General features: G+C 62.3%; 88 protein-coding genes (2 of these 88 running past the window's edge). 47 read left to right on the top strand and 41 right to left on the bottom strand.

Annotation, left to right across the window (positions count from 1 at the left end):
• From WHX55_RS22080 to WHX55_RS22060, 5 genes are all read left to right on the top strand, one after another.
• Window positions 1–1,989 carry the final stretch of an amino acid adenylation domain-containing protein gene (locus WHX55_RS22080; protein WP_353741323.1) on the top strand. Its footprint begins 7,260 nt before the window's first position, so 1,989 of the gene's 9,249 nt are visible here — the last part of the coding sequence; its start codon lies beyond the left edge, outside the window; its stop codon occupies window positions 1,987–1,989.
• Window positions 1,990–2,041: 52 nt separating this feature from the next.
• Entirely contained in the window at window positions 2,042–3,100 is a 1,059-nt protein-coding gene (locus tag WHX55_RS22075; RefSeq protein ID WP_150725719.1) for a TauD/TfdA family dioxygenase, read from the top strand.
• A gap of 11 nt (window positions 3,101–3,111) precedes the next feature.
• The gene (locus WHX55_RS22070; protein ID WP_353741322.1) at window positions 3,112–6,210 is read left to right on the top strand and encodes an amino acid adenylation domain-containing protein; all 3,099 of its coding nucleotides are present in this window, start codon (window positions 3,112–3,114) and stop codon (window positions 6,208–6,210) included.
• Complete coding sequence (locus tag WHX55_RS22065; protein WP_353741321.1) at window positions 6,207–18,011, top strand: amino acid adenylation domain-containing protein; 11,805 nt, start codon at window positions 6,207–6,209, stop codon at window positions 18,009–18,011. The genes WHX55_RS22070 and WHX55_RS22065 overlap by 4 nt, the downstream gene beginning before the upstream one ends.
• A gap of 92 nt (window positions 18,012–18,103) precedes the next feature.
• Window positions 18,104–19,069, top strand: a complete 966-nt coding sequence (locus tag WHX55_RS22060) for an alpha/beta hydrolase (protein ID WP_353741320.1) — start codon at window positions 18,104–18,106, stop codon at window positions 19,067–19,069.
• A gap of 147 nt (window positions 19,070–19,216) precedes the next feature.
• Here the strand turns inward: WHX55_RS22060 and WHX55_RS22055 are convergent, their stop codons facing one another.
• Window positions 19,217–19,498: a DUF6124 family protein gene (locus tag WHX55_RS22055; protein WP_150753206.1), complete on the bottom strand. Its 282-nt coding sequence runs from the start codon at window positions 19,496–19,498 to the stop codon at window positions 19,217–19,219.
• Between the two features lie 562 nt (window positions 19,499–20,060).
• On the opposite strand from WHX55_RS22055, the gene WHX55_RS22050 reads away from it, so the two are divergent.
• The 4 genes from WHX55_RS22050 to WHX55_RS22035 all read left to right on the top strand — a co-directional run bounded on the left by WHX55_RS22050 (window position 20,061) and on the right by WHX55_RS22035 (window position 22,407).
• A complete protein-coding gene (locus tag WHX55_RS22050) occupies window positions 20,061–20,516 on the top strand; it encodes a GNAT family N-acetyltransferase (protein WP_150753205.1) in 456 nt (151 codons plus the stop codon).
• A gap of 125 nt (window positions 20,517–20,641) precedes the next feature.
• Window positions 20,642–21,091 carry a hypothetical protein gene (locus tag WHX55_RS22045; RefSeq protein WP_150753204.1) on the top strand — a complete coding sequence of 150 codons (450 nt, stop codon included), beginning with the start codon at window positions 20,642–20,644 and terminating at the stop codon, window positions 21,089–21,091.
• A 206-nt stretch (window positions 21,092–21,297) separates the two neighbouring features.
• Window positions 21,298–21,834, top strand: a complete 537-nt coding sequence (locus tag WHX55_RS22040; protein WP_008049764.1) for a glyoxalase superfamily protein — start codon at window positions 21,298–21,300, stop codon at window positions 21,832–21,834.
• A 66-nt stretch (window positions 21,835–21,900) separates the two neighbouring features.
• Window positions 21,901–22,407: a PaaI family thioesterase gene (locus tag WHX55_RS22035; RefSeq protein WP_353741319.1), complete on the top strand. Its 507-nt coding sequence runs from the start codon at window positions 21,901–21,903 to the stop codon at window positions 22,405–22,407.
• A gap of 19 nt (window positions 22,408–22,426) precedes the next feature.
• Here the strand turns inward: WHX55_RS22035 and WHX55_RS22030 are convergent, their stop codons facing one another.
• From WHX55_RS22030 to pvdM, 6 genes are all read right to left on the bottom strand, one after another.
• Window positions 22,427–23,992: a sensor domain-containing diguanylate cyclase gene (locus WHX55_RS22030; RefSeq protein WP_191625001.1), complete on the bottom strand. Its 1,566-nt coding sequence runs from the start codon at window positions 23,990–23,992 to the stop codon at window positions 22,427–22,429.
• Window positions 23,993–24,248: 256 nt separating this feature from the next.
• Complete coding sequence (locus WHX55_RS22025; RefSeq protein WP_150753202.1) at window positions 24,249–26,666, bottom strand: TonB-dependent receptor; 2,418 nt, start codon at window positions 26,664–26,666, stop codon at window positions 24,249–24,251.
• A gap of 126 nt (window positions 26,667–26,792) precedes the next feature.
• Window positions 26,793–28,442, bottom strand: a complete 1,650-nt coding sequence (locus tag WHX55_RS22020) for a cyclic peptide export ABC transporter (protein ID WP_353741318.1) — start codon at window positions 28,440–28,442, stop codon at window positions 26,793–26,795.
• Window positions 28,443–28,662: 220 nt separating this feature from the next.
• Window positions 28,663–29,535 carry a formylglycine-generating enzyme family protein gene (locus WHX55_RS22015; protein ID WP_353741317.1) on the bottom strand — a complete coding sequence of 291 codons (873 nt, stop codon included), beginning with the start codon at window positions 29,533–29,535 and terminating at the stop codon, window positions 28,663–28,665.
• Between the two features lie 16 nt (window positions 29,536–29,551).
• The gene (locus tag WHX55_RS22010) at window positions 29,552–30,832 is read right to left on the bottom strand and encodes an aminotransferase class V-fold PLP-dependent enzyme (RefSeq protein WP_353741316.1); all 1,281 of its coding nucleotides are present in this window, start codon (window positions 30,830–30,832) and stop codon (window positions 29,552–29,554) included.
• 29 nt (window positions 30,833–30,861) lie between these two features.
• Window positions 30,862–32,211 carry a pyoverdine-tailoring dipeptidase-like protein PvdM gene (gene pvdM, locus WHX55_RS22005; RefSeq protein ID WP_353741315.1) on the bottom strand — a complete coding sequence of 450 codons (1,350 nt, stop codon included), beginning with the start codon at window positions 32,209–32,211 and terminating at the stop codon, window positions 30,862–30,864.
• A gap of 242 nt (window positions 32,212–32,453) precedes the next feature.
• Here pvdM and WHX55_RS22000 point away from each other — a divergent pair, with 242 nt between their 5' ends.
• Window positions 32,454–34,073: a PvdJ/PvdD/PvdP-like protein gene (locus WHX55_RS22000; RefSeq protein ID WP_353741314.1), complete on the top strand. Its 1,620-nt coding sequence runs from the start codon at window positions 32,454–32,456 to the stop codon at window positions 34,071–34,073.
• Window positions 34,074–34,341: 268 nt separating this feature from the next.
• Here WHX55_RS22000 and WHX55_RS21995 read toward each other — a convergent pair whose 3' ends face one another.
• Genes WHX55_RS21995 through WHX55_RS21985 form a run of 3 tightly spaced genes read right to left on the bottom strand, consistent with a single transcriptional unit; the run spans window position 34,342 to window position 38,890 of the window.
• On the bottom strand, window positions 34,342–35,736 hold the full coding sequence (locus tag WHX55_RS21995) for an efflux transporter outer membrane subunit (protein ID WP_353741313.1): 1,395 nt from the start codon (window positions 35,734–35,736) through the stop codon (window positions 34,342–34,344).
• Window positions 35,737–35,743: 7 nt separating this feature from the next.
• Entirely contained in the window at window positions 35,744–37,717 is a 1,974-nt protein-coding gene (locus tag WHX55_RS21990) for a MacB family efflux pump subunit (protein WP_353741312.1), read from the bottom strand.
• A complete protein-coding gene (locus tag WHX55_RS21985) occupies window positions 37,718–38,890 on the bottom strand; it encodes an efflux RND transporter periplasmic adaptor subunit (protein ID WP_353741311.1) in 1,173 nt (390 codons plus the stop codon).
• Window positions 38,891–39,262: 372 nt separating this feature from the next.
• On the opposite strand from WHX55_RS21985, the gene WHX55_RS21980 reads away from it, so the two are divergent.
• The 7 genes from WHX55_RS21980 to WHX55_RS21950 all read left to right on the top strand — a co-directional run bounded on the left by WHX55_RS21980 (window position 39,263) and on the right by WHX55_RS21950 (window position 49,858).
• Window positions 39,263–39,745, top strand: a complete 483-nt coding sequence (locus WHX55_RS21980) for a sigma-70 family RNA polymerase sigma factor (protein WP_150753194.1) — start codon at window positions 39,263–39,265, stop codon at window positions 39,743–39,745.
• A gap of 133 nt (window positions 39,746–39,878) precedes the next feature.
• On the top strand, window positions 39,879–41,216 hold the full coding sequence (locus WHX55_RS21975; protein ID WP_353741310.1) for a SidA/IucD/PvdA family monooxygenase: 1,338 nt from the start codon (window positions 39,879–39,881) through the stop codon (window positions 41,214–41,216).
• Window positions 41,217–41,785: 569 nt separating this feature from the next.
• Window positions 41,786–44,500 carry a magnesium-translocating P-type ATPase gene (mgtA, locus tag WHX55_RS21970; RefSeq protein WP_353741309.1) on the top strand — a complete coding sequence of 905 codons (2,715 nt, stop codon included), beginning with the start codon at window positions 41,786–41,788 and terminating at the stop codon, window positions 44,498–44,500.
• A 150-nt stretch (window positions 44,501–44,650) separates the two neighbouring features.
• Window positions 44,651–45,367 (top strand): MgtC/SapB family protein, encoded by a 717-nt coding sequence (locus WHX55_RS21965; RefSeq protein WP_150725743.1) that lies wholly within the window; start codon window positions 44,651–44,653, stop codon window positions 45,365–45,367.
• A gap of 127 nt (window positions 45,368–45,494) precedes the next feature.
• Complete coding sequence (locus tag WHX55_RS21960) at window positions 45,495–45,896, top strand: chemotaxis protein CheY (RefSeq protein WP_150753191.1); 402 nt, start codon at window positions 45,495–45,497, stop codon at window positions 45,894–45,896.
• A gap of 107 nt (window positions 45,897–46,003) precedes the next feature.
• Window positions 46,004–46,630: a response regulator transcription factor gene (locus WHX55_RS21955; protein ID WP_150725745.1), complete on the top strand. Its 627-nt coding sequence runs from the start codon at window positions 46,004–46,006 to the stop codon at window positions 46,628–46,630.
• On the top strand, window positions 46,631–49,858 hold the full coding sequence (locus WHX55_RS21950) for a transporter substrate-binding domain-containing protein (protein WP_353741308.1): 3,228 nt from the start codon (window positions 46,631–46,633) through the stop codon (window positions 49,856–49,858). It abuts the gene before it with no gap.
• Window positions 49,859–49,861: 3 nt separating this feature from the next.
• Here the strand turns inward: WHX55_RS21950 and dkgB are convergent, their stop codons facing one another.
• Window positions 49,862–50,665, bottom strand: coding sequence for a 2,5-didehydrogluconate reductase DkgB (gene dkgB / locus WHX55_RS21945; protein ID WP_353741307.1), 804 nt, complete (start codon window positions 50,663–50,665; stop codon window positions 49,862–49,864).
• Window positions 50,666–50,910: 245 nt separating this feature from the next.
• Window positions 50,911–51,819, bottom strand: coding sequence for a LysR family transcriptional regulator (locus WHX55_RS21940; RefSeq protein ID WP_353741306.1), 909 nt, complete (start codon window positions 51,817–51,819; stop codon window positions 50,911–50,913).
• A gap of 104 nt (window positions 51,820–51,923) precedes the next feature.
• Here WHX55_RS21940 and WHX55_RS21935 point away from each other — a divergent pair, with 104 nt between their 5' ends.
• The 5 genes from WHX55_RS21935 to WHX55_RS21915 all read left to right on the top strand — a co-directional run bounded on the left by WHX55_RS21935 (window position 51,924) and on the right by WHX55_RS21915 (window position 56,463).
• Window positions 51,924–52,808, top strand: a complete 885-nt coding sequence (locus tag WHX55_RS21935; protein WP_353741305.1) for a pirin family protein — start codon at window positions 51,924–51,926, stop codon at window positions 52,806–52,808.
• Window positions 52,809–52,901: 93 nt separating this feature from the next.
• Complete coding sequence (locus WHX55_RS21930) at window positions 52,902–53,585, top strand: isochorismatase family protein (protein WP_008049795.1); 684 nt, start codon at window positions 52,902–52,904, stop codon at window positions 53,583–53,585.
• Between the two features lie 56 nt (window positions 53,586–53,641).
• On the top strand, window positions 53,642–54,268 hold the full coding sequence (ycaC, locus tag WHX55_RS21925; RefSeq protein ID WP_095942550.1) for an isochorismate family cysteine hydrolase YcaC: 627 nt from the start codon (window positions 53,642–53,644) through the stop codon (window positions 54,266–54,268).
• Window positions 54,269–54,488: 220 nt separating this feature from the next.
• A complete protein-coding gene (locus tag WHX55_RS21920) occupies window positions 54,489–55,931 on the top strand; it encodes a mechanosensitive ion channel family protein (RefSeq protein WP_353741304.1) in 1,443 nt (480 codons plus the stop codon).
• Window positions 55,932–56,022: 91 nt separating this feature from the next.
• Window positions 56,023–56,463 carry a carboxymuconolactone decarboxylase family protein gene (locus WHX55_RS21915; protein WP_150725752.1) on the top strand — a complete coding sequence of 147 codons (441 nt, stop codon included), beginning with the start codon at window positions 56,023–56,025 and terminating at the stop codon, window positions 56,461–56,463.
• 12 nt (window positions 56,464–56,475) lie between these two features.
• Here WHX55_RS21915 and WHX55_RS21910 read toward each other — a convergent pair whose 3' ends face one another.
• The 4 genes from WHX55_RS21910 to WHX55_RS21895 form a co-directional block, all read right to left on the bottom strand.
• Window positions 56,476–58,068, bottom strand: coding sequence for a DHA2 family efflux MFS transporter permease subunit (locus tag WHX55_RS21910; protein ID WP_353741303.1), 1,593 nt, complete (start codon window positions 58,066–58,068; stop codon window positions 56,476–56,478).
• Complete coding sequence (locus WHX55_RS21905; RefSeq protein ID WP_353741302.1) at window positions 58,065–59,186, bottom strand: HlyD family secretion protein; 1,122 nt, start codon at window positions 59,184–59,186, stop codon at window positions 58,065–58,067. The genes WHX55_RS21910 and WHX55_RS21905 overlap by 4 nt, the downstream gene beginning before the upstream one ends.
• 320 nt (window positions 59,187–59,506) lie before the next feature.
• Window positions 59,507–60,688, bottom strand: a complete 1,182-nt coding sequence (locus tag WHX55_RS21900; protein ID WP_150715800.1) for an acetyl-CoA C-acyltransferase family protein — start codon at window positions 60,686–60,688, stop codon at window positions 59,507–59,509.
• Entirely contained in the window at window positions 60,685–61,467 is a 783-nt protein-coding gene (locus WHX55_RS21895; protein WP_353741301.1) for an enoyl-CoA hydratase-related protein, read from the bottom strand. Before WHX55_RS21895 ends, WHX55_RS21900 begins: the two co-directional genes overlap by 4 nt.
• A 216-nt stretch (window positions 61,468–61,683) precedes the next feature.
• On the opposite strand from WHX55_RS21895, the gene WHX55_RS21890 reads away from it, so the two are divergent.
• The 3 genes from WHX55_RS21890 to WHX55_RS21880 are packed head-to-tail and all read left to right on the top strand — an operon-like array spanning window position 61,684 to window position 65,153.
• Window positions 61,684–62,790, top strand: a complete 1,107-nt coding sequence (locus WHX55_RS21890) for a polyamine ABC transporter substrate-binding protein (RefSeq protein WP_353741300.1) — start codon at window positions 61,684–61,686, stop codon at window positions 62,788–62,790.
• 39 nt (window positions 62,791–62,829) lie between these two features.
• Complete coding sequence (locus tag WHX55_RS21885; protein ID WP_353741299.1) at window positions 62,830–64,248, top strand: aminotransferase; 1,419 nt, start codon at window positions 62,830–62,832, stop codon at window positions 64,246–64,248.
• Window positions 64,245–65,153, top strand: a complete 909-nt coding sequence (locus tag WHX55_RS21880; RefSeq protein ID WP_353741298.1) for a LuxR C-terminal-related transcriptional regulator — start codon at window positions 64,245–64,247, stop codon at window positions 65,151–65,153. Before WHX55_RS21885 ends, WHX55_RS21880 begins: the two co-directional genes overlap by 4 nt.
• A 182-nt stretch (window positions 65,154–65,335) precedes the next feature.
• Here WHX55_RS21880 and paaZ read toward each other — a convergent pair whose 3' ends face one another.
• The 15 genes from paaZ to paaF all read right to left on the bottom strand — a co-directional run bounded on the left by paaZ (window position 65,336) and on the right by paaF (window position 81,852).
• Complete coding sequence (paaZ, locus tag WHX55_RS21875; RefSeq protein ID WP_353741297.1) at window positions 65,336–67,405, bottom strand: phenylacetic acid degradation bifunctional protein PaaZ; 2,070 nt, start codon at window positions 67,403–67,405, stop codon at window positions 65,336–65,338.
• 58 nt (window positions 67,406–67,463) lie between these two features.
• The gene (locus WHX55_RS21870; RefSeq protein WP_353741296.1) at window positions 67,464–68,717 is read right to left on the bottom strand and encodes an OprD family porin; all 1,254 of its coding nucleotides are present in this window, start codon (window positions 68,715–68,717) and stop codon (window positions 67,464–67,466) included.
• 22 nt (window positions 68,718–68,739) lie between these two features.
• A complete protein-coding gene (locus tag WHX55_RS21865; RefSeq protein WP_353741295.1) occupies window positions 68,740–70,386 on the bottom strand; it encodes a cation acetate symporter in 1,647 nt (548 codons plus the stop codon).
• Window positions 70,383–70,691 (bottom strand): DUF485 domain-containing protein, encoded by a 309-nt coding sequence (locus WHX55_RS21860; RefSeq protein ID WP_046042846.1) that lies wholly within the window; start codon window positions 70,689–70,691, stop codon window positions 70,383–70,385. The genes WHX55_RS21865 and WHX55_RS21860 overlap by 4 nt, the downstream gene beginning before the upstream one ends.
• Before the next feature lie 186 nt (window positions 70,692–70,877).
• Complete coding sequence (gene paaE / locus WHX55_RS21855; RefSeq protein WP_353741294.1) at window positions 70,878–71,954, bottom strand: 1,2-phenylacetyl-CoA epoxidase subunit PaaE; 1,077 nt, start codon at window positions 71,952–71,954, stop codon at window positions 70,878–70,880.
• A gap of 34 nt (window positions 71,955–71,988) precedes the next feature.
• Window positions 71,989–72,522, bottom strand: coding sequence for a 1,2-phenylacetyl-CoA epoxidase subunit PaaD (gene paaD, locus WHX55_RS21850; protein ID WP_150753177.1), 534 nt, complete (start codon window positions 72,520–72,522; stop codon window positions 71,989–71,991).
• Complete coding sequence (gene paaC, locus WHX55_RS21845) at window positions 72,509–73,270, bottom strand: 1,2-phenylacetyl-CoA epoxidase subunit PaaC (protein ID WP_150753176.1); 762 nt, start codon at window positions 73,268–73,270, stop codon at window positions 72,509–72,511. The genes paaD and paaC overlap by 14 nt, the downstream gene beginning before the upstream one ends.
• A gap of 8 nt (window positions 73,271–73,278) precedes the next feature.
• Window positions 73,279–73,560, bottom strand: coding sequence for a 1,2-phenylacetyl-CoA epoxidase subunit PaaB (gene paaB, locus WHX55_RS21840; protein ID WP_150753175.1), 282 nt, complete (start codon window positions 73,558–73,560; stop codon window positions 73,279–73,281).
• Between the two features lie 28 nt (window positions 73,561–73,588).
• Complete coding sequence (paaA, locus tag WHX55_RS21835; RefSeq protein ID WP_353741293.1) at window positions 73,589–74,578, bottom strand: 1,2-phenylacetyl-CoA epoxidase subunit PaaA; 990 nt, start codon at window positions 74,576–74,578, stop codon at window positions 73,589–73,591.
• 1,065 nt (window positions 74,579–75,643) lie between these two features.
• Entirely contained in the window at window positions 75,644–76,969 is a 1,326-nt protein-coding gene (paaK, locus tag WHX55_RS21830) for a phenylacetate--CoA ligase PaaK (RefSeq protein ID WP_353741292.1), read from the bottom strand.
• A 99-nt stretch (window positions 76,970–77,068) separates the two neighbouring features.
• Window positions 77,069–78,280, bottom strand: a complete 1,212-nt coding sequence (gene pcaF / locus WHX55_RS21825; RefSeq protein WP_150753172.1) for a 3-oxoadipyl-CoA thiolase — start codon at window positions 78,278–78,280, stop codon at window positions 77,069–77,071.
• The gene (gene paaI, locus WHX55_RS21820; RefSeq protein ID WP_150753171.1) at window positions 78,273–78,722 is read right to left on the bottom strand and encodes a hydroxyphenylacetyl-CoA thioesterase PaaI; all 450 of its coding nucleotides are present in this window, start codon (window positions 78,720–78,722) and stop codon (window positions 78,273–78,275) included. Before paaI ends, pcaF begins: the two co-directional genes overlap by 8 nt.
• Entirely contained in the window at window positions 78,715–80,232 is a 1,518-nt protein-coding gene (gene paaH / locus WHX55_RS21815) for a 3-hydroxyacyl-CoA dehydrogenase PaaH (protein ID WP_353741291.1), read from the bottom strand. The genes paaI and paaH overlap by 8 nt, the downstream gene beginning before the upstream one ends.
• Before the next feature lie 3 nt (window positions 80,233–80,235).
• Complete coding sequence (gene paaG, locus WHX55_RS21810; protein ID WP_150753169.1) at window positions 80,236–81,027, bottom strand: 2-(1,2-epoxy-1,2-dihydrophenyl)acetyl-CoA isomerase PaaG; 792 nt, start codon at window positions 81,025–81,027, stop codon at window positions 80,236–80,238.
• 51 nt (window positions 81,028–81,078) lie between these two features.
• On the bottom strand, window positions 81,079–81,852 hold the full coding sequence (paaF, locus tag WHX55_RS21805) for a 2,3-dehydroadipyl-CoA hydratase PaaF (RefSeq protein WP_150753168.1): 774 nt from the start codon (window positions 81,850–81,852) through the stop codon (window positions 81,079–81,081).
• Between paaF and WHX55_RS21800 the strand changes: the two genes are divergently transcribed.
• The 4 genes from WHX55_RS21800 to feaR all read left to right on the top strand — a co-directional run bounded on the left by WHX55_RS21800 (window position 81,851) and on the right by feaR (window position 84,894).
• Complete coding sequence (locus tag WHX55_RS21800) at window positions 81,851–82,117, top strand: hypothetical protein (protein WP_353741290.1); 267 nt, start codon at window positions 81,851–81,853, stop codon at window positions 82,115–82,117. The two genes, paaF and WHX55_RS21800, sit on opposite strands and share 2 nt — an antisense overlap.
• A gap of 83 nt (window positions 82,118–82,200) precedes the next feature.
• Window positions 82,201–82,797 carry a phenylacetic acid degradation protein PaaY gene (gene paaY / locus WHX55_RS21795; protein WP_150725777.1) on the top strand — a complete coding sequence of 199 codons (597 nt, stop codon included), beginning with the start codon at window positions 82,201–82,203 and terminating at the stop codon, window positions 82,795–82,797.
• Window positions 82,798–82,954: 157 nt separating this feature from the next.
• Entirely contained in the window at window positions 82,955–83,878 is a 924-nt protein-coding gene (gene paaX / locus WHX55_RS21790) for a phenylacetic acid degradation operon negative regulatory protein PaaX (protein ID WP_150725778.1), read from the top strand.
• A 101-nt stretch (window positions 83,879–83,979) separates the two neighbouring features.
• On the top strand, window positions 83,980–84,894 hold the full coding sequence (gene feaR / locus WHX55_RS21785; RefSeq protein WP_353741289.1) for a transcriptional regulator FeaR: 915 nt from the start codon (window positions 83,980–83,982) through the stop codon (window positions 84,892–84,894).
• Window positions 84,895–85,031: 137 nt separating this feature from the next.
• Here the strand turns inward: feaR and tynA are convergent, their stop codons facing one another.
• Window positions 85,032–87,320 (bottom strand): primary-amine oxidase, encoded by a 2,289-nt coding sequence (gene tynA / locus WHX55_RS21780; protein ID WP_353741288.1) that lies wholly within the window; start codon window positions 87,318–87,320, stop codon window positions 85,032–85,034.
• 233 nt (window positions 87,321–87,553) lie between these two features.
• Here tynA and WHX55_RS21775 point away from each other — a divergent pair, with 233 nt between their 5' ends.
• From WHX55_RS21775 to WHX55_RS21765, 3 genes are all read left to right on the top strand, one after another.
• On the top strand, window positions 87,554–88,054 hold the full coding sequence (locus WHX55_RS21775; RefSeq protein ID WP_353741287.1) for a sigma-70 family RNA polymerase sigma factor: 501 nt from the start codon (window positions 87,554–87,556) through the stop codon (window positions 88,052–88,054).
• A gap of 40 nt (window positions 88,055–88,094) precedes the next feature.
• Window positions 88,095–89,078: a FecR family protein gene (locus tag WHX55_RS21770; protein ID WP_353741286.1), complete on the top strand. Its 984-nt coding sequence runs from the start codon at window positions 88,095–88,097 to the stop codon at window positions 89,076–89,078.
• A gap of 98 nt (window positions 89,079–89,176) precedes the next feature.
• Window positions 89,177–91,600, top strand: coding sequence for a TonB-dependent siderophore receptor (locus WHX55_RS21765; RefSeq protein ID WP_353741285.1), 2,424 nt, complete (start codon window positions 89,177–89,179; stop codon window positions 91,598–91,600).
• Window positions 91,601–91,715: 115 nt separating this feature from the next.
• Here WHX55_RS21765 and WHX55_RS21760 read toward each other — a convergent pair whose 3' ends face one another.
• Window positions 91,716–92,867 carry an MFS transporter gene (locus WHX55_RS21760; RefSeq protein ID WP_353741284.1) on the bottom strand — a complete coding sequence of 384 codons (1,152 nt, stop codon included), beginning with the start codon at window positions 92,865–92,867 and terminating at the stop codon, window positions 91,716–91,718.
• 165 nt (window positions 92,868–93,032) lie between these two features.
• Between WHX55_RS21760 and WHX55_RS21755 the strand changes: the two genes are divergently transcribed.
• Window positions 93,033–94,025: a diaminopimelate epimerase gene (locus tag WHX55_RS21755; RefSeq protein WP_353741283.1), complete on the top strand. Its 993-nt coding sequence runs from the start codon at window positions 93,033–93,035 to the stop codon at window positions 94,023–94,025.
• A gap of 111 nt (window positions 94,026–94,136) precedes the next feature.
• Here WHX55_RS21755 and codA read toward each other — a convergent pair whose 3' ends face one another.
• From codA to WHX55_RS21735, 4 genes are all read right to left on the bottom strand, one after another.
• Window positions 94,137–95,381: a cytosine deaminase gene (codA, locus tag WHX55_RS21750; RefSeq protein WP_150725785.1), complete on the bottom strand. Its 1,245-nt coding sequence runs from the start codon at window positions 95,379–95,381 to the stop codon at window positions 94,137–94,139.
• A gap of 182 nt (window positions 95,382–95,563) precedes the next feature.
• Window positions 95,564–96,394, bottom strand: a complete 831-nt coding sequence (locus WHX55_RS21745; RefSeq protein ID WP_353741282.1) for an alpha/beta hydrolase — start codon at window positions 96,392–96,394, stop codon at window positions 95,564–95,566.
• Window positions 96,395–96,603: 209 nt separating this feature from the next.
• On the bottom strand, window positions 96,604–96,960 hold the full coding sequence (gene queD / locus WHX55_RS21740; protein WP_108230296.1) for a 6-carboxytetrahydropterin synthase QueD: 357 nt from the start codon (window positions 96,958–96,960) through the stop codon (window positions 96,604–96,606).
• Window positions 96,961–97,034: 74 nt separating this feature from the next.
• Window positions 97,035–98,114: a patatin-like phospholipase family protein gene (locus tag WHX55_RS21735; protein WP_353741281.1), complete on the bottom strand. Its 1,080-nt coding sequence runs from the start codon at window positions 98,112–98,114 to the stop codon at window positions 97,035–97,037.
• A gap of 242 nt (window positions 98,115–98,356) precedes the next feature.
• On the opposite strand from WHX55_RS21735, the gene WHX55_RS21730 reads away from it, so the two are divergent.
• The 3 genes from WHX55_RS21730 to WHX55_RS21720 are packed head-to-tail and all read left to right on the top strand — an operon-like array spanning window position 98,357 to window position 100,662.
• On the top strand, window positions 98,357–98,677 hold the full coding sequence (locus WHX55_RS21730; protein ID WP_150725789.1) for a PepSY domain-containing protein: 321 nt from the start codon (window positions 98,357–98,359) through the stop codon (window positions 98,675–98,677).
• Between the two features lie 3 nt (window positions 98,678–98,680).
• Window positions 98,681–99,349: a response regulator transcription factor gene (locus tag WHX55_RS21725; RefSeq protein ID WP_150725790.1), complete on the top strand. Its 669-nt coding sequence runs from the start codon at window positions 98,681–98,683 to the stop codon at window positions 99,347–99,349.
• The gene (locus WHX55_RS21720; protein ID WP_150725791.1) at window positions 99,346–100,662 is read left to right on the top strand and encodes a sensor histidine kinase; all 1,317 of its coding nucleotides are present in this window, start codon (window positions 99,346–99,348) and stop codon (window positions 100,660–100,662) included. Before WHX55_RS21725 ends, WHX55_RS21720 begins: the two co-directional genes overlap by 4 nt.
• 120 nt (window positions 100,663–100,782) lie before the next feature.
• Here WHX55_RS21720 and WHX55_RS21715 read toward each other — a convergent pair whose 3' ends face one another.
• Window positions 100,783–102,459 (bottom strand): MFS transporter, encoded by a 1,677-nt coding sequence (locus tag WHX55_RS21715; RefSeq protein WP_150725792.1) that lies wholly within the window; start codon window positions 102,457–102,459, stop codon window positions 100,783–100,785.
• Window positions 102,460–102,824: 365 nt separating this feature from the next.
• On the opposite strand from WHX55_RS21715, the gene WHX55_RS21710 reads away from it, so the two are divergent.
• The 3 genes from WHX55_RS21710 (at window position 102,825) to WHX55_RS21700 (ending at window position 106,399) form a co-directional block, all read left to right on the top strand.
• Window positions 102,825–104,141 carry a Na+/H+ antiporter NhaC family protein gene (locus tag WHX55_RS21710; RefSeq protein WP_150725793.1) on the top strand — a complete coding sequence of 439 codons (1,317 nt, stop codon included), beginning with the start codon at window positions 102,825–102,827 and terminating at the stop codon, window positions 104,139–104,141.
• Between the two features lie 194 nt (window positions 104,142–104,335).
• A complete protein-coding gene (locus tag WHX55_RS21705) occupies window positions 104,336–106,018 on the top strand; it encodes a methyl-accepting chemotaxis protein (RefSeq protein WP_353741280.1) in 1,683 nt (560 codons plus the stop codon).
• 225 nt (window positions 106,019–106,243) lie between these two features.
• Window positions 106,244–106,399, top strand: a complete 156-nt coding sequence (locus WHX55_RS21700) for a metallothionein (protein WP_007998919.1) — start codon at window positions 106,244–106,246, stop codon at window positions 106,397–106,399.
• Between the two features lie 27 nt (window positions 106,400–106,426).
• Here the strand turns inward: WHX55_RS21700 and WHX55_RS21695 are convergent, their stop codons facing one another.
• The gene (locus WHX55_RS21695; protein ID WP_353741279.1) at window positions 106,427–106,705 is read right to left on the bottom strand and encodes a hypothetical protein; all 279 of its coding nucleotides are present in this window, start codon (window positions 106,703–106,705) and stop codon (window positions 106,427–106,429) included.
• A gap of 33 nt (window positions 106,706–106,738) precedes the next feature.
• Window positions 106,739–106,966, bottom strand: a complete 228-nt coding sequence (locus WHX55_RS21690; protein ID WP_150725797.1) for a DUF6555 family protein — start codon at window positions 106,964–106,966, stop codon at window positions 106,739–106,741.
• A gap of 147 nt (window positions 106,967–107,113) precedes the next feature.
• Here WHX55_RS21690 and WHX55_RS21685 point away from each other — a divergent pair, with 147 nt between their 5' ends.
• The 5 genes from WHX55_RS21685 (at window position 107,114) to mnmH (ending at window position 111,487) form a co-directional block, all read left to right on the top strand.
• A complete protein-coding gene (locus WHX55_RS21685; RefSeq protein WP_353741278.1) occupies window positions 107,114–107,893 on the top strand; it encodes a helix-turn-helix transcriptional regulator in 780 nt (259 codons plus the stop codon).
• A 106-nt stretch (window positions 107,894–107,999) separates the two neighbouring features.
• Window positions 108,000–108,173 (top strand): DUF1427 family protein, encoded by a 174-nt coding sequence (locus WHX55_RS21680; RefSeq protein WP_079246732.1) that lies wholly within the window; start codon window positions 108,000–108,002, stop codon window positions 108,171–108,173.
• 27 nt (window positions 108,174–108,200) lie between these two features.
• Window positions 108,201–109,157, top strand: a complete 957-nt coding sequence (locus WHX55_RS21675) for a zinc-binding alcohol dehydrogenase family protein (protein ID WP_150759596.1) — start codon at window positions 108,201–108,203, stop codon at window positions 109,155–109,157.
• Between the two features lie 192 nt (window positions 109,158–109,349).
• Window positions 109,350–110,384 carry a selenide, water dikinase SelD gene (selD, locus tag WHX55_RS21670; RefSeq protein ID WP_150725800.1) on the top strand — a complete coding sequence of 345 codons (1,035 nt, stop codon included), beginning with the start codon at window positions 109,350–109,352 and terminating at the stop codon, window positions 110,382–110,384.
• Entirely contained in the window at window positions 110,384–111,487 is a 1,104-nt protein-coding gene (gene mnmH / locus WHX55_RS21665) for a tRNA 2-selenouridine(34) synthase MnmH (RefSeq protein WP_150759597.1), read from the top strand. The genes selD and mnmH overlap by 1 nt, the downstream gene beginning before the upstream one ends.
• 137 nt (window positions 111,488–111,624) lie before the next feature.
• Here the strand turns inward: mnmH and WHX55_RS21660 are convergent, their stop codons facing one another.
• Window positions 111,625–112,296 carry a histidine phosphatase family protein gene (locus tag WHX55_RS21660; protein WP_150753145.1) on the bottom strand — a complete coding sequence of 224 codons (672 nt, stop codon included), beginning with the start codon at window positions 112,294–112,296 and terminating at the stop codon, window positions 111,625–111,627.
• 368 nt (window positions 112,297–112,664) lie between these two features.
• Here WHX55_RS21660 and WHX55_RS21655 point away from each other — a divergent pair, with 368 nt between their 5' ends.
• From WHX55_RS21655 to hemB, 3 genes are all read left to right on the top strand, one after another.
• On the top strand, window positions 112,665–113,378 hold the full coding sequence (locus WHX55_RS21655) for a glutathione binding-like protein (protein ID WP_150759598.1): 714 nt from the start codon (window positions 112,665–112,667) through the stop codon (window positions 113,376–113,378).
• 18 nt (window positions 113,379–113,396) lie between these two features.
• Window positions 113,397–114,239: a PhzF family phenazine biosynthesis protein gene (locus WHX55_RS21650; protein WP_150753142.1), complete on the top strand. Its 843-nt coding sequence runs from the start codon at window positions 113,397–113,399 to the stop codon at window positions 114,237–114,239.
• A gap of 146 nt (window positions 114,240–114,385) precedes the next feature.
• Window positions 114,386–115,343: the 5' portion of a porphobilinogen synthase gene (hemB, locus tag WHX55_RS21645; protein ID WP_150759599.1), read on the top strand. Its footprint extends 17 nt past the window's final position; 958 of the gene's 975 nt are visible here — the first part of the coding sequence; the start codon lies at window positions 114,386–114,388; the stop codon falls past the right edge of the window.

Here is a 115,343-nt window from a genome sequence, read left to right as displayed (position 1 = left end):
CTGCAAGGCCTGCCGATGATCAGCGAAGCCGCGGTGCTAGTGCACGAAGGCGTCGGCGGCAAGCAATTGATCGGCTACGTGGTGCCGACTTCGGATGAACTGCTGGACGCTGATGCGCGTCAACTCACCGACACCGTGCGTCGCGCTCTGGGCGAACGCTTGCCGGACTACATGCTGCCGGCGCAACTGGTGTTGCTGGCCGCGTTGCCGCTCAACCGCAACGGCAAACTCGACCGCGCCGCCTTGCCAGCGCCTGAAGTCTGGGAAGCGACAGCGGGTACTGCACCCCAAGGCGAATTGGAAATCGAACTGGCGCAGATCTGGCGGCAGGTGTTGCAGGTCAGTCGCGTCGACCGCGAAAACAGCTTCTTCGAATTGGGCGGGCACTCGTTGCTGGCGACGCAAATCGTCTCGCAGATCCGCCAGCGCCTGGGCCGGTCGGTGAGCCTGCGCAGCCTGTTCGAACATCCGCGCCTCGTGGATTTCGCCGTACAGGTGCAAACGCTGCAACACAGCTGTGAACGCCCGGCGCTGGTGGCGGACACCTCCGGCGAACGCCAGCCGTTGTCCTTTGCCCAGCAGCGCCTGTGGTTCCTGTGGAACCTGGAGCCGGACAGTTCGATGTACAACATGCCGGGTGCCTTGCGCCTGCGCGGCGAGTTGAACCTCGATGCCCTGCGCCTCACCTTCGAAACCCTGGTGCAGCGTCACGCCGTGTTGCGCACCACCTTTTACGAGGAAGACGGCCAGGCCTGGCAGCGGGTCCACGGGCAATTGCCGTTGAGCTTCGAGGCCAGCGACCTGCGGCATCGGCCGGCGCCGGACGTCGAAGCGCAGCAACTGGCCCGCGAGGAAGTCGCCCGGCCATTCGACCTGCGCCACGGTCCGTTGCTGCGGGTGCGGGTGCTGCGGGTCGCGGACGACGAGCATGTGCTGTTGCTGACGGTGCATCACATCGTCGCCGATGACTGGTCGTTCCGCGTGCTGATCAATGAATTCGTCACGCTCTATCCAACCCTCAACCGTGGCCAGACCCCGCAACTGCCGGCGCACAGCGTGCAGTACGCCGACTTCGCCAAATGGCAGCGCCAGTGGCTGGAACAGGGCGGCGAGTTGCAGCGCCAGCTCGACTACTGGCAGCAGCGCCTTGCCGAGCCACAAGCGGTGCTGGAGTTGCCCGTCGATGGTGACGGGCGCGCGGCGCAGGAAGGTGCTAGCGCCCATTTCACCTTCAGCGGCGAACTCAGCCAGCAGTTGCGCGACTTTGCCCAACAGCGCGATCTGTCGCTGTTCATGCTGCTGCTGGCCAGTTTCACCCTGGTCCTGCGCCAGCGTACCGAGGTCAGTCGGGTGCGCATCGGCACCGATATCGCCAACCGAAATCAAGCCGAGCTTGAAGAAATGGTCGGCTTCTTCGTTAACCAATTAGTACTGCAAGTGGAGGTCGATACCGAGCAGTCGGCGGCGCAGTTGCTGGAGGCTTGTCGCCGGGCGGTGCTGGAGGCATCGGACCATCAGGACCTGCCGTTCGAGCGTCTGGTGGAGGCCTTGCGCTTGCCACGCCGGGCCGGCCGTTCGCCGCTGTTCGACATCAAGCTGATCTACCAGGAAGGCGTCGGTCGCCTGCCGTCGATGGAGGGCCTGCAGGTCGAGGACTTTCCGTCCGGGCGCCAGGCCGCCGAAATCGGCATGGTCGCCGCGTTCTACAACGATGCACAGCACATTCACTTGAGTTTCGAAACGCCGGTGGGCCAGTACCTGCCGAGCACGCTGGAGTCCTTGTTCGAGCAGATCCGGGCGGTGCTCGAAGCGCTGATACGCGCTGACGGGGTGCAGGTCGGTGAGTTGCTGGACCTGGCCGCCGAGGTGCAGCGCCGAGCCGATGCGCGCTTGAACGAGCAACGCAAGGCCTTGCTCGGCGGCGCCATGGCGATCAAGCGTCGCTCGGCGAACCGTGGCGCGCCGGCAGCGCAATCCGCGGCGGACTGATTCAGGCGGCGGCGCCTCTGAGCGCCGCCGTCAATATTTTCTGGAGGGGTTTATGACCGTTTCAACGACCAAGTCCATGCCCAGGATGGGCCGTGGTGCCCGCAAAAGCCTGTCCACCGATCCGACGCGGCTGGTGAGTTTTGCGCCGATGTTCGAAGGCCTGAGCATGCCGCTGGTGTGCCGTCCGGCCGTGTCCGGCGTGAGCCTGGTGGAATGGGCGAGCCAGAATCGCGCGCTGATCGAAAGCAAGCTGCTGGAACACGCGGTGATCCTGTTCCGTGGCTTCCAGGTGGCCGATATCGGCGAGTTCAACCGCTGCGTCGACGGGATTTCCGGCGGTGCCCTGGAGTACCTGTTCCGCGCTTCGCCACGGACCCAGATCAGCGGTCAGTTCAAGATCTACAGCTCCACCGACTACCCGGCGCCGGAGAAAATCTTCCCGCACAACGAACACTCGTATTCGCCGGTGTTCCCGCGTCACCTGTATTTCTACTGCGACACGCCGTCGACCACCGGCGGTGAAACGCCATTCGGCGATACCCGCCAGATTCTGGCGCGGATCGACCCGGCAGTGCGCGAGGAATTCCAGCGCAAACGCATTCAGTACGTGCGCAACTACGGTGACGGCATGGGCCTGCCGTGGCAGACCGTGTTCCAGAGCGAGGACCGCGCAGAAGTCGAGGCCTACTGCGCGAAAATTGGCATCCAGGCCGAATGGAAGCCGGGCAACCGCCTGCGCACCCGGCAGAACGGCCCGGCCATCGTGCGCCATCCACTGACCGGCGAGCGCATCTGGTTCAACCACGGCACTTTCTTCAATGCACTGACCCTGCCGGACAGCATCCGCGACAACCTGCTGCGTGAATTCGGCCCGCAGGACCTGCCGCAAAACACCTTCTTCGGCGATGGCTCGCCGATTCCCGACGATGTGATTCGCCACCTGCAAGGCATCTACCGCGAGGTGATGGTCGAGTTCGCCTGGGAGAAGGGCGACGTGGTGCTGCTCGACAACATCCTCAGCGTGCATGCGCGCAACGAATTCACCGGCTACAGAAAAATCCTCACGGCCATGGCCATCGCGCAAAAAAGCGCCGACCTGGATCAGGAATAAGGACACCCGACATGAACACCACCGCCCTCGAACCTTCGGTAGACGTATTCCAGACTTCGGCCCAGCAGGCCTTTTATTTGCGTGCCCAGGAGTTGGGCGCACGGCCGCTGTTCGCCGCGCTGACGTTGCCGGTCGCCCGGCCAGTGGACGCCCAGGCATTGCGCAGGGCACTGGAAACCCTCGGTCAGCGCCATGAAATCCTGCGCACGCTGTACCGCCGCCTGCCGGGCATGAAGTGGCCGGTGCAAAGCCTGTGCGATGGCTTGCCGCTCACACTGCTGGGCAACCAGCCTTCGGTGGCCGAGGCCTTGAGCCGCAGCCGTGAAGTCATGGTTGAAGATTCGAGTCAGGCGCTGGTGGTGGCGCAGGTTGAAGACGGAGCAGGGCAGCAGTTCATCACCCTGCTGGCCCCGGCATGCAGCTTCGACGAGGCATCGCTGCGGGTGCTGGCGAGTGAACTGGGCAGCCTGTTGCGCGGTGAAAACCTGGGCGACGACGAGGACGCGCTGCAATACCTGGACTACAGCGCATGGCAGGAAGAACTGCGCGAAGAAGACATCGGCCACCAGGGCGCGGCGTTCTGGCGCAATCTGCAACAGCAGGTCGCCGTGGCCCATCGCTTGCCGTTCGAAAAAACCGTCGATGTCACGTTGGTTCGTCATCAGGCAACGTTGATTGACGCCCCATGGTTGGCTGGCGTGCAACGAGCCGCTGCCGGAGCTGGCGTTGAGGTAGAGCAATTGGCGCTCTTGCTGTGGACCGCATTCGTCGTGCGCATCGGCCATCAGGAAAAGCTGCTGATGGGCTGGCAGGTGGAGGGTCGTAACGAGCAAACCACCGCCACCCTCGGACGCTTCGCCCGGCGTTTGCCCGTGGCCTTCGAGCACCGCAGCCAGCAGACCCTGGCGCAAGCGTTGGTGGTGTTTGCCGCCAGCGTCGAACAGTCGCTGTCGTGGCTCGATTGCCTCAATGAATTCGAACTGAGCGCCGAAGGCACCGCGCCATTGCGTTACGGCTTCGTCTATCAGGCCGCCATTGAAAGCGCTATCGAGGTGGACGACGGCAACCCCGAAGTCCTGCGCCTGCGAGTGCAGGGCAATCAGTTGCAGTTGTCTTGTTTAGACGGTGCACTGCCCGAGTCGATGCTGGCCGAATGGCTGGATCAGTTTGTCGAGTTCAGCCACCAATTGCTGGGGGCGCCCGAGCTGACCCTGGCTCAGGCAAGTCTGGTCAACGACGCACAATTGACCCGATTGATCGAAGACTTCAACCCGAACGCCAGCGAGCAGGCATTGCCGTGCCGCTTCCTGCAAGAACTGTTCAGCGAACAGGCGAGCCTGCATCCGCAACGCATCGCCGTGAGCGTCAACGGCCAGCGCCTGACCTATGCCGAACTGGATGCGCGCTCCAACCAGGTAGCCAATACCCTGCGCACCCAAGGCGTGGCACCGGACCAGATCGTGGCAGTCTACGGCCAGCGCTCGCTGGAAATGGTCATTGCGTTGTTGGGCACGCTAAAGGCCGGCGCTGCGTACTTGCCGCTGGACCCGAACTACCCGATCGAACGTCTGGCGTTCATGCTCGCCGATACCGGCGCGCGTCATGTGCTGGCCTGCCAAGGGCTGCCGGATGCATTACGCAGTGAGCGGACAACTTCCCTGATGCCGGGGGCCGAAGTCTGGTCCGCCGCGCCAACCCGGCCTGAACCACAGGGCGACAGCGCCAATCTGGCCTATGTCATCTACACCTCCGGTTCCACCGGCAAGCCCAAGGGCGTGATGATCAGCCATGCCAACGCCGTGGCCTCGACCCTGGCGCGCAGTGCCTTTTATCGTCAGCCGCTGCGGGCATTCCTGATGCTCTCGTCGTTCTCTTTCGACAGCTCGGTGGCCGGGGTTTTCTGGGCGCTGGGACAGGGCGCGACACTGTGCCTGCCGGATGAAGACAGCTACAAGGATCCGGCCCGACTGGCCGAGTTGATCCAGCGCGAAGAGATTTCCCACTACCTGACCCTGCCGTCCTACCACGCACAGATTCTCGAACACCTCGATCGCCAGGCGCTGGCCTGTGTGATCGTCGCCGGCGAAGCCTGCGGCAACGCACTGGTACAGCGACATCGCGAGGCACTGCCGGGGGTGGCGCTGGTCAACGAATACGGCCCGACCGAAGGTACCGTATGGTGTTCGGCCTGGGAACTGCCGCTTGACCAGGACGATGACAGCATCCCGATCGGCCAGCCGATTGCCGGCATGCGCATCCACGTGCTCGGCCCGGACCTGCAACCGGTGGCCGTGGGTGTCGAAGGCGAGTTGTATGTCGGCGGGGCGGGCATTGCCCGGGGCTATCTGCAACGGGCCACGTTGACCGCCGAGCGTTTTGTCCCCGACCTGTTCGCGAAGGCGGCGGGCCAGCGCCTGTACCGCACCGGCGACCTGGCGCGCTATCGCGCCGATGGCGTGCTGGAGTATCTGGGTCGGGTCGACCATCAAGTGAAAATCCGCGGCTTCCGCATTGAACTGGGCGAAATCGAATCGGCCATGCGCAACGCGCCGGGCATCGAAGACGCCGCCGTGATTGCCCGGGAAACCCCGATCGGTCCGCAACTGCTGGGCTTCGTGGTGTCCCCGGCCGACACCGCCGACATCCGCCTCAACGAGTTGCGCAGCCATCTGGCCGAAACGCTGCCCGAGCACATGCAACCGGCGCGCTTGCAGGTGCTGGAGCGTTTCCCGCTGATGCCCAACGGCAAACTCAATCGCCAGGCCTTGCTCGATCTCGATGTGCGCCGCAGCGTCTTCGTGGCGCCGCGCAACGACTTGGAAAAAAGCCTGACGGCGATCTGGGCCGAAGCGCTGCACGTCGAACGCGTTGGCGTGCACGACAACTTCTTCGAACTCGGCGGGCACTCGCTGCTGGCCACGCGCATTCGTGCGCGGATTCAGGAAGAACTGAACCTGGCGATCCCGCTCAAGCTGTTTTTCGACGGTGACACCCTGGAACGACTGGCGGCGCAGATCGAGCAGTTCCGTGAGCACAGTGAACATAAAGAAAACGATGTAGACGCCCTTGAAGCGTTGTTCGACGAAGTGGATGAGGAACACGCGCGATGAGTGCTGCACCGGACAGAATGATGACCCTGGCCCAGCGTTTCTGCGGCTTGAGCGCGGACGCCCGGCGTGCGTTGCAACAGAAGATGCACGCCCAGGGGCTGACCCTGGAACTGCTGCCGATTCCGCCACGGGACCACGCCGTCGACTTGTTGCCGGCGTCCTACGCGCAGCAGCGCTTGTGGTTCCTCTGGCAGATGCAGCCCCAGGCCACCGCCTACAACCTGACCGGTGCCTTCCGCCTGAGCGGCGAGCTGAACCGCGATGCACTGGCGCAAACCCTGGCGGCACTGGTGCAGCGGCATGAGGTGTTGCGCACCACGTTCGTCTTCGACGATCAGCAAGTGCTGCAAAAGATTCACCCGCAAATGGACGCCCCGCTGGTCGAGGCCACTGCCGCCGACGACATCGAGCTGCAACGCCAGATCGCCCTCAACGCCGAGCAGCCGTTCGACCTGCAGCACGGCCCGTTGATGCGCTGCCGCTTGATCCGCCTCGATGCGCAGCAACATGTGCTGGTGCTGACCTTCCACCACATCGTCACCGACGGCGGCTCGCTGCCGATCCTGTTGCAGGAGTTCACCCGGCTCTATGCACAGCTCAGTGCCGGGCAGCCCCCGCAACTACCGGAACTGGGCATCCAATACGCCGACTTCGCCCGCTGGCAGCGCCTGTGGCTGGAGGCCGGCGAGGCCGAACGCCAACTCGACTATTGGCGCGAGCAGTTGGGCCGCGAACACCCGCCACTGAACCTGCCGACCGACCGTCGTCGCCCGGCGATCCCGAGCCAGCAGGGCGCCAGCGTCGAACTGGAAATCTCCGTCGCATTGACCGCGCAGTTGCGTGAGCTCGCCCGCCGCGAAGGCTGCACCTTGTTCATGCTACTGATGGCGGCGTTGCAGACGCTGTTGCACCGCTACAGCGGCGAACAGGACATCCGTGTCGGCGTGCCGATTGCCAACCGTACCCGCCAGGACGTGGAAAACCTGCTGGGCTTCTTCGTCAACACCCAGGTGCTGCGCAGCCAGCCACGGGCCGACCAGCCGTTTGGGCAATTGCTGGCTGAGATCAAGGCCGCGGCACTCGGCGCACAGGCCCATCAGGACCTGCCGTTCGAGCAACTGGTCGATGGCCTGGGTGTGGAGCGCAGCCTGAGCCACACGCCGCTGTTCCAGGTGATGTTCAACCACCAGCGCGACAGTGGCGGCCCGCAACGCTGGGACCTGCCGGGGCTGAGCGTCGAACCGCTGATCTGGGATGAGAAAACCACCAAGTTCGACCTGATGCTCGACACCGTCGAGGGCGACGAGGGCATCCACGCGTCGTTCGTCTACGCCACCGAACTGTTCGACGCCTCGACCATCGAGCGCCTCGGCCGGCACTGGCTGAACCTGTTGCAGGCGATTTGCACTGACAGCACGGTTGCCCTGGCCGACCTGTACATGCTCGACGCCTCCGAGCAGCAGGCCACCTTGCTAGACTGGAATCGCAGTGCGGTGTTGAACGGCGATCAGCCGAACCTGTTGTGCGCCCATCAATTGATCGAAGCCCAGGCCACCGCGCACCCGAACAACATCGCCGTGACCTGCGATGGCGTCACCCTCACTTACGCCGAACTGAACCGCCGCGCCAACCGCATCGCCCGTCGCCTGCGCGAGCGCGGCGTCGGCCCGGATGTGTTGGTGGGCATCGCCCTGGAGCGTTCGCTGGAGATGGTCGTCAGCCTGCTGGCGATCCTCAAGGCCGGCGGCGCCTACGTGCCGCTGGACCCGCAATACCCGCAGGATCGCCTGGCCTACATGCTCGCCGACAGTGGCACGCGCCTGTTGCTGACCGATTCCGCGCTGATGCCGCGCTTGCCATTGAACGAAGACATTGAAGTGATCTGCCTCGATCACGCCAGCGACTGGCTGTTCGAAGCCAGTGCCGACAACCTGCCGAACCTGACCGCTCCAGCGAACCTGGCCTACGTCATCTACACCTCCGGCTCCACCGGCAAACCGAAAGGCACGCTGTTGCCCCACAGCAACCTGACGCGGCTGTTCAGCGCCACGCAACACTGGTTCGGTTTCAATGAGCAGGATGTCTGGAGCCTGTTCCACTCCTATGCCTTTGACTTTTCCGTGTGGGAAATCTTTGGCGCGTTGTTCTACGGCGGCAAACTGGTGGTGGTGCCCCACGCGGTCAGCCGCTCCCCGGAAGACTTCGCCCGCTTGCTCAGCGACGAGCGCGTCACCGTGCTCAACCAGACGCCCTCGGCCTTCCGCCAGTTGATGCCGTTCGCCTGCGCCAACGCGCAAGGCATGGCCCTGCGTTACGTGGTGTTCGGCGGCGAGGCGCTAGACGTGGCCAGCCTGCGTCCGTGGTACGACGCCTTCGACGACCGGCAGCCGTTGTTGATCAACATGTACGGCATCACCGAAACCACGGTGCACGTAACCTATCGACCGCTGTCCCGCGCCGACCTCGACGGCGCCAACAGCTCACCGCTGGGCGAGCCGATCGGCGATCTGCGCTGGTACGTGCTCGACCCGCGCCTGAACCCGGTGGCCAAGGGTTGCGTGGGTGAGTTGTACGTCGGCGGTGCCGGCCTTGCTCGCGGCTATCACCAGCGTGCCGACCTGACCGCCACGCGGTTTGTCCCGGACCTGTTCGCCGCCGAATCGGGCGCGCGTCTGTATCGCACCGGCGATCTGGCGCGGTATTGCGCCGATGGCAGCATCGAGTACGCCGGGCGTATCGACCATCAAGTGAAGATCCGTGGCTTCCGCATCGAACTGGGGGAAATCCAGGATCGCCTGCAAAGCCATCCGGCCATCGAACAAGCGCTGGTGCTGGCGCCACAGGTCAATGGCAGCCCGCAACTGGTCGCGTGGTTCACCGCGACCGGGGATGACAGCGATTTGCGCCAGTCCCTGCGCGAACATTTGCAGGCCGGTTTGCCGGATTACATGGTGCCGTCGCACCTGATCAAACTCGACCAATGGCCGCTGACTGGCAACGGCAAACTCGATCGGGCTGCATTGCCCAAGCCCGACGCCGCGCTGGCGCAGCAGGCGTACACGGCTCCGATGGATGCGCTGCAAACCGAGCTGGCGGCGATCTGGCAAGACGTGCTCAAGCTCGAGCGCGTAGGCATCGACGACAACTTCTTCGAGCTGGGCGGCGACTCGATCATCTCGATCCAGGTGGTCAGCCGAGCGCGTCAGGCCGGCATTCGCATCACCCCGCGGGACCTGTTCCAGCACCAGACCGTGCAGAGCCTGGCGAAGGTCGCGGTACGCAGCGCCGGGTTGCTCATCGACCAGGGGCCGGTGCGTGGCGAGGTGCTGCTGACGCCGATCCAGCACTGGTTCTTCGAGCAGGACATCGAGGCCCGGCATCACTGGAACCAGTCGCTGCTGCTGGAACTGCGCGAGCCGCTGGACAGCGCCAGCCTGCACCAGGCCTTGGCTGCATTGGTGGAGCATCACGATGCATTGCGCCTGCGGTTGCGTAATGTCGATGGCGTCTGGCAACAGGCCGAAGCCGAGCAGTGGAGCAGTGCCGAGGTGCTGTGGCAGCGCCAGGCCGCCAATGCCGCTGAATTGCTGGAACTGTGCAACGCCGCGCAAGCCAGCCTGAATCTGCAGGACGGCCCGCTGTTGCGCGCCTTGCTGGTGGACATGGGCGCGGCAGGTCAGCGCCTGCTGCTGGTGGTGCATCACCTGGCGGTGGACGGCGTGTCCTGGCGATTGCTGCTGGAAGATTTGCAAACCGCATATCAACAGGCGCAGCAAGCTCAACCCCTGCGTCTGCCATCGAAAACCAGCGCCTATCAGGCCTGGGCCGCTCGCCTGCAATCCCATGCGCAAAGTGCTGTATTGGCCAGCCAGGCCAGTTACTGGCAAGACCAGTACCGCGACGTGCAAGTTAAACTGCCCGCCGAAAACCCCCAGGGCAGCCTGGCCAGCCAGCACGCCGTGAGCGTGGAAACGCTGCTCGACAGCACCTTGACCCGGCAATTGCTGCAAGATGCTCCAGCGGCTTACCGCACCCAGGTCAACGACCTGTTGCTGACGGCGCTGGCACGGGTGTTGGGCCAATGGACCGGTCAAACTTCGACCCTGGTGAAACTGGAAGGCCACGGCCGCGAAGACCTGTTCGACGACATCGACCTGACCCGCACCTTGGGTTGGTTCACCTCGATTTTCCCGGTGAAACTCACCCCGGCCACTGATCTGGCCGGCAGCATCAAAGCGGTCAAGGAACAGCTGCGCGCCGTGCCCGACAAAGGCATCGGTTTCGGCATCCTGCGTTATCTGGCCGACGCAGGGCTTGAGGATCTGCCGTCACCCCAGGTCACCTTCAACTACATGGGCCAGTTCGACGCGAGTTTCGACGAGAACGCGCCATGGTGTCCGGCCAAGGAAAGCGGTGGCGCCGAGCAGGGCGCATCGGCAGAACTGGATAGAGGCCTGAGCATCAACGGCCAGGTCTACGCCGGGCAACTGCGCCTGAGCTGGACCTTCAGCGGTGACGTGTTCAAACCGCAGACCGTGCAGCGTCTGGCCGATGCCTACGCCTCGGAACTGCAACAGCTGATCGAACATTGCCTCAGCGGTGCCGGCGGGTTGACCCCGAGCGACGTGCCGCTGGTGCGCGTCGATCAGGCGCAGCTGGATGCCTTGCCGCTGGCGGCCAGCCGGATCGAAGACATCCTGCCGCTGTCGCCGATGCAGCAAGGCATGTTGTTCCACAGCCTGTTCGCCCCGGATGCCGGGGCCTACGTGCCGCAGATGCGCGTGGATGTGCAGGGGCTCGACGTCGAGGCGTTCCGCGATGCCTGGCAACAGACGCTGCAGCGTCATGAAGTGCTGCGCGCGGCGTTCTTCAGCGAAAGCAACGGCTCGCGACCGCTGCAAGTGATCCTGGCCGACGCCACGCTGCCGTTGACCGTACTCGACTGGCGCGATCAAACCAAGGTGACCGAAGCGCTGGATCGCCTGGCGGAGGACGACCGTTTGCGCGGTTTCGACCTGACGGTGGCGCCATTGCTGCGCCTGACCCTGGTGCAGACCACCAGCGACACTCATCACCTGATCTTCACTAACCACCACATCCTGCTCGACGGCTGGAGCACTTCGCAGTTGTTCGGCGAAGTGCTGCAGCGGTATTCCGGCGTCATACCCGCGCCGAGTGTTGGTGGTTATCGCGATTACATGACCTGGCTGGGCAGCCGTGATCGCGCCGCGTGCGAAGCGTTCTGGCTGGAGCAGTTGCAGTCGTTCACCGAGCCGACGCGACTGGCCGGCGCCTTGCCGGGGCCGGTGGCGGTGCAGGGCGATGCTCATCGCGCCCTGCACCTGAGCCTGGACCGCGCGGCCACCGAGCGTCTGAGCGGCTTTGCCCGTCAGGCCCGCGTCACGCCCAACACCCTGCTGCAAGCGGCGTGGCTGTTGCTGTTGCAGCGCTACACCGGGCAGCAGACTGTGGCGTTCGGCGCCACCGTGTCGGGGCGTCCGAGTGAGTTGCAGGGGATAGAGCAGCAGATCGGTCTGTTCATCAACACCTTGCCGGTGATCGCCACACCGCACCCCGAGCGCACCGTCAGCCAATGGATCGATGAAGTCCAGGCGCTCAACCTCAGGTTGCGCGAAGTCGAATACACGCCGCTGGCGGATGTGCAGCGCTGGGCCGGTCACTCTGGCGAAGCGTTGTTCGACACGCTGCTGGTGTTCGAAAACTATCCGGTGGCGCAAGCGCTGGAGGAGGGTAACGCCAGCGCGTTGAAGTTCTCCGGCATCCGCAACCACGACCAGACCAGCTTCCCCCTGGCCATTGCCGCCGAACTGGGTGAATGCCTGGACCTGCGTTTCAACTACGACACGGCGCTGTTCAGCGCCGAGGCCATCGAAGGCTTGAGCACACGTCTGCTGGCGTTGCTCGATGCCATGGTCCGTGCGCCGCAGCAGCCATTGGGGCGCTTGAGCCTGCTCGATGCTGTACAAACGGCGCAGCAGGTCGAAGGCTTCAACCGCACCGCGCAGGCCTGGCCGGATGTGCGCCCGGTCTACCAGTGCTTCGAAACCCAGGTGCTGCAAACCCCCGAGGCCCCGGCCCTGGTGTTTGCCGGCCAGACCCTCAGCTATCGCGAACTCAACCAACAGGCCAACCGGCTGGCGCACTACCTGCGTAGCCAAGGCGTCGGTGCCGAAGTGTTGGTGGGCATTGCCGCCGAGCGTTCGCTGGAACTGGTGATCGGCTTGCTGGCGATCATGAAGGCCGGTGGCGCCTATGTGCCGCTGGACCCGGACTACCCGCGCGAACGCCTGGACCACATGTTCAACGACAGCGGCGTGCACCTGCTGCTGACCCAGCGTCATTTGCTTGAACAGTTGCCGACTCCAGCCGCCACCACGGCGATCTGCCTGGACGACATGGCGCCGTTGCTCGAAGGCCGCAGCGAAGAAAACCTGCCCTGCGTGGTCGAGCTGCAATCGCTGGCCTACATGATCTACACCTCCGGTTCCACGGGTAAACCCAAGGGCGCGGCCAACCGTCACGATGCCTTGTACAACCGCCTGGCGTGGATGCAGGGAGCGTACCCACTGGACGGGCGCGACACCGTCTTGCAGAAAACCCCGTTCAGTTTCGACGTGTCGGTCTGGGAGTTCTTCTGGCCATTGATGACCGGTGCACGCCTCGCCGTGGCCGAGCCGGGTGCCCATCGCGATCCGGCGCAACTGGTCGGCCTGATCGAGCAGTACCAGGTCAGCACCCTGCATTTCGTGCCGTCGATGTTGCAGGCGTTTGTCCAGGGCGAAGGCTTCGAGCGTTGCGCCAGCCTGCGGCAGATCCTGTGCAGCGGCGAAGCCTTGTCGGCGGACTTGCAGCACAGCCTGTTCCGCGTGCTGCCCAACGTCGGCCTGTACAACCTGTACGGCCCGACCGAAGCGGCCATCGACGTGACCCACTGGACCTGTGTCGACGACGGCGGCTTCAGCGTGCCGATCGGTTATCCGATTGCCAACCTGGTGACCTACATCCTCGACGACAGCCTGCAACCGCAAGTGCAGGGTTGCGTCGGTGAGCTGTACCTGGGCGGCATCGGCCTGGCCCGTGGTTATCACAATCGTCCGGATCTGACCGCCGAGCGCTTTGTCGCCAGCCCCTTCGGTGAGCAGGGCGAGCGCCTGTACCGCACCGGCGACCTGGCGCGTTACCGCGAGGACGGCGTGATCGAATACGTCGGGCGCATCGACCATCAAGTGAAGATCCGCGGCTTGCGCATTGAACTGGGGGAAATCGAAGCCTGCCTGCTGGAGCATCCTTCGGTGCGCGAGACCGTGGTGATCGCCCTCGACATTGGCAAGTCCAAACAACTGGTGGCTTACGTCACAGGTGATGCCGCCCTCGATCCCCTCAAGCAACACCTGCGCAACGCACTGCCCGAGCACATGCAGCCAAGCCACGTGCTGATGCTCGATCAGTTGCCGGTGACGCCCAACGGCAAGCTCGACCGCCGCGCATTGCCGCAACCGGATCAGCAAGTGCGTGAATACATCGCGCCGCGCAATGCCGTGGAAACAACGCTGCAAGCAATGTGGCAAGCATTGTTCGAAGTGCCGCAGATCGGTATGCAGGACAACTTCTTCGAACTGGGCGGCGATTCCATCGTCTCGATCCAGGCCGTCAGCCGCGCACGCAAGGCCGGGTTGAGTATTTCCCCCAAGGATGTGTTCAGCCATCCGACCATCGCCGAACTGGCGACGGTTGCCCAACCGGTCTCGGCGGATGAAGCCTTGCCGACTGAGTTTGCACCGACAGCAAAAATCGAACTGAGTGACGCGCAATATCAGGCGCTGGAATTGACGGCGGACGAAGTCGAGGATGTTTATCCGCTGTCGCCGATGCAGCAAGGCATGCTGTTCCACTCGGTGCAGGACGGCGACTCGGGGCTGTACGTCAACCAGATCGAAGTGGGCGTGCGCGGGGTTGATGGCGCGCGTTTCCGCGAGGCCTGGGCCGATGCCGCCCGGCGTCACGGGATTCTGCGCACGGCATTCCTCTGGGAAGGCGACAAGGAGCCGCTGCAAGTGATGTTGCGTGATGCACCTTCGCTGCTGACCGAACTGGACTGGCGTGGTCTGGATAATCAGCCCGGGCGTGTGCGCCAACTGGCCCTCGAGGAGCGCGAACGTGGCTTCTCGTTGATCCGCGCACCCTTGTTGCGCCTGCTACTGGTACGTCTGGAGGACGACCGCTATCGCCTGATCTGGACCTATCACCACATCCTCATGGATGGCTGGAGCGTGTCGCGCCTGATCGGTGAAGTGCTGCGCCATTACAGCGGTGAGGAGCACGAGCCGGTGGCGGCGTATCGCGACTACATCGACTGGCTCGGTCAGCAAGTCGCCGAGGCCAGCGAAGCCTTCTGGAAAGGCAAACTGAGCAATCTGGAAGGCGCCACCCACCTGGCCCGCGCCTTGCCGGTCAAGGCACCGCAAGCCGGTTATCACGCGATCTACACGCACCTGAGTGCAGGGCAGACCGCAGGTTTGCAGGCCTTTGCCCAGCAACAGCAAGTGACCCTCAACACCCTGGTGCAAGCCGCGTGGCTGCTGCTGTTGCAGCGCTACACCGGCCAGCGCACGGTGACCTTCGGCGCCACGGTGTCCGGGCGCCCGGAAACCCTCAACGGCTCGGAGAACATGCTCGGGCTGTTCATCAACACCTTGCCGGTGGTCAACAGCGTGCCGACCGAAACCAGCGTCGGCGACTGGCTGCGGGAGATCCAGGCCTACAACCTCGACATCCGCGACTTCCAGCAAACCCCGCTCAGCGATATCCAGCGCTGGGCCGGGCAGGGCGGGCAGTCGTTGTTCGACAGCATCATCGTGTTCGAAAACCAGCCGGTGGACCGCACCCTGCGCGAGTGGAACGGCGACTCCCTGCGCTTTGAAGATGTCTCTGATTTCGGCCTGACCAGCTTCGCCATGGACCTGATGGTCAGCCTCGATGAAGGGCTGCGCATCGAGTACATGCACCAGCGCGATCAGTTCGACCTGGCGACCGTCGAAGTCCTGCGCAGTCATATGGAAAGCCTGATGCAGCGTTTGTGCGACGACGCCGGGCGCGCCGTCGGTGAGTTGGGCCTGCTGACTCTGGACGAAGGCCGGGCGCTGGACGGCGAGCTGCCGGTGGTGGCCGAGGGGGACGAGACGCCGGTGCATGAACTGATTCGTCAGCGAGCGCGACTGCAACCGGAACACACGGCGCTGGTGCTCAGTTATGCCGAGCGCGATGCCGAGCACTTGAGCTACGCCGAACTGGACCGTCGCTCCGATGCCCTGGCGGTGCATCTGCTGGAACAAGGCGTGCAGGCCGAAGACGTGATCGGCGTGTTCATGGAGCGCTCGCTGGAGCTGGTGGTGTCGCTGCTGGCGGTGATGAAGTGCGGCGCCGCCTACGTGCCGCTGGACCCGCAATACCCGCAGGAACGCCTGCGCTACATGATGGCCGACAGCGACATGCGCCTGCTGCTGACCCAGGAGCGGCTGCGCGATAGCGCGCAACTCAATCCGGGTACGGCGATAGTGACGGTGGATCGCCTGAACCTCGACGTCGAGGTGCCGGCACCGCAACGCGCGGTGCACGCCGAGCAACTGGCCTACCTGATCTACACCTCGGGCTCCACCGGCAAGCCGAAAAGCGTCGCCGTGGCCCACGGGCCGCTGAGCATGCACGTGCAAGCCATCGCCGAGCTGTACGAGATGGACCCGGACAATCGCGAACTGCATTTCATGTCGTTCGCCTTCGACGGTGCCCATGAACGCTGGATCACCGCGCTGATCAGCGGCTCGACCCTGGTGATCCGCGATAACACCTTGTGGACCGCCGAGCAGACCCTGGCGGTGCTGCACCGCCAGCGCATCAGCGTCGCCTGTTTCCCGCCGGCGTATCTGCTGCAACTGGCCGAGCACGCCGAATTGCAGGGCGGCGATCCACCGCCGGTGCGCATCTATTGCTTCGGCGGCGATGCGGTGCCGGACGCCACCTTCGAGCGGGTCAAGCACACACTCAAGCCGCAATGTCTGGTCAATGGCTACGGCCCGACGGAAACCGTGGTCACGCCGCTGTTGTGGAAAATCGCCGCGGACGGCCACTGCCAGGCGATGTACGCGCCGATTGGCCAACGCGTCGGCGCCCGCAGCCTGCACGTGCTGGACATGGACCTTAACCCGCTACCGGTGGGCATGGTCGGCGAGCTGTACATCGGCGGACGGGGTGTCGCGCGGGGCTACCATCGTCATCCGTGGCAGTCTGCCGAGCGCTTCGTCGCCGACCCATTCAGCACCGAGGGCGGGCGCCTGTACCGCACCGGCGACCTGGTGCGCCGGCGCGAGGATGGCGTGTTCGATTACGTCGGGCGTATCGACCATCAGGTCAAGGTGCGCGGCTTCCGCATCGAACTCGGCGAAATCGAAGCGCGACTGCGTGAGCAGGCCGGGGTCAACGATGCGCTGGTGGTGGTGCGGGACAACGGGCAGGGGCCGCAACTGGTGGGCTATGTGGTGGCGGCTGCGGACGATGGCCTCGGCCCGCGTTGCCAGGCGGCATTGCGCGAGAGCCTGCCCGACTACATGGTGCCGACGCAGGTCGTGGTGTTGCCGCGCTTCCCGCTGACCCCCAACGGCAAGCTCGACCGCAAGGCCTTGCCGGACCCGGCCTTCACCGGTCGCGACTACGTGGCCCCGCGAACGCCGCTGGAATGGGCGCTGGCAGACATCTGGCAGCAGGTGCTGGGCATCGAGAAGGTCGGCATTACCGACAACTTCTTCGAGTTGGGCGGCGATTCGCTACGCACCCTCAAGGTGATCTCGAAAGTCCGTGCCCTGAATGAGCCTGGCTTCCAGCTCAAGCTGCGGGACATGATGGCCAAACCGACGATTGCCGGGTTGTCCGGTGTCGATGAACAGCCGCTGCGACAGAGTCCGCAACCGCTGTTGCTGCTCAATCAGGTGGTGAATGATCAACCGCCGCTGTTCTGCCTGCACGCCGGTTTCGGCACGGTGTTCGACTACGAGCCACTGGCCCGGCGCCTGAAGGGCGAGCGCACGGTGTACGGCGTGCAATGCCGGATGCTGCTCGACCGGCAGTGGCACGACACCTCGCTTGCGCAGATGGCCGCCGACTACGTCGAGGCGATCCGCGCCCGGCAACCCCAGGGCCCGTACCACGTGTTGGGCTGGTCACTGGGCGGGGCGTTGGCGTTGATGGTGAGTGACCTGTTCGAACAGCAGGGCCAGCGTGTGGCATTCATCGGTCTGGTGGACAGCTTTGTGCCGACCCAGGCCAATGCCGTCGCCAGCCCGGATGAGTGGCGCGCGGATCTGGCCGAGTTCCTCGGCGCAACCTTGGGCATGGATGGCGAGGTGATCGCCCGGGCACTTAGTGCCGAGAGAGCAGGGGACCACGACGCCGTGGCGCGGATCATTCGCGCGGTGATCGACAGCGAAAGCGATCAGGCCAGCGGTTATGCGCTGCTTGGTGACGACGAGTTGGCCCAGACGTTCATGGTCAGCACACGCTTGAAGGCGCTGTCGCGGCAGGTCGAAACCTTGCCGATTCCTCAGGCCGAACTGCATTGCTGGTGGGCCGATGGCAACCCGACGGCCGAACGCGCGACCCTGGAGCGCCAGCAACCACGGCTGCGCAAGGTGCAAACGGTGACGGCCGGCCACTTCGATATCCTGCAGCAGGATGAGTGCCTGGACGCCGTGGTGGCGGCGCTGGGTCGGGAGGTGGTGCCGCAGTTCTAGGGCTTGCCCGCGACAAAAACAGGCTCGCCCTAATGAACGGTCCTCACGGTTCGTTTATTGGGCGAGCTTTTTATTTTTGGAGACTACCGCCCATGGCACTGCACCCGGACATCGAGGGATTTCTAGAGCTGGCCGAGTTCGGCCGCCTCAGTGGCAAAAGCCAACCCATGCATGAGCTGAGCCCCGGAGAAGCGCGGCAGCAGTTCGAACAGACTTCGCAATTGCTCGATGCGGCCCCGACGGGCACGTTGACGGTGACGGCGGTCAGCATAGCGGCGCGGGACGGGCATTTGCTCAACGCGCGGCTGTACGCCAAACCACAACCGGGCAGTGAGTCGCGCCCGGTGTTGTTGTACTTCCATGGCGGCGGCTACGTGGTGGGCAGCCTCGATTCCCACGACACCCTGTGCCGGCGCCTGGCGCTGGCGGGGGAGTTTGTCGTGTTGTCGGCGGACTATCGCCTGGCGCCGGAACACCGTTTTCCCACCGCTTACAACGATGCCGAAGACATCACCCGTTGGCTGGCCATCACCGGAGCCAAGGCGTTGGGCCTGGACGCCAGGCGCATTGCGCTGGCGGGGGACAGCGTCGGCGGCAGTCTGGTGGCGTCGCTGTGTATCGCCATTGCCCAGGACCCATTGGGCTGGCCGCTTGTGCCGCGCCTGCAAGTGTTGCTGTACCCGGTGATCGACGCGGTAAAAAAGCGCCCGTCCCTTGAGCGATTCGCCGAAGGCTACCTGCTGAAAGCCACCACGCTGGAGTGGTTCTACCAGCAATACCAACGCAGTGAAGCGGATCGTGCCGACTGGCGTTTTTCGCCGCTGTACGCCGAGTGCGAGCAACGGCTGACGCCGACGGTGCTGTGGCTGGCCGAGTACGATCCGTTGCTCGATGAAGGCCACGCCTGGGCCGAGAAACTGCGCGCGGCGGGGCAACCTTTGGTGCTGGAGGTAAAAGCCGGCATGACCCACGACTTTGCGCGCATGGGCGAGATGGTCCAGGAAGTGCCGGGGATGCTGGTGCAACTGGCGGCGCAGATTAGCGAGAGCCTGGCCTGACGTATGGCGTAGTAATCAGCGACGCCGTCCCCCTGTGGGAGCGAGCCTGCTCGCGATGGCGGTCTGTCAGTCACATTGATGGTGAATGTGCTGCCGCTTTCGCGAGCAGGCTCGCTCCCACAGGTTGTTTTGCGCTGAACCGGATAACTAAGGCGGATCAAGCCGATCCAGCGCCCGATTCACCGCCAGTTCCCCCAGCATGATCACCTGCGCAATGCCCAGCAGCGCATTGCGGCTTGTCCCCTCCAGATGATCCACCAGATCGTTGGCCATGACATTGGCCGACGCCAGCGATTCGCAGGCATGCACCAGCAGGGTTTCGGTACTGAGTTCGGGGTTCACGATGAACATGGTGCTGGGTGCGCGCGGGGTGGCCATGATGTTGGCGCCCGGGTCGGTGTCCGGCGGATTTGGAGTCACTTTGAACATAGGCTGATTACTCCTGAATGGAGCCGCTCATTCTTCTCTACTAAAAGAAGGGTGGCGGCTGGACGCAGGTTAGTAGACCGGGGAGATCAGCATTTACCGGCGCGCCGAAGCGCCCTGCGTACAGCCACCATCAAATTCAGGCAAGCCTGACTGATAGAGCTTTTACACCTTGCTGATAGAACCACGGGCTACTAAACCCGATCACTGACAATCAGTGACCCGAATCAAGTTACCGACGACCTCCAAGGCGCACAAGCCGGCGGATTCTGGCGTACCTGTAGGCAACGGCGCAAGGCGTTGTGGCTTTCACGAAGTAACCTGTAGGCCGCTTAAACAGGCGCTGTTGAGTGGTTTTTAATCTGCTGTCATGCCTTGTCAGAGAGCGTTTAATTCCTCGGAGTCGGCAAGACGAATCCTACGAAAATTTGCGGTTGGCCCTCGGAAGTACAGCCCTTACGATCTGACGCGATGCAATGCTCGGCTAACCCAATGAGATTCATATTGCCAATGACGACAGCGGCTCTGGAGGTCATTATGCGAGCCCTCATCGAGTCAAAGCGCAATGTCAATGGACGAATTGGTGATATGTAAAATCTCTGGGCTCGCACCGCAAATCCGCGAGCTGCAAGCGCAGGCCGTTGTAGAAGGCTTCAGGTTCCTCACCCGGTTGATTGCGGAGTGGGAAAGCGGCGCCAATCGATTCGATCAGCAGGGTGAGTGCCTTTTGGGGGTGTTTCGCAACGGGCGGCTGATAGCCGTTGGAGGTCTTTCATCCGATCCATTTTCCGAATCGGGCGTAGGGAGATTACGGCGGGTGTACGTCGCACGTGCATCAAGGGGCCAGAACGTGGGTAAAGCGCTGGTGCAGCAGCTTCTGGATTTGGCGTCCGGACATTTTCGCAGTGTGCGACTGTCCACGGACACCCCCGAGGGCGCTGCCTTTTACCTTCATTGCGGGTTCCGACCGATACACGATGAACATGCGACGCATATGAAGTCATTGGTGAGGGGCATATAGCCAATGCGAAATCACTGATCAAGTGCCTTGCCAGAGGAAATGCACAGCGAAATACGAAAAAAACTGCCCGGTAATTGGCCGTATCAAGCCCATCGGTGCTCTGAAAATCCAAGGACGATTCATTGATGGATCTCAAGAAAAGCTTCTTCAGTTGTCTGATATTCCCCATCGCCCCTGTCGCAGTCATTTATCTGACCTTCGCCCTGTGCAGCGAAATCTGGAAAGAAAGCTTCTACACGCCCGGCGAGGACGGCGGAGAAGTCGAGCCCATGCTGGCTCTCTTTATCATTCCACTCCTGCTGGTCATTGCCGCATTTTTGCTTGCGGGCCTGACAGTGTTGACTCGATGGGTGGCGCGGCGCTTTGAACCCGGGGCCTGGTGGCGGTGGTTGATGGCGATTCCGCGCGTCGTCTTGACGGCCGTTGCGTTGTTTCTGTTTCTGCTTTCGACCGGTTTCCTGATGGGAGATGTGCTCGGTCCATTCAGGCATTGGCCGGTCGCTTGTGCATGGGCAGCCTGCACGGTGACCGTCGGGGCATTTGTGGTTCAGCAACTTTCACGCCTGAAGGAATAGTCCTCAGGCTTCGGACAGGGTTCTGCCGAGCCATCTTCCGCATCCCGCATCGGCTATGTATGATCGGCTTCGGCCCGATGCTGCCCGCCGCTCGCTCCCGCTGGGAAAGGTGAAAGCATCTCCTCCTCATACGAACCCAATCGCCTCTCTTGACGGTCGAGGTTTGGCAATGCGAGCACCAAGGCATCTCGGCTACAGGAGCAGCCATGTTTTCAATCGAGCAAGCCAAGCAAATGGCCAAACAGTTGCGCGCCTCGCTGGAGGAGCGCAATCAGGCGGTGACCCATTCCACCGCGCTGGAACTGGTCGCGCAACAACTGGGCTACAAGGACTGGAACACCGCGTCGGCGATGCTTTCCCAGGCAAGTACGCCGTCCACGCCTGCTGTGACTTTCGACAAACCCATTCCAATTCTGCGCAGTTTCGACGAAGCCAAGGCGCGCGAGTTCTATCTGGATTTCCTCGGGTTCAGCGTCGAGTTCGAGCATCGTTTCGAGGCTGATCTGCCGCTGTACCTGGGCATCAGTCGCGACGGCCTGCAACTGCACCTTTCCGAGCATCACGGCGATGCCAGCCCGGGCTCGACGGTGTTCGTGCCCATGCAAAACATCGAACTGCTCAGGGACGAATTGCAGGGCAAGCGCTACGGGTATGGACGCCCTGATATTGTCCAGCAGGGCTGGGGCAAAGAGCTGCAAGTCTACGATCCGTTCGGCAACCGGATTCGCTTCTGCCAATATTGATCAGGCGCTGCGGGCCGGAGTGACCCGGTCCGCTTTCAACCACCCGGTAATAAGGATGGACACGGTATGACCACGCAGGACATTTCGCTTCAAGACATCGCCGCGCCCGAAGGCGTTTGTTATGGCTGCGGCAGCCAGAACCCGCACGGCCTGCACATCAAGAGCTTCTGGCATGAAGACGGGGTGCATGTCATGGCGCAGCACGTGCCGGATGACAAGTACTGCGGCTGGCCGGGTCTGGTTTACGGTGGTTTGATCGCGATGCTGGTCGATTGCCACTCCAACTGGGCGGCGATGGCTTATCACTACCGGGCAGAGCAACGCGAGGTGGGCAGCTTGCCCCACATCACCTGCGTCACCGGTAACCTGGGCATCAAGTACATCAAGCCCACCCCGATGGGTGTCCCCCTGACACTGCGTGCAAGAGTCGAGGGCGAGGTCGGGCGCAAAAGCCGGGTCATCTGCGAGGTCTTCGCCGGGGATGTCCTGACCGCTGTCGGGGATTCCACTTTTGTCCGTGTCGATACCGAGCAACTCAAGGCCGACGCGCACGAGCGCAAGGTTGATTCCTGAAACCGGGGTTTCCAGGGCTTCATACCGATGCCATCACCCGGTTGCGCCCGCTCTGCTTGGCCAGGTAGAGACGCTCATCGGCCTGTTTCAGTACGCTTTCAGGCGTCAGGGCGTTCGCGCCCTGGCAAGCCACGCCGATGGACATGGTGAGCTTTCCAACCTGCGGCACCTCGGTCTGCGCGATGTGCTCGCGTATCCGTTCGGCAATGGCCCTGGCGGTATCCAGCGGCGTATCCGGAAGGATCAGCGCAAACTCTTCGCCACCGGAGCGGCAGGCGAGGTCGCCGGCCCGCGAGTTCTGTTTGATGATGTCGGCGACCTCTTTGAGTGCCACATCACCGGCGTCATGTCCGAAGGTGTCGTTGACCCTTTTGAAGTGATCGATATCCAGCGCCAGCACCGAATAGGCTTGCCCGTTTTTTGCCAACAAATCCAGAACGCCGCCCATGGCCCTTCGATTGGCCAGGCCGGTCAGGGGATCGCTTTGCGCTTCATGGCTGAGCTGGCCGAGCTTTTGCTGGAGTAGCTGCACACCGCTCAGCATCGCCTGGCGAATGGCTGACGCATCGCGGTACCAGGCATGGACTTGCTGCAATTGTTCCGCCGTTTGCGGTGCGGCCAAGTGGTTGGCGGCCGCCGACAACTGACGCAACGGGCGGGCGATCAATGACGTACCCAGCAAAATCAGGCCGAGACCCAACAGGCCGGCGGGAATCATGCCCAGCACCATATTGCGCATGAGTTGCCCAAGCGGGGCGAGGCTGCGGTCCCTGGGTCGTTGCACGACAACCGCCCAGTTGGCGTCCGGCACCTGGGCAAAACCGGCAAGCATGGGAGTGCCTTTGTAGTTCGGGCCTTCGAGGGAGTCACTTTCGCCGCGCAAGGCCGCATCCACTGTCAGGCTCCAGTCCAGGACCTCACCGATCCGCTTCGGGTCCGGGTGATACAGCAGCCGCCGATTGCCGTCGGCGACGAAGGCAAAGGTCCCTTCATGATGAAAATGACGGCTGATGACCGTATGAAATGCGCTTTGCTTAAGCAGGTAAACGGAGCCGCCGACGACACCGAGGAACTCCCCCGACGGGTTGAAAACCGGTTGTGAAATGAACACCACCAGATTGCCCGCCGTGGAAACGTAAGCCGCGCTGACCGATGGGCGACGTTCCTTGAGTACCTGCTGGATGCCCTCCGAGGACACGTTGGTGCGCACGATCTGCAAGGTATCCGGGTACGCCTGGAGCACCCTGGCATCGGCATCCACAATGGCAATGGAGTTGAAGTCGGAATCCTGGGCTTGCAGGCGAATGGCTTCTTCGCGCAGCACCTGGGGATCGTTCCAGTGTCGGCCAAGCGTATTGGCGCTGTAGTTCAAACGGCTGTGCGCCGAGTGCAGAAACTCACCGATGCTGGAAGCGACCTTGGCTGCGTAGGCTGCGTTGGCCTCGAGCGTCGTATTGATCAGGGACTGACGCTGCACCTGGTAAGCGACGTAGAGGCTGTTGCACAGCGTCGCCAGGACCGATACCAGCACGAAGAAAAGAATCAACCCTCGCAGGTCGATGGGCCAGTGGCGGGATCGCTTCATAACGCCACCCGGTTCGAGGATGGCATGGTCAGGGTGATCAGCGGGGGGCGCAATTTTCGATCCATGAACAGGTGTGTAGTGGTGGGGTGACACTCTTCGAGGTCAGCCGTTGCCACTATCCTGGCCACGACCTGACGCCACCCCTCTGACGCACAAAGGCTGTCTTGCAGGTTAGGCACAGACTGTCGCGTTGTCACATGTCGCCAGCAGAAAACACAACCGGGTCGCAAGCGGCCCGGTGGGGTGCAGCCGGCAATCAGTACTGCGCGCGCAGGCTCAGGGTCAGGGTGCGCGGGTCGCCGTAGAAGTTGGTGCCCCAGGAGGCATCGACGCGGTCGTAGTACTTGCGGTCGAACAGGTTGTTGGCGGTGAGTGTCGACGACAGGTGTTCGTTGAACTTGTAGCCGACCTGCGCCGAGGTAACGGCATAGCCGCCTTGCTGGAACTTCACGTCACGCTGGTAGTAGGTGTCGCTGACCACACGCACGCCACCGGCGACGCTGAAGTCCTTGAGCGCACCGTCGGTGAACTCGTACTTGGTCCACAGGTTGTAGTTGTGCTTGGGCGTGATGGTGCTGAAGGTCTTGCCTTTGTTGGCCTGATCGCCGTCCAGGAACTTGGTGGAGGTGTAGGCGTAACCGGTGACGATGCTCCAGTTGTCGGTCAGGTTGCCGCTCAACTCGGTTTCCCAACCCTGGCTGCGTGCCTTGCCTTCGGTCATGTAGGCACCGGAGGTGTTGTCGTACTCGGCGCGGTTTTCATCGTAGATGCGGAAGGCCGCAACGCTGGCGTTCAGGCGTCCGTCGTAGAATTCGCGCTTGAGGCCGATCTCGTACTGCTTGCCTTCGCGCGGGCCGACCGGCTGGCCGTCCGTGCCGATTTCGCTCTGCGGTTTGAACACGCCGGTATAGCTGAAGTAGGTCGACAGTTCAGGGGTGATCTTGCCGATGATGGCGCCGTACGGCACGACCTTGCGGTTGATGCTGGTGTGGGCCTCGCCGAAGTTGTTGAAGAAGGCGTTGGCGTTCTTCGCGTCGCTTTCGTACCAGGTCACGCGGCTGCCGCCGATGACATCGAGCCAGTCGGTGACGTTGAACTTGGCGCGGGTGTAGACGCCGTACTGATCGGACTTGGACCAGTTGCCGTTGACGTGCGCATAGTCGTTGCGGGGAATGTCGATGCTGCCCGGATCCCACACGTTGATCGGGAAGTACTCGCCGCCGCCATAGGTGAAGTCCTTGTCCAGGTGCTGGTACTCGGCGCCCACGGTGAACTCGTGCCGACGATCGGCGAACTCGAACGGCGTGGTGACGAAGCTGTCGACGCCGATGGTCTTGATGTGGGTGTAGTAGTCGTAGGCCACGGCCCAGCTGTCACCGGTGGCCGGGTCGACCGCGCCGTCGGCCCAGGTGAAGTTACGCTCCGGGGTTTCGGCGTCGCGGTAGGTCAGGGTGGTCTTGAACTGACCGCCGTTGTCCAGTTCGTGGTCGAGTTCGGCGAAGGATTCCCAGACTTTTTCGTTGAGGGTGTTCCACTTGGCATCGACGAAGGTCGAGCGCGGTACGTCGAGCAATGAGCCGTCGGCGTAGGCCGGCAGGCCGAAGGCCGGGGTGGAGTTGTTCTTCTGGTAAGCGCCGCCGACCGACAGGGTGGTGGCCGGGTCGAGGTCGAACTCCAGGCGACCGTAGACCATCGGGCGTTCGTTCTGCGCGTAGTCGACAAAGGACTGGTTGTTCTCGTAGGCGGTGATGAAACGACCGCGCACAGTGCCCTGGTCGTTCAACGGGCCGGTGACGTCCACCGAAGAACGGTAGCGATCGTAGGAGCCTGCGGCCAGTTCGCCACCGAGGGCGAACTTGCTCAGGGCGCGCTTGCGCACCACGTTGATCGTACCGCCGGGTTCGCCAGCGCCCTGGTACAGGCCCGACGGACCGCGCAGTACTTCGATGCGGTCATACATCGCCAGGTCGAAACTGGTGGCCATGTCGCCCTGGCCGGTAGGCTGCGAGACGCCGTCGACCTGCACCTGGTCGACGAGGAAGCCACGCATGTAGACGTCATTGAGGCTGGAGCCGGAGTTGTAGGTCTTGATGGTCACGCCGGTGACCTGACGCATGGCGTCCTGCAGGCTGTTCAGGTTCTGGTCGTCCATGCGCTGGCGCGTGACGACGGACACCGACTGCGGGATGTCCTTGACCTTGATGTTGCCTTTGCCGATGGTCACTTCATCGCTGGTGTAGGAGTGCGTGCCTTCGGTGGTCGGCCCCAGCGCCACGCCGGTGATGGACGTCGCACCCAGTTGCAATGCACTGGAGTCACCGGCCGCTGGCAACAGCGACACGGTGTTGCCATTCAACTGAAAATTGATGCCGCTCCCCAGCAGCAAGGTTTTCAGTGCCTGTTCCGGTTCCATGTTGCCGGACACCGCCGTGGACTTGATGCCGTTGACCATGTCCTGGCTGTAGAGAATCTGCAGGTTGGTCTGCTGGCCCAGTTGGCGCAATGCGCTGGCCAGCGACTGAGCCGGTACATTGACGTTCACCGGGGCTGCCTCGACCTGGGACGTACCCAGCAGCAACAGGGTCAGCAGCGCGCCCGGCACGACCGTTCGGTATTTCTTTTGCCGTTCGATGGCTAACGCCAAGGGTGCGCGGGACAGAGTAAGGCTTTGCATTGCTCGAATCGCTCCAGAATGGTGTGTGCAGTTTTTTAGTTAATGATAATTATTATTAGACGGACCACTTTGGCTAAACCGGAAAACATTCTTCAAAAAACAATGATCTGCGTGCGGCAACGGCACTCAGGCGGTTGCGCGCTCGGTGACGACCCGGCCCGATTCCATGCGTACCAGTTGATCGGCCATGTCGAAATAACGGTCGTCGTGGGAGATGACGATGATGGTTTTGCCCAGGCGTTTGAGGTCAGGCAGCAGCTCGGTGTAGAAGATGCGGCGGAAGGTCGGGTCCTGGTCGGCGGCCCATTCGTCGAACACCAGCACCGGGCGTTCTTCCAGCCAGGCATTGACCAGCGCCAGACGCTTGCGCTGGCCGGTGGACAGGTCGGTGGTGGTGAAGCTGCCGTCCCTGACGCTGACCTTGTGCGCGATCTCCAGCCGTTGCAGGTATTTGTTGGCATCTTCAGGGATGTGCTGGTCGCCCTGGACCACGTCATCGAACAGGTAGTAATCGGCAAAAATCGTGGTGAACAATTGGCGGTAGTCGTCGCGATTGTGCGCATCGATGCCTTGGCCGTTGAGCAGGATTGATCCCTGTTGCGGCGCGTAGAGGCCCAGCAGCAACTTGATCAGGGTGGTCTTGCCGCAGCCGTTTTCGCCGACGATGAAAATGATGTCGCCTTGCTCGATGGCCAGGTTCACCGGGCCCAGGCGAAACGCATCGCTGCCCGGTGCGGCGGGGAAGGCGTAGCTGACGTCGTCCAGTTGCAGGCGGTTGACCACGGTCGGTGGAGTGCCTTTGTCGTTGAGCAGCAGGTGCGGCTCGGGGGAGGAAAACTGGCTGGACAGTTCGGCGATGCGGCGAAAGGCAATGCGCGCCCGGCTGACGATCGGCAAGGTGCTGACCAGATGCTCGATCGGGCCTTTCATATACAGCAGCACCAGCACGAAGCCGCTCATCACCGCCTGGTCGGCGCTGGGCCAGAATGATTGCAGAGCCAGCGCCAGGCCGATGACCACGAAGAACAGCATCGAGCCGAGGGTCTTGGCGATCACGAAGGTGTTGATTGAACGCACCTGGGTGTTACAGATGAAATCGGCAGTGCCCTGGATGCCCTTGACGAACATGCGCTGGCGGCGCGGGCGGTGGATGCGCAACTCTTTGGCGCCGCCGGCAATGGCGTTGTAGTGCTTTTGCAGCTCGTCTTCGGCGTCGCGGGCGGCCATGAAACCCTGGATGCCCTTGCCCTGGGCGTAGAACTGGATGCCGGTGCCGATGGCGATCGCCAGCACCATCATCAGGAACATCGGCCACGACAACATCGCCAGGTAACCCATGCAGCCGAGGGTCACGGTCAGGGAAATCGCCAGCGGCGCGAAGGCGAAGGCAAAGTCGCTGATGGTGTCGACGTCGTGGGTCAGCACCGGGATCAAGCGGTGGCTGCGGTAGCGCTCGATCTGCTCGATGGGCGCCGAAAGGACTTTCTCCCCCAACTCTTTGCGCAGCCTGGCAATGATGTGCTGGCCGACGTAGTTGGTGCCGATGTCCGAGCAGATCGAACTGCCCAGTGCCAGCAGGCACAGGCCGCCGAACAGCGCGACCACGCCTTGGGTCAGGCCATCCGCCGAATGCAGCGCGTTGTTGATGGTGGCCAGCAGCACCGTCACGCTCAGGCCACCTACCATGCCCAAAAGGATCGACAGACTGACGACGAGCCGGAACGGTTTGAGGAGGGTGAACAATTCATGAATTGCACCGCGCGTTGGCTGGGTCATGAGCAGAGGGTTCCTTGGGTCTTGAGGCAGATACCCAGTAGAACGTCTGGTGGAGGGCTTAATTTAAAAGGTGGGCGACAGGTAGCGGGGGCTCGGTCCGCTGACAGGGTACAAGTCAGTGTGGGAGCGAGCCTGCTCGCGAAGGCGGACTATCAGTCCACTTCTACTGCGACAGGCAGACCGCTATCGCGAGCAGGCTCGCTCCCACAGGATGGGGGGGTTAGAGAGTGCGCACGACACGGAAACCGATCCAGTCGCCACGGGTTTGCGGGTCGATGTCATTGCGGTTGCCCGAGCGGGAAAACACCGGCGCTTCGCCCCAGTCGTTGCCACGAATGCGCAGGGTGTCGCAGTTCGGTTCGGTCCAGGCGCTGCCGTCGGTGGGCGCACCGACGTAGTCCGGGTGGTAGCAGTCGGCGATCCACTCGTAGACGTTGCCATGCATGTCGTACATGCCGAAGGCATTCGCCGGATAGCTGCCGACCGGCGAACTGTAGCTGTAGCCATCGACCGGGCCGTAGGTGTTGGCGTGGGTGGCGATGCTGTATTCGGTGCCGGGGTCGAACGGGAAGGGGAACGCTCCCTTTGACCCGGCGCGGGCGGCGTACTCGCGTTGGGCCTCGCTGACGATGTGGTAGTGCTGGCCGGTCTTCATCGACAGCCAGGCGACGTAGGCGCTGACCTCGGCGAAGTTCATGCACACCGCCGGCTGGCGCGGGTCCTGGGGGTAACTCGGTTTGCCATTGGTGCATGCCCGGCCGGGGCGGGTGTCGCCATCGGGCAGGGTGATCCCGGTTTCCTTCATGTATTGGGCCCATTCGCCGGCAGTGATCTGGTAGCGGCTCATGGCGAAGGGTTTGTCGAATGTCACCTCATGCATCGGGCCTTCATCAGGCTCGCGGCCGACCTCGTCGTTCGGGGTGCCCATGGTGAAGGTGCCGGCGGGTAACACGACCATTTCCGGGCAGTTACGGCAATCCTTGAAGACCTTGCCGGGCAATGGCGCGGTGTAGGCCTGGGCGAGGGAGGGCAAGGCGCTGCCGAGCACGGCCAACAGCGCCAAGGTGCCGAATTTTTTCAGGGTGCTTTTCATAATGTCTCTCGCTCAGTCAGACCTGGTTGGCCAGCAGTTCCATCAGGCGGTCGATGTGCGCTTGGGTATTGAGCAACCCCGGCGACACTCGAATGATCGGCCCGACATCACGGTCCACGGCATCACACACCACACGCTGATCCATCAGGTAATTGGCGACTTCCTCGCAGTCCCGGTTCTTGATGCGGAAGAAGGTGAAGCCGGCGGAATACTCCGGCGACAACGGTGTGACCAGTTCCGCCGACGGGTGTGCCTGCAAGCGTTTTTTCAGGTAGCTGTTGATGTCGTGGATGCGTGTCGCGACCTCGGCCTTGCCCAGCTCCAGATGCAATTTGAAGGCTTCGGTCAGCGCCCAGCGGTGTTCGAACGAGTGGTAGCCACCGTAGGTCATCACGGTGGAGAACTGAGTCGCTTCGGAGAAGGTCGGGATGGTCGGGGTCACGTCCTTGAGCTCGTCGGAGCGGGCGCAGATGATCCCGGTACCCCGTGGGCCGAACATCCATTTGTGGGTGCCGGCAATGAAGAAGTCGCAGTGCATGTCCGGGAAGTCGACGTTTTCCACGCCGAAGCCGTGTACGCCATCGATCACGTAGAGGATGCGGTCCTTGTCGGCGCGGCCACGGTTTTTCTCCTCCACCAGTTTGCCGATCTCGCCGATGGGCAGCTTCACGCCGCTGCCGGAATGCACCCAGGTCATGCCCAGCACGCGGGTTTCGGGGCGGATGTTGCGTTCAATCGCGGCCAGCACTTCGGCGGTCGAAACCTTGTACGGGTCTTCGAACAATTTGATCTTGCGAACCTGGGTGCCGTCCTTCTGGGTACGGTATTCGAACACGCTGTTGGCGGCGTAGTGCTCGTGTTCGCTGGTGAGGATTTCCTGGTCCGGGCGCACGTGGATGCCGGCGTAGATCATCGCCAGGCCTTCGGTGGTGCTGCCGGTCAGGGCGATCTGCGACGGCTTGGCCTTCAGGTAACGGCCGGCCCACACCCGCACCTCTTCTTCGCGGCGTTCGGTTTCGCCGCGATGCCAGTCCATGGCCAGGCCCGGGTTGCGATCGAGATTGGCGCGGTGCATCTCGATGGCTTCACGTACAGGCAGCGGGTGCGAGGTCACCAGGAAGTTGGCGAAGTGCAGGTAGTTCGGGTCTTGGGTGAAGAGCTGGCGCAACTGGTCCCATTTGTCCTTGGGCAGTGGTGCGGGGCTGGCGGCCCGTGCTGGCAGGCTCACGGCGGAGGCCAGGGGGATGCCGGCCGCGAGGATGCCGGCCTGCTTGAGGAATGAACGACGGTTGGTCATGGATTCGGTTCGCTTTGGCAAAGGAGAAATCAGTTTTGAACGACAGGCCGGGAGGACTTCTGCACCTGGTCCCAGACCCGCAGGAAGTTGCCGCCCCAGAGCTTGGCGATGTCGGCGTCGCTGTAGCCGCGGCTGATCAGTTCGGCGGTCACGTTGCGGGCCTCGCTGACGTCTTTCCAGCCGTCCAGGCCGCCGCCGTCGTTGAAGTCGGAACTGATGCCGACGTGGTCGATGCCGATTTTTTTCACTGTGTAGTCGATTGCATCGCCGTAGTCCTTGAGGGTGGCCTTGGGTTCTTCGTCGAGGATCGAATAGAGCTGGCTGGCGTACTCGCCGAAGCGCTGTTCGGGCCAGACGGTGATCACCGGGTCGCCGGGCATCAGGGCCATCTCCAGGCCTTGTAGCGGTTGCAGGTCGAAGCGGGCGCGCAGGGCGTTGAGCTTGTCCTGGGTAGCCTGGCTCAGCGGGCGGATGTAGGTGGGGAAGCCGACAATCTGCACCACGCCGCCGCTGCTCTTGATCAGTTGCATTTCCGGGTCGCTGAGGTTGCGCGGGATGTCCACCAGGGCGCGCGGTGCCGAGTGGGAGGCGACCATCGGCGTGCGGCTCAGTTGCGCGACTTGCTCCAGGGCCTTGGTCGACATCTGCGACACATCGATGATCACGCCCAGGTCGTTGAGGCGATGCACCGCTTGCTTGCCGATGTCCGACAGCCCGCCCAGGGCATCCCGGGAATCGTTGAAGAACGGCAGCGGCCGCGACGAGTCGGCCCAGGCGTTGTTGCCCACGTAGCTGAAGCCGAACATGCGCATGCCGCGCGCGGCCCACTTGTCCAGGGCGTTGAGGTCATTGCCCAGCGGGTAGGCGTTGAGCATGCTGATGAACACCGCGAACTTGCCTTCGCCGTGCAGGCGGCGGAAGTCGTCGGGGGTGTAGGCGATGGCCACCTGGTTGGGGAAGTCGCGGACCATGGCGCTGATGATCTTGTAGCGGGTTTCCTGCTCAAAGCGGGCCTCGTCGACGAAACCGGCAGTAGGGCGATGGGGGGCGTTGGGACCGTTCCAGATTTCCGGCCAGCCGAAAATCGTCAGGGCTGCACCGGACAGGCGCCCGCGCCCGGTCTTGACCAGGTCGAACTGGCCTTCGCCGTCCTTGTCGACTTCGTTACCGGCGGTGCCGAAGTCCATGGGTACGGTGATGTGGCTGTCGAACGAGAGGATGCGCTCCTGCAACTGATCGGCCTGTTTCATCACCTTGACCGGGTAGCCGGGGTTGTCCCTGAACCAATAGTCCCAGACCGCGAAGCCTGCCCCCGCGCTGATCGCCAGGGCCAGCGGCAGGCCGATGAAAAGAGCCTTTTTCGAACGTGGTTTTGTCATTGCCGTCTCAGTCAGGTTCGCCGCCCCGGATCAGGTGTGGGGGCCTTTGCTATCTGGGGGGAACGAGTGGCTGGGCGAAAAAATTAGCGCGGCTAATGGCCTCATCGCGAGCAGGCTCGCTCCTACATGGGAATGCGGTCTCCTGTAGGAGTGAGCCCTGCTCGCGATGCTCTTAAATTCTGCGGCACTACAAACGTTCTAGCTTGGATAAAGCCTGCTCCATGGCTGACACAGGTAGGGCAATGACGATTTCTCGACGATGGTTTCTCGCGGGTCTGGCGCTGACCGGTGCCGCCGTGCCTGCGGTGTATTACGGGCATCGCGAACTGACCAGGCCGGACCCGACGATCACCCCCGGCGAAGCCTCGTTCGAGGTGGCGGATGTTGCCGGCCAACGCTTGGCGGATACCTTGCGCGGGGTCTGGCAGATTCGTTTCGAAGGTCGTGACGCCGGCATCGAAGGCTTGCCGCTCGAAGGCCTGGAGGTGTTCCTCGACATCGGCCACAAGGGGCGCGGCTTCAGTGGTTATCTCGACACCGCCGAGCGCTTGCGCTCCACCGAAGAGCCCCGTTACCGGGTGCTCGGCGATCTGTCCGGGGCCAACCCGAAGCAGCTGGGTTGGCGACTGCTGGGCGCCAACGGCTGTTGCGATTACGAATTCGACATGACCCTGGACGAGGTCTGGGCAGGATTCGGTAACGCCGGCAGTGGCAGCCTCAGTGGGCGGGTGCTGGATCTGAATCGGCCACTGATGCTGACGGCCCAGGACAATCGATTCATTGCCGTCAAACGGGTATTCCCTGAAGCCCGCGAGCGCGCCGGCCTCAATCCGACCCTGCTCGCCTGGCTGGTATCACCGGAGCACCGATTGTTCCACCAGCTCTGGCATGCCTCACGGGACAAGTGGCACAAGCTGTCCGAAGACCAGCGCGGCGCCTTGCGCGGGCTCGGCTGGCAGCCTGGCCCTCGGGACAGGGAGCGCGATGCCCGTGGCGAGCGCAAGGATCGCAACGGCTCGGGCGTGGACTTTTTCTTCATGCACCGGCACATGCTCGGCACCGCGCGCTCGATGCAGCACCTGCCGTCCTGGACGCACTTCCCGTTGCCGCAACCGGAGCTGGCGCGGGACCGGCTCGGCTTTGCGCGTTACTTCGACAATCACGACGGCACTGCGCTGCCGCCGACCTGGCTGGCCGAGGACGATGACGAGTACACGCAATGGGTCAGTGACATCAAGACCGGCGAGACGTACCACAGCAATTTCCAGGTATGGGAATCCCGCTACCGCGACCCGCGTTACCTGTCGACGCTGACCCTCGGCCAGTTCGGCTCGGAGGTCGAGCTGGGCCTGCACGACTGGCTGCACATGCGCTGGGCGTCGGTGCCGCGAGATCCGTCCAACGGTCAGCCGGTGCCGTTCGCCCGGGATCCGGCGGACTTTTCCGCACGCTGGTTTGCACCGGAAAACGACTTTCTCGGCGACCCGTTTTCTTCCCATGTGAGCCCGGTGTTCTGGCATTTCCACGGCTGGATCGATGATCGCCTGGAAGACTGGTTCCGCGCCCACGAGCGTTTTCATCCGGGGCAGGTCAGTCGGCTGCAGGTCAACGGCGTGCAATGGTTCGCGCCAGGGCGCTGGGTCGAGATCAATGACCCCTGGCTCGGGCCGATCACCCATGGCTGTAGCACCACGCCGGGATTGCAGGCGGGCAAGTCAGTGGAAATGGACCCGGAAACCATGAAGCTTGCGCTGCGCATTACCTTTGGCGAGGACGAGAAAAAACTGGCGGGGCTGTTCCGCAAAGTGCCGCAGCGGCCGTGGTATGCGCGCAATCTGAAGGCTAAGCAGAGCCAGGCTTGATACCGCGTTATCGTTCAATCGCGAGCAAGCTCGCTCCCACAGTTGATCTTGGTCGTACACAGCGTTTGTGTTCGCTGAAGATCCACTGTGGGAGCGGGCTTGCTCGCGAAGGCGTCCTGACAGGCAATGTTGATGTTGGATATGCCGGCCCCTTCGCGAGCAGGCTCGCTCCCACCTTTGATCCTGGTCGCACACAGATTTTGTGTTCACTGAAAATCCCCTGTGGGAGCGAGCCTGCTCGCGAAGGCGTACTCACTAACGACAAAGATTACAAAACCTGCCACCCACCCCCAAGCGCCTTGTACAACGCAATACTCGCCTGCATCCGCGACAACCGCAGCTGCACGTTCAAATCCTGCGCCGCATACAGCGTGCGCTGGGTTTCCAGCACCGTCAGCAAATCCTCGGCCCCGGCCTGGTAGCGGCTTTGCGCGATACTGAACGCGGTCTGCGCCTGGCTCAGTTCTTCACTCTGCCACCCGCGCTGTTCATCCAGCCCGCGAATGCTGTTGAGGGCTTTTTCGACGTCGGCGAAGCCGTTGATGATCGCCCCGCGATAAGTCTCCAGCAGTTCTTCCTGGCGCGCCGTGGCCTTGTCGCGCTGGGCGCCGAGGCGGCCGTTGTTGAACACCGGTGCGAGCAGCCCGGCGGTGAGGTTGTAGAAGGGGCTGCGCAGGATATCGTCGGCCCGGTCGGCGCCGGAGCCGATTTCGGCGGTGAGGGTCACGGTCGGCAGCATCGCGGCCCGGGCGACGGTGACGTCGGCCTGGGCCGCTGCCAGTTGCGCCTCGGCCCGGGCAATGTCCGGGCGGCGGCTGAGCAACTGGCTGGGTACCCCGGCGTCAATCGCAGGCCAGGTCAGTTGATCGAAGCGTTCCTGACCCAACGACAGCGCCTGAACCGGGCGGCCGAGCAGGGCGGCGAGACTGATCCGTGCCTCCTCGGCCTGTTGTTGCACCAGCGGCAGCTGGCGTTGCTGCGCCGCCACCAGGCTTTTTTGCTGTGCCAGTTCCAGGGCCGTGGCCGAACCCGAATCGAAACGGGTCTGCACCAGTTTCAACACGCTTTGGGCATTGGCCAGATTCAATTCGGCGATGCGGCTCTGCTCCTGCAACGACAAGGCTTGCGCGTAGCCGTTGGCCACACCGCTGAGCAACGTCAACTCCACCGTGGCCTGATCGAACTCGCTGGCTTGCAGACTGAATTGTGCGCTGTCGCGGCTGGCCCGTTGGCCACCCCAGAAATCGATTTCATAGCTGGCAACCAGGTTCGCCGTGAGGTAGTCGACGGCGTCGTTATCGCTGTCGGCATCGAGCTGACTGTAGCCGTTGCCGCGCAGCAGCTTCTGGCGATTGGCGTTGACTCCGGCCTTGACCTCGGGCAGTTGCGAGCCGCCGGCAATCACCGTGTCGGCCTGGGCCTGGCGCACTCTCGCGATGGCCGCGGCCAGGTCATAACTGCCGAGCCGCGCCTGTTCGATCAGGCGACCCAGTTGCGGGCTGCCGAAGCGGTTCCACCATTGCTGGTTGTCATGGACGGCGCCGGCGGTGTGCGGCGATTGCCAGGCGGCCGGCGGCTGGATGCCGCTATCGGGACGCTGGGCCGGAGTGCCGCAGGCACTGAGCAACAGGCACAGGGTTAACACACTGAGTGGCGGCTTCATCAATCGATCATTCACTGGTAAGGGCTGTGACCGGGTCGAGTCGGGCAGCCTTGCGGGCCGGCATGTAGCCGAAAACGACACCGGTGACCAGGGCGCAGCCGAAGGCGCCCAGCACCGCTATCAGGGAGAACGCGACAGCGACTTCGCTGAAAATCAGCACGCCACCGACGATCAGTGCCAGGGCGATCCCGGTGAGGCCGCCCACCACCGAGAGCATCACCGCTTCGGTGAGGAACTGGCGCAGGATGTCGCGCTGGCGGGCACCGGTGGCCATGCGGATACCGATCTCGCGAGTCCGCTCGCGCACGGTCATGAGCATGATGTTCATCACGCCGATCCCGCCCACCAGCAGCGAAATCGCCGCAATCGAGCCGAGCATCAGCGACAGGGTGTTTTGCGTGCGCGCCTCGGCCTGGATCATCGCCGCGTTGTTGGTCAGTTCGAAATCGTGCTTGCCGTCGTGCAGGCGCAGCATCAGTTGCTCGATGGCTTTTTCGGTTTCCTTGACCTTGCGCGCATCGGTGGCGGCGATGGCGATGTACTCGGGATTGTGGGTGCCGAACAGCCGAACGCTGGCGGCGGAGTAGGGGATGGCGATGCGGTCGTCGCTGTCGGAGTCGCCGGAGCTGGCGCCTTTTTCCGCGAGCACGCCGACCACCTGGAAGGGTACGTTTTCGATCAGGATGTACTGGCCGATCGGGTTGGCCACGTCCTTGAGCAGTTTGGTCCGCACCTTGTGCCCGATCACCGCGACCGCCGCGGCGTTCTGTTCATCGGCGTGGGTGAAGTAGCTGCCTTCGACCACCGGCCAATTGAAAATGGCCGGGAAGTTGGTGTCGTTGCCACCGACGTAGCTCAAGTGATCGAGGTTGCCAAAGCGCACCCCGGCCTCCTGGCCGTTGACCGGCATGATCCGCATCACCTGGGGCAAGCTGGCAATCGCGGCGACCTCATCGAGGGTGACGATGCCCATGGGTGTGCGCGGGTTGGGCGCCGAACCGCTGAGGTAGATGATGTTGGAACCGAACGCGCCCATCTGCGCCATCACCTGGCGCTTGCTGCCTTCGCCGACGGCCAGCATCACCACCACCGAAGCCACGCCTATGATGATCCCGAGCAGGGTCAGTGCGGTGCGGAACTTGTTGATCCACATCACTCGCCACGCCGCGTGCACGGCATCGACCAATTCGCCTTTCCAGGCGCCGGTGGCTTCGGCGCCTTCGCTCAGGCGCCTGCGCAAATCGACGGCTTGCAGGGCGCCGGGATTGGCCGAGTTTTGCGCGGCGGGATTGTCCCGGGCGCTGTCGCTGATGATCTCGCCGTCGCGAATTTCGATGATGCGTTTGGCCCTGGCCGCCACTTCGCGGTCGTGCGTGATGAGGATCACCACGTGGCCCTGGCTCGCCAGTTCGTCGAGCAGGGTCATGACCTCGCCGCCGCTGTGGCTGTCGAGGGCGCCGGTGGGTTCGTCGGCCAAGATGATGTGGCCGCCATTCATCAACGCGCGGGCAATCGACACCCGTTGCTGTTGCCCACCGGAGAGTTGATGGGGGCGGTTGCCGGTGCGCGACGCCAGGCCGAGGCGGTCGAGCAGGGCGGCGGCGCGGGCGTGGCGTTCGGCGGCGGGTAAGCCTGCGTAGATCGCCGGCATCTCAACGTTTTCCTGGGCCGAACCGGATGGAATCAGGTGGTAGCCCTGGAACACAAACCCGAAGGCTTCACGCCGCAGCCAGGCCAGTTCGTCACTGTCCAGCGCCGCGACGTTTTCCCCGGCGAAGCGGTATTCGCCCGAGGTCGGGCGGTCGAGGCAGCCGAGGATGTTCATCAGCGTCGATTTGCCGGAGCCGGAAGCGCCGACGATCGCCACGAACTCCCCGGCATGGATCGACAGGTCGATGCCACGCAGCACGTGGACTTCAGGCGCGTCGCCACCGCCGTAGGCTTTGCGGATGTCCGAAAGGTCGATCAGGGGCGTGTGCATTCAGCCGCCACTCCCGTCGACCGGGCCGATCAGCAGGTGATCGCCTTCTTGCAGGCCGTCGAGGATCTGCACCCGCAGGCGGTCGCTGATACCGGTGCGCACATTGCGCTGCTCGATGCTGCCATTGCTGGCGACCACTTGCGCGGTCTGCCGGTCTGTCTGCGTGCCGGCCTGCAGGGCGGCGATGGGTGCGGTGAGTACGTTCTGCGCCTGATTGGCGACGAAAAATACCTGGGTGGTCATTTCCGCCATCAAGGCGTTGTCGGCGTTGTCGACGTCCAGCAACACGGTGTACAGCACCACGCGGGCACTCCCGCTTTTGCTGGCGCTGGCGGGGCTGCCGCCGCCCTGGCTGGTCTGGTCCAGTGGCTTGGGCGGGACGGGGAGGATTTGCCGCACGGTGCTGGTCCAGCGCCGGCTGCCACCGCTCAGGGTGGTGAACCAGGCGTGCATGCCGGGTTTGACGTGGCCGATGTCGGCCTCCGAGACCTCGGCCCACACGGTCATCGGCGACAGCTTGGCGATGCGCAGGATCAGCGGCGTTTGCTGCTGGGCATTGAGGGTCTGGCCTTCGCGAGCATCCAGCGCGACCACGGTGCCGGCCATCGGCGCATAAATCCGCGTGTAGCCGAGCTCCGCCTGGTCGCTGCGCAGGCTGGCTTCGGCCTGGCGGATCTGCGCCTGGAACATGTCGACCCGTGCCTGGGTGGCGCGGAGTTCGGCCTGGGCGGTCTGCACGTCTTCTTCACGGGTGGCGCCGCCGGCGGCAAGGTTCTGTTGACGCTGGTATTTCTGCCGGGCCAGGTCGTGCTGCGCCCGCTGTTCCTGCAGCTGCGCCTTGAGATTTTCGACGGAGAAGCGCCCGGCATCGAGTTTGGCCTGTTGCGTGGACGGGTCGATTTCCACCAGCAACTGGCCCTCCTTGACCACGTCGCCGACCTCCACGTGGATCTTGTGGATCTGCCCGGACGCCTGGGCGCCGACGTCGACATAACGCCGCGGTTGCAAGGTGCCCAATGCCGTGACGCTGCTTTCAATGTCGGCGCGGCTGACCTGGACGGTGGCGAACCCGTCGCGGCCCGGCGGGATGAACTGCCAGGCGGCGACGGCAACCACGGGGATCAGACAAAGTGCTGCAAGCAGGGCGCGTCGGGTCTGTCGGGAGCGTTTCATTCGGGGTTCCGGCCAAAGGATATCGGCCCGTCGTTGAGCGGCGCAGAGACGGGAAGCTGTCCTGTAGACGTTGAACGGAGCAGAGAATTTAGCCGACAACACAAACCCTGTAGGAGCGAGCCTGCTCGCGATGGCCGCGAGGACGACGCGTTAAATCAGAAAGTGCGCATCATCGTTCACGACCATCGCGAGCAGGCTCGCTCCTACAGGGATCGAGACAATTTATCGGGCAAGTTGAAGCAGTACTTTAAATCTATATGAGAATTACTATAAATTACGCGTCTCGAACTGCCACTATCGTGCCACTGTGTGATTCAGCGGTCGCCGAACCGGCTCAAGGACAGAAACCGCACCCCCGTGCGGACGGGAGTCATGTTGGAAAACTACTATCGCGAACTGGTGTGTTTCCTGAACGCCAGGCTGGGCAACCGTCAGGTGGCCGAAGATGTGGTGCATGACGCTTATCTGCGGGTCCTGGAGCGCTCCAGTGATACGCCGATCGAGCAGCCCCGGGCATTCCTTTATCGCACCGCCCTCAACCTGGTTATCGATGACCATCGACGCAACACCCTGCGTCAGGCCGAACCTCTGGACGTGCTCGATAATGAGGAGCGCTATTTCACTCCTTCGCCGCAAAACGTGCTTGATCATGGCCAGCGCCTGGACATGCTCCAGCGGGCCTTGGCGGAGTTGCCGAGGCTGTGCCGCGAGAGTTTCCTGCTGCGCAAGATCGAAGGCCTGTCCCATCCGCAGATTGCCGAACAACTGGGCATTTCCCGGGCAATGGTCGAGAAGCACATAGTCAATGCCATGAAGCATTGCCGTATACGCATGCGACAGTGGGACGCCCAGTGATCCTGCGCGGTTAAATTTTTTTTCACGGTCCTCGTTCCTACTCAACAGACGACCTGTTGTGCGGCCCTTGGCGGGTCAGGTCACTTAGGTTCAATGCCCCGTCTTTGAGGGGAACATCCAGAGGACACTGGAAATGACACAGGCAATTGCTTCGCCCCTCGTTCACGACCTGATCGGCGTCGGTTTCGGCCCGTCGAACCTGGCACTGGCCATCGCGCTGCAAGAGCGCGGGGCGAGCCAGGGCAACCTGGATGTGCTGTTTCTCGACAAGCAGGCCGACTACCGCTGGCACGGCAACACCCTGGTGACCCAGAGCGAGTTGCAGATTTCCTTCCTCAAGGACCTGGTGACCCTGCGCAATCCGACCAGCCCTTACTCGTTCGTCAATTACCTCAAGGCCCACGGGCGCCTGGTGGACTTCATCAACCTGGGCACCTTCTATCCGTGCCGCATGGAGTACAACGACTACCTGCGCTGGGTCGCCGGGCAGTTCACCGCGCAAAGCCGCTACGGCGAAGAAGTGCTGACCATCGAGCCGGTGCTGCACAACCATCAGGTCGAGGCGTTGCGGGTGATTTCCCGCGATGCGACCGGACATCAACAGGTGCGCACCACCCGTTCGGTGGTGGTCAGCGCCGGTGGCACGCCACGTATTCCCGAGGTGTTCAAGGCGCTCAAGGATGACGGTCGGGTGTTCCACCATTCCCAGTACCTGGCGCAGATGGCCAAGCAGCCGTGTGTGGACAACCAGCCGATGAGCATTGCGATCATCGGTGGCGGGCAGAGCGCGGCAGAAGCTTTCATCGACCTGAACGACAGCTTCCCATCGGTGCAGGTGGACATGATCCTGCGCGGCTCGGCACTCAAGCCGGCCGACGACAGCCCCTTCGTCAACGAAGTGTTCTCGCCGGAGTTCACCGACCTGGTGTTCCAGCAGCCAGACAGCGAGCGCGAGCGACTGGTGAACGAGTACCACAACACCAACTACTCGGTGGTGGACATCGATCTGATCGAGCGCATCTACGGCATCTTCTATCGGCAGAAGGTCTCGGGCATCGCCCGTCATGCGTTCCACACCCTGACCACAATCGAAAAAGCCACGGCCAACGAACGGGGTATCGAACTGGTGTTGCGCAACAATGCCACCGGCGAAATCTCGGTGTGTCACTACGACGCCGTGGTGCTGGCCACCGGCTACGAGCGGCAGATGCACCGCAAGCTGCTGGCACCGCTGGAAGAGTACCTGGGCGATTTCGAGGTCGATCGCAACTACAAACTGATCACCGATGAACGCTGCAAGGCCGGCCTCTACATGCAGGGCTTTTGCCAGGCCAGCCATGGGCTGAGCGACACCTTGCTGTCGATCCTGCCGATTCGTGCCGATGAGATTGCCGGCTCGTTGTATGAGCATGGCAAGCATCGCGGGCATGGGCGGTCGGTGGTGGATTTGTTGTTGGCGACGGCGAGCTGAGATTTGCTGCGTCTGTAAGGCCGCCATCGCGAGCAGGCTCGCTCCTACAATGGACCGGTGTTCACAGGACCAATGTAGGAGTGAGCCTGCTCGCGATGGGGTCATTGAAAGCATCACAGTTTTTGAAAGCTGAACCCTTCCTGAAGATCCCCGCGATTCCCCCTGCAAGCTTTTGTAACGGGTTTACTCTCCAAACTTCGAGGCGTAAGCTTCGCGCGTTTTCATCCATTACGGAGACCCACAGTGGGTACTTGTTCGAGTGACAGTTGTCGGCCGGTCTCGGTAACCGGCATTTTCTCGGCAAGATAACGCGCAGTCTCCTGTGCCGTTGTCTCGCCGACAAGCGAGCAGCGGCATCCCGATCATGGCCGGTCCCGGCCATGTCCCGACGTCCCTCTCATCGACGCTGAACAGTGCGTGGTTTCGACTTTTTGTCGTGGCCGCCGCTCTATCGACACGCCTGTCATTCGTGACCGGCGCGCCAGGCCTTGCTTTGCCGGTTGTTCCGGCGGCAGCGGCGTGGACCTGCCTGCTCGACGGTTTCCCGGCTGACCAAAGGGGCACCAGCCATGAAAAATACCCTCAAGGAATTCTTCGCGGGCTTCCTGCGTAACCGCCACATAGCCCGGCACTTCCGTCGCCTGGCGTTGCTGGAAACCTTCACCGACACCACGGTCAGCCGTGAAGTCCCGCCTACCCTGGCGCAAACCCTGGTGGCCGCTGCCGGCAGCGACACCGGTCAATTGCTCAACACCCTGGGCAGTCACACCGACGGCTTGAGCGAGTTCGAAGCCGATGCCCTGCGCCAGCAATTCGGCCTCAATGAAGTCGAGCACGAACAGCCGCTGCCGTGGTGGACCCACCTGTGGCACTGCTACAAGAATCCGTTCAACCTGCTGCTGACGTTGCTGGCGGTCATCTCCTGGCTGACCGAAGACATGAAAGCCGCCATCGTGATTTTCTCCATGGTGGTGCTCTCGACCTTGCTGCGCTTCTGGCAGGAAACCAAATCCAACCAGGCTGCCGATGCCCTCAAGGCCATGGTCAGCAACACCGCTACGGTGATGCGCCGGGACCTTGAGGACCGCGGCGCGCAGCGCATCGAATTGCCGATCAGGCAACTGGTGCCGGGCGACCTGATCGTGTTGTCGGCCGGCGACATGATTCCCGCCGATTGCCGGGTGCTCAGCGCCAAGGACCTGTTCGTCAGCCAGGCGGCCATGACCGGTGAATCGATGCCGGTGGAAAAATTTCCCCGCCAGCAGGACCGCGACACGCTCAACCCGCTGGACCTGGACAACATCCTGTTCATGGGCACCAACGTGGTGTCCGGCACGGCCATGGCGGTGATCCTCACCACCGGCAACAGCACCTATTTCGGTGCCCTGGCCCAGCGCGTGGGTGCAACCGACCGGGCGCCGACTTCGTTCCAGACCGGGGTCAACAAAGTCAGCTGGCTGCTGATCCGCTTCATGTTCGTGATGGCGCCGCTGGTGTTGTTCATCAACGGTTTCACCAAGGGCGACTGGACCGAAGCGTTGCTGTTCGCGCTGTCGATTGCCGTGGGCCTGACCCCGGAAATGCTGCCGATGATCGTCACATCGACCCTGGCCAAGGGTGCGGTGTTCCTGTCGCGCAAGAAAGTCATCGTCAAACGCCTGGACGCCATCCAGAACTTCGGCGCCATGGACGTGCTGTGCACCGACAAGACCGGCACCCTGACCCAGGACAAGATCTTCCTGGCGCGCAACGTCGACGTCTGGGGCAACGACTCGGATGACGTGCTGGAAATGGCCTACCTCAACAGCTACTACCAGACCGGCCTGAAAAACCTGCTGGATGTGGCGGTGCTCGAACATGTCGAGATCCACCGTGAGCTGAAAGTCGGCACGGCGTTTCGCAAGGTCGACGAGATTCCGTTCGACTTCACCCGCCGGCGCATGTCGGTGGTGGTCGCCGAGCGTGATCAACCGCACCTGCTGATCTGCAAGGGCGCGGTGGAAGAGGTGCTGGCGGTCTGCTCGCGGGTGCGTCACGGCGAAGTCGATGAAGCCTTGACCGAAGACCTGCTGGCGCGAATCCGCCAGGTCACGGCCATGTTCAACGCCGAAGGCCTGCGGGTGGTTGCGGTAGCGGCAAAGCCAATGGTCGAAGGCCGCGACACCTACAGCCTGGCCGATGAACAGGCACTGACGCTGATCGGTTACGTGGCGTTTCTCGATCCGCCGAAAGAAAGCACCGCACCGGCCATCAAGGCCCTGGCCGCCCATGGCGTGGCGGTGAAAGTGCTGACCGGCGACAACGAACTGGTGACGGCAAAGATCTGCCGCGAAGTCGGCCTGGAACAGCAAGGCCTGCTGATGGGCAACGACATCGAACGCATGAGCGATGCCGAGCTGGCGAAAGCGGTGGAAACCACCAACGTCTTCGCCAGGCTGACGCCGACCCACAAGGAACGCATCGTCCGTCTGCTCAAGGGCAACGGCCATGTGGTCGGTTTCATGGGCGACGGCATCAACGACGCCCCGGCCCTGCGCACCGCCGACATCGGTATTTCCGTGGACAGCGCCGTGGACATCGCCAAGGAAGCGGCCGACATCATCCTGCTGGAAAAGAGCCTGATGGTGCTGGAGGAGGGCGTGCTGGAAGGGCGCCGGACCTTCGCCAACATGCTCAAGTACATCAAGATGACCGCCAGTTCGAACTTCGGCAACGTGTTCTCGGTGCTGGTGGCCAGTGCGTTCATCCCGTTCCTGCCGATGCTGCCGATGCACCTGCTGGTGCAGAACCTGCTCTATGACATTTCGCAGATCGCCATCCCGTTCGATAACGTCGATGAGGAAATGCTCAAGCAACCGCAGCGCTGGCAGCCGGCGGATGTCGGGCGCTTCATGCTGTTTTTCGGACCGATCAGCTCGATCTTCGACATCACCACGTTCGCCTTGATGTGGTACGTGTTCGATGCCAACACCCCGGATCACCAGACCCTGTTCCAGTCCGGCTGGTTCGTGGTCGGGCTGCTGACCCAGACCCTGATCGTGCACATGATTCGCACGCCGAAGATCCCGTTCCTGCAAAGCCGCGCGGCCATGCCGTTGCTGGTGATGACCGGGCTGATCATGGCCGTGGGGATTTTCCTGCCGATGGGACCGCTGGCGCATTACTTCAAGTTGCAGGCGTTGCCATCGCTGTACTTCGTGTTCCTGCCGGTGATCCTGCTGGCGTACATGGCGCTGACCCAGGCGGTGAAGGGGTTCTACATTCGCCGGTTTGGCTGGCAATAAAGCCGCAAGGCTGGCAAATCAACGCAGCCCTTGTGGGAGCGAGCCTGCTCGCGATAGCGGTGGGTCAGTCCCATAAATGTCGAATGTGCCGCCGTCATCGCGAGCAGGCTCGCTCCCACAGGGGGGCGTATGTTTTTCAAGGAATTCATCATGCAAGCACTTAACAATCTCAACCTGACCTCCCTGCTCGACACCCTGGTCAGCCTCAGCGCGGCCTTCATCCTCGGTGGCCTGATCGGTTTCGAGCGCCAGTACCGGCAGCGCACCGCGGGCCTGCGCACCAATGTGCTGGTGGCGGTGGGCGCGGCGATTTTCGTCGACATGGCCAACCGGCTCGCCGGTGCCGAAGGCGCCGTGCGGGTCGTAGCCTACGTGGTTTCCGGCATCGGCTTTCTCGGTGCCGGGGTGATCATGCGCGAAGAGGGCAATGTGCGCGGCCTCAATACGGCTGCCACGCTCTGGACCTCGGCGGCGGTCGGTGCCTGCGCCGGTGCCGACCTGCTGGCCGAGGCGCTGCTTGGCACCTTGTTTGTGCTGGCGGCAAACACGCTGCTGCGGCCGATCGTCAACAACATCAACCGTCAGCCGCTGGATGTGATTTCGGCGGAAGTCACCAACATCGTCTATGTCATCGCCCGGCGCACCCAGCAGAAAACCGTGCTGGCCTTGCTCGAAGCCGAGCTGGAACGCAGCAACTATCCGGCCAGCGATGTCGATGTGCACGCCTTCGGCACCGATGAAATTGAAATCGAAGCCACCCTGGCGACCACCTCGGTCGATGGTGATGAACTGGATGCGCTGGTGGCACGGATTTCGATGTCGACCCTGGTGGTGCAGGCGTTCTGGAGTCCGAGTACCACGGAGTAAAGGCCAGGGTTTCCCTGGCAAGAGTCAGACAAACCGGCATTTATTTGGGAATATTCCTACATAAACCTAGGGCGGTCTTCCGTAGGCTTTGCGACCTCTTGAAACCGACATCCTTTTGGAGGTCACCTTGCCGAACAAATCCCTGCGCATCCTGATCGCCGATGCGCAGCACTTCAACCGCCTGCGGATCGAGCGGCTGTTCAACCAGCTTGGCTATTTTCGGGTGGCTCCGGTGCAGAGCCTCGACGAGCTCCTTCCGCTGGTGGAGTACGGTTGCGAGCCTCTGGATCTGGTGCTCGTCAATGGGGCGATGGCCAGCGGAGCGCTGGACCTGTTGAATTTCTTTACCGACAACCCGCAGGTTCATCACGTCTTCATCTTTAATGAGCAGCAGGCGCCGTTGCCGCCAGTCGCGGGCAACGTCCAGGTCAGCCAGGCCGCTCTGCCGGACCTGGCGTCCATTACGCAGTTGATGAGCACCGTCGATCGCCGGCTACCGTTCGTCGGAACTGTCATTTCTGTCAGGTAGTTCTTTCCAGCCTTCCATGCAAAAGTCTATGCGCAGCGTTGTGCCTAGCCGCTGCGGTGCCTGGAGGGCATTTTTTGCCCGATCGTGTTTTTTGCACGGGAGTTGTCATGAAGTCAGCACTGATTGTGGAAGATCATCCGGTGGTTCGCTCCATGATCAAACTCGTACTCAAGGGCGAAGGGTTCAAGCAGATTTACGAGGCCTCCCGAGGCGATGAGGTCCTGGCGTTGATCCGGGAGCATCAACCGGATGTCGTGCTGCTTGATCTGGGTCTTCCTGGTGTGGCGGGGCTTGAGGTGATGGACCGTATCAAGGCCGAAAACACGCGATGTCGCGTGGTGGTGTTCACCTCGCTGGAGGCCCAGTTCTATCAGGACCGCTGCATGCGTGCCGGGGCTGTTGCTTATGTTTCCAAGAGCAAGGACCTGGATGACTTGAAGGCGGCGGTGAACTCCGTGATGGCCGGCTATACCTATTTCGCCCAGATCCCTTCGAGCTCCGTGTCGATGGGGGAGTTGCAACGCAGTGAAAAGCAGTTGATCGACAGGCTCTCCAATCGTGAGTTGACCATTCTGCAGTACCTGGCCCGGGGTTCGAAAAACCTGGAAATCGCCGAGATCATGCACCTGAGCTACAAGACCGTCAGTACCTACAAGACCCGACTCACTCTCAAGCTCAATGTGAGCTCGTCGGTGCACTTGAGGGATTTCGCCCTGCGCAATCATTTGATCTGAATGAACGCTCTCCGACGACTGGCAGGCGGGTTGCTGATTGGCCTTCTTCTCTGGGCATCGACGGTCTGTGCGCAACAGTCGTTGACCCTGTTGGGACGCTCGAGTGCCGAAGGCCTGAGCGTCAGGTGGACGGAAACCGAATTGCACTGGCTAGAGAAAAAAGGCCGATTGGTGCTGGCGGTCTCGGCGCCGGACTATCCTCCCTTCGAGTTCAACACGGCGGGCAGGGTCTTCGAAGGCGTGACAGCCGATTACGCCGGGTTGCTCGAACAATTGTTGAACGTCGTCATCGAGGTTCAACGTTATCCGTCGCGGGCCGCCGCGGTGCAGGCCATCAAGGAAGGGCAGGCAGACCTGCTGGGAACGGCCAATCGATTTGAAGCCGAAGATCCGCTGTTACAGATGTCCAGCGCCTACGCGGTCGATCAACCGGTGCTGGTCACGCGTACCGATTTCCCTCCGGTGCTCGACCCGACACTGGCCGGCAAGCGGCTGGTGATGCTGTATCACTACTTGCCCGAATACAGCGTGCAACAGTTCTATTCCAAAGCGCAGGTCCAGCTGTTTCCCTCGACACTGGCGGCGATGGGCGCCGTGGCGTTCGGCCAGGCCGATGTCTATCTGGGCGATGCGATCAATGCCCATTATCTGATCAGCAAGAATTACCTGAACAACGTGCAACTGACGGACTTCTCGCCCATGGAGTCCGGGCGTTTTGCCTTTGCGATGGCCCGCGACAACGTTGCGCTATTACGTGTCGTCAACAAGGCGCTGGCAGTCGTCACCACCAATAAACAAATGAACATCCTGCGTCGTTGGGGGGCAAACGGGGTGTCTATCCCCGGCACCCAGTCATTGCAATTGAGCGTGGCCGAACAGCACTGGCTCGAACGCCACCCGCGGGTGAGGGTCGCGATCAACGAAAATATCCCGCCGATTTCATTTATCGACAGCGAAGGCAAGTTTCGCGGTATTGGCATCGATGTGCTGACGAAAATCAGTTTGCGCACCGGGTTGCAATTTGACATCCGCGGCATGAAGTCGGTGGCCGAGATGATGACCGGCATCACCAGCGGGCAGATCGATGTGCTGGCCGGAATCGGCCTCAGTTCCCAGCGTGAAGATCAACTGCTGTTCACCCGGTCGTTTCTGAGCAGCCCTTCGGTACTGGTGACCCACGTGGACACGGACAGCCCCAGGACGCTGGATGACATGGCGGGGAGAACCCTGGCGCTGACCCAGGGCAACATTGCCGGCGAGTACATTCGCCAGCATTACCCGCTGATCCAGCGGGTGGATGCGCCACTGTCGACGGACGCCATGGAAATGGTCGCCCAGGGCAAGGCCCAGGGCGGCATCAACTCCTTGATCAGCGCCCGTTACCTGATTTCCCGGCAGTATCGCGATCGCCTGCAAGTGACCAGCACCGTGGGCACCGACCCGGCACGAAGCACCCTGGCGACCAGTCGCGAGGCCACCGAACTGCATTCGATCCTGGACAAGGCGCTGTTGAGCATCCCTCCCGAAGAAATTGACGAGCTGACCCAGCCCTGGCGCTATGACGCGATGGTCGAGCAGAGTTACTGGCTGCGACACCGGCAGGCGATCGTGCAGGCGTTTGCGGTGGCGGGTGTCTTGCTGTTGCTCGCGTTGGCCGGGATCGTCTGGCAGCGGCGGCAGATTCGCCAGCGTCAGCAATTGCTCGGGCAATTGCAGGAAGCCAAGGACGCAGCGGACGACGCCAACCGGGCCAAGACCACGTTCCTGGCCACCATGAGCCATGAAATCCGCACACCGATGAACGCGTTGATCGGCATGCTCGAACTGGCGCTGAAACGGGCCGATGAGGGGGAGACCGACCGCGCCGCCATCGAGGTGGCGTCCAACGCCGGGCAGCAGTTGCTGGATTTGATCGGCGACATTCTGGATGTCGCCCGGATCGAATCCGGGCATTTGTTGCTGGCGCCGGAGCGGGTCAATCTGCACGCGCTGGTGACGTCGGTCTGCCGGGTTTTCGAAGGGTTGGCGATACAGAAGAATCTGCAGTGGCGGGTCGAGCTCGACGAGCACAGCGACCGCGACGTGATGCTCGATCCCACGCGCTTCAAACAGGTGCTGTCCAATCTGCTGAGCAATGCGATCAAGTTCACCCGGGAAGGCCAGGTGAGCCTGATGCTGCGAGTGCGGCCTCAAGCACCGGCGCACCTCGCCGTCAGCGTACAGATCGAAGACAGCGGCATCGGCATCAGCGCATTCGACCAGCAACGCCTGTTCAGCCCGTTCGTGCAGGCGGGAAACAGTCAGCAGACAGCCCGGCAAGGTTCCGGCCTGGGCCTGGTGATCAGTCGTACCCTGTGCGAAACGATGGGCGGCCAGTTGCAACTCGACAGTGAGCCTGGGCGCGGGACGCGGGTGGACATCAGCCTGGTGCTGCCCGCCCTGCAAGCGTTACCCGCAGGGGGGACGTCCCAGGATCCGGCGCAGCTCACCACCCGGGCGTTGTCGATTCTGGTGGTCGACGATTATCCGGCCAATCGCCTCTTGCTCTCGCGGCAGCTGAGCTACCTGGGCCACCGTGTGGTGCTGGCTGAAGACGGGGCACAGGGGCTTGAACAGTGGCGCGGGCACGGGTTCGACCTGGTCATTACCGACTGCAACATGCCGGTGCTCAGTGGTTATGAATTGGCGGGCGCGATACGTGAGCAAGAGCGGGTGCAGGGGCTGTCGCCGACGCTGATTCTGGGCTTTACCGCCAATGCGCAGGCCGAGGAGAAAGCCCGGTGTCAGGCCGCGGGCATGGACGATTGCCTGTTCAAACCCATTCGCCTGGTGGATTTGCAGGCGTGGCTGGCCCAGCGGTTTTCCAGCGCACCCCCAGCGGCAATCGACGACCATGGCTTCGCCGAATTCGATTTGAGCGGGCTGGAGCGCTATGTGGATTCGGACCGTGAGCTGATCGATCAACTGATGCACGATCTGGCGCTGACCAACCGCGAGGACCGCGTGCATTTGCTGGCCTTGCACGCCGGCGGCAATCGCCCGGGCCTGCAGACGCTGGCACACCGGATCAAGGGCGGGGCGCTGATGGTGCGAGCGCTTGCCCTGGTCGAGTGTTGCGAACAACTGGAGCAGGCGTGCAATGACGGCCGCGCGGCACTGATCGACGACGCCGTCGACCAGTTGCAGCAAGCCATGGCCCGCCTGGACCAGCGCCTGGGGCAGGATTGAGGCTCAATCCCAGTTCGGTGCGATGCCATTGGGACTGGTCAACCGGTGGCCGCGATCCAGTGTTGCGATCAAGGCCATGTCGGCCTCGCCCAAGGTCAGCTCGCGAGCCTTCAAGTTGCTTTCAAGGTTGGCCCGGCGCGTGGAAGACGGGATCACGGCGTAACCCGATTGCATGGCCCAGGCCAGGGTGACCTGAGCCGGTGTCGCTTGCAGGCGTTCGGCGATCTGCTGGATGAGCGGGTCCTTGAGGACTTCACCGTACGCCAGGGTCATGTACGACGTGATGCCGATGCCCTGGCTTTGTGCGAAGGCGACGACGTTGCGGTTTTGCAGGTACGGGTGCAGTTCGACCTGGTGGGTGGCGATGTGCTCGGCACCGATGGCCGCAATCGCTTGCTGCATCAGGTCGATGGTGAAGTTGGACACGCCAATCTGCCGGGTCAGGCCCAGTCGCTTGGCTTCAAGCAGGGCGCCCATGAATTCTGCGACCGGCACTTGATCGTCCGGCGACGGCCAGTGGATCAGGGTCAGGTCCAGGTAATCGGTCCGCAGTTTGCGCAGGCTTTCTTTCAGACTGTCGATCAGGCGATCACCGGCCAGGTTGGCGACCCAGATCTTGCTGGTGATGAACAGTTCGTCACGGGCGATGCCGCTGGCAGCGATGGCTTCGCCGACGTCGGCCTCGTTCTCGTAGATTTGTGCGGTATCGATCACCCGGTAGCCGAGCGCCAGGGCGGTGCTCACCGAATCGATGACCACCTGGCCTTGCAGGCGAAAGGTACCCAGGCCGAAGGCGGGAATAGACATTGAAGACTCCAGAGGTTGCAGTGGGAATGGGCGGCAGTATCCGCGCCTGCATCCGTGAGAAAAACCGCTGGAGCGGCAAAGCAATGTTTACCGAAAGTCATGAATCACCGGCAGTTTGCGGCATTGTGGTGTTTGTCCCAGCCTCATCGCGAGCAGGCTCGCTCCCACATTTGGAATGCATTCCCCCTGTGGGAGCGAGCCTGCTCGCGATAGCCATCACTCGGTCCAAAGCCTTACCCCCGACCCTAAGCAATATCACTACGACTGAATTCTTCCCCAAGAAAATCGATCAACGTGCGCACCGAAGGCAGCAACCCCCGACGCGAGGGAAAGATCGCATGGATGACACCGCTCTTCGGTACCCAGCCCGGCACCAGTTCCACCAGTTGCCCCGCAGCGATTTCATCGCGCACCACCACACTGGGCAGGTGCACGATGCCGATCCCGGCGACCGCCGCATGGCGCAACGCCAACAGGTCATCGGTGACCATGCGCGGCGCATGCCGGATCATCGCGGTGCTGCCGTCGGCCCCGAACAGTTCCCACTGATATTCGCGCTGCGCCGCGCCCCAGTGCAGGCTCGGCAAGCCGCTGAGGTCGGCCGGGGAGGCCGGTGTCGACAGGCGCGATAAAAAGGCCGGGTTGCCGACCACGCTCTGGGTGCTGTTGCCCAGCACCTTCATCACCATGTCGGTGTTTTCCAGCGGCGGAAAACGTACCCGCAGGGCAATGTCGAAGCCTTCGTGGATCAGGTCGACCCGACGGTTGGTGCTCTCGATGAACAACTCCACCAACGGGTACTTGAGCATGTAGCGGGTCAGCATCGGCCCGACCCAGGAATTGAGCAGCGCCGTCGGGCAACTGACACGCACCAGGCCCTGGGGCTCGGAGCGGTTGCGCTCGATCAGTTCGGCGGCGCTTTCCGCTTCCACCCGCATGGCCAGGCAGCGCTGGTAATAGGCCTGGCCGATTTCCGTCAATGAACAATGCCGGCTGGTGCGGTGCAGCAGGCGCACGCCAAGGCGTTCTTCAAGCTCGGCGATGCGTCGGCTGAGCTTGGACTTGGGCATGTCCAGTGCGCGCCCGGCCGCGGCGAAACCGTGATGTTCCACCACCTGGGTGAAGTAGTAGAGGGTGTTGAGGTCTTCCACCATCGTTCTCCAAATAGAACGCTATAGCTGATTTTTGCAGTCTAGCGCAGCAAAGGTCACGGTTTTAAGCTTTGTCCATGGCTTCACTCACCTCATCAGGAGACACCATGAAAAACATCATCGGTATCTACACCAGTCCACGGACCCATTGGGTTGGCGACGGTTTTCCGGTTCGCACGCTGTTTTCCTACGACAACCTGGGCAAGCACATCAGCCCGTTCCTGTTGCTGGATCACGCCGGCCCCGCTGAATTCACCCCGACCACCGAGCGACGTGGCGTTGGTCAGCATCCTCATCGCGGTTTCGAAACCGTGACTATCGTTTACAAGGGCGAGCTGGAGCACCGGGACTCCACCGGCAGTGGCGGCAAGATCGGCCCTGGCGATGTGCAATGGATGACCGCTGCCTCGGGGATCCTGCATGAAGAGTTTCACTCCGAAGGATTCGCCAAGAGCGGCGGCACCCTGGAGATGGTGCAACTGTGGGTCAACCTGCCGGCCAGGGACAAAATGGCCGACCCCGGCTACCAGACGATTCTCGACCGTGACATTCCGGCCATCGTCTTGAAGGACAACGCCGGCAGCCTGCGCCTGATCGCCGGTGAGTTCGACGGCCACAAGGGCGCGGCGCGCACCTTCACCCCGGTCGACGTGTGGGACATTCGTTTGAATGCCGGCAAGTTGCTCACCCTGGATCTGCATGAAGGGCGCAACACCGCACTGGTGGTGCTGCGCGGCACGGTTCAGGTCAATGGCCTGGAATCGGTGCGCCAGGGGCAACTGGCCCTGTTCGACCGCAAGGGCGATCAGTTGACCCTCGAAGCCAGCGAAGACGCGGTGGTGCTGTTGCTCAGCGGCGAACCGATCGACGAGCCGATCGTCGGTCACGGGCCGTTCGTGATGAACACCGAGCAAGAAATCCACCAGGCCTTCGCCGACTTCCAGTCCGGCCAGTTCGGCCAGTTCGGCCAGTTCGGCCGGATGCACGCTTAATTCGCAGCGCTTTAACACCCGACTCTACACAGGATGAGTAGGCCGGTTTTCAGGCCAGGGATGGCTATTGCCCAAAAGAAAGAGGAAACGCTCATGAACACTGTCTACGCGGCCAACTTCAACGGCCAGAAACCGACCATCGACCCCAATGACAGCGCGATGCTGTTGATCGATCACCAGAGCGGACTGTTCCAGATCGTCAAGGACATGGACGTGCCCCAGCTGCGCGCCAACGCCATTGCCCTGGCCAAGGCCGCGACCCTGCTGAAGATGCCGGTGATCACCACCGCTTCCGTTCCCCAGGGGCCTAACGGGCCGTTGATCCCGGAAATCCACGAGGCCGCACCCCATGCGCAATACGTGGCGCGCAAAGGTGAAATCAACGCCTGGGACAACCCGGAGTTTCACGCGGCGGTCAAAGCCACCGGCAAGAAAACCCTGGTGATCGCCGGCACCTTGACCAGCGTGTGCCTGGCGTTCCCATCCATCGCCGCCGTGCATGAAGGCTACAAGGTGTTTGCCGTGGTCGACGCCTCCGGCAACCACTCGAAACTGGCCACTGATCTGACCGTTGCCCGTCTGGCCCAGGCCGGGGTGGTGCCGATCGACATCATGGCTACGCTCTCTGAGCTGCAAGGCTCGTGGAACCGTCCGGATGCCGAGCAGTGGGCCGCTGTCTACGCCCAGGCCATGCCGCATTATCAATTGCTGATCGAGAGTTACCTCAAGGCTCAGCAAGTGGCGAACGAACACGAGGCGCTGGACTCCCAGCGCTGACCGGTGACCCCACGCCGATTTCCATTCGGCATCGATAACATGCGAGGACTACTGCAATGACTACTTCCTACAAGCGTCTGGACAAGGACAACGCCGCGGTTCTGATGGTTGATCACCAGGCGGGCCTGCTGTCACTGGTGCGCGACATCGACCCGGATCGATTCAAGAACAACGTGCTGGCCCTGGCCGACCTGGCCAAGTACTTCAAGCTGCCGACCATCCTCACCACCAGTTTCGAAACCGGTCCCAACGGACCGCTGGTGCCCGAGCTCAAGGCACTGTTTCCGGACGCGCCGTACATCGCTCGCCCGGGCCAGATCAACGCCTGGGACAACGAAGATTTCGTCAAGGCGATCAAGGCCACCGGCAAGAAACAACTGATCATCGCCGGTGTGGTAACTGAAGTGTGCGTGGCGTTCCCGGCGCTTTCGGCACTGGCCGAAGGCTTTGAGGTGTTCGTGGTCACCGACGCGTCCGGCACCTTCAACGAACTGACCCGCGAATCGGCGTGGAACCGTATGACCGCTCAGGGCGCGCAACTGATGACCTGGTTCGGCCTGGCCTGTGAACTGCACCGCGACTGGCGCAACGACATCGAAGGTTTGGGCACGCTGTTCTCCAACCATATTCCGGATTACCGCAACCTGATGACCAGCTACAGCACGCTGGCCAACAGCAAGTAATCCAGCCAACACGCTTTCCCCTGTGGGAGCGAGCCTGCTCGCGATGACGGTAAAACAGACACTGTTGCAGTGACTGTCAGGCCGCCTTCGCGAGCAGGCTCGCTCCCACATTGGTTTTGTGGTGTTTTTGGGAGGGTGTTCATCCCGCCAAATCAATTGCTCCTACACTATGGCCAATCCATGCGATCTTCGCGTTATTGGCCCTGGCTGGAGTTGCTTGATGCTGTCATTGCTCACCGAACACCCGCTGATCTGCGCACTGGCGCTGATCCTGATCGACCTTGGGTTGTGGTACTTGCTCAGTGCCTTTGGCAGCGCCTGGCGGCTGTTGGTGCGGGTGGTGATTTTTTCGTTGTTCAGCCTCCTGTTGTTCAACGAAGGCCTGAACCCGATGGAGCCGCCGCCCTGGCCTGATAACGTACCCTTGCATCTGGCGGCCACCGGCTTGCAGATCGGCTGGTGGTTGTTCGGTGCGCGGACCCTGACCGTGCTGATCGGCGCGGTGATGATGCAACGGGTCGGGCATACCGGGCGGTTGCTTCAGGACTTGCTCGGTGCGGTGATTTTCCTGATCGCGGTGATTGCCGCCCTGGCCTATGTGCTCGATCTGCCGGTCAAGGGCGTGCTGGCGACGTCCGGCGCGTTGGCGATCATTGTCGGCCTGGCCTTGCAAAGTACCCTCAGCGACGTGTTCTCCGGGATCGTCCTGAACACCACCAAACCCTACCAACTGGATGACTACATCTCCATCGATGGCATGGAAGGCCGGGTCACCGACATCGACTGGCGTGCCACGCGCCTGCAGACCGCCCAGGGGTGCATGGCGGTGATTCCCAACTCCCTGGCCGCCAAGGCCAAGATCATCAATTTCAGTCGGCCGAGCGATATGTTCGGCATCTCCGTTTCATTGGAAGTGAGCCCGCACGCGCGGCCGAACACGGTGATCGAAGCCCTGGAACGGGCCATGCAGGGTTGCCGCTTTCTGCTGGACACTCCGTCGCCGAGCGTCGGCATGAAAAGTGCCAGCAACACCGGCGTGGTCTATGAAATCAGCGGATTTGTCGCGCAGATGGACCAGAAGCGTTCAGTGCGCAATCAACTGTTCGACCTGGCCTACCGGCACTTGCAGGCGTCCGGCGTCAACCTGCTGTCGAGCGTGGAACCCAATCCGCCAGGCAACCTGTCGCGGGCCCGGGCATTGCTCGACAGCTCGCCGATTTTCTCCACCCTGCGCCAGGAAGAGAAAGACACCTTCAGCCAGAACATGACCTTGCAATCGTTCCGCGCCGGGGAAACGATCCTGGAGGCGGGGGAGGTCAGTGATCACCTGTTCATCATCGAGTCCGGGGTGGTCAGCGTGACGCTGACCCGTCATGGCTCGCCGTTCGAATCAGGCCGCATGGGGCCCGGAGAGGTGATCGGCGAGGCCGGCATCCTGGACGACAGTTCGGTGCCTGCGCGGTTTACCGCCAAGACCTTCTGTGGCCTGTACCGCATCGAAAAGGAATACCTCAAGCCATGCCTGGATGCCCGTCAGGACATCAGCGATGCAATGAAAACCTTGCTCGATTACCGGCTGCTCAAAGCGAAAACCCTGACTCAGGACCTGCCGGTGGCGGTGGCGAAAAAGGGCTTTTTGCAGTGGTTGCGCAATCGCGTGTGAATGGCCTCCTCGACTTCTGGAAGATTGGCTATTTGAGTAACCAGGTCGCAGGACTAACGTAGTCACACACTCACTTGCCCTGGAGCACACCATGAAACCCCGTATCGATTTCTACACCGCTTCCCCTGATGCCCTCAAGGCGATGATCGCCCTGGAAACAGCGGTGTCGAAACTGCCGCTGGAAAAAAACCTGATCGAACTGGTCAAGCTGCGCACCTCGCAAATCAACGGCTGCGCCTTCTGCCTGGACATGCACAGCGCCGATGCCCGCAAGGGCGGTGAGTCCGAGCGTCGCCTGGCGACACTGTCGGCCTGGCGCGAAACGCCGTTCTTCACCGAGCGTGAACGCGCCGCCCTGGCCTGGACTGAATCCCTGACCCTGATCAGCCAGACCCATGCCCCGGACGAAGACTATGAACTGGCTGCCGCACAGTTCGATGCCAAGGAACTGGTCGACCTGACCGTCGCCATCACCACCATCAACGCCTGGAACCGCCTGGCCATCGGCTTCCGCAAAATGCCCCAAGCCTGACCTGTACAAGTATCAATGAGCATCGGCGCTCGGCGCGGCCGGTGGTTGCACCTTGCGCATCAGGGGCACCATCGCCGTGGCGATAATGAAGCAGACCATGATCATCAGGAACGCGTCGCCATAGGTTTGCGTCTGGGCTTCGCGGTAGGTCAGCAACCATAGCTGATGCAGGCTGGCGGTGACCCCGGCGTCACCGCCCTGACCGAGAGCGGCAAAGTTGTTACCGACTTGGGACAGCCATTGGTTGAGCGCCTCGTTGGTGCTGTTGAGGTTCTCCGCCAGCCGGGTGAAATGCAGGTTGGTGCGGTCGTTGAGGATGGTCGCGCAGGCGGCAATGCCGATAGCCCCGCCCAGGTTGCGCATCAGATTGAACAACCCCGACGCATGCTTGAGCCGTGCCGGCGCCAGGCCGCCGAGGGTCAAGGTCACAGTTGGCGGCACCGCCAATTGCTGGGCAATCCCGCGCAAGGCTTGTGGCAGCATCAATTCCTTGGCCCCCCAGTCATGGGTGATCGGGCTGAAATCCCACATCGACAAGGCGAACAGCCCGAGGCCGGTCATCATGATCCAGCGCAGGTCGATGCGGTTGGCCAGAAAGGCATACAGCGGAATCGCCATGATCTGGAACACCCCGGTGGAGAAAACCGCCAGACCAATGTCCAGCGCTCCGTAGCCACGCACCCGGCCGAGGAACAGCGGCGTCAGGTAAATGGTGGCGAACAGGCCGATGCCGGTGACGAACGAGAAGAAACAGCCGAGGGCAAAATTGCGGTCCTTCAAGGCGCGCAGATCGACAATCGGATTGGCCACATGCAGGGTCCGGCCGATGAACGCCAGCCCGGCCAGGCCGCTGATCCACGCGGTGGTCAGGATCGTGCGGTCGCTGAACCAGTTCCAGCGCGGGCCTTCTTCAAGGGTGTATTCCAGGCAACCGAGGAACAGCGCCAGAAACACCATGCTCAAGTAATCCGCGCCTTTGAGCAGCGACAGTTCCGGCTGGTCGATTTTTACCAGCATCGGTACGGCCACGGCGACAAAGATGCCGGGGACCAGGTTGATGTAGAACAGCCAGTGCCAGGACGATATGTCGGTGATCCAGCCACCGATCACCGGTCCCAGGGTCGGTGCCAATGAGGCTACCGCGCCGATGGTCGCGGCGGCGATCACCCGTTGCTTGCCGGTGAAGAACACGAAGGCCGTGGTGAACACCAGTGGAATCATCGAGCCGCCCAGAAACCCTTGCAGGGCACGGAAGGTAATCATGCTCTGGATGTTCCAGGCCACGCCGCACAGCAGGCTGGTCAGAGTGAAACCCACTGCCGACGCACAAAACAGCCAGCGCGTGGAAAACACCCGGGACAGCCAGCCCGACAGAGGGATCACGATGATTTCGGCGATCAGGTAGCTGGTTTGCACCCACGCGGTTTCGTCGGTGCCAGCGGAGAGCCCGCCGCCGATGTCACGCAGCGACGCCGAGACAATCTGGATATCCAGCAGCGCAATGAACATGCCGATGCACATGCTGGCAAAGGCGAAGACCTTGGTCGCCGTCGCCATGTTCGCGGCATTGAACGGTTGTGCCGGGGCGGCGAGGGCGCGGTTCATGGCGCGCTGGCCACGGCTGGTGCTTCAGGCTCCTTGCGCGTGTCCACTTCAGCGGTCACCGACAACCCCGGACGCAAGTGGCCGAGCACACTGTCGGCCGGATCGAGGTGAATCCGCACTGGCACCCTCTGCACGATCTTGGTGAAGTTGCCAGTGGCGTTTTCCGGCGGCAACACACTGAATTGCGAACCGCTGGCGGGGGCGAGGCTGTCCAGGTGACCATGGAATTCCTGCCCCGACAGCACGTCGGCACGGATCACCACCCGTTGCCCCGGCACCATGTGCGCCAGTTGGTCTTCCTTGAAGTTGGCATCGACCCACAGACCGCGGGTCGGCACCACCGAGAGCAATTGCGAGCCGGCCTGGGCATAGGCGCCGACCCGTGCCCGGCGATTGCCGATCACACCGTCAACCGGCGCCTTCAGTTCGGTGTAGCCGACATTCAATTGCGCCAGGTCACGCTCGGCCTTGGCCTGGATCAAGGCGGCTCGGGCTTGTTGTTTCTGGGTATCGATCACATTCAACTGACGTTGCGCGGCCAGCAGTTCAGCCTGGGCGCGGTTGCTTTGGGCCTGAGCCGTCTTGAACGTGGTGTTGGCTCGCTGGGCGCTTTCCACCGAGACCGCGTTGGTGATCACCAGTTTTTTGTAGCGAGCATCGTCATCCCGCGAACGGGCGGTTTCGGCACCAGCGGCGTCGATGCCGGCGCGGGCCTGGCCGATGACGGCCTGTTGCAGTTGTTCGGTGGCGTCGAGGTTGGCCAGCAGGGCCTCCTGGGCGGCCACTGCGCCTTCGGCCTTGGCCAGGTTGGCGCGGTAGTCGCGCGAATCGAGACGGATCAGTACGTCACCGGCCTTGACCTTCTGGTTATCGGCCACCAGCACTTCGTCGATGTAACCCGCCACCTTCGGCCCGATCACCGTCACATCACCGCCGATGTAGGCATCGTCGGTTTCCTCGATGAAGCGCCCGGCACTCCACCAATGCGTGCCATACATCCCGGCCAGCACCAGTGCTGCGATGCCCACGGTTGGCAACAGCAGGCGTTTGAGCAGGGGAGGTTTGGCGGCAGTCACCGGGGCAGCCAGGTCGGGTTCAACGGTGGGCATGCTGGTCATGGAGGGATACCTGTGGGGCGGCGGTCAATTATGATGATCGTAATATGACGTATGTAATATTTTGTGGCAAATGGTTTTTGCTGCCGGTCGTCAGGTGATAAATGAGAGGGGATCAGATGTTGAATTCGAAGAATAACGACTGTGGGAGCGAGCCTGCTCGCGATAGCGGTGTGTCAGGCAACATCTTTGCCGACTGAACGGCCGCCATCGTCGGAACGCCGCCCGGAGCAAGCTCGCTCCCACAGGGAATCGCTACTGGTCTGCTGGAATGAAAAAGGCCGGTGATCTGCGCGATCACCGGCCTTTGTTACAGCTATTGCTTAGACGCGTTCGAAAATCGCCGCAATCCCCTGGCCACCACCGATGCACATGGTCACCAGCGCGTAACGGCCGCCGGTGCGGTGCAGTTCGTGGATGGCCTTGGTGGCGATGATTGCGCCGGTCGCGCCCACCGGGTGGCCCAGGGCGATGCCCGAACCGTTCGGGTTGACCTTGGCCGGGTCGAGGTCCAGTTCCTGGCTGACGGCGCAGGCCTGGGCGGCGAAGGCGATGTTGGCTTCGATCACGTCCAGGTCGGCGACGGTCAGGCCGGCGCGCTTGAGTGCCAGGCGCGTGGCCGGGATCGGGCCCAGGCCCATGAATTCCGGCTCGACGCCGGCGTGGGCGTAGCTGACCAGGCGGGCGAGGGGTTTCAGGTTGTTGGCCTGCACTGCGTTGCCGCTGGCCATGACCAGTGCGGCGGCGCCGTCGTTGAGGCCCGAGGCGTTGCCGGCGGTGACCGAACCGTCCTTCTTGAACGCAGGCTTCATCGCAGCCAGTTGTTCCAGGGACGTGGCGCGCGGATGTTCGTCGACGCTGAACAGTTTTACGCCTTTGCGATCCTGGATTTCCACGGTCGCGATCTGCTCGCTGAAGTAGCCGTTGGCAATCGCGTGGGCGGCGCGTTGCTGGTCTTCGAAAGCCAGGGCGTCCTGCATTTCGCGGGTGATGCCGTTGCGCGCGGCGACGTTCTCGGCGGTGATGCCCATGTGGATGCCATGGAAGGGGTCATGCAGGATGCCGAGCATGTAGTCGATGACCTGGGCGTTGCCCATGCGCGAACCCCAACGGGCGCTCGGCATCAGGTACGGACCGCGGCTCATGGATTCGGCACCGGCACCGACGACGATGTCGGCATCGCCGAGCATCAGGGTCTGGGCGGCGTTGATGATCGCTTGCAGGCCCGAACCGCAGAGGCGGTTGACGTTGTAGGCCGGGGTTTCCTTCGGAATGCCGGCGTTCATCGCCGCGACGCGGGAGATGTAGGCATCGCGGGTTTCGGTCGGGATCACGTTGCCCATCACCAGATGGCCAACGAGCGCCGGATCCACGGCGGCTCGCTCCAGGGCGGCTTTCACGGCCGTGGTCGCGAGGTCGGCCAGTGGCACATCCTTGAGCGAACCGCCGAATGTACCGATGGCGGTACGGGCGGCGCTGACGACGTAGATTTCTGGAGTGTTCATGGCTGGTTTCCTTTCGGTGGATTCTTATCTGTACTGCGATTGAGCAGGGCGTTCAAGGCGGTTTTCGCCTCGTCGGTATTCAGGCGCTGAATGAACAGCGTGTTTTCTTCGCGCAGGGAGGTTTCCAGTTCGGCCAGGGAAGCCTGTTTCATCAGCTGCCGGGACTGGCGCAGGGCTTGCTGGGGCATGGCCAGGAAGCGCTGGGCGATTTTTGTCGCCGCCGCCAGGCATTGTGTGCCGTTATCGAAGGCTTCGTTGGCCAGGCCCCAGGCCACCGCTTCGTTGCCGTCCAGGCCGTTGCCCAACAGCAGCAAGCTCGCGGCGCGGGCATGGCCGAGCAGGCGGGGCAGCAACAGGCTGGCGCCGAATTCGGGGCACAGGCCGATGTTGACGAACGGCATGCGCAACTTGGCGTTGCGGGTGACCAGTACCTGATCGCAATGCAGCAGCAAGGTGGTGCCAATGCCGATGGCCGCCCCGCAGACTGCCGCGATCAGCGGTTTTTGCAGGCGCGTGACGACCTTCATCAGGTGGAACGCCGGGGCGTCCAGATGAGTCGGCGGATTCTGCAGGAAATCCACCAGGTCATTGCCGCTGGTGAAGCAGGCCGGGCCACCGGTGAGGATGATCACGCCGATCTGCGAGTCTTCGTCGGCGGCCAGCAACAGCTCGGCCAGTTGCGTGTACATGGCGTTGTTCAGCGCATTGAGCTTGTCCGGGCGGTCGATGGTCAGCGTCAACACGCCGTCGCGTTGCTCGTGTTTGATCAGGTCGGTCATCGCAGGCTCTGCAGGGTCGGTTCAGGGCTGCCACTTTAAGCGCCGGACAAACTCCGGATCTATGGCAAAACGGGTCAACTGCACTGCCGCTTTTTGCCATGCCGGTGTGCCAAAAGCGACACACACCCATTCGGGGTATGGCCGCGCCCGGCGAATCCACCAATAGTGAGGGCATCCGCTCATCCAGAGCCGAACTCGCTATAAGGTGCATTTGCTATGGGCAAGACGCTGCTTAAGGTGATTTCCAGTCTGTTTGTTGTACCGCTGACAATGAATGCCTACGCCGCTCAAGTGGACGACAGCCATACGCTGCGGCTGTACAACTGGGCGGACTACATCGGTGAAAAAACCATCGCCGATTTCGAAAAGGCCACCGGAATCAAGGTGGTCTACGACACCTTCGATGCCTACGAAACGGTGCAGGCCAAATTGCTCACCGGCCACTCCGGTTATGACCTGATCGTGTTGAACGCGTCCCTCGCGCCACCGCTGATCAAGGCCAAGGTGTTCCAGCCGCTGGACAAGAAACAGCTGCCGGGCTGGACCAACCTGGACCCAAAAGTCCTGGAGGATCTGCAAGGGTATGATCCGGGCACCACGTACTCGGCGCCTTATACCTGGGGCAGTAACGGCGTCACCTACAACGTTGACAAGATCAAGGAACGCATGCCGGACGCGCCGATCGGCTCGCTGGCGATGATCTTCGATCCGAAGATCGTCTCGCGCTTCGCCGATTGCGGCGTGACCCTGCTCGATGCCCCGACCGAAGTCATTCCCATGGCCCTGAAGTACCTGGGACGTGATCCGCGCAGCGCCGCACCGGAGGATCTGAAAGCCGCCCAGGACTTGCTGCTGTCGGTGCGGCCGTACATCCGCAAATTTGACTCGGTCAATTACCTGACCAGCCTGCCCAACGGCGATGTGTGCATGGCCATGACCTGGTCAGGCGACTACGCCACCGCCATGGCTCGCGCCGCGGAAGCCAAGAAGAAGATCGACCTGGCCTACTTTATCCCCAAGGAAGGCTCGCTGATCTGGTTCGACAACATGTACATCCCCGCCGACGCGCCCCACGTCGCCAATGCCCACAAGTTTCTCGAATATCTGATGCAACCGCAGGTGATGGCGGACGTGAGCGACTTCATCAATTACGCCAACAGCAACGCCGCAGCCACGCCGTTGTTGAGCGCCGCTGTGCGCGACAACCCGGCCATCTACCCCGACGCGCAAACCCGCGAGCGGCTGTTTCCGCAGAAGACCCAGGACACCAAGGACATGCGGGCGATTACCCGGGTCTGGAGCACCGTGAAAAGCGGCATCTGATGGGTTCGATCGTTAGTCAATTCGGTTAGAGGTTTATTTATGGCGACGCCAACACGCAGCGTTTTTTCCCCAGCGGACGAGTCCCGGCTGGTCAAGGCCGACAAGGCTCACCATATGCACGGCTATCACGTGTTCGACGAACACGCCGAACAAGGCTCGCTGAACATCGTCGCAGGCGATGGCGCCTACATCTACGACACCCAGGGCAACCGCTTTCTTGATGCGGTGGGCGGGATGTGGTGCACCAACATCGGTTTGGGCCGCGAGGAAATGGCCGAGGCCATCGCCGATCAGGTGCGGCAACTGGCCTATTCCAATCCGTTTTCCGACATGTCGAACAATGTCGCCATCCAGCTCTGCGAAAAACTCGCCAGCCTGGCCCCCGGCGACCTCGACCATGTGTTCCTGACCACCGGCGGCTCCACCGCCGTGGACACCGCCTACCGGCTGATCCAGTACTACCAGAACTGCCGTGGCAAACCCGAGAAGAAGCACGTCATCGCCCGGTTCAACGCCTATCACGGCTCGACCACCCTGACCATGTCGATCGGCAACAAGGCCGCCGACCGGGTGCCGGAGTTCGATTACGCCAACCCGCTGATCCACCATGTCTCCAACCCCAACCCGTACCGCGCCCCCGATGGCATGGACGAAGCGCAGTTCCTCGAGTTCCTGGTCAAGGAATTCGAAGACAAGATCCTCTCGATTGGCGCGAACAAGGTCGCCGGGTTCTTCGCCGAACCGATCATGGGGTCGGGCGGGGTGATCATTCCGCCCCAGGGTTATCTCAAGCGCATGTGGGATGTCTGCCAGCGCTACGACATCCTGTTCGTCGCCGACGAAGTGGTGACTTCGTTCGGGCGCCTGGGCAAGTTCTTTGCCTCCTATGATGTGTTCGACGTGCAGCCCGACATCATCACCACCGCCAAGGGCCTGACCTCGGCCTATCTGCCGCTGGGTGCGTGCATCTTTTCCGAGCGCATCTGGAAAGTCATCGCCGAGCCGGGCAAGGGCCGCTGCTTCACCCATGGCTTCACCTACAGCGGGCATCCGGTGTGCTGCACGGCGGCGCTGAAGAACATCGAGATCATCGAGCGGGAAAACCTGCTGGCTCATGTCGATACGGTGGGGGCTTATCTGGAAGAGCGCCTGGCAACCCTGCGGGATTTGCCGCTGGTGGGGGATGTGCGTTGCCAGAAACTCATGGCCTGCGTGGAGTTCGTCGCCGATAAACGCACCAAGGCGTTGTTCCCCGACGAGATCAACATCGGCGAAAAAATCCATGTGCGGGCCCAGGCCCGGGGTTTGCTGGTGCGGCCGATCATGCACCTCAACGTGATGTCGCCACCGTTGATCCTGACGTTTGTCCAGGTCGATGAAATCGTCGAGACCCTGCGCGAATGCATTCTGGAAGTGGCCGCCGAGCTTGAAGCGAGCGGACAGTACGCGGGCCAATGATTTCGTCAGTCAGGCTGTTATCAAGGGCGTGTCCAGCCGCTAGACTGCGGGGCATGAGCAAACCACACGACGATACGCTGATCGCGGTGCCCTTCGGGGCATTGCACAAATGGCATGGGGGAATGCGCGAGGCTTTCGCCCATATCGATGAGCCTGACGCCCTGCAACATCTGGCGTCGGCGTTGGCGCAGCTGGTGTCCGTCGAGTCGATGATGATCAGCCTGGAGCGCAAGGACCGCGCGCCTCAGTTGCTGCATCAGCGCGGGATCGCGCAGGAGTATCAGGTCTCGATCCTGGAGCGCTATTTTGCCGGCGGTTATTTACTCGACCCGTTCTGCCTGGCGGTGGAGCAGGGCTTGGCGCAAGGCTTCTATCACCTGGAGGAAATTGCCCCGGACAACTTCTTCGACAGTGACTACTACAAATCCTATTACCTGAAGGCGGGCTGTTCGGAAGACAGCTACTACATCGTCGATACCGGCAATGACACGAAGATTTCCGTCAGCCTCTATCAGGGTTTCGGCGGTGAATGCCTGAGCGCCGAACAGCTGAACCTGCTGCGCGCCGTAGAGCCGTTGGTGCGCGAATTCATCAGCGAGTTCAGTCAGCGGGGCATGCTGCGCAGTCGCGAGATCCAGTGCGATCAAGACCAGGGCATGCGCGATGATCTCAAGCACCGGGTGCAGTCGGCTTTCGAGCATTTCGGCAGCGACTTGCTGACCGAACGTGAGCGGCAAGTGGCGCATATGGTGTTGCGCGGGCATTCGGTGAAATCGACGGCCAGCCAGATGAACATCTCGCCGGAAACCGTGCGCATGCACCGCAAGAACCTGTACCTGAAACTGGAGGTGGGTTCGCAGTCGGAGTTGTTTGCACTGTTTATCGAGTGGTTGCGCAGGCATTGAAAATTGCCCCAGAGTTTGTGGTCAGCCTGGGACCCTGTGGGAGCGAACCTGCTCGCGAATGCTGACTGTCATTCAACATCGATGTCGACTGGCATACCGCATTCGCGAGCAGGCTCGCTCCCACAGTGGTTATAGATTGACCAAAGAATCTGCGAGCAACCAATAACCTTGTGGGATCGTGATCAGTCTTCGCGTTTTACGACCAAGGTGAGAATGTCATAGCTCGCCACCAACTCACCCAACTGGTTGGTCACTTCCACATCCCACGCCACCACCCCTTGCGGGATGCCCTGCGGGCTCTTCTTGCCCTGGTCGATCTTGCGTTTGCAGGTCAGGCGCGCCTGGATGGTGTCGCCGATGCCTACCGGGTTGATAAAGCGCAAGGTGTCCAGGCCGTAGTTGGCCAGTACCGGGCCGACACCAGGGGATACGAACAGACCGGCCGCCGCCGACAGCACGAAGTAACCGTGGGCGATGCGCTTGCCGAACTGCGATTCCTTGGCCGCGATCTCGTCGAAGTGCATGTAGAAGTGGTCACCCGACAGGCAGCCGAAGTTCACCAGGTCCGCTTCGGTGACGGTGCGGCGGTGAGTTAGCAGCGACTCGCCGATCTGCAGGTCCTGGAAGTGGCGACGGAACGGATGCACCTCGGTTTCGACGACCTTGGCGCCGCGTACGTATTCGCCGGTGACCGCCGCCAGCATGGTCGGCGAACCTTGCACCGCCGCGCGTTGCAGGTAGTGCTTCACCGCGCGCAGGCCGCCGAGTTCTTCACCACCGCCGGCACGCCCCGGGCCGCCGTGCTTGAGTTGTGGCAGCGGCGAGCCGTGACCGGTGGATTCGCCGGCGCAATGGCGATCCAGTACCAGCAAACGGCCGTGCCAGGCAGCCGCGACCGGGATGGCCTTGGCGGCGATTTGCGGATCCTTGGTCACCAGGCTGGCCACCAGGCTGCCTTTGCCGCGCGCAGCCAGAGCCAGCGCCTCGTCCAGATCGTCGTAGGCCATCAGGGTGCTGACCGGGCCGAACGCTTCGATATCGTGGGCACCGCCCTCGGCATGCGGGTCGCGGGCCTGCAACAGGGTCGGGGCGAAGAACGCACCTTTGTCGACATTTACACCACGGGGTTCGAAACCGTCGCGGGCGCCGAACAGCATGTCGCTGCTCTGCAACAGGCTTTCCAGACGCTCGGCCACGTCTTTCTGCTGGTCGTGGGAAGCCAGTGCGCCCATGCGCACGCCTTCCACCGACGGGTCGCCGACCACCACTTTGGCCAGGCGATCGCGCAGGCGGGTGGCGACGGCATCGATGTGTTTGGCCGGGACGATGGCGCGGCGGATGGCGGTGCATTTCTGCCCGGCCTTGGTGGTCATTTCCCGGGCGACTTCCTTGATGAACAGCTCGAACTCTTCGTCATCCGGGGTCACGTCCGGGGCGAGGATCGCGCAGTTCAGCGAGTCGGCTTCGGCGTTGAACGGCACCGAATTGCGGATCAGGTTCGGGTTGACCCGCAGCTTGGCCGCGGTGTCGGCGGAACCGGTGAAGGTCACCACGTCCTGACCTTGCAGGCGGTCGAGCAGGTCGCCGGTGCTGCCGATGATCAGTTGCAGACTGCCCGCCGGCAACAGGCCGGATTCATCCATCAGGCGCACCACGGCTTCGGTCAGGTAGCTGGTGGCGCTGGCCGGTTTGACGATGCACGGCATGCCGGCGAGGAAGCTCGGGGCGAACTTTTCCAGCATGCCCCAGATCGGGAAGTTGAAGGCATTGATGTGCACCGCCAGACCGCCGCGGGGCACCAGAATATGGGTACCGGCGAAGGTGCCCATTTTGCTCAGTTGCATCGCCGGGCCTTCGTGGACGATGTTGCCCGACGGCAGCTCCCGCGAACCGAGGCTGGCGTAGGTGAACAGCGTGCTGGTGCCGCCTTCGATATCGATCCAGCTGTCGGCACGGGTCGCGCCGCTGTGGTGGGAAATCGCGTAGAGCTGTTCCTTGCGCTCGCTCAGGTACAGGGCCAGGGCCTTGAGACGCTGGGCGCGCTGCTGGAAGTCCAGCGCCATCAAGCCGCTGATGCCCTGGCGACGGCCGTGTTCGATGGCCTCGGCGAAGTCCGGGCGCTCCTCATGGGTGCGGGCGATTTCATGGCCGTCGATGGCGCTGCGCAGCACTTGTGCGCCCTGTTGGCCGATCCAGCGACCGGCGATGAAACTCTGCAGGGTAGGGGCATGCAGTGTAGGTGAAGAGGACATCACGATTGCTCCTGGTTATGAAGGGTTGTGGCGCGGCGGCGACCGCGCCCTTTCGGAATTACCAAAGCGCCAGGGTGTAACCGACGATCAGCCGGTTCTCATCGAGGGCGGTAGTCAGGCCATTGCCGGAACGGAAGGTCACGTTGCGCCAGCGCAGGCTGACGTTCTTGAACACACCGCTCTGGATGACGTAGTTGATATCGGTGTCGCGCTCCCATTCGCTTCCGTTGTCGACGCTGCCGGCCTTGACATGGCTGCCATCGGTGTAGCGGGTCATGAAGGTCAGGCCGGGAATGCCTTGCGCCGCGAAGTCATAGTCGTAACGCAGCTGCCAGGAATCCTCGTCGGCGCGGGTAAAGGTGTTGAACGTCACCAGGTTGACCACGTACGGATCGCCGCCGTTGAGGAACGGAAAGGCGCTGTCGCCGGACAATTGCTGGTAGGCGGCACTGACCTTGTGGGCACCGTGGGACACCGTGAGCATGCCGTTGAAGTTACGGTTGTCGATGCGCCCGGCCTTTTCCGCGCCGTCACCCCTGCTGTCGAAATAACGCAGATCGCTGCGCAGGTTGAAGCCGTTGCCCAACGGTTGCGTATGCACCAGTCCGGCGAATTGCTGGCGGTAGATCTGGTCGAGCTTGCCGTAGTAGTAGCTCAGGTTCAGTTGCGGACTGAACGCGTAGCTGCCACCACCGAAGTCGAAGCTATCGCTGGTGGTGGCGCCGAAGCCGATGTCATCGTTGCTGGAGGAATCCCGCAGGTTGGCCTTGGTCAGGCGTCCGGCATTCACTGTCAGGCCGTCGATTTCCTGGCTGGTCAGCAAGCCACCTTCAAAGGTCGAGCTCAGCAAGCGTGTGTCGTTGTAGGTCGCCACTGGCAACAAGGGTTGCAACGTGCCGAGTTTCAACACGCTCTTGGAGACCCGCACTTTGCCGGTCAGGCCCAGTTCGCTGTAATTGTCGTCCGGTTCATGGCTCTGCGGGCCAAACGGCAGCAGCCCGGTGCCACGGCGGTCGGGACTGGAGTCGAGCTTGAGCCCCAGTTCGCCCAGTGCGTCGAGCCCGAAACCGAAGGTGCCGTCAGTGAACCCGGACTCGATGCGCGCAGTGAATCCCTGGGCCCATTCTTCGGCCTTGGATTGCGGCGCGTTGTCCTGACGGAAATCGCGGTTGATGTAGTGGTTGCGCATATCAATGCGGGCCTTGCTGTCGCCGATGAAGTCGGCCATGGCGCTCGGCGCGATCATGGGCAGACTCAATGCGGCGGCCAGCGAAAACAGTGATGGGTAAGACGTGGTACGTGCGGGCTTCATTATTTTTATTCCCTGCCAATATTTAGTGTTTGCTGGCGCCGGTGGCACCGATGCCGGTCATCGAGCGGATGAACTGCGCCAGATAACGGCCACGCTCAAGGGCTGCACGGGGCGAGGTGTCGGTGACGGAAAACAGCCATGCACTAAAGAACGCCAGGCTCATGGAAAACAGCGCCGGGTTGGAGTACGGGAACAGCGCCTTGTCGTGGTGCATCACGTTGACCCACACCGCCGGGCTCAGCACCAGCAACACAATCGCCGAGACCAGTCCGGACAGACTGCCGAGGACGGCGCCGCGGGTGGTCAGGCCTTTCCAGTACATCGAGAGGAACAGCACCGGGAAATTCACAGACGCCGCGATGGCCAACACCAGGCCCGAGAGGAAGGCGATGTTCTGCGATTCGAACAGCAGGCCGAGGATGATCGCCAGTACACCGATGCACAGGGTGGCGATTCGCGACACGCGCATCTCTTGCTGTTCGCTGGCCTGGCCCTTGCGCATCACGCAGGCATACAGGTCGTGGGACACCGCCGAGGCGCCGGACAGCGCCAGCCCGGCAACCACCGCCAGGATGGTGGCGAAGGCGACCGCCGAGATGAAGCCGAGGAACAGGTTGCCGCCTACTGCCTGGGCCAGGTGCACGGCGATCATGTTGCCGCCGCCGATGATCGCGCCGCTGGCGTCACGGAACGCCGGATCGGTGCCGACCATGACGATGGCGCCGAAGCCGACGATGATCAGCAGCAAGTAGAAGTAGCCGATGAAACCGGTGGCGTAGAACACGCTTTTACGGGCTTCCCTGGCATCGCTGACGGTGAAGAAGCGCATCAGGATGTGCGGCAGGCCGGCGGTGCCGAACATCATGCCCAGCCCCAGGGAAATCGCATCGATCGGGTTGGACAGCAAGCCGCCGGGGGCCATGATCGCGTTGCCTTTGGCATGCACGGCGGTGGCACCGGCAAACATCGCCTCAGTGCTGAAACCGAAGTGCTTGAGCACCATGAACGCCATGAAACTGGTGCCGAATAACAGCATCACCGCCTTGATGATCTGCACCCAGGTGGTGGCGAGCATGCCGCCGAAGGTCACGTAGAACACCATCAACACGCCGACCAGCATGACTGCGTAGAGGTAGTCGATGCCGAACAACAGTTCGATCAGCTTGCCGGCGCCGACCATCTGCGCCACCAGGTACATCAGCGCCACGGTCAGGGTGCCGAAAGCCGAGGTCAGGCGCACCGGGGTCTGTTCCAGGCGATAGGAAACCACGTCGGCAAAGGTGTACTTGCCCAGGTTACGCAGGCGTTCGGCAATCAGGAACAGGATGATCGGCCAGCCGGCCAGCACGCCCAGGGCGTAGAGCAAACCGTCGTAGCCATTGAGGAACATCATCGCGGAAATGCCGAGGAACGAGGCGGCCGAGATCATGTCGCCGGCAATCGCCAGACCGTTCTGGAAGCCGGTCATGCCGCCGCCAGCGGTATAAAAGTCGCTGGTGGAGCGGGTGCGAAGTGCCGCCCAGCGTGTCACGCCAAGGGTGAACAGCACGAACACCAGGAACATGCCGATGGCATTCCAGTTCAATGGTCGGGACGCGCCGTCGGCGGCCAGCGCAACATCAGTGACGGCCGCCAGCGGCAGCAGGAACAGCGCGAGAAAGCGGCTCATCGGGCGCACTCCTGCTTGAGTTTTTCATTCAGCGGGTCGATCACGTTGTTGGCGCGATAGACATAGAAACCGGTCAGCGCAAAGGCCAGCCCGACGATGACGACACCCACCAGCATGCCCACGGTGGTCACGCCGCCGCTCAGGGATTGACCGAGGGTAGAAGGGGAGAAAGCCACCAGCAGCACGAAGCCGTAATAGATCACCAGCATGGCCAGGCTCAGTGACCAGTACAGCTTCTGTTTACGGCGAACCAGCTGGATGAAATCCGGGTGCTGGCGAATGAGTTCTACTTCCTGGGGTGTCATGACGCGCGCTCCTTTGTTGTTTTTGTTTTGGGTGAAACAGTGTGTTCGGGTCGATCACCGGACTCCTGTGGGAGCGAGCTTGCTCGCGATAGCGTCAGGTCAGTCAGCACAGCCAGTGACTGTCATGCCCTCATCGCGAGCAAGCTCGCTCCCACAGGTTTTGTGGCTGTTCCTGCAAACGGGGGGTCAGAGCTGATCGAAATCCAGCACCACCCTGTCGCTGACCGGGAAGGCCTGGCACGACAGCACATACCCGGCGGCCACTTCGTAGTCTTCCAGGGCGTGGTTGCTGTCCATTTCCACTTCGCCTTCGATGACCTTGCACTTGCAGGTCGAGCACACGCCGGCCTTGCACGAGTAGGGCAGTTCCGCACCTTGCTCGTTACCCGCATCGAGAATGCTCTGGCTGTTGCGCGGCAGGTCGAAGGCCAGGGCGCGCCCGTCGCTGATCACGGTGATCTGGCTGACCGCCGCATCCACCTGGCGGGCGGCTTCACGGGCGGCGCGTTTTTGCTCGCTGCCGGCGGCGGCGAACAGTTCGAAATGGATGCGCTCAGGTTGCATACCCTTGGCCTTGAGGCTGTCGCGCACGGTCTCGGTCATCTCCTGCGGGCCGCAGATGAAGGCGGCGTCGAGGGCCTTGACGTCGAGCCAGCGGCTGAACAGTTGCTCGCATTTCTCGGCGTTGATCCGGCCGTTGTACAGATCGACATCCTGCTGCTCGCGGCTGAACACGAAGATCAGGTTCAGGCGTTGCAGGTAGCGGTTTTTCAGGTCTTCCAGCTGCTCGCGGAACAGCGCGCCGGAGCTGGAGCGGTTGCCGTACAGCAGGGTGACGCGGCTGTGGGGCTCGGTTTGCAGGGTGGTCTTGATGATCGACAGGATCGGCGTGATGCCGCTGCCGGCCGCCACGGCCAGGTAATTGCCATGGCGCGCCGGGTCAAGTTCGACGCAGAAGTGCCCGGCCGGCGGCATCACCTCCAGGGTGTGTCCGGCTTTCAGCTGTTCGTTGGCAAACGCCGAGAAGCGTCCGCCGGTAACACGCTTGACGGCGATGCGCAGTTCACCGTCGTTGACCCCGGTGCAGATCGAATAGGAGCGACGTACTTCTTCGCCGTCCAGTTGGGTGCGCATCACCAGGTGCTGGCCCTGGGTGAAGTGAAAGCTGTCCTGCAAGTGCTGCGGAATCTCGAAGGCGATGGACACCGCGTCACGGGTCTCGGCGCGCACGTCCTTGATGGTCAGGCTGTGAAATTTGCTCATTGTTGTTCTCCAGCTGGGACGGCCGATTCGCCGCTCAGATGCACTTGAAATAGTCGAACGGTTCCCGGCAATCGACGCAGCGGTACAGCGCCTTGCAGGCGGTGGAGCCGAACTCGCTGAGGACCTCGGTGTGGGCGCTGCCGCATTGCGGGCACACAACCTGCGGGCTTTCGCCGAGCAGGCTGCGCTTGCTGGTGCTGCCCTCGGGCGGCGCGATGCCGTAGACCCGCAGGCGTTCGCGGCCGTCGGCGCTGATCCAGTCGGTGGTCCAGGCCGGGGTCAACTTGCGCTCAAGCTGCGGCGCCTTGAATCCGGCGAGTTCCAGGGCTTCACGGATGTCGCTCTCGATCACTTCGGTGGCAGGGCAACCGGAGTAGGTCGGCGTGACCACCACGTGAAGGTGGCCGGCCTGCCAGTCCAGGTCGCGGACAATGCCCAGGTCGACCACGCTGACCACTGGCACTTCCGGGTCCATGACCTCTGCCAGAATCGCCCAAGCGGCAGCCAGGTCGGTCGGTTGAGCTGGCCGGGCGCCGAGGTCGCTGGCGATCAGCTCACCAGGTTGCATCGGGGTACGCTCGTGGCAGGAACTGCATTTCGGCCAGCAGGATGCCCAGGTGTTCGGTGTGCAAACCCTTGCGGGCATTCAGGTAGAAGTAGTTCGGCGTCGCAGGAGCGGGCAGGGTGGCACTGGTGAAGATCTGCTCGACCTTGGCCTGCCATTGGGCGGCTACGCTGGCGATGTCCGGGGTGATGCCGACTTCGCACAGCTGTTGTTCGCTGTCATCGGCGGCGATCAGTTCCACGGTGAAGCGCCAGACTTCGGGGATGGCCGCGAGCATGCGCTTGTGGCTTTCCTCGGTGCCGTCACCCATACGCTCGATCCACTCGCCGGAGCGGCGCAGGTGGTAGGTCACTTCCTTCACCGCCTTGGCGGCGATCCCGGCGATGCGTTCGTCGCTGGACTGGCTCAGCCCTTGCAGCATTGGCAGGTGCCAGGCGTCATAGAGGAACTGCTTGAGCATGGTCACCGCGAAGTCGCCGTTGGGTTGTTCCACCAGCAGCAGGTTGCGATAAGCGCGCTCGTCGCGACGGAACGCCAGGTGATCGGCATCGCGGCCGTCGTCCAGCAGTTCGGCGGCGTATTCCAGCCAGTTGCGCGCCTGGCCCACCAGGTCGAGGCCGACGTTCATCAGCGCCAGTTCTTCTTCCAGCGCCGGGGCCTTGCCGCACCATTGGCACAGGCGCTGGCCCTGGATCAGGGCGCTGTCGCCGAGACGCAGCAGGTATTCGATCAGATCAGTCTTGTTGTCCATGGTCGACCTCACATGTGCCCGACTTCGGCCGGCAGCTCGTAGAAGCTGGCGTGGCGGTAGACCTTGTTGTCCGACGGATCGAACAGCGGGTCTTTTTCATCCGGAGACGAAGCGGTGATCAATGCCGACGGCACCACCCACAGGCTCACGCCTTCGCTGCGACGGGTGTAGAGCTCGCGCGCATTCTCGATGGCCATGGTGGTGTCGGCGGCATGCACGCTGCCGACGTGCTTGTGGTTGAGGCCGTGCTTGCTGCGCACGAAAACTTCGAAGAGGGTCCACTCGGACATTTCAGTTACTCCACATCAGGTGGCCGGATCAGGCGGCGTTCTTGTTTTGTTTTTTGCGGGCGTGGGCGACGGCGGCTTCACGAACCCAAGCGCCGTCTTCCATCGCCTTGCGGCGGGTGGCGACACGTTCCTGGTTGCACGGGCCGTTGCCCTTGAGCACTTCGTAGAATTCGTTCCACTGGATGTCGCCGAAGTCGTAGTGGCCGCGTTCGGCGTTCCACTTCAGGTCCGGGTCGGGGCAGGTGCAGCCCAGCAGTTCAAGCTGCGGGATGGTCTGGTCGATGAAGCGCTGGCGCAGTTCGTCGTTGCTCTGGCGCTTGATTTTCCAGGCCATGGACTGGGCGCTGTTCGGCGAGTGTTCGTCGCTCGGGCCAAACATCATCAGCGACGGCCACCACAGGCGGTTGATCGCGTCCTGGACCATGTCTTTTTGCGCCTGGTTACCGTGGCGCATCATGGTCAGGAGGATTTCGTAGCCCTGGCGCTGGTGGAAGCTCTCTTCCTTGCAGATGCGGATCATCGCCCGGGAATACGGGCCGTAGGAGGTGCGCTGCAGCACCACCTGGTTGACGATCGCCGCGCCATCCACCAGCCAGCCCACCGCGCCCATGTCGGCCCAGTTCAGCGTCGGGTAATTGAAGATGCTCGAGTACTTGGCCTTGCCGCTGTGCAGTTTGGCGACTTCTTCATCGCGGTCGGCGCCCAGGGTTTCCATGGCGCTGTACAGGTACAGGCCGTGGCCGGCTTCGTCCTGGATCTTGGCCATCAGTTGCAGTTTGCGTTTGAGCGACGGCGCGCGGGTGACCCAGTTGCCTTCGGGCAGCATGCCGACGATTTCGGAGTGGGCGTGCTGGGAGATCTGCCGGATCAGGGTCTGGCGGTAGGCATCTGGCATCCAGTTCTTGGCTTCGATCTTGATTTCTGAATCGATTTTTTCCTGGAATGCGCGTTCCTGTTCGGACATCTCCGAGAGGTCTTTGATGCGCTTGACGCCGGTTTCTACGAGCTGTGCGTACATTTTTGAGTTCCCGCCTTGAATCTGTTCTGGGGCATGGGGAACTTTATAAGCGATACAGAATTTAATATCAAACACAAAATGACGTGTCGTATTTGTTTTTTGTATCGCTTTGGATGGGTGGTCGCTTTTTGGGGCGGTGTACATATCCGTTCTTTTTGGTAACGGCCACTTATGGTTTCGCCCTTACGGCGACTTACTTTTTTTACAAGCGCCTAAAAAAAGTAAGCAAAAAAACGCTCGCCCCGAACGTACGGCCCCTCGCTAAGGCTCGGGGTTCCTTCGCTCCGGCATTCATCCGGGGGCATCGCCTCCGGTCGGCTTCGCTCGACCTCCTCTCGATGTGTTCGGCTGCGCCGAACGGCGCTGCGCGCCCACCCCCGGATGAACACCTCCACTCAGCCTGCCGAGGGGGCGGGTGGATCAAGATCAAGAGCTGCAGGCGAGCTAACGCTCGGCCTGATGAGTGGTGAAGAGCGTGGGTGTATGCCGATCAACTGTAGGAGCTGGCTTTCTAGCGAAGGCGGCCTGCCAGCCGACCAATCTCTTGCAGGCATACCCGGATCAACTGTGGGAGCGAGCCTGCTCGCGAAGACGGCCCGACAGCCGCCCGAAATCTTGCGGATGTACTGAGTACCTGTGGGAGCGAGCTTGCTCGCGATAGCGGTCTACCGGCGACCAGGTACCTCCCAGACGAACGACCCCAGCGAACAGGCCGGCCGGTAGGCCGCCTCGGACGCTGTTGCGGTGTACGCCCCCTCGTGAGGCCGAGTGGAGGTTCTGCGCAGTGGGCAACCCGGCATGGATGCCGGGTTAGCCGCCGCCGGCCATGGATGGCCGATGGCGGCGGGCCCACGGAGCAGGACCGGAGCGAGGGCATGCCGAGCCTAGGCGAGGCACCGAACGTCAGGGGCAAGAGCCCTTGGTTACTTGGGGCTTTTCCAAGTAACCCGCTGTAAGAGCGGAACCATTGGCGGCCGTTACCGAAGAAACGGATATACACACGAAACTCAAAACCAAAACCCAAAAAAAACCCCGCAAAAAGCGGGGCCATAAAGGGTGCAGCAGTCATGCTTTAGGACGTTTATCCAACACGTGGCAAGCCTTGCCCTCCGACCGCTTGATCGAATGGAAAGGCTGCAAAACAATCCGCGAACTGATCCCGATATACGTCTTGATGTGCTTGCTCAACTCCCCGCAAACAGCCTTCTGCTGTTCATCGCTCAGGTGCTGGTGCTCAGCCTTGAGCTCGACATGCACATCCACGCTGTCCAGGTTGCCATTGCGATACAGATGGATCTCATAGCACTCGGCAAGTTGTTTAACTTTGAGAACCTGCTCCTCGATCTGCGTCGGAAACACGTTAACGCCGCGGATGATCAGCATGTCATCGCTGCGCCCGGTGATCTTGTCAATGCGCCGCATCGGCCGTGCGGTGCCCGGCAGCAGGCGCGTGAGGTCGCGGGTGCGGTAGCGGATCATCGGCAGGGCTTCTTTGCTCAATGAGGTGAACACCAGTTCGCCCATCTGCCCGTCCGGCAGCACTTCGCCGGTGACCGGGTCGATGATTTCCGGGTAGAAGTGGTCTTCCCAGATGGTCGGGCCGTCCTTGGTTTCGGCGCATTCCATGGCCACGCCCGGGCCCATGATTTCCGAGAGGCCGTAGATGTCCAGGGCGGTAATGCCCAGGCGCGCTTCGATGGCGCTGCGCAGTTCGGCAGTCCAGGGTTCGGCGCCGAAGATGCCCAGGCGCAGGGCCAGTTTGTGCGGGTCGATGCCCTGGCGCTCGATTTCGTCGGCGATGTTGAGCATGTAGGACGGCGTGACCATGATGATGTCCGGCTGGAAATCCTTGATCAGTTGCACTTGTTTTTCGGTCTGGCCGCCGGACATCGGGATCACTGTGCAGCCCAGGCGTTCGGCACCGTAGTGCGCGCCGAGGCCGCCGGTGAACAGGCCGTAGCCATAGGAAATGTGCACCTTGTCGCCACGGTGGCCACCGGCGGCGCGGATCGAGCGCGCAACCACGTTGGCCCAGGTGTCGATGTCGTTCTGGGTGTAGCCGACCACGGTCGGTTTGCCGGTGGTGCCGCTGGAGGCGTGCAGGCGCACGATTTCGTTCATCGGCACGGCAAACATGCCGTAGGGGTAGTTGTCCCGCAGGTCGGACTTGGTGGTGAAAGGGAATTTCGCCAGGTCATCCAGGGACTTGATGTCGTCCGGGTGCACGCCCAGCGCATCGAAACGCTGACGGTACAGCGGCACGTTGTTGTAAGCGTGGTTCAGGCTCCAGCGCAGGCGCTCCAGCTGATGCTGGCGCAGCTCGTCGATGCTGGCGGTTTCCAGCGGGTCCAGCACAGGGTCCAGCACGGCTTTGGCTATTGGCATGTTCATGTGTTCACTCGAATTGTTTTTGTGTTCCAGCCCTTTTGCACAAGGGCTTTGAGTGCATGCCCCAAGGATACCTCTCGGCTCCCCGGGAATCGCGATTCTTTAGTGGGATAGACGCTCGATGATCAGTGCAATCCCCTGGCCGACACCGATGCACATGGTGCACAGGGCGTAGCGGCCATTGCGTTCCTCAAGCTCGTGCAGGGCGGTGGTGACCAGGCGTGCGCCGCTCATGCCCAGCGGATGGCCCAGGGCGATGGCGCCGCCGTTGGGGTTGACCCGTGGATCGGTGTCGCTCAGGCCCAGTTCACGCAGCACCGCCAGACCCTGTGCGGCGAAGGCTTCGTTGAGCTCGATCACGTCCATGTCGGCCAGGCTCAGATTGGCCAGCTCCAGCACCTTGCGGGTGGCCGGGACCGGGCCGATGCCCATGATCCGTGGTTCAACGCCGGCGGTGGCCATGGCCACGACCCGGCCGCGGGCGGTCAGGCCGTGGCGCTTGGCAACTTCCGGGCTGGCCAGCAACAGCGCGCAGGCCCCGTCGTTGACCCCGGAGGCATTGCCGGCGGTGATGCTGCCGCCTTCGCGGAACGGCGTGCCGAGTTTGGCCAACTGCTCAAGGGTGGTGTCGCCGCGCGGGTGTTCGTCGTGCTCGACCACTTTGGCCGGGCCTTTGCGCTGGGGAATTTCCACCGCAACGATTTCCCTGGCCAGGCGTCCGTTGGCCTGGGCGGCAGCGGCGCGTTGCTGGCTGCGCAGGGCGAAGGCGTCCTGGTCGGCCCGGGAGATGTTGAACTGTTCGGCGACGTTCTCTGCCGTTTCCGGCATGGAATCGATGCCATAGGCCTTTTTCATCAGTGGATTGACGAAGCGCCAGCCGATGGTGGTGTCGAAGATCTCGGCCGACCGGGAAAACGCTTGCTCGGCCTTGCCCATCACCAGCGGCGCGCGGGACATGGATTCGACGCCACCGACCAGCATCAGCCCGGTTTCGCCGCTGCGAATGGCCCGGGCGGCGGTGCCGATGGCATCCAGCCCGGAACCGCACAGGCGATTGAGGGTGGTGCCTGGCACGCTGACCGGCAATCCGGCCAGCAGCGCCGACATGCGTGCGACGTTGCGGTTGTCTTCGCCGGCCTGGTTGGCGCAGCCATAGATCACGTCGTCGACCGTGTTCCAGTCTACTTGCGGGTGACGGCGCAGCAGTTCGCGCAGGGGCACCGCGCCGAGGTCGTCGGCGCGCACGCTGCTCAGGACGCCGGCGTAACGGCCAATCGGGGTCCGGACTGCGTCGATGATCAGGGCGTCATTCATTGGGGGTCTCCTGCGCCAGCACCGGGCCGCGCACTTTGTAGGATTTGCCGTGGAACAGGGCGATCAACTGGCCCTGTTGGTTTTCGATGCGCACGTCGTAGTTGCCGGTGCGCCCGGAACGGCTCTGCTCGATGCAGTCGGCGTTCAGCGTGTCGCCCAGGCGCGCCGGGGCGATGTAGTCGATGCTGCAACCGATGGCCACGGTGGCTTCGTTGTAGCTGTTGCAGGCAAAGGCGAATGCCGAATCGGCCAGCGCGAACAGGTAGCCGCCGTGGCAGGTGCCGTGGCCCTGGACCATGTCGGCGCGCACGGTCATGCCGACCCGGGCGCAACCCGGGCCGGCCGAGAGCAGGCGCATGCCCATGGCCTGGCTGGCGGCGTCGCGCTGGAACAGCGATTGCGCGCATTCACTGGCCAGGGACATGGCTTCGTGGTTAGTCATGGAATGTTCTCCCTTCGGCGACGTGGCGGCGCAGCAGCAGCGACGGCCGGTAGCGTTCTTCGCCATAACTGGCTTGCAGGTTTTCCAGCGTTTCAAGAATGTGCGCCAGGCCAATGGCATCGGCCCAGGCCAGCGGCCCTTGCGGATAATTGACCCCGGCGCGCATGGCCAGGTCGATGTCGGCGGCCGAGGCCACGCCTTGCAGCAGGGCGTCGGCGGCTTCGTTGGCGAGCATGGCCACGGTGCGCAGGACGGCGAGGGCCGGGCTGTCGCTGAGCAGGCTGACCTTGAGGCCGGCCCGTTGCAGCAGGGCAACGCCTTGTTCGAGTGCCTGCGGATCGATGCCGTTCGAGTAGCTGATGGCGATGCGTTGGGCTTTGCTGTAATCGAACGCAAGGTCCAGCAGGATCAGGTTACGCAATCCGTCTTCACGTGCTCGCTGGCAGGCCATGCGCCCGTCGCTCAAGGCCAGCACGGCGTCACCGACGCGCAGTAAACCTTGTCCATCACGCTGGATGATCTCGACGCCTTGCTCGCGCAACCGAGGAATCAAACCTTGGGCAATACCGAGGTCGCCTTCGACTGCGCACACCTCAACCTTCGCATCGCTGCTGATTTCAGCGGCGTGCGGGCGCTCCGCGCCTTGGGCGTAGCTGTAGAATCCCTGGCCGCCCTTGCGTCCCAGACGCCCGCCGTCCACCAGTTCTTTCTGGATCAGCGACGGCAGGAAGCGAGTGTCCTGGTAATAGGCGTCGAACACCGAGCAGGTGACGGCGTAGTTGACGTCGTGGCCGATCAGATCCGTCAGCTCGAACGCGCCCATGGCAAAGCCGCCGGCCTCGCGCATCAGCGCATCCAGTGTCGGGCAGTCGGCCGCGCCTTCCTGAAGCATCCGCAGGCTTTCGGCATAGAACGGCCGGGCCACGCGGTTGACGATAAAACCCGGCGTCGAGCGGGTGTGCACCGGTTTTTTGCCCCAGGCCCTGGCGGTGTCGTACAGGCACTCGGCGAGTGTCGGATCGCTGGCCAGGCCGGAGACGACTTCCACCAGCGCCATCACCGGCGCCGGGTTGAAGAAGTGCAGGCCGAGCAGGCGTTGTGGATGCTCAAGCTGCGCGGCGATGCTGGTGATCGACAGCGACGAGGTGTTGCTGGCGAGGATGCAATGCTCGCCGCAGATGCCTTCGAGCTGACGGAACAGCGCGCGCTTGACCTCAAGGTTCTCGACGATCGCTTCGATGATCAGATCGCAGTCGGCCAAGGTCTCGATGGCTTCTACCGCTTGCAGGCGGGCAATCGTCGCGCTGCGCGAGTCGGCGGACAGTTTGCCGTTCTCGACCCGCTTGCCCAGTTGGCGGTCGATGCCTTCAATCGCTTGAGCGGCAGCGCCGGGACGATTATCCAGCAGCAATACCGGATGGCCGGCCTGTGCCGCGACCTGGGCGATACCGGCACCCATGGCCCCGGCGCCGATCACGGCGATGCGTGCGTTGGTGTTCAGTGCGGTCATGACTCAGCGCCCCTTGAAACTTGGGGTGCGTTTTTCCATGAAGGCGCCGACGCCTTCGCGGTAGTCCTCGCTGCGCCCGGCCAGACGTTGCAGATCTTTTTCCAGCTCAAGCTGCTCGTCGAAGCTGTTGCTCAGGCTGGCGTTGAGGCTGCGCTTGATCAGCGCCAGGCCGTAGGTCGGCTGGGTCGCCAGGTGGCGGGCCAGTTTCAGGGCTTCGTCGCGCAAATCGGCGTCGTCCACGCACTGGTAGATCAAGCCCCATTGCTCGGCTTGTTCGGCGCTCAGGCGGTTGCCCAGCAGGGCCAGGGCCTTGGCGCGGGCCATGCCCACCAGACGCGGCAGAGTCCAGGTGCCGCCGGAATCGGGGATGAGGCCGATTTTGCAGAACGCCTGGATGAAACTGGCCGAACGTGCCGCCAGTACCAGATCGCAAGCCAGCGGAATGTTGGCGCCAGCCCCGGCCGCCACACCATTGACCGCGCAGATCACCGGCAGCGGCAGGTCGCGCAATTGGCGGATCAACGGGTTGTAGAACTTCTCGATGGACTCGCCCAGGTCCGGCACGGCGCTGCCCGGCGCGACATTGCGGTCGCTCAGGTCCTGCCCGGCGCAGAAGCCGCGGCCTTCACCGGTCAGCAGCAACACGCGCACGTCCGGGTTCTGCCGCACTTGCTTGAGTGCTTCCTTCACTTCGCCATGCATCTGGGTGTTGAAGCTGTTGAGCTGCTCCGGCCGATTGAGGCTGAGCAGGGCGACGCCGGCGTCGATGGAAAACAGGATGTGTTCGAAGTTCATGGTCTTGGCGTTCTCTTGGCAGTCGTTCGAATTCGGGTGTCAGTGGCCGCTTTATTGCCCGGTGAAAGTCGGGCTGCGCTTTTCCTGGAAGGCGGCAATGCCCTCGTCGCGGTCGCGGGTGCCGGCCAGCACGGTGAAGGCGTGACGCTCGAAGCGCAGGCCGCTGGCCAGGTCGGTGTCCATGGCCTTGAGCAGCGACTCTTTGGCCAGGCGCACCGCCAGCGGTGCCTTGGCCGCAATGCTGCGGGCGATGTGCAGGGCGCGCTCGACGGTGAACTCCGGTTGGGTGACTTCGCTGACCAGGCCGGCGCGCTGGGCCTGGCGGGCGTCGATCGGCTCGCCGGTCAGCACCATCTGCATGGCCATGGATTTGCCGACGGCGCGCAGCAGGCGTTGGGTGCCACCGGCGCCGGGCATGATCCCGAGGTTGATTTCCGGCTGGCCGAAGCGGGCGTCTTCACCGGCAATGATGATGTCGGCGTGCATCGCCAGTTCGCAGCCACCACCGAGGGCGAAGCCGTTGACGGCGGCGATCAGCGGTTTGCTGAAGCGGGTGATGGTTTGCCACGAAGCCTGGCGCGGGTCGTCGAGGATGCCGACCAGGTTGCGTTCGGCCATTTCCTTGATGTCGGCGCCGGCGGCGAAGGCCTTGCGGCTGCCAGTAAGGACCACGGCCCGGGTGTCGGGGTCGGCTTGCGCGATGTTCAGTTCAGCGGCCAGTTCGCCCAGCAACTCGGTGGTCAAGGCGTTCAGCGCTTGCGGGCGCTGCAGGGTAATCAGGCGGACGCCAGGCTCGATCAATTCGACGGCAAGGGTCAGAGGCATGGCGGATGCTCTCGCGGTGCACGCTCGGCGTGGTGCCGGCTCGTTATTGGATCGGCCGCAGGGGCCGGTTTTGCGCAAGTATAGCTATAACGTGATACGCAAATGCAATACGAAAATAGATTTAATGTGTCTTATTGGTGAGTATTTCGATTTTAAGGCTTTCTGCTTAGGAGGTGCTGAAGGCGGGTTTTGCCTAGAAAACATTGGGTTTTATGGCGATTTTAGAGGCATGCTGGCATTCGTCGGAAAGGTGCATTTCAAGTGATACGGTTTTTAGTCTTTGTGCTGTTAAAAGTGATGTGATACAAAATGAGTAATTATTTGCATCGCTTTGTGAAGGAAGCTTCCATGACCTGCTACAGCCTTGATGGCCTGACTCCGGTGGTTGATCCGAGCGCTTATGTGCACCCGTCTGCCGTATTGATCGGTGACGTGATCATCGGCCCCCATTGCTATGTCGGTCCGCTGGCCAGCCTGCGCGGAGACTTCGGGCGGATCGTGCTGGAGGAGGGCGCCAACCTGCAGGACACCTGCGTGATGCACGGTTTCCCCGACAGCGACACTGTGGTCGAACGCAACGGCCACATCGGCCACGGCGCGGTGCTGCACGGTTGCCGGATCGGCGCCGATGCGCTGGTGGGCATGAATGCGGTGGTGATGGACAACGCCCGGATCGGCCCGCGTTCATTCGTTTCGGCGGCAGCGTTCGTCAAGGCCGGTTTCGAATGCCCGGAGCAGTCGCTGGTCATGGGCGCACCGGCCAGCATCAAGCGCAGCCTCAGCGATCAGGAAGTGGCATGGAAACAGGCCGGCACCCGGGAGTATCAGCAACTGGCCCAGCGTTGCCTTACGCAGATGCAGGTCTGCGAACCGCTGAGCGAACCGGAGCCGGATCGCCCGCGTATCAGTGACAGCGGGTTGCGGCCGAAAGGCAGCGCCTTGTGAACACGGCCCCTTGTAGGAGCCAGCCTGCTGGCGAAGGTGGGTCAGCTACCTTGGCGTTGACTGACACACCATCGCCAGCAGGCTGGCTCCTACAAGGGGTTGGGCTTAACCGGTTGGCTTTCGGTATATTCCTTTTCTTTTTCCGCACGGAACGCCCATGTCGTCCCTGACTCCCTTGAACCATCTGATTACCCGCTTCCAGGAGCAGACGCCGATCCGCGCCAGCTCCTTGATCATCACGTTGTACGGGGATGCCATCGAACCCCATGGTGGCACCGTCTGGCTGGGCAGCCTGATTCAGTTGCTCGAGCCCATCGGCATCAACGAGCGGCTGATCCGCACCTCGATTTTTCGCCTGACCAAGGAAGGCTGGCTGACCGCCGAGAAGGTCGGTCGCCGTAGCTATTACAGCCTGACCGGCACCGGCCGCCGGCGTTTCGACAAGGCCTTCAAGCGGGTCTACAGCACCACGATGCCGGCCTGGGATGGCTCCTGGTGCCTGGTGATGCTCTCGCAACTGACCCAGGACAAACGCAAACAGGTGCGCGAGGAACTTGAGTGGCAAGGCTTCGGCGCGATTTCGCCGGTGGTGCTGGCCTGTCCGCGCAGCGACCGTTCAGACGTCAACGCGACCCTGCTCGACCTCGGCGTCCAGGAAGACACCATCGTCTTCGAAACCACCGCCCAGGACGTACTGGCCTCCAAGGCCCTGCGCCTGCAAGTGCGTGAGAGCTGGAACATCGAGGAGCTGGCGGCGCACTACAGCGAGTTCATCCAGCTGTTCCGGCCACTGTGGCAAGCCCTGCGCGAGCAGGAAAACCTGCAACCGGCCGACTGCTTCCTGGCGCGGGTGCTGTTGATTCACGAGTACCGCAAGCTGCTGCTGCGCGACCCGCAACTGCCGGACGAGTTGCTGCCCGGCGATTGGGAAGGCCGCGCCGCCCGCCAGTTGTGCCGCAACATTTACCGTTTGATCTTCGCCAAGGCCGAAGAATGGCTGAACGCCGCACTGGAAACGGCCGACGGCCCGCTGCCGGATGTGGGTGAAAGCTTCTATCGGCGTTTTGGCGGACTGAAATAGCACGTCATTGTTCAGGGAATGGTGCGGTTCAGGAGACTCGAAGCATCCGATGTCGTGTGGATTGACGTAGACAATAAAAATAAGCCTGCGTGAGGCCTGACATGATTTCTACAACAGCACAGCGCCATGATGGGTTCGACCAGTGGATCCACCAGATCAATCAGATCTGTGGCGCCTTCAACGCACAACCCCTGGGCAGCGAATTTGCCGGGCGCATCCGCGAATACCAGAGCGATGCGCTCAAACTCAGTTTCGTCGACGCATGCCAGGCGCGTTTGTACCGTACGCCCCAGGAAGTCGCGGCAGGCGAGGGCGGCAAGTATTTTGCGGTGTTCCAGCTCGACGGCACGGCGGGCATGGCCCAGGGCGACGACAAGGTCTTGCTGTCCCCCGGCGACATCACGCTGATTGATGCCGCGCGGCCCAGCGACTTCACCTACGGCGAAAACTCCCGGCAGTTGTCGCTGATCCTGCCATATCAACTGGTCGAGCAAACCCTGCGCTTCAATCAGGTCAAGTGCGGTCACCGGATTGCCGCGACCTCGCCCATTGCGATGCTCTCGCACCGGCTGATCCTCGATGCCACCCGCCAGCAGCACCTGACCCGCCAGGAAAGCGAAGCGACCCTGGAGGCGATTGTCAGCCTGCTGCGCCCGGCGATCAGCCAGACCGACGACAGCAGCGATGCCCATGAGCGGATCTTCCGCAAGACGCTGACCTGCATCGACGACAACATTCGCTCCGAAGACCTGTGCCCGGAATGGCTGGCGCGGGAAGTCGGCATGTCCACCCGGGGCCTGTACCGGATGTTTGCCAAGAAGGGATTGGTGGTGGCGCGTTACATCAAGAACCGACGCCTGGACCTGTGCGCCGAATCCCTGCGCCGTTCGGGCAAGGAGGAGAAGTTGTCGGTGCTGGGTTACTCGTGGGGGTTTTCCGATTCGAGCTACTTCTCCACCGCGTTCAAGTCGCGCTTCGGCATTGCGCCGGGGGAGTATCGCAAGCGGTATGCCTGATCGGTTCCGGTCAACCCTGTAGGAGCGAGCCTGCTCGCGAAGAACTCAAGGACACCGCGATTCTATTGAATTGGCGCGTTATCGTTGACGACCATCGCGAGCAGGCTCGCTCCTACAGGGTTTTGCGTTCGGCCTGGTTACTTCGGTGCGTTGAGGTTCAAGGTCGGCGTTTCATCGAAGAAGTTCCACGGCTTGAGCAGCACATGCACCCATTCGGTCGGCATGATTGGCCACTCTTCGGCGCGGGCGATGTGGGTGGTGCCGGTGGTCAGCCAGACCACATCGTCGGTGTTTTCGATGGAGTGGTTGTCCTGGGTGAACTGCCCCAGGCCCGAGTCTTTGTCCGAGCGGTTCGGGTACTTGCCTTCCGGGTACTTTTCCTCGGGGTTGTATTGCGTCACCCACAGCTGCTTGTCCATGAAATTCAGGCGGTGGTAGAGCCATTCGTCCTTGCCGAAGTTGGCGCCCTTGGCCACCGGGTGCGTGCCGCCGGCGTACGGAATCAGCTGATAGGAAACCGGGTTGCCGACTTTGTTTTCCTTGCTGGAGTTGGTCAGCAGGCGCACGGTCGAGGGGTCGAATTTCTGCGCCGCCTGTTGCTCGGTGCCGACCACTTTGGTTTCGGTCTGCATGGTGCTGGTGCGCGGGCCGCCACGGTCGTTCGGCAGCACCACCGGGTTCACTTCCACCAGTGAGTTCTGCTCGCCGTCCACGTCCATGTCGAGCCGGAAGTTGTAGATGTGCTGGTGCGTGGTGCCGACGATGTTGTGGTCCAGCAGGGTGCCGTAGCGCGTATCTTCCTTGGCGGTGTCTTCGTGCATGGTTTTGGATTTCACGCCCTTGACCGCTTCGATGCCGGTGGCGCCGGCGTCGATGCCGATGGTGCCGTTCTGCTGGAAGACCCAGTCGAAGATGTAGTCGTAGTTGCCCACGGTGCTGATCCAGCGCACCACCAGTTCGCGGCGCTCGGTGCTGAGGTTGGGTTGGCCCATTTCCTGGTGTTTGTATTCGGGGCCGGCGTAGCGCTCGAACACCGCCATGGCGCGCGGAATCGCCGTGGGTGCGCCGGTGTAGTCGGCGATGGTCGCGTCCAGCAGCACGGCGTTTTGCGGCGCGTCTTTGCCACGGGCAATCGGTGAAGTCAGGGTGCCCATGCCGTAGTCGCCGGAGTCGAGGTAGGCCTTGAAGTACCAGCCGACGTCCGGGTCGCCGTAAGGCACGATCATGCCGCCCAGCGAGCCTTCGTACATGATCTTGCGTTTCTTGCCCTTGTCGTCGTAGGTGACGGTGGACAGGATCGGGCCGACCCGCGAATCGAGGCGAACGTGGAAGTCCCAGTTCTGCCAGTGAATGCTGTTGCCGCTGATGGTGTAGTTCTTGCCCTCGGGCTCGATGATTTCCAGCGGTTTGACCGCCACGCCCTGGCGTCCGCGTCCGTCATAAGGCGTCGGTTTCATCGGCACCGGAATGAGCGCTTCGTCTTCGATCTTGATCAGTTTCTTCTGTTCCAGGTCGACAATCGCCACCAGGCCCTCGATCGGGTGCGCCCAGTAGTTGCCGTCACCGGTGTTGAGGTAGCTGACGATTTTCAGCAGGCGCTTGTCCTGTGCCAGGCCGTCCTTGCCGTCGAAGTAACCGACGGTCAACGGCGTGGCCACGACCTTCTTCACGTCGTTGATGCCGCGCTTGGCCAGGGCCTGGGCGTATTCCGGGCTGGTTTCCACAGCCGTCTGCACCGTGGCGAAGTCGTCCAGCAGCACCATGCCGTGGGCGCCTTCGATCGGCTTCCAGGACTTGAGTTCTTTCTTGTCGAGGTCGACCAGGGCTTCGATCACGTGCTTGCCGTCGAGCACCACGATCGAGGCCTCGCGCGGCTGGGCGACGTTCTGCCCGGTGAAGACGAAGTTCCACACCTGATCCTTCGGCGGCTCCTTGACCGAGACTTCGGTGAAGCGGAAGCCGGGCTTGTAGTTTTCCGATTTCTTGACGATGTCCACGGCCGTGGTGATTTCGGCTGCGCTCAGGGGATTGAGCGGGTTGGGGCGGGTCTCGACGACGAAGGTCTTGTCCAGCCCGGACTGGAACACCTGGTTGATAAAGTCCTTGGACATGAACGCCGTATGGTCCTTGAACACCACCGGCACCGTCAGCTCGATACGCTTGCCGTTGAGCATCGCCACTTTGCTGTCGGGCTTGACCTTGAGGTAGACCCCGTCCTTGGCAATGGTGAACAGATTGGCGTAGTCGTCCCATTTCACCGTGGCGCCAAACTCTTCAAGGCCCGCTTGCAGCGGCACCATGTCGGCGTGCCCGCCATGGGCCTGGGCAGTGTTCGCCCAGAAAGGCAGGCCGAGGGCGCTCAGGGTGATGGCCAGGGCCAGGCGGGCAAGCGGTGTTCTTTTGGGCGACGCATTGGGGCTGAACATGGGTGAATTCCTGGGGAAAAGCCGGGTACGGGCATTCCTGCACTTTGTTACAACCCGTCAATGGATGCTTTTGAATGCCTGCCAGATTTCTTTGGTTCTGTGCCGCAATTGAGCTTTCCTGACGGATGGCAGATTGGCAAGCAGACAAAGTACCCGTCCACGGGGCCGCAAACCATTGCTTCAAGTTAATAGGAAGCATTACTATTCACACCCCGTCTCCACAGCACACCGCAATGACCCTCAAGCTGCCCCGCAGACACGGCTTTTTCGAGCATTACGAAGAGTTGGTTGGCACCTGGACCCGTCGCCTGAGGAATCGGCAGCAGGCCGAGGACCTGGCCCACGATACCTTCGTGCGGGTGCTTGAGGCCGATTCGGCGGTGGTGCAACAGCCCCGGGCGTATTTGCACCAGACTGCGCGCAACATCGCCGTGGACGGTTATCGGCGTGAGGACCGGCGGGGCGCCATGGAGTCCGAGGCGATTGATCTCAGTGAGTCGCCGACCGGCGACCCGGAGCATTTCATGCACGCGATCCAGTTGGCGGATTCCATCGAACGGGCGCTCACCGAGCTGCCGGTCAACTGCCGCAAGGTGTTTGTCTGGCAGAAAATCGAGGGCCTGACCCAGGCCGAAATCGCCGAACGCCTGGGGCTGTCCAAGAACATGGTGGAAAAGTATATGATCCGCACGCTTCGGCACCTGCGTGATCGCCTGGACGGGTTGCAGTCATGACCGGCCGCGCCTTCTCCTCCCCAGCCAAACAGGAACTTCCATGATGGATACTCGTGATTGTGCGTGCGGGCAAACAGCGGTTCGCGATGACGCGGCGCAGTGGTTTGTGCGTTTGCAGGAGCCTGTCGTCGATGTCGAAGTGCGTCGCCGGTTTCAGATCTGGTTGGACCAGCATCCCCAACACCGCAACGAATTCGAAGTGATCCAGGGCTTGTGGAGCGCCGCCGACCTGGTGCCGGCGGCGCGTTTGCGGGCCCTGTGTGAAACCCCGCCAGTCCTGAAAAAGCGTCGTCCGGTGCTGCGTTACGCGGTGGCCGCCAGCGTGCTCGCGGTAGCGCTTGGCCTGGGCCTGTTCAGCGGCTTCAATCATCCGGCGCCTTACACCGCCGAGTTTTCAACAGCCCTGAATGAGCGCCGCCATGTGGCGTTGCCGGACGGCTCGGTGGTGGATATGGACAGCCGCAGCCGGATCCTGGTGCGCTTTGAAAAGGATCAACGAAACGTTGAGCTGAGCGAAGGCGAAGCGATGTTCAGCGTCGAGCACGACACCAGCCGACCCTTTGTGGTCGCGGCGGGCAGCGGCAAGGTCACGGTCACCGGCACCCGTTTCGACGTACGCCATGGCGCCAGCGAAACCCGGGTGGTGGTGGAGCAGGGCACCGTCAAGGTTCAAGGGCGTGATGCCGCCGATAACGATTTCATCAATCTGACGGCAGGCCTTGGCACCCACGTCGATGCCCAGGGCAAAGTTGTCGCCGCCTATGCCGTCAACCCGGCGGAAATGACCGTTTGGCGCAGCGGCAAACTGGTGTTCAACAACGCCAGCCTGGCCGATGTCGCCGAGCAGGTCTCGCGTTATCGGGAGAAACCGCTCAAGGTCGCCAGCGCAGCGGTGGGCGATCTGCGCCTGACCAGCGTGTTCAAATCCGACAACACCGACGCGCTGCTCAAGGCCTTGCCGAGCATCCTGCCGGTGGCCGTGCGCACCCTTGGCGATGGCAGCCAGGAAATAATTTCAAAATAAAATTCAGGTTTTTTTCGAGTTCATCGTCTTCCTGTTCAACTGCAACTGGTTTGCATTAACAAACGCACACTCTTGCGATCCACAGGATTACGTTCGACGTGAAAAACTCCACCGCTAAAAACAACAAACACCCCTGGTTGCCGCTGGCCCTCGCGCTGGCGGTCAATATTGCGTTGCCCCAGGCCTTTGCCGCCGACGCCATCCGCATCCCGGCGCAACCTTTGGGACAAGCCCTGAGTCAGTTGGGCCAGCAAACCTCGCTTCAGGTGTTCTTCAGCCCTGAACTGGTTGCCGGCAAGCAGGCCCCGGCGGTGGATGGCAACCTTTCTCCGGAAGACGCACTGCGCCAGTTGCTGCAAGGCAGCGGCCTGCAATACCAGATCGATGAAGGTTCGGTGACGTTGATGCCGGCGCCCGTTTCGGCGGCCAACGGCCCACTGGAACTGGGCGTGACGGATATCAAGGTGGTTGGCGACTGGCTCGGCGATGCTGATGCCGCTGTGGTGCAGAACCACCCCGGCGCACGCACGGTGGTCCGCCGTGAAGCCATGATCGAGCAGGGTGCGATGAACGTTGGCGACGTGTTGAAACGCGTTCCTGGCGTGCAGGTGCAGGACGCCAACGGCACCGGTGGCAGCGATATTTCCCTGAACGTTGGCGTGCGCGGCCTGACTTCGCGCCTGTCGCCTCGCTCCACCGTGCTGATCGACGGCATCCCGGCGGCGTTCGCGCCTTACGGCCAGCCGCAACTGTCCATGGCGCCGATTTCCTCCGGCAACCTCGACAGCATCGACGTGGTACGCGGTGCCGGCTCCGTGCGTTACGGACCACAAAACGTTGGCGGCGTGATCAACTTCGTGACCCGCGCGATCCCGGAAAAAGCCTCCGCGGAAATCGGCACCACCCTGGAAACCTCGCAGCACGGTGGCTGGAAGCACATCGACACCGCGTTCATGGGCGGTACCGCCGACAACGGCATGGGCGTAGCGCTGTTGTACTCCGGGGTGAACGGTAACGGTTACCGTGAAAGCAACAACGGCAACGACATCGACGACGTGATCCTCAAGACCCATTGGGCGCCGACCGATGTCGACGACTTCAGCCTCAACTTCCACTACTACGACGCCAAGGCCGACATGCCCGGCGGCCTGACCCAGGCGCAGTACGACGCCGACCCGTTCCAGTCGGTGCGCGACCACGACAGCTTCAGCGGCCGCCGCAAGGATGTGTCATTCAAGTGGGTGCGGCAGATCGACGATCGCACCCAGGCCGAAGTGCTGACCTACTACACCGACAGTTTCCGTGGCAGCACCATTGCCTCCCGCGACCTGAGCACACTCAACTCCTATCCGCGCAGCTACTACACCTACGGTATCGAACCACGGGTGTCCCATGTGTTTGATGTGGGCCCGACCACCCAGGAAGTCAGCGTCGGTTATCGCTACCTCAAGGAAGCCATGCACGAAGAAGCCAGTCGTGTGGCGCTGGTCAACAACGAGCCGGTCGTGCGTCCGGGGGCGGACGGTCATGTCTATCAGGACCGCACCGGTGGAACCGAGGCCAATTCGGTCTACGTCGACAACAAGATCGACGTCGGCAACTGGACGGTCACGCCAGGCATTCGCTTCGAGCACATCAGCACCGATTGGCATGACCGCCCGGTGCTCGATAACGCCGGTAAACGGGTGCCGGAGAAAAAACGCAGCATCGAGAGCAACGAGCCGCTGCCGGCCCTGAGCGTGATGTATCACATGTCCGATGCCTGGAAGCTGTTCGCCAACTACGAAACCTCGTTCGGCGCGCTGCAGTACTTCCAATTGGGGCAGGGCGGTATCGGTAATGAGCCCGCCAACGGCCTGGAGCCGGAAAAGGCCAAGACCTACGAGATCGGTACGCGCTACAACGATGACGTGTGGGGCGGTGAGGTGACGCTGTTCTACATCGACTTCGACGACGAACTGCAGTACATCAGCAACGATGTGGGCTGGACCAACCTCGGCGCGACCAAGCACCAGGGTATCGAAACCTCGGTGCATTACGACATGGCCGCGCTGAACCCGATGCTGGACGGCCTGACCGCCAACGCCGGCTTCACCTACACCCGCGCCACCTACGAAGGTGAGATCCCGGGCTTCAAGGGCCGTGACCTGCCGTTCTACTCCCGCCAAGTGGCCACCGCCGGCCTGCGTTACGACGTCAACCGCTGGACTTACAACCTCGATGCGTTCGCCCAGTCCAAGCAGCGTTCGCCGGGCACCGGCGTGAACGCCGATGGCAGCTTCAACGGCAACTACATCACCGAAGGCACCGCTGACGGCCAGTTCGGTGATATCCCGGGTTACGTGCTCTGGAACGCACGTGCCGGCTATGACTTCGGTCCGCAGGTGTCGAATCTGAAGCTGGGGGCGGGGGTGAAGAACATCTTCGACAAGCAGTACTTCACCCGTTCCAGCGACAACAACTCGGGGATGTACGTCGGTGCACCGCGCACGTTCTTTGTGCAGGCCAGTGTCGGGTTCTGATAGACCGAGTGGACCCCATCGCGAGCAGGCTCGCTCCCACAGTAGATCTTCTGTGCACACAAAATTTGTGAGCGACACAGATCCAATGTGGGAGCGAGCCTGCTCGCGAAGCTTTTCAGACCTTCAACACTCTCCCGCCAACGGCCACCGCCACCAGCAACAGCGCCATCAAGGCAAAGGCAAAGCTCAAGCTGCTGCCATGGGCGACGAAGCCGATGACGGCGGGGCCTGCCAGGATGCCTGCATAACCCAAGGTGGTAATGGCCGGCACGGCGATGCTTTCGGGCATGACCGTCTGCTTGCCGACCGCGGTGTACAGCACCGGCACAATGTTCGAGCAACCGGCCCCCAGCAGCGCATAACCCGCCAGCGCTGCCTCCCAACTTGGCGCGAACGTCGCCAGAAACAGTCCTGAAGCGGCCGTCAGCCCGCCGAACACAATCACCCGCGTCGCGCCCAGGCGTCGCACGATTTTGTCGCCGGTCAAACGCCCGGCCGTCATGGTCAGGGCAAACGCTGCATAACCGAGCCCCGCATACGCCGTGTCGATGCCACGCTCCTGCGTCAGGAACACCGCGCTCCAGTCCAGCGCCGCGCCTTCGGCGAGGAACACGATGAAGCACATGCCGCCGATGAACAGGACGATGCCGTGGGGCACCGCAAACGCCGGTCCCGAACTCTCGCTGCCGTAGGGCAACAGATGCGGCACGGCCTTGGCCAGTGCGATCAGCAGCAATACGATCACCACTAGCGTGGCCCCCAAGGGTGAGATCCCCAGGCCAAGCAACCCGCTGACACCCGCTGCACCGACAATCCCGCCCAGGCTGAACAGGCCATGGAAACCCGACATCATGTTTTTGCCGCTGGCGCGCTCGACGATCACCGCTTGCAGGTTGACCGTCGAATCCACGGTGCCAAGCCCCGCGCCGAACATGAACAATGCGGCGATCAGCGCCGGAATCGACGACACCGTCGCCAGCAGCGGCAGGGCGGCACAGATCAGCAGGGTTCCGCCAGCCGTCACCCGTCGGCAGCCGAAACGTGTGGACAGGATCCCGGCCAACGGCATCGCCAGGATCGAACCCACCCCCAGGCACAGCAGCAACAATCCCAGGGTGCCTTCATCCAGTCCGGCCCGGGCCTTGGCATAGGGCACCAGCGGTGCCCACGCGGCGATGCCGACCCCGGCAATGAAAAAGGCGATGCGCGTGGACATTTGCTCCAGGCGGCCGGGAGCGAAGGTGGTTTGGCTGTTGAGGCTGGTCATAACAATCCTTGGCAAAAAGCGTCGCGTCCTCAACGGACAGTGATCGGCCTATGAGGGTTCGATCAGTGCCCGGAAAGTTTTACGGTCAAACAGGGCGACATCCTTGCACAGTGCCGCTGTTTTTCGCGATATGTTGAGCCATTCCAATCACACACGGAGGGCGCCATGGCGCAGCGGTACGATGCACGGGGCAATATTTACATCGTGGTAGCGCCCGAAGAACTGCGCCGCCAGGGTATCGACCTGCCCGATCAGGCCAGCCAGGCAACGAAAACCCTCGAAACCTGGGCGGTGGCCGCCATCGAGGCTTGCTGCAGCTGGGCCCCAGGCACTCAACCGTCCGGCAGCAAGGATCATCGCAGCGACGGTTTGCTGGTCGGACCGTTTCAGTCGTCGCCTCCCTTTGATCTGTTGATCGTCAACACCGACGGTACCCTGGCCGAGCGCAGTGGCAACGGGCTGACGATTTTTTCCCAGGCCCTCAGCGATCAAGGGCTGTTGCCGCAGAACGAAGCCTGTCTGCTCAGGGTTCACCACGACAAGGCTGATACGCCTTCGCCGGGGCAGACTTCGGTTAAGGCCGCACAAGTCGAGGGCGTAAAGGGTTTCTGGCTCGACCTGGGACAGCCCGGGTTCGGGCCGTCGGCGGTTAGTGCTGTCGGCGTTGAAAGGGTGCTGTTGAATGGTCGCGAACTCAGCCACGTTAAACAGTTGTCGGCACTCAATTGCGCATGGTCGCGCAGCCAGTTCGCGCGGGTCGGCAATCCCCATTGCGTGACGCTGGTGGAAAGCGCCGGGGATCTGCCGAGCAACGAGCAGATGCGTGAGCCGGTGCTGGGTGAGGGGCTGACGCGAATCGCCTACGCCATGCCGGTCGGTGCAGGCAAACCTTGTCCGGCGGGAATCAATCTGCAATGGGCAATGCGCTTGTCCGAAGGACACATCGCCGCGCGGGTATTCGAGCGGGGCGAGGGGCCGACGGCGTCGTCGGGGACCAGCGCCAGTGCGGTGGCCTGTGCGGCCTGGCGGGTTGGTTGGGTGAGCGCCGGGGAGGTGAAGGTGACGATGCCGGGTGGTACGGCGCCGATCTTGCTGGAGGAGGAGCAGGGGGAATTGAGTCGGGTCAGCCTGTTTGGTACGGCTCGAATGATTGATTGAAGTTGATATCGCCATCGCGAGCAGGCTCGCTCCCACAGGTTTTGTGAACGACATATAACCACTGTGGGAGCGGGCTTGCTCGCGAAGAGGCCAGCCCCGTCAACACCAGACTCAGCTCAGCCCACTGAACTCCACCACCGGCATCGTCCGCTTCATCAACACCTTGCCATCGCGCACCGAGTACAGCGGCAACCCCTGGCTGCGGATCACCTCGTAATCGCTTTCCGCCGACAGAATCAGCAGGTTCGCCGGCCGCCCGCGCTCAAGGCCGTAGCGATCGCCGAGGTTCATGGCTTTGGCGCTATTGTCCGTCACCAGGTCCAGCGCACTTTGCAGGTTGCGATAGCCGAGCATGTGGCAGATGTGCAACCCGGCTTCGAGCACCCGCAGAATGTTGCCGTTGCCCAGCGGATACCACGGATCGACGATCGAGTCCTGGCCGAAGCACACGTTCATGCCCGCTTCCAGCAACTCGTTGACCCGGGTCACGCCCCGGCGTTTCGGGAAACTGTCGAAGCGACCTTGCAGGTGGATGCTTTCAGTGGGGCAGGAGACAAAGCTGATCCCCGAATGTCCGAGCAAGCGAAACAGCTTGGCGCAGTAGGCATTGTCGTAGGAGCCCATGGCCGTGGTGTGGCTGGCCGTGACCCGCGAACCCATGTCGCGGCTGCGGGCCTCTTCGGCGAGCACTTCGAGAAAGCGTGAATGCGGGTCGTCGGTTTCGTCGCAATGCACGTCCACCAGGCAACCGCTGCGTTCGGCCAGGTCCATGAGGAACTTCACCGAGCTGACGCCCTGATCGCGGGTGTATTCGAAATGCGGAATGCCACCCACCACGTCAGCGCCCATGCTGATGGCTTCTTCCATCAATTCGCGACCATTGCGGTAGGACTCGATGCCTTCCTGGGGGAATGCGACGATTTGCAGGTCGACCAGGTGCCGGCTTTCCTCGCGCACTTCGAGCATGGCCTTGAGCGCGGTCAGTTGCGGGTCGGTGACGTCGACGTGGGTGCGCACATGCTGGATGCCGTGGGCGGCGAGGGTCTGGATGGTTTTCTTGGCCCGGGCCTTGGTGTCTTCCTGGGTAATGGTCGCCTTGCGTTCGCCCCAGCACTCGATGCCTTCGAACAGCGTGCCGCTCATGTTCCAGCGCGGCTCGCCGGCGGTCAGGGTGGCGTCGAGGTGAATGTGCGGCTCGACAAAGGGCGGCACCACCAGTTTGCCGCCGGCATCCAGATCGTCAGGGCCCAGGGTCGGGGCTTCGATCTGGCGGGTGATGCTGCTGATCAGGCCGTTTTCCAGGTACAACTCATGCAGGCCTTCCTGGTTGCGCAGACGGGCGTTGATGATGTGCATCGGGCAGATCCTTTTGGCGAATCGTTTAGGCGATACCCTTACGTTAGCTCGCCAGCGACGAATCCCGCCAGTTCAAAATGTGGGAGCGAGCCTGCTCGCGAAGGCGCAGTGTCAGTCACCTTGGTGCTGAATGTGCCAGAGTCATCGCGAGCAGGCTCGCTCCCACAGGGGATTGGGTTTATTCAGGAAGATTTCTGCAGTGGCAAAAACCGCAGCAGCGCAGCGACTATGGCTTCAGGTGCATCTTCCTGAACCAGATGACCGGCGTTGGGTATCGGATAAAGCTGTGATCCGGGAATCATCCGATGCAGCGCCTGTCCGCGTTCGATGGGAATCCACTGGTCATCCTCGCCCCACAGGATCTGCACCGGGCAGCGAATCGTCGGGTACAGGCCCTCGGCCTCGCAGGTATAGCGCTCGTCCATCTGTGCGATCTGCCGGTAGAACGCGGCTTGCCCCGGCTCCCCCAGCCACGGCTGAACGTAGGGGGCGAGTTCGGCATCGGGAATTTCCCGCTTGATCGCCCCGCGAATATAGGTCGGCACGATGGCGCGCTGGATGTAATCGGGCAGTCCGCTGAACGCCGCTTCATGCTGGCGCACATGCTGCACGAACGGCGAACCCCAAGGCGTCAGAGCCACCGGGTCAATCAGTGTCAGGCTGCGGTAATCCTTGCCATTGAGCAGGTGCGCACGCAGTGCTGTGGCGCCGCCGAAGTCGTGGGCCACCACGTCGGGGCGATCCAGGTGCCAATGCTCCAGCAACTGCGCCAACAACTGGTTTTGCACACCGAGCGAGACATCGTCGTCGGGTTGTGCCGACTGCCCATAGCCCAGCAGATCGAAGTAGTGGACGCGGTGAGTCGCCGTGAAATACGGCGCGATCCGGTGCCACACGAAAGAAGAAAAGGGTGTGCCATGCACGAACACCAGCGGCGGGCCGTCGCCGCGTATGGCGTAGCGCACCTGATGTCCGTTGAAGTCGAAGACCTGATCCAGCGGCCAGTCAGTCATGGGCTTGTCCTCTTGGCGGGGGAAGAGGCAAAAAGCATAGGCATAAAAAAACAGCCGATGAAGGCTGTTTTTCATGTCACTGACGAAACGCTGTTCCCCTGTGGGAGCGAGCCTAATCGCGAAGAGGGAGTGTCAGTCACTGTACATGTCGTCTGACACACCGCTTTCGCGAGCAGGCTCGCTCCCACAGGTTATTTGTAATGTCTGGCTTACTCGCCGCGATAGATGCAACCGCTGGTGCAGGTCTCGTGGATACGGATCGCGCTGAGTTCCGGCAGCAGAGGCTTCAATTCCTGCCAGATAAACTTGGCCAGCACTTCGCTGGTCGGGTTTTCCAGGCCGGGAATGTCGTTCAGGTAGTTGTGGTCCAGGCGCTCGTACAGCGGCTTGAAGATCGCCTTGATTTCCGAGAAGTCGCGGATCCAGCCAGTGTGTGGGTCGATATCGCCGCTCAGGTGGATTGCCACTTTGAACGAGTGACCGTGCAGGCGGCCGCACTTGTGGCCGTCCGGTACGTGGGGCAGGCGGTGGGCGGATTCGAAGGTAAATTCTTTGAAGATTTCCACAGTTTTTCAGCTCTGTTCAGGTGGCGTTCGCCGCAGCGATTCGGGCAGGCGGCGAGTTTACCAGTTTGTCCTGACTAAAGGGTCAGCAAGCGCTCGCCGAGGCGACCGTTGGCGGCCAGTTCGAGGAATTCGTCCCCCAGGCGGCGGCTTTCGTCCATGGTCGTGCGCCAGTATTTCTGCCGGCTCGGGGCGTCGCCCATGAAGCGCTTGAAGTCATTACGGTCCGGCAGTTTGCGGTAGGGCAGGCGCGCCAGGTATTCCTTTGACGGCGCCAGCAACAGCACATTCTGCAAGCGAGCCGGGCAGGCGCGGCGCCACGGCAGGGTTTTGTCGAACCAGCCGGGAATCACCCGGTCGGTGAAGTGCGGGTAAAGCACGATGTCGTTGCCGCTGTAGGGCAGGTCCAGGTGGTAATCCAGCAGACCGCCGTCGCGGAATGTCCCGGCGCCGGCACCCGGCAGGTCGCGCACGCCTTCCATCACCATCGGGATCGAGCCCGAAGCCAGCAGGGCCTGGCGCAAATTGCCGGCATTGAGGGCGACGAAGCGCGACGGGAAGTCAGTCAAGGCATTGACCGGCGGCGCCAGGCGCGGGTCGTGGATGATCAGGCGTTCGAAGTGCCGTGCCAGCCGCGCCCGGCCGCGCAGGTTGTCGGCGATGACCGATGACAGGCCCAGCCCGAGGCGGCCGCGATGATCGTCGGCCAGCAGGCCGTGGCTTTTGACCACCATGATGTTCAGGCGGTAATGGTGGTTGCCGAGGATCGCGGCATCGCGACCGTCGAGCAGGTCATTGAGCATGCGCTGTGAGCTCTGGCTGATCTGCGCCATGGTCACGCCCTTGGCGAAATTCTGCTCGGTGTATAGCTGCCCGAGACGCCGGATGCCCTCGGCGGCGTCCGGCAGGCAGGCGCTGGCGAAGCGCCAGGAACCTACTGATGCGCCAATCAGCGAGCGCTCCCGCGGTGCTGCCGGCAGCCACTCGCCGAACAGCGCCAGGTCCAGACCCTGTATCCCCAGCGCCTTCGGACCGCCGGCAGCGCCAGGCAGGGTGCCGACGTCGGCGGCGTTCAAGCCATTCTCACGGATGCGCGCAAAGGCACGCGGGCCGGCCTTGAGGGTCAGGGAGGGGAACTTGATGTGGATGGCGGTCATTAAAGTCTCGAAGTCTGTTCAGCGGGCAGATTATGTGGGAGCGGGCTGAGGTGTCAGCAATGATGGCAATTCAGATTCAATTAAGTTCAGCGGGTTAGGGTGGCTCGCCTGGACCCCGACGCAACGCTGGGATAGCGCATCGCTGGTACCATTGTGGCTTTCGAGAAGCTCACACCACTGGCACTGGGCATGGAATTAGACCCGGTCAGCGGGCAGTGACTCAAGGATCATCAGGATTGGTAATGAAGGTGTTTCTACTCAATCGATGTGTCGCACGCCGGATGGCGCTGCTGCTTCTGGCATTTTGCTCGGCAGTGATGGCCCGTGACCTGGATCAGGATGAAGCCCTGCGCCTGCGTCAACAGGGTGTGATCCTGCCGCTGGAGCAGCTGCTGCTGCAGGCGATGGATCGTTACCCAGGGGCAAAACTGCTGGAAGCCGAGCTTGAAGAAAAACACGACGTCTACATTTATGAAGTCGAGTTGCTGACCCCGGAAGGTGTGGTCCGCGAACTGGGCATCGACGCCACCACCGGCCGTTTACTCAAAGACAAGGAAGACTGATCCATGCGTTTGCTGCTGGTGGAAGACCATGTGCCCCTGGCCGACGAACTGCTGGCCGGCCTCAACCGCCAGGGTTATGCGGTGGACTGGCTGGCTGATGGTCGCGATGCGGTGTATCAGGGCAGTACTGAACCTTACGACCTGATCATCCTCGACCTCGGTTTGCCGGGCGTGCCGGGGCTTGAGGTGCTGGCGCAATGGCGCGCGGCGGGTCTGGCGACGCCGGTGCTGATCCTTACGGCCCGGGATTCCTGGGCCGAACGCATCGAAGGCCTCAAGGCCGGCGCCGACGATTACCTGACCAAGCCATTCCATCCCGAAGAGCTGTTTTTGCGCATCCAGGCGTTGCTGCGCCGCTCCCATGGCCAGGTCAACCAGCCAACGCTCAAGGCCGCCGGGCTGCATCTGGACGAAGGTCGCCAGTGCGTTGTCCGCGACGGAGCAGACATTCAGCTGACCGCCGCGGAGTTTCGCCTGTTGCGTTATTTCATGCTGCACCCCGAGCAGATCCTCTCCAAAAGCCACCTCGCCGAACACCTCTACGACGGTGAAACCGAGCGCGACTCCAATGTGCTGGAAGTCCACGTCAACCACTTGCGCCGCAAACTGGGCAAAAGTGTGATTGAAACCCGTCGCGGCCAGGGCTACCTGTTCGGCGGGCAAGCCCGGTGAGATCGATCCAGCGCCGCTTGAGCCTGGGCCTGATCAGCGTGATGGTGGTCGTTGGCCTGGTGCTGGCGCAAACCAGCCTGTGGCTGTTTGAAATGGGGTTGCAGCGCTACCTCGAAGCCGGGTTGCGCAATGACAGCGAGAACCTGCTGGCGGCACTGGTGCGCGGGCCGCAAGGCTTGCAGCTGGATGAGCGACGCCTGTCACCGGCTTATCAGCGGCCGTTCTCCGGACATTATTTCCGCATCGATTTCGCTGACGGCCATTGGCGTTCCCGCTCCTTATGGGATCAGGAACTGCCGGCGCTTGATCACCCCGGCCTGCACGGCAACCTGCAACTGGGGCCGGAAGGGCAACAGTTGCTGGTGTTGCGCACGGACTATCGACGTTCGGGCGTGCCGATTTCCATCAGTGTCGCCGAGGATTACACGCCGATACGCGAAAGCTTCCGGCGCATGCAACAGCTCGGGTTCGGCCTCGGTTTGACAGCGCTGCTGCTGATTCTGCTGCTGCAACGGATTACCGTGCGCCGCGCCTTGCGTCCGCTGGAACAGGCCCGCGAGCAGATCGCGCAGTTGCAACAGGGCCAGCGCTCGCAACTCGATGACCAGGTGCCGGTGGAACTGGAGCCACTGGTGGCGCAGATCAACCACTTGCTGGCCCACACCGAGGACAGCCTCAAGCGCTCACGCAATGCCCTGGGCAACCTCGGCCACGCCTTGAAAACCCCGCTGGCGGTGCTGTTGAGCCTGGCTTCAAGCGAGCAACTCGACGCGCATCCGCAACTGCGCAAGACCCTCAAGGAACAACTGCAACAGGTCGAGCAACGGCTCAATCGCGAACTCAATCGTGCACGGTTATCCGGCGATGCGTTGCCGGGCGCACTGTTTGATTGCGATGGCGAACTCCCCGGGTTGCTGGCAACCCTGAACATGATCCATGGCGACCACCTGGCGCTAAGCTATCGCGCACCGGCCGGCCTGCAGTTGCCCTGGGATCGTGAAGACCTGCTGGAGCTGTTGGGCAACCTGCTGGATAACGCCTGTAAATGGGCGGATGCCGAGGTTCGCCTGAGTGTGGCCGAGACTGCAGAGGGCTTTGAACTCAGCGTGGAAGATGACGGCCCGGGCATTCCCGAAGAGCGTCGCGATCAGGTGTTTGGCCGAGGTACGCGGCTGGATGAGCAAACCCATGGGCATGGTTTGGGGCTGGGTATCGTGCGTGACATCGTCGATAGCTGGGGCGGCAAACTGTCGTTGCTGGAAAGCGAGTGGGGCGGGTTGAAGGTCGTCATCGAGTTGCCCAGACACACTTGAAGTCACACCAGGAACCCTGTGGGAGCGAGCCTGCTCGCGATGAGGCCATGTCAGTCGACATTAACTGTGGCTGACACACCGCTATCGCGAGCAGGCTCGCTCCCACAGGGACGGCGCCGATCAAGTGTGATGAATCTCCCGATCCTTGGTTTCCGGCAGGAAGAACGTGCCGAGAACGGCCGTCATCACCGCGATGACAATCGGATACCACAGCCCGTAGTAGATATCCCCCGTGGCCGCCACCATGGCGAACGCCACCGTCGGCAGGAAGCCACCGAACCAGCCATTGCCGATGTGATAGGGAAGCGACATCGAGGTGTAGCGGATGCGTGCCGGGAATAGTTCGACCAGCCAGGCCGCAATCGGCCCGTAGACCATGGTCACATAGATCACCAGGATGGTCAGGAGCAACAGCACCATCGGGTAGTTGGTCTTGGCCGGGTCGGCCTTCTCGGGGTAGCCGGCGTCCTTGAGGGCGGTGACGAGGGTGGCGGTAAAGGCGTCGTTTTTGGCCTTGAAGTCGGCGGCCGGCATGCCGGTGCCCTCGAAGCTCTCGATCACTTTCTCGCCAATGCGCACCTGCGCAACGGCGCCCGGCTCGGCGCTCACGTTCTTGTAGGGGATGGCCTTTTTGGCCAGCACGGTCTTGGCCAGGTCACAGGAACTGGTGAATTTGGCCTTGCCCACCGGGTCGAACTGGAACGAGCACTGGCCGGGATTGGCGACTACCGTGACCGGATTCTTCTCCTGCGCAATGAACACGTCGGGGTTACCGTATTGGGTCAACGCATGGAAGATCGGGAAGTAAGTCAGTGCCGCGATGATGCAGCCGGCCATGATGATGCCCTTGCGCCCGATGCGGTCGGACAGGCTGCCGAAAATGACGAAGAACGGCGTACCGATCAGCAGTGAGCCGGCAATCAGCAGGTTGGCGGTCTGCGGGTCGATCTTCAATGTCTGCAACAGGAAGAACAGCGCATAGAACTGCCCGGTGTACCAGACCACCGCCTGGCCGGCGGTGCCGCCGAGCAGGGCCATGATCACGATCTTCAGGTTCTCCCAGCGTGCGAAGGATTCAGTCAGCGGCGCCTTGGAAGACTTGCCTTCGGCCTTCATTTTCACGAACACCGGCGACTCGTTGAGCTGCAAGCGGATGTACACCGAGATAATCAGCAGCAGGATCGACAGCAGGAATGGAATCCGCCAGCCCCAGGCTTCGAAGGCTTCAGTGCCCAGGGCGGTGCGGCAGGCGAGGATCACCAGCAGTGAAAGAAACAGGCCGAGGGTTGCTGTGGTCTGGATCCACGAGGTGAAAAAGCCGCGTTTGCCCTTGGGTGCATGTTCGGCCACGTAGGTCGCTGCGCCGCCGTACTCACCGCCCAGCGCCAGGCCCTGCAGCAGGCGCAGGCTGATCAGAATGATCGGCGCGGCGACGCCGATGCTCGCATAGCCGGGCAGCAAACCCACCACGGCCGTGGAAATACCCATGATCACGATGGTGATGAGGAACGTGTGTTTGCGCCCGATCATGTCGCCCAGCCGACCGAACACGATGGCGCCGAAGGGCCGTACGGCGAAGCCTGCGGCGAAGGCGAGCAGGGCGAAGATGAAGGAGGTCGTCTCGTTGACGCCGGCGAAGAAGTGTTTGGCGATGATCGCCGCGAGGGAGCCGTACAGGTAGAAGTCATACCATTCGAACACGGTGCCCAGGGACGAGGCGAAAATGACCTTGCGCTCCTCCCGGGTGAGGCCGCGGTTGGGCGTGCTGCCCGTGGTTGCATTGTCGATTGCTGCCATGAGTATTCTCCGTCTTGCTCTTGTTGTAGGCCGGAGTTCCCACCAACACTTACCGTACCCAGGCCCTGGGGCTGATGTCATCGGATTACGGGGCTTGCATTCAGGTTGACGCCAGAAAACGCTGCAAGGTTCCGTGAAGCATAATCAAGGTCCGGCAGATATCCACTCGCCATCATTTGATTGAGCAGCGCACAGAAACAAATGTGGGAGCGCAATCCATTGCACACGCAGAGCCCCACGAGCTTTGACACCACGCTGACTCTGCGGCAAAGTGCGCGCCCTCTAATAAAACCCATTCCTTTTATCCGCTGGCGGCTTTCGCAGACTGCCGGATGGACTCTTTCCGTTTGTCACGAGGTAACGAAATGAATGCAGTCATTGCCGCGGTCGGCATCATGCTGATCCTCAGCCTGTCCCGCGTGCATGTGGTGATCGCCCTGATCGTCGGTGCGCTGGTAGGTGGTTTGACCGGTGGCCTGGGGATCGAGGCGACACTCAAGGCTTTTAACAGCGGCCTCGGCGGCGGGGCGACGGTGGCTTTGTCCTACGCTTTGCTCGGTGCTTTCGCCGTGGCCATTGCCAAGTCCGGCATGGCCCATGCGCTGGCCGACAAGGCCCTGGCCATGGTCGATCGCCAGCACGCCAGCGGCGGTGGCCAGGTCAAATGGCTGCTGATCGGCCTGCTCTGGGTCGTGGCCATCGCCTCGCAGAACATCTTGCCGATACATATCGCGTTCATTCCGTTGCTGGTGCCGCCGCTTCTCTACGTGTTGACCAAGCTGCAACTGGACCGTCGGCTGATTGCCTGCGTCATGACCTTCGGCCTGATCACGCCCTACATGTTCCTGCCGGTGGGCTTCGGCAACATCTTCCTCAATGAGATCCTGCTGGCCAACGTCGCCCGCAGCGGCGTGGACATCAGCGGCATCAACGTGACCCACGCCATGGGCATTCCGGCCCTGGGCATGGTGGCGGGCCTGCTGATTGCGTTTGTCAGCTACCGCAAGAAGCGTGTCTACGACCTGGCGAAGATCGAACAGGTCGAGCAAGTGGCGGTGCAATACAATCCGCTGAGCCTGATGGTGGCCGGTGTGGCCATTGCGGCGGCGTTCATCATTCAGTTGTTGCTCGATTCGATGATCATCGGTGCGCTGGCCGGTTTCCTGATTTTCTCGGTGTCGGGCATCGTCAAATGGCGCGACACCGACGACCTGTTCACCGAAGGCATGAAAATGATGGCGATGATCGGCTTCATCATGATCGCAGCCTCCGGGTTTGCCGAAGTGATGAAGGCCACCGGTGAGGTGCAGACGCTGGTCGAGTCGTCGGCGTCGTACATCGATCACAGCAAAGGCATTGGCGCCTTGCTGATGTTGCTGGTGGGGTTGCTGGTGACCATGGGCATCGGCTCGTCATTCTCCACCGTGCCGATCCTGGCGGCGATTTTCGTGCCGTTGTGCGTGCAACTGGGTTTCAGCCCGTTGGCGATCGTGTGCATCGTCGGCACGGCCGGTGCCTTGGGCGACGCCGGTTCGCCGGCTTCGGACTCGACCCTGGGCCCGACTTCCGGCTTGAACATCGACGGCCAGCACCACCACATCTGGGACACCGTGGTCCCGACCTTCCTGCACTACAACCTGCCGTTGCTGGCGTTTGGCTGGGTGGCGGCGATGGTGCTGTAACCCGGAACCCCTGTGGGAGCGAGCCTGCTCGCGAAGGCGGCACATCCAGCATCGATGTGTCTGACATACCGCTTTCGCGAGCAGGCTCGCTCCCACAAGGGATCACCAGTGTCCTCAATGACCGCGTTCAACTTTTGATCCGGCGTGCCGTTAAAGCTTTTAACCACGCCAACAAAATCAAAAGAGTGAACGTCATGCGCATGAGCCTCAAGGCTAAAGTCCTGTCCCTTGCCGTCCTCCCGGTGTTGCTGTTTGCGCTGGTCATCAGCCTGACCACACTGTTCATTCTGCAGGATCAGGCGCGCAAGGAAGTCGAGCAGACCCGCGAGCGCCTGCTCGGCGATGCCAAGGCGACCCTGCAAAGCTACGTGGCCGTGGCCATGACCACGATCAAACCGCTCTACGACGCCGCTGCCCCCGGCGATGAGGCGGCGCGGGCCCAGGTGATCAAGCTGCTGTCGAGCATCACCTATGGCAAGGACGGCTACTTCTTCGGCTACGACTCCAACACCGTGCGCCTGTTCAAGGCCAGCAGCCCCGAAGGCGTGGGCCAGAGCTTCAAGGACAACCGCGACCCGAACGGTGTCTACGTCAACCGCGACCTGGTGAAAGTCGCCAGGGACGGTACGCACTACCTGCAATACAGCTCGACATTGCCCGGCAATACCCAGGTGCTGGTGCCCAAGCTCGGTTACACCGAATACCTGCCGAAGTGGGACATGGCGGTCGGCACCTCGGTCAACCTCGACGGCATCGAAGCACAAGTGGCCGTGGTCGAAGCCAAGGTCCAGGAACGCATGCAAGGCATGGTGCTGAGCATCGTCGGCGTGGCGGTCGTGGTGCTGTTGGTGATCGCTGCCGCGGGGATGCTGCTGGCCAACACCATTCTGCGTCCGCTGCATTTGATGAAAGCCAACCTCGACGACATCGCGGCAGGCGAGGGCGACCTGACCCGCCGCCTGACCATCACCAGCCAGGACGAACTCGGTGAACTGGCCGGCTCGTTCAACCGTTTCGTCGACAAGACCCACGGCCTGGTGCGGCAGATCACCGAAATGACCTCGCAACTGACCGGACTGGTGAATCAGGTGTCCGACCAGGCCAATCGCTCGGACCAGGCCATGGAGCGTCAGCGCCATGAGACCGATCAGGTGGCCACGGCGATCAACCAAATGTCGGCGGCAGCCCAGGAAGTGGCCAAGAGCGCGCAGAGCGCCGCGGTGGCAGCCCAGCAGACCGACGAGGAAGGGCAGGCGGCCAAGCGTGTGGTGGCCGGCAGTATCGAGAAGATCCATGCGCTGGTGGACGACATCCGCAGCAGCGGCGTGTCCTTGGACAGCCTGCAAAAAGACGTGTCGTCGATTGTCAGCGTGCTCGGGGTGATTCGCTCGATTGCGGAGCAGACCAACCTGCTGGCGCTCAACGCGGCCATCGAAGCCGCCCGCGCCGGTGAGGCCGGGCGCGGCTTTGCGGTGGTGGCCGATGAAGTGCGGGCGCTGGCCAGCCGCACGCAAATCAGCACCCAGGAAATCCAGGGCATGATCGACCGCTTGCAGGCCGGCACCCGGTCGGCGGTGGAGGCGATGCGTCGCTCCAGCGAGGCCGGCGACGGCACCTCGGCCCAGGCCAACGAGGCGGGGGCTTCGCTGGACGCCATGGCGCAGCTGATCGCGACCATCAATTCGATGAACGCGCAGATCGCCAGTGCCGCCGAAGAACAGACCGCCGTGGCCGAAGAGATCAACCGCAGCGTGCATCAGATTGCCGTGGCGGTGGACAGCGTCGCGGACGAAACCCAACTCGGCGCGCAAACCTCCCGCAGCCTGGCCGACCTCGGTCAGCGTCTGGGCAGTCTGGTCGGGCAGTTCCGTATCTGACAGAACAGAGACAAAACCTGTGGGAGCGAGCTTGCTCGCGATGACGGCAGCACATTCAGCATTGATGTTGGCTGAGCCACCGCTATCGCGAGCAAGCTCGCTCCCACAGGGTTCACGCCAAATCGATCCGACAGCCGACCGGTTCCGTTGGATGGTAGCTCCTACACTGACAACACGGGTTGTACCTCAACGTCCCCGAAGATCAGTACCCAAGGAGTCAAACCCATGACCGAACGTACTTGCGACTGTCCGAAATGTAACTGCAAGCTCGGTGAACATCCGATCGTGCGTCACGGCAAGCATTACTGCTGTGAAGCCTGTGCCAAGCATCACGAGCACGGGGAGGAGTGCGCATCCCAAGGCTGCAAGTGTGCCCACTGAAAACCACGGCACACGCCAAAGTGGAGCCTAATCCGGTTCCACTTCCAGCCTGAGGCTGTCATCTTCCAGGCGTTCGCTGTGGCGCACGGTGCCTTGCAGGCGCCGCCCTTCGACCCGCAGCACCAGGGTCCTGGCTTGCTCCAGATCTTCCGGCAGTGGCGCCGGGACGCGTATGGCGAAGCAGTATGGGTCATTTTCGACCTGTTCCAGGCCGATCCGGCATTCGGCGCTTTTGGTGATGCGACCGATTGGCGTGTCCAGACCGTAGTCCAGCTGCGCAGGGCTGTTGACGGGTGTTGCGCTCATATCCCTTCCCCCGAACCTGATGTTCAACGGATATTAGTTCGCCGGCCGCCACTTGACGTTTTCCACGCCGAATTTTTCAGCCATCGGCTTGCTGGTCTTTTGCACCTTCTCGCGTCCGAATCGGGGGATTCGCCCCACCCCCGCATCACAGCTCGCCCAATGCCAGGCTTCTGCGTTATCCAATTTTTCCAGGCGGATGATGAATGATTTCTGAGCGCCGTGGAGGGTGTACTCGATGACGAATAATTTTGCACTGTTCATAAAGCCCCGATTCCTCCCTGTTGTACATAAAAGGATCGCGTGCCATCAGGAAAATTCACTCTGATTGTCGGTAGACGGCGGTTGCTGGCGACAAGTTCGGCGCCCCGTTACCATGGAAACTTCCCGTACCCCCAATGAACATTGACCATGGCCCTCGCCGCACCGCCTGACCTGAGTGACACCGATGTGCCTGTGCAACCGCTGGCTCGCACCTATCCGCGCGGGTTGTACATCGAGCCTCACGAGCACGTCTGGGGCCAGTTGCTGTATGCAATGAGCGGGGTGATGTGGGTCGAGACGCCGCACGAGGCACTGGTGGTGCCGCCGCAGCGGGCGGTGTGGTTGCCACCCGGTGTGCCCCACGGGATTCGCGTGGTGTCCGACCTGCAAATGCGCAATATCTACCTGCGACCTACTTTGGCGGCGACCCTGGATGACCGCGTTCAGGTGATCGAGGTCGGCGGCTTGCTGCGCGAACTGATCGTCGGTCTGGTGGAGCAGGGCAACGACGGGTCGCCCGAGTATTACGACGCACTGGTGGGCCTGGCGCTACTGGAACTCAAGCGGGCCAGGCGTTCGATGCTGAAAATCCCACTGCCGGACGATTCCGACCGACGGCTGATGAACCTGTGTCAAGCGGTCATGTCGGCGCCGTCGCTGGATATCTCGTTCGAGCAGCATGCAGAAACCGCCGGTGCCAGCGTGCGGACCCTGGCGCGGTTGTTCAAGGACGTTTTGGGCATGGGCTTCGCCGAGTGGCGGCGTCAGGTGCAACTGGCGACGGCGGTGGCCGAGCTGATCCAGGGTGTACCGGTCAGCGCGATTGCCCGGGAGCTGGGCTATTCGCCGAGCAGCTTCAGCGACATGTTTCGCCGTGAGCTGGGCGTTGCTCCTTCGCAGTTTCCGGCGGCGCAACGCCAGGACTGAATTCGCCGAGGCCAGGCTTTGGCCGAAATTCAGAAGCACTTGGCCGATGCTCGCAGGCGTCGCCCTCTAGACTCAGCGCATACCTCAATTGCCCCTGGAGTCTGCCATGAACTACCTCGTGTCACTGGCCATCGGTCTGGGCGTCGGTCTGCTCTACGGCGCCCTGGATTTTCGTTCCCCCGCACCCCCGGCCATCGCGCTGGTGGGCCTGCTCGGGATGCTTGCCGGCGAAAAGCTCTGGCCGATGGGGCGGGGGCTGGTGGCTGGCTGGATCTCCTGAACCCTTTTCGACTCGATGGATACGCCCATGAAAGCTCTGCAATTCGATAAAACCGGTGATCTCTCGGCCCTGCGCTACGTCGAGGTGCCTACGCCTGTGCCCGGCGCCGATGAAGTGCTGGTCCAGATCAAGGCCGCCGGCCTCAACCCCAGCGATGTGAAGAACGTGCTGGGGCGTTTTCCCTACACCACCTTGCCGCGGATTCCCGGTCGTGACTTTGCCGGGGTTGTCGTGGCCGGCCCGCAGGCGCTGATCGGTCAGGAAGTCTGGGGCACGGGCAAGGAACTGGGCTTTTTCGCCGACGGCTCCCACGCGCAATTCGTCAAACTGCCGGCCAACGGCGTGGCGCTCAAACCCACGCATTTGAGCTTCGCCCAGGCCGCCAGCCTCGGTGTGCCGTACACCACGGCGTGGGACGCACTGGAACGCAGCCTGGTGACGGCCGAAACCCGATTGTTGGTCATTGGTGGCGGGGCAGTCGGCAGTGCCGCGCTGGCCTTGGCCAAGGTGCGCGGTGCCCGGGTGCTGGCGGCCGCGCGGCGTCCGGAACAGGTCAAGGACTTGCAGGATCAGGGTTATCAAACCCTGCAACTGGATAAACCTGAAGATTTGGGCGCACAGGTCAACGCGGTCTATGCCGGCGGTGCCGACGTGATTTTCGACACCACCGGTTTCTGGCTGCCGGCCTCGGTACCCGCCCTGGCCGCGTTCGGCCGCATCGCGATCATCGCGGCCCCCGTGGACGGTCACGTGCAGTTGCCGGCCCTGGCGTTGTATCGCAAGGGTGGCTCGGTGGTGGGAATCAACTCGCTGCTGTACGGGGTGCAGGCGTGTGCGGCGATGCTCGACCAGTTCGGCCGGTTCTTCGATCAGGATTTGTTGCCTCTGCCACAAGGCTTGTTCGAGTCGCCATTGGCGGAAGGCCTGGAGCGTTATGCCGAAGTGAATCAAGGCAGCGGTGACAAGGTGATTCTGCTGCCTTAACTGCGATCAATGTGGAAGCGACGGTGCGGCGATCCGACCTGCTCGCGAAGACGGCGGCACATCCAGCAATGATGCGACTGGCACACCGTTTTCGCGAGCAAGCCCGCTCCCACAAAGTCCGTGGCTGTGCAATGCCTTGCGCATGCCTCGCTCTGCTAGAATCGGCCCCATTGACCCAATGAGGTACCCCCAATGAGCGAGCCGATTCGCCTGACCCAATACAGCCACGGCGCCGGTTGCGGTTGCAAGATTTCCCCCCAGGTGCTGGAAGTGATCCTGGCCGGCAGCGGGGCGCAGAACCTCGACCCGAAGCTTTGGGTCGGCAATGCCTCGCGCGATGACGCGGCGGTGTATGCCATCGATGAGGAACGTGGCGTGGTCTCGACCACGGATTTTTTCATGCCGATCGTCGACGATCCCTTCGATTTCGGCCGAATTGCCGCCACCAATGCCATCAGCGACATCTACGCCATGGGCGGTGACCCATTGATGGCGATTGCGATTCTGGGCTGGCCGGTGAACGTGCTGGCGCCGGAAGTTGCCCGGGAAGTGATACGCGGCGGTCGTTCGGTGTGTGACGAGGCGGGCATCCCGCTGGCAGGCGGGCACTCCATCGACGCGCCGGAACCAATCTTTGGCCTGGCCGTCACCGGCCTGGTGGAAAAGCGCCACATGAAGCGCAACGACACCGCCACCGCCGGTTGCCTGCTCTATCTCACCAAACCCCTGGGTATCGGCATCCTTACGACCGCCGAGAAAAAGGGCAAGTTGCGTCATGCCGACATCGGCCTGGCCCGGGACTGGATGTGCACCCTGAACAAACCCGGCAGCCGTTTCGGCAAGCTCGACGGCGTAACCGCGATGACCGATGTCACCGGTTTCGGCCTGCTCGGGCACCTGGTGGAAATGGCCGACGGCAGCCGGCTCACGGCGCGCATTGAATATGACCGTGTACCGCGCCTGCCGGGGGTCGAGTATTACCTGGAACAGGGCTGCGTACCGGGCGGGACGCTGCGCAATTTCGACAGCTACGCCAGCAAGCTCGGACGCCTTCAGGAGCTGCACAAACGTGTGCTCTGCGACCCGCAGACCAGCGGCGGCCTGCTGATTGCCGTGACGCCTGAAGGCAACGAGCAATTCCTCTCGGTGGCCGCCGAACTGGGCCTGAGCCTGGAACCGATCGGTGAACTGGTCGAGCGACAGAGCAACGCAGTCGAGGTGTTTTGATGTTCGTCGACTGCACTGATTACCGCGACATCTTCCTCAACGACCGGCCAATGATGGACGCCCGCGCGCCTGTCGAGTTCAACAAGGGCGCGTTTCCCGGTGTGATCAACCTTCCGTTGATGAATGACCATGAACGCCAGCGGGTCGGCACCTGCTACAAGCAGCACGGCCAGCAAGCGGCCATCGTGCTGGGGCATCAACTGGTGTCGGGCGCGGTCAAGGCTGAACGCATCCAGGCCTGGGCCGATTTTGCCCGGGCGCATCCGGATGGCCTGCTGTATTGCTTTCGCGGCGGCCTGCGCTCGCAGATCGTCCAGCAATGGCTCAAGGACGAGGCGGGCATCGACTATCCACGGGTGGGCGGCGGTTACAAGGCCATGCGCACCTTCCTGCTGGACACCCTCGATCAAGCCGTGACCCAGTGCGATTTCGTCCTGTTGGGCGGGATGACCGGCACCGGCAAAACCGAGGTGCTTACGCAACTGGGCAACAGCGTGGACCTTGAAGGTCATGCCAACCATCGCGGCTCCAGTTTCGGCAAGCGCGCCACGGGCCAACCCTCGAATATCGACTTCGAAAACCGCTTGGCCGTAGACGTGCTGAAAAAACGCGCCCGGGGTATCGAGCAGTTCGTACTGGAAGACGAAAGCCGTGCGGTGGGCAGTTGTGCGCTGCCGTTGCCGTTGTACCAGGGCATGCAGCAATTTCCGATGGTCTGGCTGGAAGACAGCCTGGAAGGGCGGGTCGAGCGGATCCTGCGCGATTACGTGGTGGATCTGTGCGCCGAATTCATCGACGTGCATGGCGATGACGGTTTTGCGTTGTTTTCCGAGCGCTTGCTGGCGAGCCTGAACAATGTGCAGAAGCGCCTGGGTGGTGAACGTCATCGGCGCATGCTGGTTTTGATGGAGGATGCGTTGGCCGAGCAAGCCCGCAGTGGCACGGTGGATCTGCACCGGGGCTGGATCGAAGGGCTGCTGAGTGAGTATTACGATCCGATGTACGCGTTTCAGCGGGAAAAGAAAGACGCGCGGATCGAGTTTGCCGGGGAGCGGGGGGCGGTTCTCGAGTATCTGCGTGAGCGGGGCAGTCAGAACGGTTGAGGGTGTTTTTGCCGACCCCTTCGCGAGCAGGCTCGCTCCCACATTTAATCAGCGGTGGTCACAAAAAATGTGTTCGCTGGAGATCGAATGTGGGAGCGAGCCTGCTCGCGATGAGGCCCGATCAGGCAATGCGCAACTCAGGTCGGGCAGGTTTCAGCACCATTATCCAGACCTTGCTTGTACACATGGCTCTGCAAACTGGCCTTGCCGTTGTGCCATGTCAGGGTCAGCACATACAGCGAATCGTAGTCGCTGGACTCCCAGTCATCCGTGATGGTCATTTTCTTGCCGGTGGCGTCGCCGGCGACCTTGTTGATCAGCTCCGGCAGGTAGCCGTGAGACCAGGCGGTGTAGATGACCGCGTTGTGATACTTGTCGTGGATCAGTTCATTCGCCAGGTCACTGGTGTCATTGGCGGAAAAATTGATGTTCACCGGCAGGCCCAGCTTGATGGCGCTGGGGCTGATGGTCATCAGGGGGCGGATGTAACTGTAGGAGTTGTCGAACTCGCCTTCCTCGACGTTACGGGTCGGGTTCGCCGCGAACACATAGTTGGCCTTGCCGAACTTTTCCGGCAGTAGCGTGGCCAGGTCGATGGCGCGGTTCAGTCCCTGGCAATTGAGCTGGCCCAGACCACCGTCGGGTTTTTCCCCGTGGCGCAGGAAAACCAGCGTCTGGGTGCCATCCATTGGGTGGGCGCGACTCAGGCCGGATTCCAGCGACAGGAACAACGCGCTGACCACCAAGAGGGCGGGCAATAAAAGGTAAGCACGATGTTTGAAGCGTTTGGCAAAATTGAACAGATTCATGAGTAAAGGTGTCTTCAGCGCAATTCGGTTAAGGCTGACAAACCTTTACACCACGATTGTCCTGCGTCGGGTGTTTTCCATGTCATTGAAGCCGGTCCGTTTCCAAAGGGGTGGTGCTCAGAGTCCCCTGAACCCGTTTGGTTCGATTCCGGCCGAGTGCGCGGCAATGTACCGGTAACCTTCAAGGGTTTGCAGCGAAGGTTATCGACAGGATGTTGCAATATTGTGGACACCCTACACCGGATGGCGTTGAAACAGTCGTGATCTCTTTTGATCTTGCCTATCAGCCAGATTAATGGCGTCAAGGGCTCGCTGAGCCGATATCTACATTATGATCGTCGCTCTCAATGTCTTCGTGGATCCCGCCCATGACCGATCTGTCCGCATTCCCCATCACCCGCAAATGGCCTGCCCAGTACCCGGAGTGGATTCAGCTGTACTCCTTGCCGACCCCCAACGGCGTCAAGGTATCGATCATGCTCGAAGAGATCGGCCTGCCGTATGAACCTCACCGGGTAGGCTTCGACACCAACGATCAGATGTCCCCGGAATTTCTTTCCCTCAATCCCAACAACAAGATCCCGGCGATCCTCGACCCCCACGGTCCGGACGACAAGCCGCTGGCACTGTTCGAATCCGGGGCGATCCTGATCTACCTGGCCGACAAGAGCGGACAACTGCTGGCCCAGGAGTCGGCAGCGCGCTACGAAACGATCCAGTGGCTGATGTTCCAGATGGGCGGCATCGGCCCTATGTTCGGCCAGCTCGGGTTTTTCAACAAATTCGCCGGCAAGGACTACGAAGACAAGCGCCCCCGTGACCGCTACGTCGAGGAAAGCAGACGCCTGCTTAAAGTGCTCGACGGCAGGCTGCAAGGGCGCGACTGGATCATGGGCGAGCGCTACACCATCGCCGACATCGCTACCTTCCCGTGGGTGCGCAACCTGATCGGCTTCTATGAGGCTGGCGATCTGGTGGGCATCCAGAACTTCCCTAACGTCACGCGAGTACTGGAACGTTTCCTGGCGCGGCCGGCGGTGGTGCGCGGGTTGACCATCCCCAAGCCCAACGATTCGATTTGATCAGGACCAGGGACGGCCATGAGTTCATTCAATTTCAAGCAAGTCGATGTCTTCAGTCCTGTGCCGCTCAAGGGCAACCCGTTGGCGGTGGTGTTTGGTGCCGATGAGTTGAGCGATGAGCGCATGGCGGCGTTCGCGACCTGGACCAACCTCAGTGAGACCACGTTCATTCTGGAGCCGCAGGACCCCCGGGCGGACTATCGGATGCGAATCTTCACCACCCTGAGGGAATTGCCGTTTGCCGGGCACCCGACCCTGGGCACTTGCCACGCCTGGCTTGAGGCTGGTGGCGTGCCCAAGGGCGAAGAGATCATTCAGGAGTGCGGCGTCGGCTTGGTGCGGGTCCGTCGGCAGGGCGCGCAACTGGCGTTTCTCGCTCCTCCGTTGCTCAAGACCGGGCCGGTGGACGACCGCCTGGTAGAACGTGTGCGGTTGGGGCTCGGGCTGGAACCGGACGCGATCACTCGGGCGCAGTGGGTCGATAACGGCGCCGGCTGGCTGGCGGTAATGCTCGGGGATCGGCAACAGGTTCTGGATCTGCAGCCGGATCATTCACACATGCTTGGCTTGGCCGTTGGTGTCATCGCACCGTGGCATCCCGAACGCGATGGCGATGACGCCCATTTCGAAGTACGGGCATTCATTTCCGGCGATGGCATGCCCGAAGATCCCGCCACTGGCAGCCTGAACGCCGGGATAGCCCAATGGTTGCTCTGCGAAGGGTTGGCACCGGCAAGCTACGTGGTCAGCCAGGGCCTGACCATGGGGCGCGCCGGGCGAATCGAGGTGGAGCAGGCGGGGGATGAAATCTGGATTGGCGGGGCGGTGGTGACTTGTATCAGCGGGCAATTGAACCTTTAATCACACCGGGAGCCTTGCGGCAGCGCGATTGTTGCCGAACCAGTAAGGGTTAGTTGATCACCCAGGGTTTGTGCCCCGCGCCGCGCAAGGCATAAGCTTTGCCTCCCTACGACATTCGTCTCGTCCTCTGAAATCCAGGAATACCCATGTCCAGTCAGTTCCCCGAAGCACGCCCACGCCGTCTGCGCCGCAATGCGAGCCTGCGCAGCCTGTTCCAGGAGACCGAATTCAGCCTGAACGACCTGGTGTTGCCAATTTTCGTCGAAGAAGAAATCGACGACTTCGTGCCGATCAAAAGCATGCCGGGCGTGATGCGCATACCCGAGTCGAAACTGGCCGGCGAGATCGAGCGCTACGCCCGTGCCGGGATCAAGTCGGTGATGACCTTCGGCGTGTCCCATCACCTGGACAGCAGCGGCAGCGACACCTGGCGCGATGACGGCCTGGTCTCGCGCATGTCGCGCATCGCCAAGGACGCGGTGCCGGAAATGATCGTGATGTCCGACACCTGCTTTTGCGAATACACCGACCACGGCCATTGCGGCGTGCTGCACAACCATGAAGTCGACAACGACCAGACCCTGATCAACCTCGGCAGGCAAGCCGTCGCGGCGGCCCGTGCCGGTGCCGACGTGATCGCCCCCTCGGCGGCGATGGACGGGCAGGTCCAGGCGATTCGCCGGGCGCTCGATGCCGCCGGGTTTACCCAGACGGCGATCATGGCTTATTCGACCAAATTCGCCTCGGCGCTCTATGGCCCGTTCCGCGAGGCGGGCGGCAGTGCGCTCAAGGGCGACCGTAAAAGCTACCAGATGAACCCGATGAACCGCCGTGAAGCGGTGCGCGAATCGTTGCTCGACGAACAGGAAGGCGCCGATGCGCTGATGGTCAAACCGGCCGGTGCGTACCTGGACATCATCCGCGACATCCGCGAAGCCTCGCGCCTGCCGCTGTCGGCCTATCAGGTGAGTGGTGAGTACGCGATGATCAAGTTTGCCGCCCAGGCCGGGGCCATCGATGAAGACCGTGTGGTGCGCGAGAGCCTGGGGGCGATCAAGCGGGCCGGGGCAGACCTGATCTTTACGTACTTTGCGATGGATCTGG

The organism is Pseudomonas fluorescens, from assembly GCF_040448305.1.
Taxonomy (GTDB): Bacteria; Pseudomonadota; Gammaproteobacteria; order Pseudomonadales; family Pseudomonadaceae; genus Aquipseudomonas; species Aquipseudomonas fluorescens_BH.
Note: the sequence above shows the minus strand (reverse complement) of the source record. Positions and strands in the feature narration are given on the sequence as shown.

Excerpts from the sequence above, each read along its gene's own strand:
- WHX55_RS22075 (WP_150725719.1), top strand. The coding sequence starts at position 2,042 with ATGACCGTTTCAACGACCAAGTCCATGCCCAGGATGGGCCGTGGTGCC.
- paaG (WP_150753169.1), bottom strand. The coding sequence starts at position 81,027 with ATGAACTTCGAACACATCCTGTTTTCCATCGACGCCGGCGTCGCCCTG.
- WHX55_RS21675 (WP_150759596.1), top strand. The coding sequence starts at position 108,201 with ATGAAAGCTCTGCAATTCGATAAAACCGGTGATCTCTCGGCCCTGCGC.
- WHX55_RS21725 (WP_150725790.1), top strand. The coding sequence starts at position 98,681 with ATGCGTTTGCTGCTGGTGGAAGACCATGTGCCCCTGGCCGACGAACTG.
- WHX55_RS21745 (WP_353741282.1), bottom strand. The coding sequence starts at position 96,394 with ATGACTGACTGGCCGCTGGATCAGGTCTTCGACTTCAACGGACATCAG.
- WHX55_RS21885 (WP_353741299.1), top strand. The coding sequence starts at position 62,830 with ATGGCGACGCCAACACGCAGCGTTTTTTCCCCAGCGGACGAGTCCCGG.
- WHX55_RS21995 (WP_353741313.1), bottom strand. The coding sequence starts at position 35,736 with ATGAAGCCGCCACTCAGTGTGTTAACCCTGTGCCTGTTGCTCAGTGCC.
- WHX55_RS21890 (WP_353741300.1), top strand. The coding sequence starts at position 61,684 with ATGGGCAAGACGCTGCTTAAGGTGATTTCCAGTCTGTTTGTTGTACCG.
- pvdM (WP_353741315.1), bottom strand. The coding sequence starts at position 32,211 with ATGACAAAACCACGTTCGAAAAAGGCTCTTTTCATCGGCCTGCCGCTG.
- WHX55_RS22065 (WP_353741321.1), top strand. The coding sequence starts at position 6,207 with ATGAGTGCTGCACCGGACAGAATGATGACCCTGGCCCAGCGTTTCTGC.
- WHX55_RS21985 (WP_353741311.1), bottom strand. The coding sequence starts at position 38,890 with ATGAAACGCTCCCGACAGACCCGACGCGCCCTGCTTGCAGCACTTTGT.
- WHX55_RS21880 (WP_353741298.1), top strand. The coding sequence starts at position 64,245 with ATGATTTCGTCAGTCAGGCTGTTATCAAGGGCGTGTCCAGCCGCTAGA.
- WHX55_RS21895 (WP_353741301.1), bottom strand. The coding sequence starts at position 61,467 with ATGACCGACCTGATCAAACACGAGCAACGCGACGGCGTGTTGACGCTG.
- WHX55_RS21860 (WP_046042846.1), bottom strand. The coding sequence starts at position 70,691 with ATGACACCCCAGGAAGTAGAACTCATTCGCCAGCACCCGGATTTCATC.
- paaI (WP_150753171.1), bottom strand. The coding sequence starts at position 78,722 with ATGACTAACCACGAAGCCATGTCCCTGGCCAGTGAATGCGCGCAATCG.
- WHX55_RS21660 (WP_150753145.1), bottom strand. The coding sequence starts at position 112,296 with ATGAATCTGTTCAATTTTGCCAAACGCTTCAAACATCGTGCTTACCTT.
- WHX55_RS21865 (WP_353741295.1), bottom strand. The coding sequence starts at position 70,386 with ATGAGCCGCTTTCTCGCGCTGTTCCTGCTGCCGCTGGCGGCCGTCACT.
- codA (WP_150725785.1), bottom strand. The coding sequence starts at position 95,381 with ATGCACATCATCAACGCCCGTCTGCGCAACCAGGAAGGCCTGCATGAG.
- WHX55_RS21710 (WP_150725793.1), top strand. The coding sequence starts at position 102,825 with ATGAATGCAGTCATTGCCGCGGTCGGCATCATGCTGATCCTCAGCCTG.
- WHX55_RS22015 (WP_353741317.1), bottom strand. The coding sequence starts at position 29,535 with ATGAAAAGCACCCTGAAAAAATTCGGCACCTTGGCGCTGTTGGCCGTG.
- paaE (WP_353741294.1), bottom strand. The coding sequence starts at position 71,954 with ATGAGCAAATTTCACAGCCTGACCATCAAGGACGTGCGCGCCGAGACC.
- ycaC (WP_095942550.1), top strand. The coding sequence starts at position 53,642 with ATGACTACTTCCTACAAGCGTCTGGACAAGGACAACGCCGCGGTTCTG.
- WHX55_RS21685 (WP_353741278.1), top strand. The coding sequence starts at position 107,114 with ATGGCCCTCGCCGCACCGCCTGACCTGAGTGACACCGATGTGCCTGTG.
- WHX55_RS22025 (WP_150753202.1), bottom strand. The coding sequence starts at position 26,666 with ATGCAAAGCCTTACTCTGTCCCGCGCACCCTTGGCGTTAGCCATCGAA.
- WHX55_RS21940 (WP_353741306.1), bottom strand. The coding sequence starts at position 51,819 with ATGGTGGAAGACCTCAACACCCTCTACTACTTCACCCAGGTGGTGGAA.
- WHX55_RS22040 (WP_008049764.1), top strand. The coding sequence starts at position 21,298 with ATGTTTTCAATCGAGCAAGCCAAGCAAATGGCCAAACAGTTGCGCGCC.
- tynA (WP_353741288.1), bottom strand. The coding sequence starts at position 87,320 with ATGTTCAGCCCCAATGCGTCGCCCAAAAGAACACCGCTTGCCCGCCTG.
- WHX55_RS21700 (WP_007998919.1), top strand. The coding sequence starts at position 106,244 with ATGACCGAACGTACTTGCGACTGTCCGAAATGTAACTGCAAGCTCGGT.
- WHX55_RS21910 (WP_353741303.1), bottom strand. The coding sequence starts at position 58,068 with ATGAACCGCGCCCTCGCCGCCCCGGCACAACCGTTCAATGCCGCGAAC.
- WHX55_RS21775 (WP_353741287.1), top strand. The coding sequence starts at position 87,554 with ATGACCCTCAAGCTGCCCCGCAGACACGGCTTTTTCGAGCATTACGAA.
- WHX55_RS22010 (WP_353741316.1), bottom strand. The coding sequence starts at position 30,832 with ATGACCAACCGTCGTTCATTCCTCAAGCAGGCCGGCATCCTCGCGGCC.
- WHX55_RS21770 (WP_353741286.1), top strand. The coding sequence starts at position 88,095 with ATGATGGATACTCGTGATTGTGCGTGCGGGCAAACAGCGGTTCGCGAT.
- WHX55_RS21730 (WP_150725789.1), top strand. The coding sequence starts at position 98,357 with ATGAAGGTGTTTCTACTCAATCGATGTGTCGCACGCCGGATGGCGCTG.
- WHX55_RS21695 (WP_353741279.1), bottom strand. The coding sequence starts at position 106,705 with ATGAGCGCAACACCCGTCAACAGCCCTGCGCAGCTGGACTACGGTCTG.
- WHX55_RS21965 (WP_150725743.1), top strand. The coding sequence starts at position 44,651 with ATGCAAGCACTTAACAATCTCAACCTGACCTCCCTGCTCGACACCCTG.
- WHX55_RS21950 (WP_353741308.1), top strand. The coding sequence starts at position 46,631 with ATGAACGCTCTCCGACGACTGGCAGGCGGGTTGCTGATTGGCCTTCTT.
- paaC (WP_150753176.1), bottom strand. The coding sequence starts at position 73,270 with ATGGACAACAAGACTGATCTGATCGAATACCTGCTGCGTCTCGGCGAC.
- WHX55_RS21705 (WP_353741280.1), top strand. The coding sequence starts at position 104,336 with ATGCGCATGAGCCTCAAGGCTAAAGTCCTGTCCCTTGCCGTCCTCCCG.
- WHX55_RS21650 (WP_150753142.1), top strand. The coding sequence starts at position 113,397 with ATGAGTTCATTCAATTTCAAGCAAGTCGATGTCTTCAGTCCTGTGCCG.
- feaR (WP_353741289.1), top strand. The coding sequence starts at position 83,980 with ATGATTTCTACAACAGCACAGCGCCATGATGGGTTCGACCAGTGGATC.
- WHX55_RS22035 (WP_353741319.1), top strand. The coding sequence starts at position 21,901 with ATGACCACGCAGGACATTTCGCTTCAAGACATCGCCGCGCCCGAAGGC.
- WHX55_RS21690 (WP_150725797.1), bottom strand. The coding sequence starts at position 106,966 with ATGAACAGTGCAAAATTATTCGTCATCGAGTACACCCTCCACGGCGCT.
- WHX55_RS21975 (WP_353741310.1), top strand. The coding sequence starts at position 39,879 with ATGACACAGGCAATTGCTTCGCCCCTCGTTCACGACCTGATCGGCGTC.
- WHX55_RS22030 (WP_191625001.1), bottom strand. The coding sequence starts at position 23,992 with ATGAAGCGATCCCGCCACTGGCCCATCGACCTGCGAGGGTTGATTCTT.
- paaY (WP_150725777.1), top strand. The coding sequence starts at position 82,201 with ATGACCTGCTACAGCCTTGATGGCCTGACTCCGGTGGTTGATCCGAGC.
- WHX55_RS21955 (WP_150725745.1), top strand. The coding sequence starts at position 46,004 with ATGAAGTCAGCACTGATTGTGGAAGATCATCCGGTGGTTCGCTCCATG.
- paaA (WP_353741293.1), bottom strand. The coding sequence starts at position 74,578 with ATGTACGCACAGCTCGTAGAAACCGGCGTCAAGCGCATCAAAGACCTC.
- WHX55_RS22070 (WP_353741322.1), top strand. The coding sequence starts at position 3,112 with ATGAACACCACCGCCCTCGAACCTTCGGTAGACGTATTCCAGACTTCG.
- mgtA (WP_353741309.1), top strand. The coding sequence starts at position 41,786 with ATGAAAAATACCCTCAAGGAATTCTTCGCGGGCTTCCTGCGTAACCGC.
- pcaF (WP_150753172.1), bottom strand. The coding sequence starts at position 78,280 with ATGAATGACGCCCTGATCATCGACGCAGTCCGGACCCCGATTGGCCGT.
- WHX55_RS21800 (WP_353741290.1), top strand. The coding sequence starts at position 81,851 with ATGGCGGATGCTCTCGCGGTGCACGCTCGGCGTGGTGCCGGCTCGTTA.
- WHX55_RS21920 (WP_353741304.1), top strand. The coding sequence starts at position 54,489 with ATGCTGTCATTGCTCACCGAACACCCGCTGATCTGCGCACTGGCGCTG.
- WHX55_RS21905 (WP_353741302.1), bottom strand. The coding sequence starts at position 59,186 with ATGACCAGCATGCCCACCGTTGAACCCGACCTGGCTGCCCCGGTGACT.
- WHX55_RS22050 (WP_150753205.1), top strand. The coding sequence starts at position 20,061 with ATGTCAATGGACGAATTGGTGATATGTAAAATCTCTGGGCTCGCACCG.
- WHX55_RS22055 (WP_150753206.1), bottom strand. The coding sequence starts at position 19,498 with ATGTTCAAAGTGACTCCAAATCCGCCGGACACCGACCCGGGCGCCAAC.
- WHX55_RS21715 (WP_150725792.1), bottom strand. The coding sequence starts at position 102,459 with ATGGCAGCAATCGACAATGCAACCACGGGCAGCACGCCCAACCGCGGC.
- WHX55_RS21930 (WP_008049795.1), top strand. The coding sequence starts at position 52,902 with ATGAACACTGTCTACGCGGCCAACTTCAACGGCCAGAAACCGACCATC.
- WHX55_RS21980 (WP_150753194.1), top strand. The coding sequence starts at position 39,263 with ATGTTGGAAAACTACTATCGCGAACTGGTGTGTTTCCTGAACGCCAGG.
- paaH (WP_353741291.1), bottom strand. The coding sequence starts at position 80,232 with ATGACCGCACTGAACACCAACGCACGCATCGCCGTGATCGGCGCCGGG.
- WHX55_RS21760 (WP_353741284.1), bottom strand. The coding sequence starts at position 92,867 with ATGACCAGCCTCAACAGCCAAACCACCTTCGCTCCCGGCCGCCTGGAG.
- paaX (WP_150725778.1), top strand. The coding sequence starts at position 82,955 with ATGTCGTCCCTGACTCCCTTGAACCATCTGATTACCCGCTTCCAGGAG.
- WHX55_RS22060 (WP_353741320.1), top strand. The coding sequence starts at position 18,104 with ATGGCACTGCACCCGGACATCGAGGGATTTCTAGAGCTGGCCGAGTTC.
- paaF (WP_150753168.1), bottom strand. The coding sequence starts at position 81,852 with ATGCCTCTGACCCTTGCCGTCGAATTGATCGAGCCTGGCGTCCGCCTG.
- selD (WP_150725800.1), top strand. The coding sequence starts at position 109,350 with ATGAGCGAGCCGATTCGCCTGACCCAATACAGCCACGGCGCCGGTTGC.
- paaD (WP_150753177.1), bottom strand. The coding sequence starts at position 72,522 with ATGCAACCTGGTGAGCTGATCGCCAGCGACCTCGGCGCCCGGCCAGCT.
- paaZ (WP_353741297.1), bottom strand. The coding sequence starts at position 67,405 with ATGTCCTCTTCACCTACACTGCATGCCCCTACCCTGCAGAGTTTCATC.
- paaB (WP_150753175.1), bottom strand. The coding sequence starts at position 73,560 with ATGTCCGAGTGGACCCTCTTCGAAGTTTTCGTGCGCAGCAAGCACGGC.
- WHX55_RS22020 (WP_353741318.1), bottom strand. The coding sequence starts at position 28,442 with ATGACCCAGCCAACGCGCGGTGCAATTCATGAATTGTTCACCCTCCTC.
- paaK (WP_353741292.1), bottom strand. The coding sequence starts at position 76,969 with ATGAACATGCCAATAGCCAAAGCCGTGCTGGACCCTGTGCTGGACCCG.
- WHX55_RS21900 (WP_150715800.1), bottom strand. The coding sequence starts at position 60,688 with ATGAACACTCCAGAAATCTACGTCGTCAGCGCCGCCCGTACCGCCATC.
- WHX55_RS21990 (WP_353741312.1), bottom strand. The coding sequence starts at position 37,717 with ATGCACACGCCCCTGATCGACCTTTCGGACATCCGCAAAGCCTACGGC.
- WHX55_RS22000 (WP_353741314.1), top strand. The coding sequence starts at position 32,454 with ATGACGATTTCTCGACGATGGTTTCTCGCGGGTCTGGCGCTGACCGGT.
- WHX55_RS21735 (WP_353741281.1), bottom strand. The coding sequence starts at position 98,114 with ATGACCGCCATCCACATCAAGTTCCCCTCCCTGACCCTCAAGGCCGGC.
- WHX55_RS21755 (WP_353741283.1), top strand. The coding sequence starts at position 93,033 with ATGGCGCAGCGGTACGATGCACGGGGCAATATTTACATCGTGGTAGCG.
- WHX55_RS21915 (WP_150725752.1), top strand. The coding sequence starts at position 56,023 with ATGAAACCCCGTATCGATTTCTACACCGCTTCCCCTGATGCCCTCAAG.
- WHX55_RS21655 (WP_150759598.1), top strand. The coding sequence starts at position 112,665 with ATGACCGATCTGTCCGCATTCCCCATCACCCGCAAATGGCCTGCCCAG.
- WHX55_RS22045 (WP_150753204.1), top strand. The coding sequence starts at position 20,642 with ATGGATCTCAAGAAAAGCTTCTTCAGTTGTCTGATATTCCCCATCGCC.
- WHX55_RS21870 (WP_353741296.1), bottom strand. The coding sequence starts at position 68,717 with ATGAAGCCCGCACGTACCACGTCTTACCCATCACTGTTTTCGCTGGCC.
- WHX55_RS21935 (WP_353741305.1), top strand. The coding sequence starts at position 51,924 with ATGAAAAACATCATCGGTATCTACACCAGTCCACGGACCCATTGGGTT.
- WHX55_RS21680 (WP_079246732.1), top strand. The coding sequence starts at position 108,000 with ATGAACTACCTCGTGTCACTGGCCATCGGTCTGGGCGTCGGTCTGCTC.
- dkgB (WP_353741307.1), bottom strand. The coding sequence starts at position 50,665 with ATGTCTATTCCCGCCTTCGGCCTGGGTACCTTTCGCCTGCAAGGCCAG.
- mnmH (WP_150759597.1), top strand. The coding sequence starts at position 110,384 with ATGTTCGTCGACTGCACTGATTACCGCGACATCTTCCTCAACGACCGG.